Here is a 111,946-nt window from a genome sequence, read left to right on the forward strand (position 1 = left end):
GGACAGCAAAGTCATTATGCTGACCATCCATACGGAAAACCCGCTTCCGGCCAGGGTGATGCAGGCAGGCGCGTCAGGCTATCTGAGCAAAGGCGCCGCTCCTCAGGAAGTGGTGAGCGCCATTCGTCAGGTTCATTCCGGACAGCGCTATATTGCTTCAGATATCGCTCAGCAAATGGCGCTCAGCCAGATCGAGCCGCAAAAGAGAGATTCTCCCTTCGACAGTTTGTCGGAACGCGAATTGCAGATTATGCTGATGATCACTAAAGGTCAGAAAGTGGCGGAGATTTCCGAGCAGCTTAATCTGAGTCCTAAAACGGTCAACAGCTATCGTTACCGCATGTTTAGTAAACTTAACATCAGCGGCGACGTTGAGTTGACCCATCTGGCCATTCGTCATGGCCTGTTCAATGCGGAGTCGTTAACCAGTAGTGAATGAACAGTTTGATGCCAAATCCTTTCTGAAAACGGTTACCAGCCAGCCAGGCGTTTATCGCATGTATGATGCAGGTGACACGGTTATCTATGTCGGTAAAGCCAAAGATCTGAAAAAAAGGCTGACCAGTTATTTCCGCGGCAATCTTGCCAGCCGCAAAACGGAAGCGCTGGTTGAGAGCATCCGGCAGATCGATGTGACGGTAACCCATACCGAAACGGAAGCGCTGCTGCTGGAACATAACTACATCAAGCTCTATCAGCCACGCTATAACGTCCTGTTACGCGACGATAAATCTTATCCCTATATCTTTTTAAGTGGGGATCCGCATCCCCGGCTTGCGAGCCACCGTGGCGCTAAACATGCTAAGGGCGAGTATTTTGGCCCGTTTCCTAATGGCTATGCCGTGCGCGAAACGCTCTCTCTGCTGCAAAAAATCTTCCCGGTTCGCCAGTGTGAAAACAACGTTTACCGTAATCGTACGCGCCCTTGTTTGCAGTACCAAATTGGTCGCTGCCTTGGCCCCTGCGTAGCGGGCCTTGTCAGTGAAGAAGAGTACGCGCAACAGATTGAGTATGTGCGGCTTTTCCTGGCGGGAAAAGATGATCAGGTGCTGAATCAGCTGGTCGCGCGTATGGAGAGTGCCAGCACCAATCTGAAGTTTGAAGAGGCCGCCCGTCTGCGCGACCAAATTCAGGCCGTGCGCCGCGTGACGGAGCGTCAGTTTGTCTCCAATAATGGTGACGATGTGGATGTGATTGGCGTTGCCTTTGATTCCGGAATGGCCTGTCTTCACGTGTTATTCATCCGTCAGGGAAAAGTGCTGGGCAGCCGGAGCTACTTCCCTAAAGTACCGGGCGGCACCGATCTGGCTGAAGTCGTGCAGACTTTTGTCGGGCAGTTTTACCTGCAAGGGAGCCAGGCGCGTACTTTGCCCACAGATATTCTGCTGGACTTCACGTTGCCAGAGAAAGATCTGCTGGCGGAGTCGCTGACGGAGCTTGCCGGTCGTAAAGTGGCGATCCAGAGCAAACCTCGTGGCGACAGGGCGCGTTATCTTAAGCTGGCCAGAACCAATGCCAGTACGGCACTGGTCAGCCGCCTGTCACAACAGTCCACTATCCATCAGCGGCTTAAAGCGCTGGCAGAGGTTCTTGAACTGTCTGAAATCAACCGGATGGAGTGTTTTGACATCAGCCATACCATGGGTGAACAGACGGTAGCCTCCTGCGTGGTGTTTGATGCCAATGGTCCGCTTCGTTCTGAGTATCGTCGTTACAATATCACCGGCATTACGCCGGGCGATGACTATGCCGCGATGAACCAGGTGCTGCGCCGTCGTTACGGAAAAGAGCTTGAAGAGAGCAAAATACCGGACCTGATCCTGATTGATGGTGGAAAGGGGCAGTTAGGGCAGGCGAAGAGCGTTTTTGCTGAGCTTGATGTCAGCTGGGATAAAGAGCGGCCCATTCTGCTGGGCATTGCCAAAGGAACGGATCGTAAAGCCGGGCTTGAAACCTTGTTCTTTGAACCGGAGGGTGAGGGGTTCTCACTGCCGCCTGACTCACCGGCCCTGCATGTTCTTCAGCATATTCGTGACGACTCTCACAATCATGCAATTACGGGGCACCGTAATAAGCGGGCAAAAGTGAAGAACACCAGCACGCTGGAGACGATTGAAGGGATAGGGCCAAAAAGACGTCAGATGTTGCTTAAATACATGGGTGGCCTGCAACCGTTGATGAACGCCTCCGTGGAAGAAATAGCCAAAGTTCCCGGCATTTCGCAGCTGCTGGCGGAAAAAATCTTTTATTCGCTGAAACACTAAGCATTGCAACCCCCGAAGCAATGTAGGAACATAGGGACAAATTCTACTCTGCCCAGACAGTTAGCATAACTATGCATTTTAACATTCCGACGTTACTCACCCTGTTTCGTGTCGTTTTGATCCCCTTCTTCGTGCTGGCATTTTATCTGCCTTTCGAATGGGCCCCGCTGGCTTGTGCGCTGATCTTTATCTTTGCGGCGGTCACCGACTGGTTTGATGGCTATCTGGCGCGTCGCTGGAAGCAGACCACCCGCTTTGGTGCTTTCCTTGACCCGGTTGCGGATAAGGTGATGGTGGCGATGGCGCTGGTGCTGGTGGCAGAGTATTTCCACTCCTGGTGGATTACATTACCTGCGGCGACCATGATTGCCCGTGAAATTATCATTTCTGCCCTGCGCGAGTGGATGGCGGAAATTGGCAAACGCAGCAGCGTTGCCGTCTCCTGGATTGGCAAGGTAAAAACTACGGCACAGATGCTGTCACTGTTTGCGCTGCTCTGGCGGCCGGATAACACCGTAGTGGCACTGGGTGTGGTCGCTTTATACGTTGCAGCGGTGCTGACTTTCTGGTCAATGTTTCAATATCTCAACGCTTCGCGTAAGGATTTGTTTGAACAGTGATCGATGCGATTTAAAAAGCAGCAAACGAAAGAAAAGTCGGGATAATTATGTTGACTCATTTCGCAAGAACAGTAGAATGCAACGCATCGAAAGGCAGCTGGTCTGTCAGAAGATAAAGTAAATCAGCAGCTTCAGTCGATTATGACAAGTTGGTGTTTGCGGGAATAGCTCAGTTGGTAGAGCACGACCTTGCCAAGGTCGGGGTCGCGAGTTCGAGTCTCGTTTCCCGCTCCAAATTTTAGTCACCAGAGGCTCTGGTGGCACAGCAAGATTGGCGCGTTGGCAGAGTGGCCATGCAGCGGATTGCAAATCCGTGAACCTCGGTTCGACTCCGGGACGCGCCTCCACTTTACACCCATGCCCGGGTGGTGAAATCGGTAGACACAAGGGATTTAAAATCCCTCGGCTTATGGCTGTGCGGGTTCAAGTCCCGCCCCGGGCACCATTATTTTCTACCGATTAAAAACGAATAAAAACAAGCACTTTGTGCAATGTCGTCGAACCGCCCAAGGGCGGTTTTTTTGTGCCTGAAAACCTCCGCCTAACATCCCGCCTGACATCATTTTTTGCAGACTGAATAAAATTCTCCTACTGGCTTCCGACTAGCGGAACTCTCCAGGCCATGTTTGTTTCCATTGCTAAGCCCGGCTCAGGGACGGGCAGCTAAAGTCCCTATGCGGCTTTTACAAGCCACATGAAGAACATATCTGAAGATCAAACCAACCCTGAATAGCTGAAAGCAAAATTCACTCTTAATTGATGCCAAACCCTACCAGCTCCTGGGTAATGACCGAACCAGGCATCATTGCTTTTAATCCTTCTGTCAGTTTTTCACCTGCCTCAATTAACTTCGCCAGCGGCATCTCCGGAAGGGACTCAAGAATAAACCACATTTGCTTATCCTGAGCACTTAACCTGGTTCTTACACCCTGACGCCAGTTCCAGCGGCGGCATGTCACACCAATATCATCACGCCATACAACCTCTCCTGGCTCCGGAGACTCGTGCGATGGCTGCCCCTCTTTTATGGTATCAAACACTTCATTGCCCTCAGCTACTACCAGTTGAGGTGCGCCAGAATAGGCAGCTATGTTTTCGCCACCGACCGGAACGGCATAGGCGATGCTGATGGCATTATAGAGATCGACTACCGGATCTATGCCTGCCATGTTTCCATCGCGCAATATACGTTTTCGCAGGGCTTCAGCAGAGCAGGGGGTACGTTTGGGCTTAGCGCCAAATTTTCTGAAGACTTCCGCCCAGCTCTCAAGATGCGCGTCAGCCCAGGCTGGCTCGCCTGTTTTTACAGATGCACAGGCTTTCATCAGCGCCTGTGAACCCACTTCGGGGTGAGTGAGTGGGGCCGCTTCAACAACGATACTCAGGGCGCGAAATCCCGGCGCTATATCGGCAATGGAAGGGGCTATTGACGGGTGGACAATAAACATCGGATAATCCTTTAACGACCATTTTAGTTTATGATAATGACCGATGAAGAGTAAAGTCAATCAGTCTTCGCCGATGAATACGGCGATACAGGATATCAATAGTGCGGTATCAGAAAGGATCAAAGCATTCCGAAAGGCACGCCGCTTTTCACAGGATGAGCTTTGTCGTCTGGCAGGGATCAGCAAAGGAATGTTGGTTGAACTGGAAAAAGGTGCAGCGAATCCAAGCATCGCCATCCTGTGTAAGCTGGCGACAGCAATGGGTTTATCCGTGGCGGATATTGTTAACGTTAGCAGCGCACCCACTGTCACTGTGATCGGGTCTGATGATATTCCAGTGTTATGGCGAGGAGACCTGGGGGGATCGGCACGCTTACTGGCAGGCACCAGTGGCCCGGATATGATTGAGCTATGGCGCTGGGAGATGTTCCCCAGGGAATATTATCAGGCGACGGCCCACTCCGCTGGAACGCTTGAATTACTGCATGTGGAGCAGGGAAACCTGACGCTGACCATCAACAGTAATGAACACGTGGTCGGGCAGGGGTGTTCAGCAGTGGCTAATACGGATATCCCGCATGCTTACTCCAATAAAAGTGACGAAATCGTAGTTTTCACTATGGCGGTGGCAGAGTTAATCCGTTAAAAAGCGAGAGCCGCTCAAAAGGAGAGCCGCTCTCAAAATAAGCCGATCATTTACTAAAATGGCTGCTTGCAGAAAGTACCTGCGCAACGCGCCGCTGTTCTTAAATGCTGATCATCTGTTCCCGCACGCCACCCGTCCCGAAAGTTAAAGTACCCATTTTTTAACCAAACAATTTTAATTTTGCGGTGAGTTTGCGCAGCGCTTTTTTCTCGCCCACGATGCCCAAACCAAGATGCTGGAGGTTTGAGGTTGAGATCTGCCGGACAGCTTCACAAAAAGCGCCATAATCTACGGTCATTTGTCCTTCTGCGGGAAAGAGGATGGCGTCAAAAGCCTGTTCTCCACACTCATTAACCAACGTCACCAGCTGTTCATTACTGGCAGCAAGGATCGGGATGCCTACCGGGATCAGGCCGGGATATGATTGACCGCTGCCATCCACCAGTGGCGAACCTACAAATTCGGGGTGTCGCTGGCCTAATGTTAATGAGATCACGGCGGCGGCATTCACCGCTTTACCCACGGGCAGTTCAGTATTCAAAATCACAACGCAACGCAGATCGTTCATCTGGCACTTCTCCTTACGGCTGAAAACCAGCAGGGTAAGAGAAGAGGGCGGCTCAGTCTGGAAGATTTGTGCAGCAGCGTTGATACCAGGCAGGTGTCAGTTGATAAGCGCGGCGGAACCAGCGTCCCAGGTGGCTTTGATCGGCGAAACCCAACTGCGCGGCCACATCAGCAGCATCTTTGCCCTGGGATAATAATCTGCGGGCGTGAGTCAGCCGTAGTTGAACGAGCCAGGCGTGAGGGGGGAGACCAAACCTGGCCTGAAACTCCCTGGAGAGACGAAAACGATCCACGCCAAGCGCGTCAGAAATATCGCTCAGCCCAATATTTTCATGCAAGTGGTCATGCAGATACTCTCTTGTTCTCAGGGCGAGCGTTTTTTCATGCTGCGGCACGACAATCGCTTTTCGCCAGTGTTGGTGCTGCGTCAGCGCTGCCAACAGCTGCTGCATGGCCGTCTCTTTCACAATTTTCAGCTCGCGATCGTGCAGGCACTGAAAAGCATGAAAAGTTGCGTGCGCCAGCTTGCGGTCGCCGGAAAGCGTGCGGGCAAAATTCAGCTCAAAGCTGTCAGGAACAGAGCTGAACACCTTGCTTAGCTGCTGTTGCATAAATGCGGCGTCAATATAGAGCATCCGGTAAGTAAAACCGCTTTCGTCAATGGCATCGCCGTCATGCAGTTCCCCTGGCTCCAGCAGAAACACCGTGCCGGGGTAACTTTGATGCTTCTTTTTACGGGAGTGAAACTGCTGCACCCCCTGCTCAGTGACGCCAACCAGCCAGCTATCGTGCCAGTGAGGATCGTAGGCGTGTCCGGTAAAATGGGCGCGAATAGCCTCCACCGGCATCTCTTCATCTTTGGAAATCTCTACCCAGTCAGGTTTATTCATCAGCCGATCCCTCAGGCAAGCTTTGTTCTCAGAATACAGTTAGCGCAGAAGATTTCGCAATCCTGCGAAAATTCTTCCGGAAAGTGGTACGCAATTTCACGATAATCCCAGCAGATTTTTTACTTTTTTTGTCCCTCTCTCTCTTCCTGACGTCTATGATCCTTGTTTATAATCACCCCCTTAATTTAGTTAGACCTCTAATTATCAGGCCTCTATATTTTGAATGCTCAGGAACTCAATTTTTCTCGTTTACTCCATTTGACGGCTCACGCATGGCGTCAGGCTGTCGATCGGCGCATGAAAGATGACGGGCTGAGCATGAGCAGCTGGATGGCGGTGGCCACCATTGCTATTCAGGAAGCGCCAATCAGCCAGAAAGAGCTGGCTCAGGCGCTTGGGCTGGAGGATGCCAGCGTAGTGCCGTTGATAGATCGTCTGGTCAAACAGCAGCTGGTGGAGCGTATTCAGCCGGAGGAGGATCGTCGTAAGCGTCTTCTGCACGTTACGCCGCAGGGGGAGGCGCTCTATCAAAAACTCAAAATAGAGGCCGACAGGTTAAGAACCGAACTGCTGTCAGGGATCAACCGCGATGAGCTGGCTGTGACCCAACGGGTGTTGCAGCAACTGCTGAAAGCCACCGAGGCGAAATAGCATGAGTGGCAACAGACCCGACCCGTTCGCCCCGCGAGAATGGGCACCCGGCGAAAAGCCGATGATGCCAGGCTCGCCTTCAACGCCGCTGCATCCGGCAAACAGGCGTGTTGCTTTCGCTATTATCGGTTTACTGATTTCGCTTACCGGCTCGCTGAGTAATGCGCTGGTTACGGCAAATCTCACTAACCTTCAGGGCGTGTTTGGTGCCTATAGCAATGAAATTGCCTGGTTGCCCGCGGTTTATGTTATGGGAAATATCTCGATCAACCTGCTACTGGTAAAGTTTCGCCAGCAGTTTGGCCTGAGAATTTTTACCGAAGCCTTTCTGGTGCTCTATGTTCTGGTGGCGTTTTTCCACCTGCTGGTTAACGACATCAATTCCGCAATTATCGTGCGGGCTGCCCATGGCATGGTTGGGGCGGCCCTGAGTTCTTTAGGTATCTACTATCAGATCCAGGCCTGGCCGGCGAAACATCGCCTCAAGGCTTTGACCATTGGAATAAGCGTATCCCAGCTGGCCGTTCCGCTGGCACGGATGTTCTCCAGTCGGCTTTTACAGCTTGATGAATGGCGGGGGCTTTATCTTTTTGAACTGGGCCTGGCAATGATCTGCCTTGGTGCGGTACTGATCCTGAAACTGCCGCCGGGCGAGCGCATCAGGGTTTTTGAAAAGAAAGATTTTCTCACCTTCTTTTTAATGGCGCCGGGCATAGCCCTTTTTTGTGCCGTGCTGTCACAGGGACGAATTGAATGGTGGACCAGCACCCCATGGCTGGGTATTTGTCTTGCTATCGGGCTGGTGCTGGTGATTGCCGCCATAGTGCTTGAACATAATCGCAGCAATCCGCTGATTAATACTCGCTGGCTTGGCACCGGGTCAATCCTGCGTCTTGGCCTGGTCATGATTATGCTGCGCGTAACGCTGGCGGAGCAGAACACCGGAGCAATTGGCTACCTACAGCAGGTCGGCTTACTCAACGATCAAATGCAATACCTGTCGCTGGCGATCCTGCTTGGCGTTCTCGCCGGCATTGTCGTAAGCGCACTGACGATTAACGTTAAGCATCTGAGCTGGCCCATGGTGTTATCGCTGATACTGATTATCGTGGCTTCGTTAATGGACGCCCAGTCCAGTCCTTTGACACGCGCTAATAATATGTATTTCAGCCAGTTTTTACTGGGGTTTAGCGGCACTTTCTTTGTTGCCCCCGCGTTACTTATGAATATCGGCAGCGTGGTGACACAACCCAAAAATATGGTGAGTCTGGTGGTGTTGTTTGGCATGTGTCAGAACCTGGGCGGGCTGATGGGATCGGCGATATTAGGCACCTTCCAGACCTGGCGCGAAAAATACCACTCCAGCCTGATAGCGGATCAGCTCTCTTACCTTAATCCCAACGTCACCGAAAGGCTCAGCCAGTACACCAGTCTGTTTAACAGTTTTATCGGCGACAGCGTTCTTCGCAGCGCGCAGGGGACGGCACAGCTACAAACGGTTGCCACGTTGCAGGCTAACGTACTCGCCTATAACGACACCTATTTACTGACCGCAGGCATGGCCTTTATCACCCTGGTTTGGGTACTGTGGCGTCTTTCACGTCAGCGCTATCTCAACTGGCTTCAGGCTAAGCGTGACGCGGAAGCCGAGCAGCGGGCCATGCAACAACCAACCACTTCGATCAGCACGGGGCATTAATGAGTCAGCAGGAAGAGAGCCAGCGCTCTGAACAGGAACGAAACAATAAACTGCGTATTTTATCTATCGCCTTTGGTGCGAGCCTCGCGGTAGTGGGGGTGCTGGTGATCCTCTACGCCTGGCAGCTTCCCCCTTTTACCAGCCAGATCCAGTCAACAGAGAACGCCTATGTACGCGGACAGGTGACATTTATCAGTCCGCAGGTGAATGGCTATCTGACCTCGGTAGAGGTACTGGACTATCAGCCTGTTAAGCAGGGTGAACTGCTGATGACCATTGATGACCGCATCTATAAACAGAAGGTGCATCAGGCGCAGGCGCAGCTGGCGATGAAGAAAGCCGCGCTGGCCAATAATATTCAGCAGCGGCGCAGCGCGCAGGCGGTCATTGAGCGTAATCAGGCCGCGCTGGAGAATGCCAAAGCCCAGGCGGTTAAAAGCGCGCTTGATCTGAAGCGCGTAGAGAATCTGGTCTCCGACGGCTCTCTGTCGATTCGTGAAAGGGATGCCTCACGCGCCAGCAACAGCCAGACCCTGACCGATGTCCAGCAGTCGAAGGCGACGCTGGACGTCTCCCGCCAGGATTTGCAAACCGTAATCGTCAATCGGGCCTCTCTTGAAGCAGACGTGGAGAGCGCACAGGCGGCACTGGAACTGGCCCAGATCGATCTGGATAACACCCGAATTATCGCTCCGCGCGACGGCCAGCTCGGTCAGATTTCGGTTCGTCAGGGGGCTTACGTCACGGCGGGAACCCGTCTGACTTCCCTTGTACCGGCGCAGATGTGGGTGGTTGCCAACATGAAAGAGACGCAGATGGCGCGGGTGAAGCCAGGGCTGCCGGTAACCTTTACGGTTGATGCCCTGAACGAAGAGCGCTTTACTGGCGAGGTTGAATATATCTCTCCGGCTGCCGGTTCGGAGTTCAGCGCCATTTCGCCAGATAACGCCACTGGTAACTTCGTGAAAATTGCCCAGCGCATTCCTGTTCGCATCAAAATCACCAGTGATAATGTTGCGCATCTGCGGCCTGGCATGTCCGTTGAGGTCAATATTGATACCGCCGATACGGCCCACAAAGGGGAGGAAAAGTAATGCGCTGGTCTGTTTCATTGCTGGCAGCGTTACTGACCGCAACGCTTTCCGGCTGCGCCACAGAAGTAGAGAAAGCCCCTGGTTCTCTGCCCATCCCGCAGCAGTGGCGCAATCAGGTGGGGCCAGCTTCCGCCGTTGAGGCTAACTGGTGGCGGGCATTTGGCGACAGGGATCTTAACCGGCTGGTTGAGCAGGCGCTGCGCAATAACCCCGATATTCTGACCGCGCGTTCGCGCGTTGATCAGTATCGGGCTGAGCTGCGCGGCGCGCTGGGGGATAATTTCCCGACGCTGGATGCAGGCGTTGCCGCCTCTCATGCCCGGTCACTCTCTTCCGCGACGGGCCAGCCTCATGAAGGCGCGGTGTTTCAGGGATTGCTTCAGGCCAACTATGATGTCGATTTATGGGGATCGCGCAGCAGCAGTATTGATGCAGCAAAAGCCACGCTTGCCGCCCAACAGGCCGCCGCCTCTGCTGCTGAACTGACCGTTGCCAGCTCGGTGGCTTCCGGTTATATGACGCTGGTCTCGCTGGATGAGCAACTGCGCGTTACCCAGGCTACGCTCTCCTCGCGCCTGGATTCGCTGAAGCTGGCCCAGCGGCAATATGAAACGGGCTATACCTCCAAACTGGAGTGGGTTCAGTCTGAATCAGAATACCAGACGGCAAAAGCGCAAATTCCGGTTCTGCAACATCAGATTGCGCAGCAGGAAAACGCGCTGAGCATCCTGGTAGGCATGAATCCCCGGCAGATCGCGCGTCAGAGCAAGTTCGATCATATAGCGCCGCAGACGCTTCCCGCCGTTCTGCCGTCGCAGCTTCTGCAACGCAGGCCCGATATCGTCCAGGCCGAGCGGCTGCTGCTGGCGGCGGACGGTACGTTGCAATCTTCCCGTGCCCAGCTTCTGCCCGCGCTTAATCTCACCGCCACCGGCACAATGCAAAGTTCCGTGCTTCATCAGCTGGTGGATAATCCTTTCCGCTTATGGAGCATTGGCGGCAGCGTGCTGGCACCTTTGCTGAACCGGGAAGCGCTGACGGCCCAGGTGGATGTCTCGATGGCGACCCGCAACCAGGCGTTGTACAGCTATGAAAAAGTGGTGCGCAACGCATTCAGCGAAGTGAATAACGATCTCGATGCCATTGAGCGTTACAAGCAGCAGCTGGTCGAGCTGCAAAAGCAGGAGCAGGTGGTCAGCGAAGCGCTACGGATTTCCCGCAATCGTTATCAAAACGGCTATGCCTCTTATCTGGACGAGCTTGACGCACAGCGGACGCTGTTTACTACGCAGTTAAACGTGGTCCAGGTAAAAAATAATTTATTGCAGGCGCAGATTGACCTCTATCGTGCGCTGGGCGGCGGCTGGACGCCCTGAGAAAAGGCGCTTCAGCGCGTCGCATTGTTTAGCAACGAGTGCTATTATGCGCGGCAACAGTGCCATTAAGCGTAAGAACTGACGGTGAGGCACCGTAATAACATTAGCTGGATTGCCTCACTTGCTCAGGATATAGCTGCTTCCCGCCTTTCGGGCTGTTAAAGCAACCCTTTTTCCGGCGCAAAATGCTTCAGGAAAGCTAAAGATTCGTTGCGCTCTGCCGACAATCCCTTCATATCCGCTCACAGAACAAAACCGGGGATGGCTCGCAATTGCGGGTAAATCTGAGTGCTAATGAGGTCAGGCTGACGCTAAGCTGTAGCGCTATGCCTTTGCCGCATCGCCGCAGGGACGCTTTAAGAAGATTTGACGTATGAGATTAGCTTTTACACTCCTTGACTGGCAGGCGATGGCGCCGGGACTTAATGAGCAGGCCGACTGGCAACAGTGGGCAGGCGGCCCCCCCAATCTCGATGTCAGCCAGCCGATGGCCAAAACGCGCTTTTTGCCAATGATGACGGCCCGTCGTTTAATGGGCGGAAGCCGCGCCGCTGTGGAAAGCGGCCTGGCCCTGTTGCAGCGTCAGCGCGTGGATGCCATCGTGTTCAGCAGCCGTCATGGCGAGCTGGAGCGTAATCTGCGCATTCTGACCTCGCTGGCTCGCGAAGAAGATCTTTCGCCTACCGATTTCGCCATGTCCGTGCACAATGCCGCCGTGGGCAGCCTGACCATTGCTGCTGCAAAAGCACTGGTCAGCACCTCGCTGTCGGCGGGCGTAGACTCATTTCAGCAAGGGCTGGTTGAAGTGACCGCGCTGCACGCCGCCGGTTATCAGCAGGTGCTGCTGGTCGATTTCGATGGCGCTATCCCCGAATTTTACCATCAACACCTTCCCGCAAAAATGTTACGCAGTCCGTATGCCGTCGCGCTGTTACTGGCTGCTGGCGATTGTTACCGCTGTGAATCTACCCCCGTTGCGCAGAAAGAAGAGGGGGAGCTGCCGCAAAGTCTGCTGTTTTTACATGCCGTGCTGGCGGAGGCTGCCACCTTTACTCTCAAGGGCGACAGGCTGAACTGGCAGTGGACGCGCCGTGATGAGTGAGAAAACAGGGTGCGCGGCTTTATTAAACAGGCTCTGGCGAATAATGATGACCGGGGTCTGCTTTTCGCTGTTTGGCCTGGGCGGGCTGCTGCTGTCGGTGGTGTGGTTCAATTTGCTGTTGCTGATACAGCGCAACCCACTGCGGCGTCGGCAGTGGGCCAGGCGCACTATTTCGTTCAGCTTTCGCTGCTTTTTGCGTACCACACGTGCGCTGGGGGTGCTGGACTATCGCATTGAGGGGGCTGAAGCGCTGAGGCGCGATAGTCGATGTCTGGTCGTGGCTAATCATCCCTCTCTTATCGATTATGTGATGCTGGCTTCCGTGATGCCGGATGTGGACTGCCTGGTAAAAGCTGATTTGCAGCGGAATTTTTTTGTCAGTGGGGTAATACGCTCGGCCAGCTACCTGATTAACAGTCAGGCCGAAACGCTGTTGCCAGACTGCCAGCAGCGGCTGGACAACGGCGATGCCATCATGATTTTTCCTGAAGGTACCCGAACCCGCTATGGCGAGCCGCTAAAGCTTCAACGCGGCGCGGCGAATATTGCCGTGCGTTGCCGCTGTGACTTGCGTATTGTGCACATCCGCTGCACCCAACGGATGCTTGATAAACAGAGCCGCTGGTATCAGGTCCCTCCGGAAAAGCCGCTGTTTACCGTGACGGTAGGTGAACGTATAGAGAGCCAACGCTTTCTGGCGGGGAATGAGGATGCGCAGCCGCTGGCTGCCCGTCATCTGACCCAATTTTTGCAGCAGGCATTAACCCCGTAACATCAATAATTATTCGGAAACAGGTATGGAAGAGCTGGCGCTTGAAATTAAACAGATGATTATCGACACCCTCAATCTGGAAGAGATTACCACGCAGGATATAGAGAGCGATGCCCCGCTATTTGGCGACGGGCTGGGGCTGGACTCTATAGATGCGCTGGAGCTTGGTCTGGCGGTGAAGAATCGCTATGGCGTGGTGCTTTCGGCTGAGAGCGAAGAGATGCGTCAACATTTTTACTCCGTCTCTGCGCTGGCGGCTTTTATTCTGGCTCAGCGCAAGCTGGGTGCCTGATCCACAACATCGCGAGTTATTTATGGATAAGAATGAAATTTATCAGGAAGTCACCGGCCTGCTGGTGAAACTTTTTGAAGTCGACGCGGAAGCTATCCGGCCTGAGTCACGGCTGTATGAAGATCTGGAACTGGACAGCATTGATGCGGTGGACATGGTTGTGCATTTGCAAAAACGTATCGGGCGTAAAATTAAGCCGGAGATGTTTAAAGCCGTCCGCACCGTGCAGGATGTGGTCGATGCGGTCGATCAGCTGATCCGCGAAGAGTAATCCCGGAAGATGTTCAAGGTGTTGCAGGGCGCCAGCGCGCTGATGATGATCGCCTGGCCGCTTATGGTCTGGCTCTCGCTAACGCATCCTGCCTGGCGCTGGTTGCTGCCTTTTGCCGCGGTGCTGTTTATGCTGCGCTGGCTGATGCTGAGAGGGCGGCAGGGCGCTCTGCCTTTACTGGGAAAATGGCTGGCGCTGGCCGGTGCTGCATTAAGTCTCAGCACTTTGTTTCTGCGGGAAAACAGTCTGCTGTTGTGGTATCCGGTAATGGTTAACGCGGTCATGCTGATGCTCTTTGCTGGTTCATTATTCAGCCGTATGCCGCTGGTAGAGCGCCTGGCCAGGCTGCGTGAACCTGAACTGCCGCCGCGAGGGGTGCGCTGGACACGACGGGTGACGCAGATCTGGTCTCTGTTTTTTATCGTTAACGGGAGCGTCGCGCTGGCGACCTGCCTGATGAACAATCTTCTCTGGTGGACGTGGTGGAACGGGCTGGTCAGTTATCTGTTGATGGGGCTGCTGATGGCGGGCGAATGGCTGCTGCGGCAGCGAATGAGAACGCAGGCATGAGCACACTCCCGGTGGCGCAGTGGCTGAGCAACCCAGATGGTGGCCCAGTGGCGCGCCTTGGCGCGCAGCTGTTCAGTCGTCAGCAGTGGCAGCAGGAGGTAACGGCGCTGGGCCATCGTCTGCTGGCGCATCCCGCCCGGAGATGGGCGCTCTGCTTTGAAGACAGTTATCTGTTCAGCGTGGCCCTGCTGGCCACGCTGCATGCCGGCAAAGTGCCTGTTATCCCCGGCCACTGCCGCGAGTCGCTTTTACAGGAGCAAAGCAGCGAGTTTGACGCCGTGTTAACCGACGGCTGGTTTACGCTTAACTCTCCAATCCTCCAGCTTCCTCTCTCTGCCAATGCAGAAGCCTTCTGCTACTCCGCTCTGCCAGTGGTGAGTCCCGATGCTTTTGTCGTACTGTTTACCTCTGGTTCGACCGGCGCGCCACGGCAGGTCATCAAGCCGGTGCGCTGTCTTGACGCAGAGGCCCGCTGTCTGGCGGAGTACTGGGGAGATCGCCTTGCGGGCTGCACGGTGATTGCCACAGTCAGCCATCAGCATCTCTATGGCCTAACTTTCCGGCTGATCCTGCCGCTGGCGTTGGGGCTGCCCTTTGACTGTGGCCAGATACTCTATAGCGAGCAGCTCTCTGCCCTGGCAGCTTCAGAAGATTACCTGTTGATCAGCAGCCCCGCCTTTTTACGGCGGCTCGACCGCACCTTGCCTGCGCCGCGCTGCAAGCTGATCGTTTCCGCTGGCGGTGAGCTGCCCTGGTCCAGTGCGCAGGAGGTCAACAGCTGGCTGAAGCAGCCGGTGGAGGAAATTTATGGCAGCACCGAAACCGGCGTGCTGGCGGTGCGTAGCCGCACCACCGAAAAGCAGCTGTGGCAACCCTTTGATGGCGTGACTTTCTCGCAGGATGCCCGGCAGCGCTGGTGGGCCAGGTCGCCGCTGATCCCAGAGCCGCAGGGATGGCAGCTGGACGATAAACTGGCGTTTACCCGTACAGGCTTTCAGCTTGGTGGTCGCTACGATCGCACGGTAAAAGTTGAAGATAAGCGCGTTTCGCTGAGTGAAATTGAGCGACGGCTGCTGGCGTTGCCGCAGGTGACGGACGCCGCAGCGCTGGCAATCCGCCGTCCTGAACGCAGCGGCATTGGCGTGGTGCTGGTGCTGGATGCCGACTACGATGAGAAAACGCTGGCGCAGATGAAGCGTGAATGGCGGCAGGAACTCTGTCGCTGGCTGGAGCCGGTTGCCCTCCCGAGATACTGGCGAATTGTGAGCAGTATCCCGCATAACAGCCAAAGCAAGCGTGCCTGGCCACAAATAGAGGAGCTATTTTATGCTGCCCGTTGAGCTTTCCTGCCAGCAACAGGCTGGAAAGGCAGAACTTTTACTGAAGGTAGAGCCAGATCTGTTCTGGTTCCGCGGTCATTTCCCCACGCAGCCGCTATTGCCTGGTGTCGCCCAGCTTGACTGGGTGATGCACTACGGTGTGGCGTTGCTGGCACCCGACAGGCAGTTTTCAGCGGTTGAAAATATCAAATTTCAGCAGCCGATCCTGCCGGGCCATACCCTTAAACTGACGCTGAGCTGGCAGAGTGAGAAAAGCTGCCTGCAATTCGACTATCAGATTGTGGATGGCGAACAGCCCCAGCGGGCCAGCAGCGGGAAGATCACGCTGTGCTAGCGACCTTTTCCCCCTGCGTGGTGATCCCCTGTTATAACCACGGGGCGATGATGGCCTCAGTGCTGGCAAGGCTGGCGCCTTTTGGCCTGCCGGTGTTTATCATTGACGACGGCAGCGATGAGGCTACACAGGCCTGCCTGGCAGCAGTAGATCACGAGAACGTTACGCTTATCCGCCTGCCGCAGAATCGCGGCAAGGGTGCGGCAGTGATGCGTGGGCTACAGGCGGCTGCCGCTGCCGGATTCAGCCATGCGCTACAGGTCGACGCAGATGGCCAACATCAGATTGAAGACAGCCCTGCACTGCTGGCAGAGGCGCGTCAGCATCCCGATTGCCTGATTTCCGGCCAGCCAATCTATGACGACTCGATCCCCAAATCTCGTCTCTATGGCCGTTACATCACCCATTTTTGGGTATGGGTGGAAACCCTGTCGTTTTCCATCAGGGACAGCATGTGTGGCTTCCGTGTCTATCCTCTGGCACCGACGCTGGCACTGGCAACACGGCATCCCATTGGCGAGCGCATGGATTTTGACACTGAAATCATGGTGCGCCTTTACTGGCACGGCACGCCAGGCCGTTTTATTCCCACCCGTGTGACCTATCCTGTTGATGGTGTATCGCATTTCGATGCGCTTCATGACAACCTGCGGATCTCCTGGATGCATACGCGTCTGTTTTTCGGCATGCTGCCGCGCATCCCGTCGCTGCTTAAGCGCCGCCGTGGAGAGCACTGGGCGGGCATAAAGGAGCGTAAAGGGCAGTCGGGCCTGAAATTTATGCTGTGGATTTATCGCTTCTTCGGGCGGGGGGTATTCACCTGTTTGCTCTGGCCCGTTATCGGGTTTTACTGGCTTACCGGCGGCCCTCAGCGGGCTGCTTCCCGTCAGTGGATCAAACATATTCGCCAGTATGCCCGCCAGCAACATCGCACGCTGCCCGGCCGGGTAAACAGCTTCCATCACTATCTTCGTTTTGGCGAGTCGATGCTGGAGAAGATTGCCAGCTGGCGGGGCGATCTGCGCTGGGGAAAAGAGATCGATTTTGCCCCCGGCGCGGAAGAGGTCATCGCCAGCGGGAAGCCAGGCGGCAGAGTGATTCTGGCCTCGCATCTTGGTGATATTGAGGCCTGCCGGGCGCTGGCACAGCAGGTGAGCGGGCTGGTGATCAATGCGCTGGTCTTTACCGACAACGCGCAGCGTTTTCGTCAGGTGATGGATGAGATAGCGCCAGAGGCCAGCAGGCATGTAATGCCGGTGACGGACATTGGCCCGGAAACCGCCATTTTGCTTAAGCAGAAGCTGGATGCCGGAGAGTGGATAGCGATAGTCGGTGACCGGACAGCCGTGAATCGTCAGCGAGGCGGAGTAAGACGGGTGATCTGGAGCGACTTTCTCGGCAAGCCCGCCCCTTTTCCACAGGGGCCTTTCGTGCTGGCTGCTGCCCTGCGCTGCCCGGTGCTGCTGATGTTTGCCTTGAGGGAAGAGGGAAAGCTGCGGCTGCATTGCGAACCTTTTGCCGACCCGCTGGTATTACCCCGCGCTACACGCCAGCAGGCATTACAGCAGGCCGTGGACAGCTATGCCGACAGGCTGGCGCACCATGCGCTGATGGCGCCGCTGGACTGGTTTAATTTTTTCGATTTCTGGCAACTGCCGGAGCAACCGCAAACGGATGAGAAAGAGGAATCACAGTGTTAAACGACCCGCGTTTTTCTGTTGAAGTGGAAATGAGCATTCCTTTTCATGATGTGGATGCCATGGGCGTTGTCTGGCACGGCAACTATTTCCGCTATTTTGAGATTGCCCGCGAAGCGCTGTTGCGAAAATTCAATTATGGCTATCGGGAGATGAAAGCCTCCGGCTACCTGTGGCCGGTGGTAGATACGCGGGTGAAATACCGCGCGGTGCTGACCTTTGAGCAGACGATTCGCGTGCGTGCCACGCTGGAAGAGATAGAGAACCGGTTGCGTATCGCCTATCAAATCTTTGACGCCCGGAGCGGTAAGCGCCTCACCACTGCCTATACCATTCAGGTTGCGGTGGAAGAGAGCAGCCAGGAGATGAGTTTTGTCTCGCCTCCCATCCTGTTTGAACGTCTGGGAGTGCAGCTATGATCCGCTTTCTGCTTGCCGGGCTGCTGCTGTTAAGCGCTGCTGTTCAGGCGGTTACGCTTGACGATCTTCAGCAACGTTTCGCCAGTCAGGCGGTTGTGCGGGCTGATTTCACTCAGCTGCGGGAAATCAAAGGGATGGGACCGCTTAAATCCAGCGGCGAGCTGCTGATTGCCCAGGATAAGGGATTGTGGTGGCATCAGGCCAGGCCTTTCCCCCTGACGCTGGTGCTGGATGACAAGCGCATGATGCAGGTGATGAACGGCCAGGCACCGCAGATTGTCACGGCAGAGAGTAACCCCCAGATGTTTCAGTTCAATCATCTGCTGCGTGCGCTGTTCCGGGCCGATCGTCGGGTGCTGGAGCAAAACTTTGCGCTGGATTTTCAGGATCGCGGGCAGGGTAAATGGCAGCTGGTTCTGACACCAAAAACCTCACCGCTGGATAAATTGTTTAATACCATTACGCTACAGGGCGCAACCTGGCTGGAGGCAATTGAGCTGAACGACCGTCAGGGTGACAAAACGGCAATTTCTCTCAGCAATCAGCGAACCACAGCCAGTCTGACCACTGAGGAGCAACAGCGTTTTGTTTTCTGATACGCCACGTCGTCTTGCTCTGGGCTGGTTGACGATCTGCCTGCTGCTGGTCGCCTTGCTGGTGATGCTTTTGCCCAGAGCGACCATTAACAGCAGCGTGCTGGCGTTGCTGCCGGAACAGGCGATGGGGGAGATCCCTCCCGAGCTGCAACAGGGCTTTATGCAGCGGCTGGATCGCCAGCTTGTCTGGCTGGTCAGCGCTGGCGATACTCCCGATCCTGCCGTCGCCGACTGGTATCTGAAGCAGCTACAGGCGATGCCGATGCTGCAAAATGTTCAGGGACCGATGGCGGCCGACAGGCAGCAAGCCTGGGGGAAATTTGCCTGGCAGCACCGCAATGCCCTGATCGACCCGGCCACCCGCGCCAGGCTGGCAAACGGCGGTTCGGCGCAGGGCGACTGGGTGCTGGGGCAGCTCTATTCGGCCTTTGCTGGCGTCAGTGGCCAGGAGCTGACGCACGACCCGCTGCTGCTGGTGCGCGGTGCGCAGCTGGCGCTACAGCAAAACAGCGGAAAACTTGGCCTGAGCCAGGGCTGGCTGACCACCACCGATAAGCAGGGAAGGGTATGGTACTTCCTGCATGCTGAACTCAACGGCAGCTCTTTCGATATGCAGCAAAGCCGGGCAATTGTGGCGCAGCTTGCCGATCTTAAAAGCCGTCTGAAGAGAGCGTATCCAGAGGCGCAGCTGCTGGCGCGGGGCACGGTCTGGTTCAGTGATTATGCCAGCCAGCAGGCAAAGCACGATGTTTCCACGCTGGGCGTTGCCACCGTTATCGGCGTCCTGCTGTTGGTGTTTTCCGTGTTTCGCTCGTTTCGTCCGCTGCTGCTATGCGCTTTGTCGGTAGGCGTGGGAGCGCTGGCCGGCATTGTCGTCACGCTGTTACTGTTTGGCGAACTGCATCTGATGACGCTGGTGATGAGCCTGAGCATTGTCGGTATCTCGGCTGACTACACCTTATATTACCTGACGGAACGTATGGTTCATGGCATGGAAGCCACGCCTGCTCAGAGCCTGCAAAAAGTGATCCGCGCATTGCTGCTGGCATTAGGCACGACGGCCATTGCCTGGCTGATTATGGTTTTCGCACCCTTTCCGGGAATTCGTCAGCTGGCGGTCTTCGCGGCCGCGGGGCTGACCGCCTCCTGCCTGACGGTGATCTGCTGGTATCCTCTGTTAGTGAAAGGCTTGCCGGTTCGTCCGGTTCCGCAGCTGGCCCTGATGGGGCGCTGGTTGGCAAGCTGGAGAAGAGATCGCCGGATGCGCCTGGGGTTGCCGTTGCTGGTGGCGGCCATTTCACTCTTTGGCCTGGCAAAATTGCAGGTGAATGATGATATCTCGCAGCTACAGGCTCTGCCGCCAGCGTTGCTGGCTCAGGAGAAACAGGTAACGCAACTGACCGGACAAAGCGCCGATCAGACCTGGATGGTGGTCTATGGCGACACGCCGGAGCAGACGCTGCAACGGCTGGAGGCGCTTGCGCCTGAACTGGAGAAGGCCAGAACGCACCAGTGGCTGCAACAATATCGTCTGTTGCCGCTTGCCTCTTTACGACAGCAGCAGCAGGATAACCTTCTGCTCAGCAAGGCAGCGCCTCAGGTGATGGCGCAGTTGCAGCAGGCGGGTGTAAAAATTGCCGCGCCGGATCTTTCAGCCATGACAGTAACGCCAGAGCAATGGCTTAACAGCCCAAACAGCGAGGGCTGGCGTCTGCTCTGGCTTTCAGTTGCGGAGGGACGTAGCGGTGTGCTGGTACCGGTGACTGGGGTGAGCAACAGCGCCGCGCTGGCCGCGCTGGCTAAAAGCATGCCGGGCGTCAGCTGGATCGATCGTAAAGCCACCTTTGATCGGCTCTTTGCCTTTTACCGCACGCTGCTGGGCTGGTTGCTTGCTGCGGCGCTGGTCGCCATCGCGCTGAGCTATATGTTGCGGCTGGGCTTACGGCAGGGGGCAATCAGCGTGCTGCCCTCGGTATTGTCGCTGGGGGGCGGACTTGCTGCATTATCGCTTTCAGGGCATTCCCTGAACCTCTTCTCCCTGCTGGCGCTGGTTCTGGTCCTGGGGATTGGCATTAATTACACCCTGTTCTTCAGTAATCCCCGTGGCACGCCGATAACCTCATTGCTGGCGGTGACGCTGGCCATGGCGACGACCTTGCTGACGCTGGGTATGCTGGTTTTCAGCAGCACTCAGGCCATCGCCAGTTTTGGCATTGTGTTATGCAGCGGCATTTTCACCGCATTTTTACTGGCTCCCCTTGCTATGCCGCCTAAAAGGAAAAAAAGATGAGAGCGACTGTCGTGGCTGCGCTGGCCCTGCTGCTGCTGGCGGGTTGTGCCAGCAAACCTGATGAAACCCGCCCTGAAGCCTGGCTGAAGCCTGGTGTTAAGGTGACGCTGCCCGCGCCAGGCATTGAACCCGCCTTCACTGAGCAACAGCTGCTGACCGGGACTTTTAAAGGCAAAAAACAGTCCCTGCTGGTGCTGCTTAGCGCACAGAGTCAGCAGCTGACGCTGGCAGGGCTTTCCTCGCTTGGGATCCGGCTGTTCAGGGTAACTTACGATAGCAGCGGCATTCATACTGAACAGTCGATTGTTCTGCCAGAGATGCCGCCAGCCAGTCAGGTGCTGGCAGATATCATGCTGAGCCACTGGCCCATAGCGGCATGGCAATCCCACCTGCCAGCAGGCTGGACGCTGAAAGAGAGAGAGGATCGCCGCCAGCTGCGCGACCCGCAGGGCAAACTGGTTACCGAGATCCGCTATTTGCAGCGCGGTGACAGGCGTGAACCTGTCAGCGTTCAGCAGTTTGCTTTTGGCTATCAAATACTTATTCAACATCTGGATGCGCAATGATTTACATTTCGGCGGTGGGCATGCTCAGTGCGCTGGGAAACGATATGGCGACAACGGCCATTAATCTGGCGGGGAATTTCGCACCCGGCATGCGTCCGGACAGCGGCTGGCTGCTGCATGGTAAACCCTGCTGGACGGGTAAGGTGGAGGCCGATCTGCCTGAGATACCTGAACCCTTTGCCGCGCATCGCAGCCGGAATAACCAGCTGCTGCTGGCCGCTCTGCAACAAATCCAGCCACAGGTCGATGAGGCGATAGCCACCTTTGGCCGTGATCGTATCGCTGTTGTGCTTGGCACCAGCACCTCCGGTCTGAATGAAGCGGATAACCGGATTGCCGGGCAGGCTGAAAATTATCACTATTATCAGCAGGAGTTGGGCGATCCTGCGCGTTTTATGGCGAACTGTCTGGCGCTTGCTGGCCCTGCCTACACGCTTTCCACCGCCTGTTCCTCCAGCGCCCGTGCGTTGATCAGCGGGCAGCGGTTGCTGGAGGCTGGACTGGCGGATGTGGCGATTGTTGGCGGTGCAGATACGCTGAGCCGCATGCCGGTTAACGGTTTTGACAGCCTGGAGTCGCTCTCGCCCACGCAATGCGCCCCGTTCAGCAAGCAACGGGACGGCATCACCATTGGTGAAGGAGCGGCGTTGATGGTGCTGACCAAAACGCCTCAGGCCGTTGCTATCCTGGGCGTGGGTGAATCCTCTGATGCGTACCATATGTCCGCGCCGCATCCTCAGGGCGAAGGGGCGATTCGGGCGATCAGGATGGCACTTGAGCAGGCGAATCTGGCGCCTGGCGCGCTGGGTTATATCAATCTGCACGGCACCGCCACGCGGCTGAACGATCGGATTGAAGCGGATGTGGTCAGCCAGATCTTTGGCGACACCGTTCCCTGTAGTTCCACCAAGCATCTTACAGGGCATACGCTGGGCGCAGCGGGCATTTGCGAAGCGGCGATAAGCTGGCTGCTGCTTACTCAGCCTGTGCCGCTTCCGCCGCAGGATTTCACCCTCACTGTTCAGGATGATACCCTGGCAGAGTGTGGGCTGTTACGCCAGGCTCGTCCACTCTCCGGCTCCGCGATAATGAGTAACTCTTTTGCCTTTGGGGGCAACAATACCTGCCTGATTCTGGGAAAGCATAATGGTTGACTATAAACGGGCGGCTGACTATCTGCCGCATGATGCGCCAATGGTGCTGGTGGAAAAGGTTCTCTGGGTAAGCGAAGAGAGTGCCTGCTGCCAGGTAACAGTGGGTGAGGGCGTGCTGTCCCCTTTTCTGAATGCTGAGGGCGATCTGCCTGCCTGGTTTGGCATTGAAATTATCGCTCAGACTATTGGCGTCTGGTCCGGCTGGCACGGGCGTGTGCAAAGTGACCACAAGCCCTCTCCGGGAATGCTGTTAGGCGGCAGGGGATACCGCTGCCAGGGGGCCGTTTTCCCCGCAGGGGCCACGCTTGAAGTTACCGTCACGCTTTTAATGCGCGATGAAAAAATTGGCAGCTTCGAGGGGGCCATCACGATTAATGGCGAACGCTACGCCAGCGGCAGGTTGAATACTTATCAGCCTGACCGGGAAGAACTCAACCAACTTATGCAACAGGGTAATAACCAATGACACGTTCTGTACTGGTCACGGGTGGCAGCAAAGGCATTGGCCGGGCGATAGCTCTGCGTCTGGCCGCCGAAGGTTTTAGCGTCGTTGTGCATTATCACAGCGACCGTGCGGGAGCCGAAGAGACGCTGCGCCAGATGCAAGAGGCGGGCGGCGCGGGGCGCGTTCTGGGTTTTGATATCGCCAACAGAGAGCAGTGCCGTACGCTGATAGAGCAGGACATTGCCGATTTTGGCGCCTACTACGGCGTGGTCAGCAATGCGGGGATTACCCGCGATGGTGCGTTTCCTGCCCTGAGCGAAGAGGACTGGGACAGCGTGATCCATACCAATCTGGACAGTTTCTACAACGTTATTCACCCCTGCATCATGCCGATGATAGGTCTGCGCAAAGGGGGACGTATTATTACGCTGTCGTCCGTTTCCGGGCTGATGGGCAATCGCGGTCAGGTCAATTACAGCGCGGCTAAGGCGGGTATTATTGGTGCCACCAAAGCGCTGGCAATTGAGCTGGCAAAACGCAAAATCACCGTGAACTGTATCGCACCGGGTCTGATCGATACCGGGATGATCCAGATGGAGCCGGAGGCGGTTACAGAAGCGATGAGAATGATCCCGATGAAGCGGATGGGGCAGACTGAGGAAGTGGCGGGTCTGGCGAGCTATCTGATGTCGGATATCGCGGGCTACGTGACCCGTCAGGTCATCTCGATCAACGGAGGCATGTTGTGATCCGCCGGGTTGTGGTGACGGGAATGGGGGGTGTAACGGCGTTCGGCAACAGCTGGCCGGAAATTTCCGCGAGAATGCGCGCCGGACGTAATGCGGTGCGCAGGATGCCGGAATGGCAGGTCTATGATGGGCTTAATACGCTTTTAGGCGCGCCGGTTGATGATTTCACCCTGCCGCAGCATTACACACGCAAACGCATCCGTTCCATGGGGCGGGTTTCACTGATGGCGACCCGCGCCAGTGAACTTGCGCTGGAGCAGGCCGGGTTGCTGGAACATCCCGTGCTCAACAACGGCGAGACCGGTATCGCTTACGGTTCATCGACCGGCAGCACCGGCCCGGTAAGCGAATTCGCCACCATGCTGACCGAGAAGCACACCAATAACATTACCGGCACCACTTACGTGCAGATGATGCCACATACGGCTGCGGTGAATACCGGTCTGTTCTTTGGGCTGCGTGGCCGGGTGATCCCGACATCCAGTGCCTGTACATCCGGCAGCCAGGCCATTGGCTATGCATGGGAAGCGATCCGACACGGTTATCAGACGGTGATGGTGGCAGGCGGGGCAGAGGAGCTTTGTCCGTCAGAAGCGGCGGTTTTCGATACGCTGTTTGCCACCAGCCAGCGTAACGATGCGCCAGAAACCACCCCTTCACCTTTCGACAAGCAGCGGGATGGTCTGGTCATAGGCGAGGGCGCAGGCACGCTGGTGCTGGAAGAGCTGGAGCATGCAAAGGCTCGCGGTGCGACAATTTATGCGGAGATAGTTGGGTTTTATACCAACTGTGATGCGGCGCATATTACGCAACCTCAGCGTGAAACCATGCAGATTTGTATTGAAGGCGCGCTGAAAATGGCCGGGTTGAGCGCCAGTGAGATCGGTTATATCAACGCCCATGGTACGGCAACCGATCGGGGTGATGTGGCAGAGAGTCTGGCCACAGCGGCAATTTTTGGTAACGGTACGCCGATCTCTTCCTTCAAGAGCTATTTCGGCCATACGCTGGGCGCTTGCGGTGCGCTGGAGGCGTGGCTGAGCATTGAAATGATGCGGGAAGGGTGGTTTGCGCCCACGCTGAATCTCACCGAGCCTGCTGAAGATTGCGGCAAGCTGGATTACATCATGCACCAGCCGCGTGAGTTGCAAACCGATTATGTGCAGTCGAATAATTTCGCGTTTGGCGGCATTAATACCTCGCTTATTTTCCGCCGCTGGGCGGAGTAGAGATCAAATACGGGGTGCCACCCATTGAATTCGGGGTTGCTGGGGAGTCTGGTGTTCACACAGGTCAAAACCTGGTCGGTGCAAAGGTGTCACCATAGAGCACGTTAGCCGAGACGCCGTAGTGCTAAATGTTAACGTTGATATGTTGCGCGGCATTAGCGCAAGCCTGGCTGCCGCATCCCTGCGGCAGTCACCTGGCTAAGGCATTCCGGGATGCCGTTCATTAAATTCGGCGTTGTTGGTGGGTTTGGCATTTACACAGGTCAAAACCGGATCGGTGCAAAGGCGTCACCCCGGAGTGCCTTATCCGAGACGCCGTAGTGCGTAATGTTAACTTTGATATGTTGCGCAGCATTAGCGCAAGCCTGGATGCCGCATCCCTGCGGCATACACTCGGCTAATGCACTCCGGGGTGCCACCCATTGAATTCGGTGTTGTGGGTGAGTTTGGCGTTCACACAGGTCAAAATCGGGTCGGTGCAAAGGTGTCACCATAGAGCACGTTAGCCGAGACGCCGTAGTGCTAAATGTTAACTTTGATATGTTGCGCAGCATTAGCGCAAGCCTGGCTGCCGCATCCCTGTCGCAGTCACCCGGCTAAGGCATTCCGGGATGCCGTTCATTAAATTCGGCGTTGTTGGCGGGTTTGGCATTTACACAGGTCAAAACCGGATCGGTGCAAAGGCGTCACCACGGAGCACGTTATCCGGGACGCCGTAGTGCTAAATGTTAACTTTGATATGTTGCGCGGCATTAGCGCAAGCCTGGCTGCCGCATCCCTGTGGCAGTCACCCGGCTAAGGCATTCCGGGATGCCGTTCATTAAATTCGGCGTTATTGGCGGGTTTGGCATTTACACAGGTCAAAACCGGATCGGTGCAAAGGCGTCACCCCGGAGTGCCTTATCCGAGACGCCGTGAACCCTTCCATGGGGGCTTGGATGCCGCATCCCTGCGGCATACACTCGGCTAATGCACTCCGGGGTGCCACCCGTTAAATTCAGTGTTGTTGGTGAGTTTGGCATTCACACAGGTCAAAACCAGACTTGATGCTGGTTTTGGTTTTGGTTTTGGTTTTGGTTTTGGACCTGGACGTTGGTTTTCTGTAACAGGCAACACCAATGCTGTGGGGAAGGGAGAGGGGGCTGATAAGCAAAAGCTAAGCGGCATGGACGCCGCTTCGCAGCCCCCAGGGAGGGGTTCACGGCGTTTTTGTGTTCAGCCCCCTCTCCCTGACCAGGCTACTGGCCCTTCAGACGACATGCTTTTTAATTCAATACCCCATTCACCCTGACCAGACTACTAACCCCTCAGACGGCACGCTTTTAATCCAGTATCCCATTCACCCTGACCAGACTACTGCCCCCTCAGACGACATGCTTTTAATTCAATACCCCATTCACCCTGACCAGACTACTGACCCTTCAGACGGCATGCTTTTTAATTCAGTACCCCGTTCCCCCTGACCTGGCTACTAACCCCTCAGACGGCATGCTTTTTAATTCTTACCCCATTCACCCTGACCTGGCTACTGCCCCCTGAGACGGTACGCTGTTAATTCCGTATCCCATTCTCCCTGACCTGGCTACTGGCCCTTCAGGCGACATGCTTTTCAATTCAGCATTCTCTTCTGCCTGATCAGGCCAACTCTCCCCGCATACCCCGTGAAAGCCGGTCACTTCCGTTCCCATTAACGCTGCATTTTTGACTTGCAATTAAAACACTTCTGGAGATAATCGCAATCCGAATAATAATGATTATCACTTGTATTAATTTTTCAGGGAATTGTAATGGCGACCCCCTCTTCACATCAGAATGGTTTTAAATTAACGCTACTGGCTGCCCTTATTGGAGCCGCGACTGCACCAGCCTGGGCAGCGAACAGTGACGGCACTGCCGCGAAAAAAGCGGAAAATCCCGAAGACACCATGACCGTAGTGGCTACGCCGGATGAGAACTTCAAAGCTGGCGGTGACCAACTGGTTCCTGCTTATCTGGATGGACAGGTTGCTAACGGTGGACGGTTGGGCATGCTGGGCGAACAGGAAGCCAAAAACGTGCCGTTTAACGTAATTGGCTACACCTCTAAAATGATTCAGGATCAGCAGGCTACAACACTGAAAGATGTGGTAGCCAATGATGCATCAGTACAAAACGTGCAGGGCTACGGTAACTTTGCGGAAACTTATCGCATCCGTGGGTTTGATCTGGATGGCGATGATATGACGCTGGGTGGATTACCGGGCGTAATGCCTCGTCAGGTTGTCTCCACGCAAATGATCGATCGTGTTGAAGTCTTTAAAGGCTCGAATGCTTTAATCAACGGTTCTGCCTCTTCTGGCGTCGGTGGCATGATCAACCTTGAACCTAAACATGCTGAAGAGATACCGCTGACGCGTCTGGGAGTGGATTACACCTCTTCTTCACAGGTGGGAACCACGCTGGATACGGGGCGCCGCTTTGGCGATAACAATCAGTGGGGCGTCAGGGTTAACCTGATGCATCGTGAAGGCGAAACGGCAGTAGACAATGAAAAACGCCGGGCCACCCTTGCCTCATTAGGCCTGGATTATCGCGGCGAAAAACTGCGAACCTCGCTGGATCTGGGTTATCAAAAACAGGCTTACCACGGCGGAAAACTGGGCGTAAACATCAGCGGGGTGGACTTCATACCGGAAGTTCCTCGCGCTACCAGCAACTACAGCCAGGATTGGGTCTACAGCGATCTGGAAAGCGAATTCGGCATGGCGCGTGCCGAATATGATATCACTCCGGAGTGGACAATCTATGGCGCAACGGGTGGGCAGCACTCCCATGAAACGGGCGCTTACGCCTCGCCGAAACTCACCGATGCAGACGGCTCAGCCACCATTGGACGCATGGACACCAACAAAATTGTTGATGCCTTCAGCGGCATGGCGGGGATCCGCGGTAAATTCGACACGGGCGTGGTCAGCCACAGCGTTAATGTTGGTTATGCCGCTCAGACCAAACGCGAAAAAACCGCTTATGGTATGGCGCTGACTCCTTCAGCCACCAATATCTACGACACCACGGCGGTAGCGGCTCCGGCTAACACCTTCTTCGGCGGCGACCTTGACGACCCGCGTCCAACCAGCCGTATCCGCACGGAAGGTTTGCTGCTTTCCGATACGCTGGGCTTTGTTGATGACAAAATCCTGTTAACCGTTGGCGCGCGCCATCAGAAAGTTGTGGTGCGCAACTATGCCTATGGCACGGCAGCTGAAGACACGGATGCACGCTTTACCCAGTCTCGCTGGACGCCCGGCTATGGCCTGGTGGTCAAGCCCTGGGAAACCGTCTCGTTCTATGCGAACCATATCGAGGCCTTACAGCCCGGCGAAACTGCCTCTACGGGGGCGGTTAATGTCGGACAAGTCACCGGGATTTCACTCTCTAAACAGAACGAAATCGGTATGAAAGTCGATTACGGTAATATTGGCGGATCGCTGGCGCTGTTTGAAATCAAAAAGCCGAAAGGCATTATCAACCAGCAAACGAATGTTTTTGGCCTGTATGGTGAACAGCGTAACCGCGGCGTTGAGCTGAACGTCTTCGGCGAGCCTCTCTATGGCGTGCGGTTAAACGGCAGCGCAACCTGGCTTGATCCTGAGATGAGTAAAACAGAAGAGGGCACCTATGACGGCAAAAAAGCTGTCGGCGTGGCGAATTTCTACACCGTGCTGAGTGCGGAGTATGATATCAAACCCGTGGAAGGCCTGACGGCGCTGGCTCGGCTGACCCACTCCGGCTCGCAGTATGCTAACGAAGCGAATACGAAAAAGCTCGACAGCTACACCACGCTGGATCTGGGTATGCGTTACCGGATGAGAATGCAGCAGAATGAGCTGACCTGGCGTCTGGCTGTGGAAAACGTCACCAACGAAAAGTACTGGTCGGGGGTGGAGAGCTATGGCACCTACATCTATCAGGGAGATCCGCGTGAGTTAAAGCTTTCGCTCTCTTACGATTTCTGATCCTCTGGGGCCGCAGCAGCGGCCCGTTTTATTACCCGAAATATATACGTCAGAATAGCGACATAAGCCGGTTCAACGGCTGAATTTACGCGCTTAAGTCTGGCCTTCTGCGAAAAATCTTTATTTCCGGCTTCTCAACAGACTAACCATTTTATCAGGGTCAGACTGTGCTATAGTACAGTCTTCCTGATGTCAGGGGAGAGGGAATGGATTGACAGGGAAAGGTCAAAGCAAAAATATTGCTTCGATATTTTTGTAATTCCCTGAATAGATTATGGATCATCCGGTTTCGCCCAGTGAAGGCGAACCTATAAAATATACTGGCTTCTGACAAGGGACGTTTGGCCAGCAGATGATGATAAAAAATGAACAACCGTTCTGAACACGATTTTCCTGAAGAGCCTCATCTGTCGCTGGACGATGCGCAGTTCGCTATCGTTGCTCTCGCCCTCACGTCGTTTACGCTGATCGTCTTTGTGTTGATCATCACCTTGTGGATGACCTGACCTACCGCCTGCACACGTTTAAGATGGCCTTCACTCAGGAGTGGATTCAGAGGGTGAGGGCCGATCGGCCTGCTTCATCTTGATTAACTGACTGCGGATCTCAAGGGCATAGGGTTCATAAATCGTTCTGTTACCGTTAGCATCGGGCAGACCAAACAGGCCGCCGGGTGAACGCCGCGCGTCCGCCCAGGCAGGGTAGTCAACGGCTGGGAACAGAGAGATACCCTCCACCTGCACGCTGTTATCCAGTGCCGCGCTCGTTTGCTCTACGACATATTTCAGCCAGGGCACGCGCTTGTCACCCTCGGCACCCGTCTCCGCAATCAGCAAGGGGCGCTGGTAACGCTGCCAAATCTCCTCCAGTAAAGAGGAGAGTGAACGATATTCGGGCTGATGCGACTCAAGCGGTTCACCCGTGATATACCACTGATTATCGGGATACCAGGTCACCCCTACAACATCGAACAGGGAAAGATCGCCCCCTAATTCCGGTTGCAGACGGCCACAAAGCATATCCCACGCCTCAAACTGCGCCTCGTGTTGCTGACGGGCATTCTGCTGGCTGGCGTCCGAGCGCTCTGCTGTCGCTACATGAACCAGCGGATCGGTCAGCACAAATTTTGCCGCTGGCAACTCCTCCCGAATAGCGCGCATAGCGGCCAGAGAGGCGCGAACCAGTTGCTGCTTTAATTCTCTGCCACGGCCCGTTACGCCAGGATTAAACCAGGCTACGTCACCTCCGGCCCATGACCAGAAAGAGATCTGATTTATTGGGGTGATAAAGGGGGCGTCAAATCCTTCATCACGCATCAGGCAGGCGGCTGCGCGGGCAAAAGCGGCAAAACGATCTATAAACTCCGGCTGCCAGATATCCAGCCCGGCGGGCCAGCCAAAATGCGCCAGCTCCCAGATCATCTCTATTTCGTGTTTTTTTGCTGCATGTAACATCGGCAAAAAGGTCGACCAGTCATATTCGCCAGGCTGTTTCTCTATCAGATACCAGCGGGCGCCGTCCCTGGCGGTCAGTAAATTTTCTGCCGCCAGTTGCGCATAATCTTTATTAAGTAGCGTATCGTGACCGCTGTTGATCACCAGATCCACGCGCTTGCCTTCGTCACGACAGGCGGTTGAGCAGGCAAAGCTGCCCTGAAAGAAGCTTTTGAACAGCGTTGGCCGGTGACGCTGGGTGGCAGGGGGTAGCGTGTCGGTATTCATGGCATCTTCCTCTTTGCAAGGGCTATCGCAACGCACTGCGCTAAGTCTAGACTACCTGACTAAACTGACCGCAATCATAACTGTTGCATGACAAAGTCACTCAACTGGATTGATAATAGATCCAGCAGGAATTTACCTGAACTAAGGACAATTGATGGCTGAAGTCTACACCCCGGAACCCTACGAGCCAGCCTTTGAGCACTCCCGGCTGACCCGTGCCGTATCGCCGCTGGTGGAAAATCACCCTGAACACAGCGGGATCCATCCTCTTGAAGATGGGCTTGATGCCTTTGCCGCCCGCTATCTGCTGATGAGTATGGCCGAGCATACGCTGGATATTCAGTACTATATCTGGCAGAACGATATGTCTGGCAGGCTGCTGTTCAGCGCCGTGCTGGAGGCTGCCGATCGGGGAGTTAAGGTCCGTTTGCTGCTGGATGATAACAACACCATGGGGCTTGATGAGACGTTAAGTCAGCTCTCTAAACATAAAAATATCCAGATCCGCCTCTTCAATCCCTTTTCTTTTCGTACGCTGCGGGCGCTGGGTTATCTGACCGATTTTGCCCGGCTGAACCGCCGTATGCACAACAAAAGTTTCACCGTAGATGGGGAAGCGACCATTGTCGGCGGGCGCAACGTGGGCGATGAGTATTTTGGCGCGGGTGAAGCGCCACTCTTTTCTGACCTGGACGTGCTGGCTATCGGGCCGGTAGTGAGGGAAGTAGAAAAAGATTTTGAACGCTACTGGATGAGCCGTGCCGTTGAACCCTTTAACAAGGTGGTGGATATTAATGAGGAGCGGGCACAGGCCGCCGTCAGGCTGCCCGAAGCCTGGAGCAGCGATCCACAGGTAGAACGTTATCTGGAACGTATCCACGCTTCCTCCTTTGTTACACAGCTGGAAGCGGGCGATCTGCCGCTGATCTGGGCGAAAACGCGTCTGCTGAGTGACGATCCCCGTAAAGGGCTGGGTAAGGCTAAAGCGGGATCGTTACTGCCGCAACGCATGCTGGAAGTGATTGGCAAGCCTCAGTCGCAGTTCGATATCATCTCTGCCTATTTTGTACCGACCCGCGCCGGTGTGGCGCAGCTGCTTTCGCTGGTGAGAAACGGCGTAAAGATTGCCATTCTGACTAACTCTCTGGCGGCGAATGATGTCTCCATAGTGCATGCGGGCTATGCCAAATGGCGCAAGAAGCTGTTGCGGCACGGCATTACCCTGTATGAACTCAAGCCGCACTCCGACTCGCGTGAAGCCCCCCATGACCGGGGCCTTACCGGTAATTCCGGCTCCAGCCTGCACGCCAAAACTTTCAGCGTGGACAACGAAAAAGTCTTTATCGGATCGTTCAATTTTGATCCCCGTTCAGCCATGCTGAACACCGAGATGGGTTTTGTTATCGAGAGCGAAACGCTGGCCAGCAGCATTCACCAGCGCTTTATCAGACAGATACAGGAGCGTGCCTGGACGCTGCGCCTGGATAAGTGGGGACGGGTGAACTGGGTGGAATACCCTGGCGAAGGTGAAAAAGAGCAGGTTCATAAACATGAACCCCGGACCCGCTTTATGCAGCGGTTGCTGGTGCGGCTGGTGTGGCGTTTACCTATCGAATGGCTGCTTTAAGCAGGCGGCAGGTCGGGTAAATGAGAAGGGCGGAATATATCCGCCCTTTTTTTATTCAACGCTGCGGTTTACCTGAGAACAGGAAGCGCAAAAACGGAATACGCAGGTGGAACTCGTATAGGAGAAACGCGATGCCAAACACAAAGAGCAGCCCGGTAAAGAAGCCCAGGGTGTTACTGGTGATATGAGGCACCACGAAGATACCATACAGAATGGTCAGCGGATGGTGCACCAGGTAGATAAACAGCGAGGCATTGACCAGGTAAGTTACGCGAGGCGAATGTGAATTAAGCAGGCGGTGGCCCAGTGAGAAGACCACATTCACCATCCACAGGCCCATAGTCATGGAAACAATGGCATCAATCTCATAGAGCCACCCTTCGCCTCTGCTGTAAGTCTGGTTCAGCACATAGGCTACGAAAGCCAGCGCGGAGCCGATAAACGTCCAGGGCACAGGTTTTACAAACAGCGCCTTAAGCGCCGGATATTTCCAGGAGAGGGCGCCCAGCACAAAAAACGGCAGGAAGAACAGGGATTGCATTACCGCATAGTTAAAAAGCCCGTCGCCTAACATCAGCGGAGCATAAAGGAACAACAGATGGCGAATCGCTCCCCACGCGAGGGCGCAAAGCAGAATGGCAAAAGTTAATTTCGTCCAGGTGACGTCGGAATAGTCTGTTTTTGCACCCTTACCGTCACGCAGCCATCTGAATAACCACAGACCCAGGGTGGTGAGAACCACCAGCACCAGCAGGAACCAGAGGTGCGAGATCAAATCCCACGCCAGGGCGTTAAATTTCTGGTAAAGAGAGAAGCCATGCCAGTCACCAATCTTGGTGGTCCAGGCCTTAATCATAAAGAACTGCGGCAGCGTCAGAAGAGGGATGGCCGCCAGCATAGGGATACCCACGCGTTCCAGCCTCACTTTCAGCCACTGTCCGGAACTGTAGCGCAGATAAAGCATGTAGGAAAAATAGCCAGAAATGACGAAAAACACCTGCATGCGGAAAGCATGAATAAAATCATTTAGCAGGGTAAGCCATTCTGAAGGTGCTGGACTGTTAACCGACCAGAGCTGCGTGGAATAAATCAGGGAGACGTGAAAGGGTACGCCCAACAACATTAAATAAGCCCTGATTGAATCAAAAAAATATTCTCTTTCCTGTTTCTTAGTCGTCATAATCATCCAATATTCAACACGTTATTGCAGTGGTTCACCCTGAACCACGCTAAAGCTTAACGCTCACTTTAGGCGAGAATTTGCGAGTATACTATCAGGCTAATCTGTATCCGCTAAGCACTTGAGAACAGGGCGCTTACAGCAGAGAAGGCGAGGAACTAAATCATTGCCGAGCTGTCGGAATGCTGAATAATCCATTAAGATGGGTAGGATTGATTTAAGCACACGAAAGGGGGGGATGTGCTGATTAAAATGAAAAATAAGCCAAAACTGATGAAATTGCGCTGGCTTGGCGTAACGGTTTTGCTGTCAATGTATGCCAGCTCAAGCTGGGCATTCAACATTGATGATGTAGCAAAGCAGGCAAAAGATTTGGCTGGGAAAGGGTATGAAGCGCCGAAAAGCAATTTGCCTTCCCAATTGCGCGAGATGAAATATGCGGATTATCAGCAGATTCAGTTCAATCGTGATAAAGCCTACTGGAGTAAGCTGAAGACCCCATTCAAGCTTGAGTTCTATCATCAAGGAATGTACTTCGACACGCCGGTGCAGATTAATGAAGTCACCGCTTCTACGGTTCGACAGATTAAATATTCACCCGATTACTTTAACTTTGGCAACGTAAAGCACGATCCGGAAACGGTGAAAAATCTCGGTTTTGCCGGGTTCAAGGTACTTTACCCGCTGAACAGCAAAAACAAGAAGGATGACGAGATCACCAGCTTCCTGGGCGCGAGCTATTTCCGGGTTATTGGTGCAGGCCAGGTGTATGGTCTCTCTTCTCGTGGTCTGGCTATTGATACGGCGCTGCCGTCCGGTGAAGAGTTCCCACGCTTTAAAGAGTTCTGGATTGAACGTCCAAAACCTTCTGATAAGCATCTGGTGATCTATGCACTGCTGGACTCTCCGCGGGCAACAGGGGCTTACCGCTTCCTGATTACCCCAGGTAAAGAGAGCACCGTAGACGTGCAGTCTAAAGTTTACCTGCGCGATAAAGTTGGCAAGCTCGGCGTGGCGCCGCTGACCAGTATGTTCCTGTTTGGGCCGAATCAACCTTCGCCAAACCTGAACTTCCGTCCGCAGTTACATGACTCCAACGGTCTCTCTATCCATGCCGGCAACGGCGAATGGATCTGGCGTCCGCTCAACAACCCGAAACATCTGGCGGTCAGCACCTTTACCGTCGAGAATCCGAAAGGCTTTGGGCTGTTGCAGCGCGGACGTGACTTCGACCAGTACCAGGATCTGGACGATCGTTACGATCTCCGTCCAAGTGGCTGGATTGAACCGCAGGGTGACTGGGGTAAAGGCCGCGTAGAGCTGGTCGAGATCCCAACGGCCGACGAAACCAACGACAATATCGTTGCGTTCTGGACGCCGGAAAACCTGCCGGATCCTGGCAAAGAGATGAACTTTAAATATCGTCTGCACTTCACCCGCGACGAGAGCCAGCTGCATTCGTCAGATTTGGCCTATGTGAAAGATACGCTGCGTTCAACGGGCGACGTGAAACAGTCTAACCTGGTCCGCCAGCCTGATGGCACCGTAGCCTTTGTGGTGGATTTCACCGGTCAGGAGATGAGTAAGCTGCCGGAGAACACCCAGGTTACGCCGCAGGTCAGCATCGGTAACAACGGTGAGCTGGTGGAAAACAGCGTACGCTATAATCCGGTCACTAAAGGCTGGCGTCTGGTTATGCGTTTACGCATTAAAGACAACAAGCAAGCTACCGAAATGCGTGCTGCGCTGATGAACGGTGATAAGACGCTGACAGAAACCTGGAGCTATCAGTTGCCTGCCAATGAATAAGCCTACTGCACTACCCACTGACTATATTGATGCGTTGCCCCTTTCCCCGGAGCGGAAAGGGGCGCTGCGTGAGACGCTGCCTGAACAGCCTGAAGAGGCGTTTGTTCAGCTGCACCACTCGCTGGCGGAAGGCGCCCCTGTAGAGGCGCGTCCCGACGACGCGCCGCTGGAGTCGGTCAAATCACGCATTGAGATGAGCTGGCCAGATTCGCTGGGCAACGGGGAACAGTTCGACACCGATGAACTCAACCGTACCACGCTGAAGGCGATGCCTCGTCACACCCGCTCCTCCATGTATCCGGAAGCCTGGCGCACCAACCCGGTTGCGCGCGCCTGGGATTCCGTCCGTGGCCGTAAATCCACCCATCGCTATGCCAATGCTGAAGAGCAGCGGCAGGAAGATAAGTGGCGACATGTAGGCTCGATCCGCCGCTATATATTGCTGTTGCTGACCATTGCACAGACTGTTGTAGCAACCTGGTATATGAAAACCATTCTCCCTTACCAGGGCTGGGCGCTGATCGATCCTATGGAGATGACCAATCAGAACTGGCAGCAGTCGGTATTGCAGATCCTGCCTTACGTGCTGCAAACAGGGATCCTGTTCCTGTTCGCGGTGCTGTTCTGCTGGGTCTCTGCCGGGTTCTGGACGGCTTTGATGGGCTTCCTGCAACTGATGATGGGCAAGGATAAGTACAGTATCTCCTACGGTCTGAACGGTGATGAGCCAATCAACCCGGAGCACCGTACGGCGCTGATCATGCCAATCTGTAATGAAGATGTGGAACGCGTATACGCGGGTCTGCGCGCCACCTGGGAATCGGTGGTCAGAACCGGCGAACAGCAGAACTTTGACGTCTACATCCTGAGCGACAGCTACAACGCCGATATCGCCCTGGCCGAGCAGAAAGCCTGGATGGAGCTGGTGCGTGACGTGGGCGGAGAAGGGCGCATTTTCTATCGCCGTCGCCGTCGCCGCGTGAAGCGTAAAAGCGGCAACATCGATGACTTCTGCCGTCGTTGGGGCAGCCAGTACAGCTACATGGTTGTGCTGGATGCGGACAGCGTGATGAGCGGTGAATGTCTGACCGGTCTGGTGCGCATGATGGAAGCTAACCCGAACGCCGGGATTATCCAGTCTTCGCCAAAAGCGTCAGGCATGGATACGCTCTATGCCCGTTGCCAGCAGTTTGCTACCCGCGTATATGGCCCGCTGTTTACCGCTGGCCTGCATTTCTGGCAGCTTGGGGAATCCCACTACTGGGGGCATAACGCCATTATCCGCGTTGCGCCGTTTATTGAACACTGTGCGCTGGCGCCGTTGCCAGGCGAAGGCTCGTTTGCCGGTTCCATCCTCTCCCACGACTTCGTGGAAGCGGCGCTGATGCGTCGTGCGGGCTGGGGCGTGTGGATTGCTTACGATCTGCCCGGTTCTTATGAAGAGCTGCCGCCAAACCTGCTGGATGAGCTGAAGCGAGATCGCCGCTGGTGTCACGGTAACCTGATGAACTTCCGTCTGTTCCTGGTAAAAGGAATGCACCCGGTTCACCGTGCGGTATTCCTGACAGGGGTGATGTCCTATCTCTCTGCGCCGCTGTGGTTTATGTTCCTGGCGCTCTCAACCGCGCTACAGGTGGTGCACACGCTGATGGAGCCGCAGTACTTCCTGCAACCCCGACAGCTGTTCCCCGTCTGGCCGCAGTGGCGTCCCGAGCTGGCGATAGCGCTCTTCTCCACCACTATGGTTCTGCTGTTCCTGCCGAAGCTGCTCAGTATCATGCTGATCTGGTTTAAAGGTGCGAAACAGTATGGCGGCGTGATGCGTGTCACTCTCTCTCTGTTCCTGGAGATGTTGTTTTCGGTCTTGCTGGCACCGGTGCGTATGCTGTTCCATACCATTTTTGTGGTCAGCGCCTTCCTGGGCTGGGAAGTGGTCTGGAATTCACCGCAGCGTGATGATGACGCCACCCCCTGGAGCGAAGCGTTCAAGCGCCACGGCTGGCAGATGGCGCTGGGTATCGTCTGGGCAGCAGGAATGGGCTGGCTTGACCTGAACTTCCTGTGGTGGCTGGCACCGATCGTCTTCTCGCTTATCCTGTCGCCTTTTGTTTCGGTCTACTCAAGCCGTTCTACAACAGGTAGCGCCTCTAAACGCGCCAAACTGTTCCTGATCCCGGAAGAGTATGATCCGCCAAAAGAGCTGATGGATACCGACCGCTATCTTGAACTGAACCGCGAGCGCGCGCTGAAGGATGGCTTTATGCATGCGGTGTTTAATCCGTCATTTAACGCCCTCGCCAGCGCGATGGCCACCTCCCGCCACCTGAAAAGTGATGTGCTGGAGTTCGCCCGCGATCGTCAGGTTGATCAGGCGTTAAGTGAATCACCGGCGAAGCTGGACCGCGATCGTCGCCTGACGCTGCTCAGCGATCCGGTGATGCTCTCAAGGATGCATTACCGCTTGTGGCAGCATGCCGACAAGTATCACGACTGGTTCGATTACTATAAGTCGCTGAAAATGAATCCGCAGGCGATCCAGACAAAACCTTAAAGGTTGAAAAGCATAAAGGCCGGGAAGCTCTCCCGGCCTTTTTTTATGTTTTACCCGGCGGAGAGAATGACAAAAAGCTGACGGAAATTTTACCTGTTTTGCCTGAACGGCAGGGCCGGGTTACTCTACACTAGCGTGTTGTTTTACAGATAAAGGGATAAGGGTGATGAAGATACTATTCCGCAGCCTGCTGCTCGCCCTGAGCGTGCTGGTGCTGAGCGGCTGTGGCAGCATTATCAGCCGCACTTTTCCAGGGCAGGGGCAGGGTAATCATTATTATCCCGGTGTGCAGTGGGACGTTCGTGACACGCCCTGGCGCTTTCTGACGATTATCGATCTGCCGCTGTCACTGGTGGTCGATACGCTGTTATTGCCTGTTGATGCGCAACATGGCCCTTACGAATAAGTAGCCCGGCAAAATTTACCGGGCTGAGAGGTTTGCGCTATCGGGCAGGATTACTGGTAGCGGTCAGAGTCGCTGTTGTCATCTTCCCATTCGTCCGCTGCGGCCTTGCCTTCTTCCGTATCCAGTGGCGGCTCAAGCTGGAACTCCCCTTCGTCCCACTCGTGCAGCGTATTTTCAGGTAACCACTCCTGACGCAGTTCAATCTCGTCGAAGTCGTCATCAAAAATAGCCTGAGCTGCTTCGCCGCTGCGCAGAGAGAGGCACTCTCCTTCGTCACCCTCATTGGTAAAGAATTCGGCCTGCCACATGATATCGCCATCCTGCATCACATACTTTTGCAGGTTGAACTGACCAACCGAAGCATCAGCTTCTTCCACTTCCGGGTTTGCCGCAAGGTACTCTTCACGCGCGGCGTCTATGGCCTCTTCCAGCGTTGCAAACATGCTCATGGGGATTTCTCCATAACTTCATTTTCAGGTTTTAGAAGGATAGTCGAAGTTTGGCCAGGGGAAAACCTGAGAGCAAAAAAAGTTATAATATGAATTTATCATGATGTTTCAGCGAGTTACTGATGAGGTCGCGGCCGGAAAAGCCGATGTTCAGATTTCCAACAAACGCGGCGCAAAGGCAGATTACTGTCCGCATGCCGGTAAGAGAAGGTTCGGGTGAAAAGGCAGCAAGCGGGCTGAAGGTGGCAATGAACAAACTTTTGCCAGTAAGGTGATGTGAGAGAAGCGTTAGCGGAAGGTAGTGCAGCCTGCGTGACCATTTATCCGCCTCCTGAGGGTGACAGCAAACAGCCAGCCACCCTCAAAACAGGCAGAGGATAAGAACTAATAGAGTGAGGCTTCGCCAGCCGGACGGGTTTTAAAGCGGCGATGGAGCCACATATACTGCTCGGGTGCCATCAGTACGCCATGCTCAACAACCTTGTTCATGCGCGCAGCCGTGGCTGCCTCATCATCCAGCGGCATCGCCTGCTCTTCCGGCAAAATCACCATTTCATACCCTTTGCCGTGCGGCAGACGGCGCGGCACAAAGGGGATAACGGCAGGCTGACCGCTACGGATAAGCAGATAGCTGCCTTTGGTTGACGCCGCTTTTTCCACGCCAAAGAAGGGAACGAAAACGCTGCTTTTAGGGCCGTAATCATGATCGGGCGCATACCAGATGATGTCGCCGTTTTTTAAGGCGCGGATCATCCCCTTCAGATCTTTGCGATCCAGCATGCTTTTATTGGATCGCATCCGGCCCCAGGTTTGCAGCCAGTCGATAAGCGCATTGTCATTTGGGCGATAGACGCCAATGCCGGGGTTATGAATACCAAAAATGCGGGCGCCCAGCTCCAGAGTCAGAAAGTGCATGCCAATCAGCAGTACGCCTTTGCCCTCCCGATGCGCCTTTTCAATATGCTCCAGCCCGCTGACATGAAACCATTTTCTGATGCGCCAGTCAGGCCAGAACCAGGCCATGCCGGTTTCAATCAGGCCCATGCCGACCGATTCAAAATTACGCACCACCATCGCCTCCCGTTCTGCTTCCGGCATAGTGGGGAAGCATAACTCCAGATTACGGCGCGCTACCTCTACGCGGCGCGTAATAAAATGCATGGAGAGTCGCCCAAGAGTGCAGCCAAGATAATAGAGCACGGGGTAGGGCAGCAGAACCAGCAGGTAGAGTAAACCTATACCTGACCAGGTAAACCAATAACGGGGATGCAACAACGCACGCGTAAATTGAGGCAACTGAGTCATGAGTTTCCAGTTCGAAAAAAAGGGGCATCATTATGCTGCCCGTGATTTTTTATTTATGGCCTATTGTGCCATTTTTTGGCACCGAACTGAAATAACCCGCTACGGAAGGGCCACTCTGGATGCCGCCCGCCACAACCGGGAGAGCGGCGAATGGCTTACTGGTTAAACAGCCCTTTGACCTCATGAGGTTCACAGCGCCAGTACTGTTCAGGGGCGTGAACTTTCGCACCCAGTTTAGCTGCCGCATGCCATGGCCAGCGCGGGTCGTACAGCATCCCGCGAGCCAGAGCGACCATATCGGATTGCTTGTTGGTCAGCAGCGCTTCAGCCTGTTCCGGCTCGGTAATCAATCCTACGGCAATGACCGGGATATCCACCACTTCTTTGATCGCTTCGGCAAAGGGCACCTGATAGTTCGGCCCAACTGAAATCTGTTGTTCAGGCGACAGGCCGCCGCTGGAAACATGGATATAGGCACATCCTTCTGCTGCCAGGGCTTTGCTCAGCTCAATCGACTGTTGCAGATCCCAGCCGCCGTCAACCCAGTCCGTGGCGGAAATTCTGACGCCAACGGGTTTATCAGCCGGGAATACGCGGCGAACTTCGCGGAAAATTTCAAGCGTCAGACGCATTCTGTTCTCAAGCGAACCGCCATATTCATCTTCCCGCTGGTTAGAGAGAGGGGAAAGGAACTGATGGAGCAAATAGCCGTGTGCGGCATGCACCTCTACCAGGTCCAGGCCCAGACGATCGGCACGCAGAGCGCTATCCACAAACGACTGCTTAATCTCTTCAATACGCGCTTTGGTTAATGCTTCTGGCGTGCCGTCTTCATCATTATAGGGCAGCGCTGAAGGGGCGGAGGTCTGCCAGCCGCCTTGTTCCGGCTTCAGGAAGCCGCCGCCACGCCACGGCACATCCGTAGAGGCTTTGCGACCGGCATGAGCCAGCTGAATACCAACAGGCATAGGGGAGTAGTGACGCACATCCTTCAGCACGTCGCCCAGCGCCTGTTCAGTCTCATCATTCCAGAGACCTAAATCCTGCGGTGTAATCCGTCCCGCGGCTTCAACGGCAGCGGCTTCAATAATCAGTAAGCCAGCTCCCGAGAGCGCAAGATTGCCCAGGTGGATGCGATGCCATGCCGTAGCTTTACCCGCGTCTGCGGAGTACTGGCACATAGGGGCAATGGTGATACGGTTTTCAAGCGTTAACTTCCCCAACGTAATGGGCGTAAAAAGTTGGCTCATGCAATTTCTCCGGTGGGTTTAACAGACTGACGCTAAAGGCTAACTATAGGTAAAATTTTTTGTGATGTTGAACAGGGTATGCTTTTAATCAGCTGACTGGCGCTTTTTTGCCCGTCGGAAAGCCGCTGTGGCATAAAGTTTTCGGTTTGCATCCTCTGGCAATCAGGTATGATAGCGCCCGCAAAAATTCTCTCTTGAACGCAGGAACGTACACCATGCCAGTGTTACATAACCTTGTTTCCAATGAAGAGCTGAAAGCGCGCATGCTGGCCGAAACCGAACCGCGTACCACAGTCTCTTTCTACAAATATTTTACCCTCGACGATGCGAAAGCTTTTCGTGATGCGCTCTATGTAGCGTTGACCAAATTAAAGGTTTTTGGCCGCGTCTATGTTGCCAGCGAAGGCATTAACGCCCAAATCAGCGTGCCAGCCAGCCAGTATGAAGCGATGAAAGCGATGCTCTATGCTTTCCACCCGGCGCTGAATAATCTCCGCATGAACATTGCGCTGGATGATGATGGAAAGTCGTTCTGGGTGCTGCGCCTTAAAGTGCGTGAGCGCATCGTGGCGGATGGCATTACCGATGAAACCTTTGATGCCAGCGATGTCGGGGGCTATCTGAAGGCGGGTGACGTTAATGCCATGCTGGATGACCCGGACGCGGTGTTTGTGGATATGCGTAACCACTATGAATATGAAGTGGGGCATTTCGACAACGCGCTGGAGATCCCGGCCGATACTTTCCGCGATCAGCTGCCGATGGCGGTGGAGATGCTGAAAGAGGAAAAAGACAAAAAAATCGTGATGTACTGCACGGGCGGTATCCGTTGTGAAAAGGCCAGCGCGTGGATGCGTCATAACGGCTTTGAAAACGTCTATCACATTGAGGGCGGTATTATTGAGTACGCACGCCGCGCTCGTGAGCAGGGCTTACCTGTACGCTTCAGGGGCAAAAACTTTGTCTTTGATGAGCGGATGGGTGAACGTATTTCAGACGATGTTATCGCCCACTGCCATCAGTGTGGCACCCCGTGCGATACCCACGTCAACTGTAAGAATGATGGTTGTCATCTGCTGTTTATTCAGTGCGACAGCTGTGCAGAGAAGTATCAGGCTTGCTGTAGCCCAATCTGCATGGAAGAGCTGGCCTTAACGCCGGAAGAGCAGCGCGCACGTCGCGCGGGCCGTGAAAATGGCAATAAGATTTTTAATAAGTCCCGCGGCAAGCTCAGCATGACGCTGAAAATTCCTTCCGGGGAATAAAGGGATCGGGCCGGTTATCTGCAACCGGCCCGAAACTTATTTACGACTGTTTTCTCTCTGCTACTGACGGATCCCCTCAACAGAGATCATCAGCTCCACATCCTGAGAAGCTGGCCCTAAATCGGTAGTGATATTGAAATCTTTCAGGGCAATTTTCGTTTCTGCTGCAAACCCTGCGCGATAGCCTCCCCACGGATCTTTGCCTTCACCCAGTTTTTTCGCTTCCAGCGTCACGGGTTTGGTGACGCCATTCAGCGTCAGGTTGCCGGTAATATCCAGTTCATCCCCATCCTTTTTCACGCTGGTTGAGACGAAGGTCGCCTGTGGGAATTTCGCCACATTGAGGAATTCTGCGCTGCGGAGGTGCTTATCGCGCTCGGCGTGATTGGTATCCACGCTGTTGGTATTCAGCGTAACGTTCACCTTATCTTTGGCGGGATCGGCCTCGTCAAATGTGAAGCTGCCGTCAAAATCCCTAAAGGTGCCATACAGCCAGCTGTAACCCAGGTGCTGAATGCGGAACTGCACAAAAGCGTGCTGCCCCTGTTTATCAATTTTGTAGTCGGCGGCGGAAGCCGCGCCACTGCCCAGCAGTAAAACAGCGGCGGTCAGACCTGTCAGGCTTTTCTTCAACATAGTGTGTTCCTTTCAGAGGTTAATCAACACGGCTACCCAGCATTCGCTTAAGCGTGCTGTCGCCGTCAATAAAATGGTGTTTCAGAGCAGCTAAGCCGTGCAGCACGGAGAGGATCACCACGCTCCAGGCCAGCCAGAGATGAATATCACCGGCCAGATCGGCCTGCTCGCCAAATCCTTCCAGCGTGGCAGGCACAGATAGCAGGCCAAAAACTTCAATGGGTTTACCGTCGGCAGTTGAGATCAAATAGCCGCTGATAAAAATGGCGAACAAAATACCATAGAGCAGCAGATGGACTGCCAGGGCGCTGATACGGGTAAGGGCGGAGTAACTGCTAAGGGGGGCCGGAGGGGGCGAGAAAAAACGCCAGATTACCCGAAAGATCATCACCACAAAAAGCGTGATACCAATACTTTTATGCAGCTCCGGAGCAGGGTGATACCAGCTGTCGTAATAGCCCAGCGTAACCATCCAGAGGCCCAGCGCAAACATGCCATAAACCGCAAGGGCGACCAGCCAGTGAACTACCAGGCTGACAGAACCAAAACGAGTAGGGGTATTTTTTAACAGCATAGCTATTCTCTGCCCGATTATTTTTTGCCAAGACTGACCGGACGAAAACATAAAAGCAATCAATTATTACATGATGTAAGTAAATAATGTTTTTTATTCAAAATAATTGATCAAATATCAGGATAATGAGCATAAATATTGTTAGCTTTAAGCCTGTCATCTTATTTAGTCGCTTTTAAACAGCTCGTTAACCACCGCATCTGTGAAAATAATTTGTCGGTAAATTTGATATAAATATAAATTTTTGTCAGCGTTTTGTCACTTTATGTCAGGATTGGGTGTCGTGAATGGTTAATTTAGTTCATTAAAGGGGCGAGGAACAAATAACAGAGACAAGTGGAGGTCAGACCAGTGCGGTGAAAGAGGATTACGCCAGATTTGGCGCTGAAAGGAGTGTACATAATAAATATTATGCAGAATAAAAGCGATAACTGTCACAAACTTGAAAAATAAGAGACTGTCGTATAGAGTCAGTAAGCGTAAAGAGATGTCGTTAATGCGTAAATTTACGATTTATTTTGCTGCTTTATAGCTTTCTTTCCCTTCTTTACTTCTGTGCTGGCAACGAAAGCTATGACGCTGCTCACTACCATCAGGCACCACGGAGAAAGTATGAGCACTGATTCAGGATCCAGCCAACCGCCAAAGAAGCACTTCTGGCGTAAAAAACAGAAAGAACTCACCGTTGATGATATCACCATTGTTGATGCGGATATGTTGAAACGCGCCGTAGGTGCGGCTGCGTTAGGCAACGCCATGGAGTGGTTCGACTTCGGCGTTTACAGCTACCTGGCCGTCACCCTGGGGAAAGTCTTCTTTCCCGGTGGTAATTCCGCCGCGCAGTTACTGGCTACTTTCGGCGCTTTTGCGGCGGCGTTTCTGGTTCGTCCCGTCGGCGGTCTGGTCTTTGGCCCGTTAGGCGACAGGATTGGCCGACAGAAAGTGCTGGCCATCACCATGATCATGATGTCGATAGGGACATTCTGTATAGGCATCATTCCCGGCTATGACAGCATTGGGATATTTGCTCCGGTGCTGCTGCTGGTGGCTCGTCTGGTACAGGGCTTCTCTACCGGCGGTGAGTATGGCGGTGCTGCCACCTTCATTGCTGAGTATTCCACGGATAATCGTCGCGGGTTTATGGGCAGCTTCCTGGAGTTTGGTACCCTGGGAGGATATCTGCTTGGTGCCGGCCTGGTCACCATCCTGACGGCGGCAATGAGTGAAGAGACGCTGCTCAGCTGGGGCTGGCGTATTCCCTTCTTTATTGCCGCGCCGTTAGGCCTGTTCGGGCTTTATGTGCGTCTTAAGCTGGAAGAGACGCCTGCGTTTCAGAAGCATATGGAAAAGCAGGAAGCACTGGAGCACAGCAAACCTCGTCTGACGCTGTTGCAGATGCTGAGCAAGTACCGTGCACAGATGCTGAAATGTATCGGGCTGGTTCTGCTGTTTAACGTCTCTAACTATATGCTGACCTCCTATATGCCGAGCTACCTGACCGGGATCCTGGGCCTTAGCGAAATGAGCAGCCTGCTGCTGATTCTGGTGGTGATGTTTGTGATGATGCCGCTGACCCTGTTCTGGGGCCACTGGAACGACCGTCTGGGACGCCGTCCGGTGATTTGGGCTGGGGCAATTGGCCTTATTGTGCTGGCGGTTCCCTGCATGATGATGATTGGCTCCGGCAATATGTGGCTGGTGTTCCTGGGCCTGATCGTGCTCGGGGTGATCCACACCTGTTTCAGCGGCTCCATGCCTGCCACGCTGCCCGCTTTGTTCGCTACGGATATTCGCTACAGCGCGCTGGCGATTGGTTTCAATCTGTCGGTTTCGCTGTTTGGTGGCACCACGCCGCTGATCACCACCTGGCTGGTCGCGACGACCCATAATCTGATGATGCCTGCCTATTATCTGATGGGCGCCGGGGTGATCGGGGTGATCACCGTCTTCACCTTGCGTGAAACGGCTCGCAAGCCGCTGACCGGTTCTGCACCCGCAGTGGCGAATGAAGCCGAGGCGCACAAGCTGGTGAAAAAGCTGCGGCTCCGTCAACAGAAGAAAGATGCTGCCGCGTTAAATAAGCCTGAATAAATCTCTGTAATAAAAAAACCGGGCCTGGCCCGGTTTTTTTATTTCTGAACTTAATAATTAAAATCTTGATAATGAGAAGGGGGATAAATCAAACTCAACCGTTTTATTTTGCGCAAAAGCGGCTGCAATTTCTCCCAGTACGCTGGCAAATTTAAAACCGTGACCGCTAAGGCCGGTAATAATAAGCCGGTCTGGCGAGCCTGGCAGCGTATCGATAATAAAATCTTCATCGCTGGTATTATCATAAGTGCAGGCTTCTCCCCGCAGGCAAACGCCCACGCCCGGCAATACGTGCCGCAGGAAAGAAAAAAGCTCGCTGCCATCGTCAGCCACAGTACCAAAAGGTTTGCGCTGCTCTGGAGAGGTGATGGGTTGGCCGCCATCATGCCGTCCGATTTTAAGGGCGTTATTATCCGCCGGAAAACCATAAAAATGCGATCCGTCAGCCATCTCTACGGTAAAAGCGGGGAATTTATTATTTTCGCTGTAGCGACCATCCGCCTGATGCCAGGCAAATACTTTGCGCACCGGCGTAACGGGCAGCTCAGGCAGCAATGTTTTTACCCAGGTTCCGGCACTCAGGAGAAGCTTCCGGGCTTTGTAGGTGCCATCCGGCGTGTGGGCCAGTTGCAATCCGTCCTGCTCTTCAATTGCACTGACGGCACAATTAAACAGCTGCGCGCATCCCGCCTCTTCAGCCAGACGGATGTAGTGCCGGATAGCCACTTCCGATTTCAGATAGCCGGATTGCGGCTCGAAAATTCCGGTATAGTCATCGGGAACAGTGAGTTGAGGCCAGCGAGCTTTCGCTTCACCACCGCTTAGCTTCTCTACGGGGAGGGCATAGGTTTCCGCGCTTTGCTCTACGTTGCGGATAAATTCAGAGGTTGCCGGAGCCAGGTTAAGCACGCCGCAGCGATGCATAATTCGCTCGCCACACTGCTTTTCCAGCTCGTCCCAAAGCACCTGTGCCCGAAGCACCAGCGGGACATATCGCGCCCCTTCACCATAGGCATGGCGAATCAGACGGGTTTCCCCATGATGGCTGCCTTGAGTATGTGGCGGATGGGCGCCGTCAATCATCAGAACCTTCAGGCCAGCCTGAGTGGCATACCAGCCGGCTGCGGCGCCCACTGAACCACTTCCTACCACAATTAAGTCATAAACCATCTGCACCTGGCTCCTTTGTTGATCAGGTTAAGGGTGCAGAATAGCAAAATGTCGCGGTAATGAAAAAGGCACCACAAGGGTGCCTTCAGACGTGAGAACTTAATGCTTCTGGTAATCTCTGTCCAGGTAATCTGTTGCTTCTATTTTGGCTATGCCAGCTTCCAGAATCGAAATGAACTGTCTGGCAACATCAGTGGTTAACCAGTACGTCTGTCCCACTTCTGCTTCGTCAGATTGCTGTTCATTAGACGTAAGCGAGTGCAGGCGGATCATCATGGCATCATACGTATCTACAGTACTGATATCCCACCCGATGAGGGGATGTGTCTGGATTACATCTTTGTTTCTGTCCATTATAACCCCCTTATTACTCGTATTAATATTGATAACGAAGTGATTTATCGAGGTTCAATGCGGCCTTTTTTTCATAGAGCAAAGTAATTATAACAGGATTTTAGCTTGACGCAGAACGAAATTTTAGCGGGCCAGGAGAAGAGAGATTGATTAAAGTTTTTAAATAAACCTGAGCCGCACAAAAAAATAATGCTCAGGAAATAAGGGAAAGTTCCCTCAGCGCTCAACGTCTGGCTGAATATTAATCACCCCGTGCCGTTTTTCCAACGCCTCGGCTAAATGGGAAAAATGCTGCTGCATATTTTCATCACGATCCTGATTTTGCGCTTCCAGCCGCAGGCTGTGGATCAGTAACGACGCTGCCTTGTCGTCCAGACAGAAAGAGAGGCTGGCAAAGGCGCTTTCCAGTACGCTCAGGCGACGTTGCTGATCGGCAATCAGCGCCAGCAGTTCCCCAAACGTCATCACTTCTTCAGGATTTTCACTGTTCATGGTGCCGTCCCCGCTTGTAGCTCAAGTCAATCAGTCTACAACCTCAGCGCGAAATCGGCGAGTCCTGGCGACAAAAACAAAAAAGCCGGGTGGCGAAACCCGGCAAACAACGGCAAAAAGAGTGAACCCGCCGGACTAATCCGTGATGAACCAGTCGTCGGCGCTCTCCCAGGTTTCCTGGAGGATCTCGGTAATACGATCTTTGGCTTCTTTACCCCCGCCCATCACGGTGAGGTTATTGGCAGACGCATAGCGAACAGAGACGCTGTTAGTGACTTCAGGAAAGTGCTGGTCAATACGTTTAATGAGTTCTGACGACAGCGCATCAATAGCGCCAGCGGGCAGGGAAGTGGTTTTTGCTACAGTGACTTCAATACGCATAAAAGCCTCCGGATAAGATACTGTAAATATATACAGTGTCCGATCCGAAGGCAATCAGTTTATGTTATTTTCCTGAAAGATTCAGAGCGATACGGCCCAGTTCAGCGTTTCGCCAGCCAGGAACGGCGTCAGGGCGTGCTCGCCCAGCGTGATGCTTTCAGCCACTTTCCAGGGTTTGCGTACCAGTTTGATCTGGCCCTCGTTCAGTGGCAGGCCATAAAAGCGCGGACCATTTTCAGAACAGAAGGCTTCAAAGTGCTGTAGCGCATTCATCTCTTCAAAAACGGTGGCGTACGCTGGCAGAGAAGAGGGGGCATTGAACACGCCTGCACAGCCGCAGCTCGCCTCTTTTAAGTGCCGCAGATGGGGCGCAGTATCTGTCCCCAGGAAGAAGCGATTGTTGCCGGAAGCCACGACTTTACGCAGCGCCTCCTGGTGCACGTTGCGCTTCAGGATTGGCAGGCAGTAGAGATGAGGACGGATACCGCCTGCCAGCATATGGTTGCGGTTGAACATCAGATGTTGCGGCGTCACGGTCGCCGCCAGAAGAGAGTTACCTTCTTCCACGTAGGCTGCCGCTTCTTTGGTGGTGATATGCTCAAATACCACCTTCAGCTCAGGATACCGCTGACGCAGCGGCTCCATCACGGTCTCGATAAAGCGCGCCTCACGGTCAAAGATATCAATCTCTGCTGAGGTCACTTCACCGTGGATCAGCAGCGGCATGCCGATTTTCTGCATGCGCTCGAGCACGCTGGCGATGCTGGCAATATCGGTAACGCCGTGACTGGAGTTAGTGGTGGCATGGGCCGGGTAGAGTTTTGCGGCCGTAAACACCCCTTCGGTAAATCCCTTTTCTACTTCATTTGCATCCAGGGAGTCGGTGAGATAGCAGGTCATCAGCGGGGTAAAATTATGTCCGGCAGGAATAGCGGCCATAATGCGGTCACGGTAGGCGAGGGCTGCCGCCACGCTGGTCACCGGAGGAACCAGATTCGGCATCACAATCGCCCGGCCATTAACCTCACTGGTGAAGGGCAGCACGGTTTTCAGCATCTCATCATCACGAAGATGGATATGCCAGTCGTCTGGGCGGCGAATGAGAAGTTCCTGAGGTTGTGCTGTCATCTGAATGCTCCGGCAGAAGTGAAATCGCTAAGGGATTTAGCCGGGTACTAAGCATAGGGATAAAGCGGCGGGAATGCACCTGGTTTGTTAACCTGGCGATAAATGGCAGGCGTTCTCCGCCGTGGGAAAACGCCTGATAAACGCGCTAAGGATCAAGGATTGGTAAAGGGGATCACCAGTTCACCCGGCTTAACTTCAAGCCCTTTTGCAAACCGCTTAGCCAGCGATTCGGCTTTGCTGCGGTCACTACTTAAGAGGTAAGCCGGTTTCTGATTAAAATATTCCTTCAGTGACTGATTAAGATAAGGCGTCAGGGTTTTTAACAGCCCCTGCATTTTTTCAGGCTGAACCTGGACGTCTGTCAGTTCCATATCTCTGAGGAAAATAGCGCCTTTCTCTTTATCAAATACCGGCTGGGCCTTCATTGTCAGCTTCATATCCGCCTGCTGAGGACCAAAGAGAGAGCTGATATTGACCTTCGCATTCCCCGAAAGCGTCACTTTATTTGGCTCTTCACGACCAATTTTGCTGCTGAGGTCGGTGAGAACAATGTGGGCATCCACTAAACCCGCCACACCAATCTGCTTTTCGTAATTGTTGTGTTTTGCCAGCGCCTGATTCACTTCCTGTTCGCTGATAGTGTACTGCGTTAACTGATTACAGCCGGAGAGTAAGCCCACCAGCAGAAGGGCACAAAGCCCGGAAAATACTTTGTTCATTGTGTTCCTCTTATCATCTTCCATCAGTAACCCTCCTGACGGGAGGCAATAGAGTGCACGACTCTGCTCTGAGAGTCACCAGGAGAACCGGGAAAGGGAGTCATACGGGACGAAATAAAACCGGGCCGCAGCGGCCCGGAGAGGATCAGACGGCAATCGAGGACAATAAGTTGATTTGCGTCTGCTTGGCCATATTGTCGCGGTAATCGGCAACGCGGCTGGGATAGTCGATGCCGGAGATCAGCGTCAGGGAGCGCAGCACCGGGAACAGATGAATATCATCCATCGACAGTTCACCATTTACGGCATTGGGTTTCACGATAAGCTTATCCAGCTTACGCAGGTCATCATTCACATTCTTGATGTAACCTTCCGCATGCAGTTTAAGCTCATCAAAACGGCCTGCGCTGGCTTCTTTTTTATCTTTAAAGTAGCGTCGCGCTTCCGGCGTGGCGAACTCAGCAAACGAGGCCTGAGCGATGCGGGGAAGCAGCAGTTTATTAAGATAACCGTTGATGTGACGCAGCCAGTCAGAGATGGCCGGATTAGTTTTCCCGGTTAACAGCGGCTTGCGATCTGAATTATCGACATAGTTCACGATCTCCAGACTTTCAGGCATACAGCTGCCATCATCTTTCATCAGGATGGGGGCCATCTTCTGGCCAATTAACTTTTTGGGGGTCGCTTCATCATCATTCAGCATAACCACCAGTTCGACTGGCAGATCCTTCAGGCCGAAGATCATACGGGCTTTAACGCAGAACGGGCAGTGATCGTAGATATAAAGTTTCAAGAACGCCTCCTTAAAGCGCTGAGCATGAACGGGGTCACCCTCAATCTTTTTGAATGCAAAGAGAAGTATGGAAGAGATCGGCCAACAGGGCAACCGCAGCGGGAAAAGGTTGAGGTGTGCCATCAGATATTTTTAAACGCACTGTTTTACCCGTCGGGGTACAGGCGGTTATAGTGGTTTATAAGCGCCTGTTGACGAACATTCACCGGGAGTCGCTCCGTTAGCGTCAACGCGCCTCCGTTTTACTCTTTGTCGGCCAACACAGGAGAGAAGATGTTTGGCTACCGCTCCGCTGTCCCGAAAGTCCGCCTGACTACTGACAGGCTGGTAGTTCGCCTTGTCCATGAACGCGACGCCTGGCGTCTGGCTGACTACTACGGCGAAAACCGCCTTTTTCTTAAACCCTGGGAGCCTCTCCGCGATGAGAGCCACTGCTATCCCTCCGGCTGGCAGGCGCGTCTGGGGCTGATCGCTGAGATGCATAAACAGGGGAATGCCTTCTATTTTGCGGTGATGGATCCTGAAGAAAATGAGATCCGTGGCGTAGCGAATTTCAGCAACGTGGTGCGTGGATCCTTTCATGCCTGCTATCTGGGTTACTCGCTGGGTGAAAAGTGGCAGGGGCAGGGCATGATGTTTGAAGCCCTGCAATCAGCTATTCGCTATATGCAGCGCCAGCAGCGCATCCATCGCATCATGGCGAATTACATGCCCCATAACCAACGAAGTGGCAATTTACTGGCCCGCCTGGGGTTTGAAAAAGAGGGCTATGCCAAAGAGTATTTACTGATTGATGGTCGCTGGCAGGATCATGTCCTGACGGCGCTTACTGCTAAAGATTGGATACCGGAGCGTCGCGCATAATCTGATGAAAATTCTTCTTTCGGCCCTTGAGGCCCGCACTGTTGGCTGCCTGCTGGAAAAGCAGGTCACCACCCCCGAACAGTACCCGATGTCGCTGAACGGGGTGGTAACAGCCTGTAATCAAAAGTCGAACCGTGAACCGGTACTGTCGCTAAGCGATGCTGCGGTGCAGGATACGCTAGATGCCCTGGTCAAAAAGCATCTGGTAACGTCGCAGAGTGGGTTTGGCAACCGCGTGGTGAAGTATGAGCATCGGTTCTGCAATACCGAATTCGGTCAGCTCAGATTTTCATCGGGCGAACTGGCGTTAATCACCACGCTGTTGCTGCGGGGGGCGCAAACGCCCGGTGAACTGCGAACCCGCAGCACACGTCTGCATGAATTTGCCGATATGAATGAAGTGGAGCAGGCGCTGGAAACGCTCGCTTCGCGGGAAGATGGACCTTTTGTGGTGCGTCTGGCGCGTGAGCCGGGCAAGCGGGAAAGCCGCTATATGCACCTTTTCAGTGGCGAGGTGGATGAAGCCGCTTCATCTGCGGCTGAGAGCGTGCAGGAGAGTGAGGATTTATCAGCGCGCGTGGCTGAACTGGAACGTGAAATGGCGCAAATCAAACAACAACTGGCCCAGCTGAGCGGGAGCGTCTGACATGGTATTACGCATTGGTATCGTTGGGCTGGGCAGCATCGCACAGAAAGCATGGCTGCCCGTGGTGACCCGTACTGAGGGCTGGCAGATTGCTGGTGCATTCTCCCCCAATCAGCAAAAAGCGCGGGTCATTTGCGACAGCTACCGCATTCCGCTCTTCTCCAGCGTGGCGGAGCTTGCCGCCGCCAGTGACGCGGTATTTGTTCACACTTCCACCGCCAGCCATTTTGCCATTGTGAAAGAGCTGCTTCTGGCTGGTGTGGATGTGTGCGTGGATAAACCGCTGGCTGCCCGTCTGAGCGAGGCAGAGCAGCTGGTTGAGCTGGCGCACAAGCTGGGACGCAAGCTGATGGTGGCCTTTAACCGGCGATTTGCTCCGCGCTATCTACAGTTGAAAGCGGAGCTTGGGCGGCTTGCCTCGCTGCGAATGGATAAGCACCGCACTGACAGCGTCGGGCCACAGGATCTCTTCTTTACGCTGCTGGATGATTATCTGCATGTGGTGGACACTGCGCTGTGGCTGAGCGGCGGTTATGACAGCCTGCAAAGCGGCACGCTGCTGACCAATGAGTCGGGGGAGATGCTCTACGCCGAACACCATTTCTGTCGGGGAGAAATACAGATCACTACCAGCATGCATCGCCGTGCGGGCAGCCAGCGGGAATCGGTCTGCGCCGTGACGGAGGGCCGTCTTTTGCAGGTAAATGATATGCGCGACTACCAGCAGGAATCTGCCGGTAAACTGATTGTGGATCCGCTGCCCGGCTGGCAAACCACGCTGGAACAGCGAGGCTTTGCTGGTGCCGCTCACCATTTTATCGCCTGTGTGCAAAATCAGACAATGCCGCAAACCTCGGGAGAGCAGGCGCTGCTGGCACAGCGCGTAGTGGAGAAACTCTGGCGGGATATCGACAGGGAATAATCGGCTGTAACAAACGAATCTGGTTATTTCATTCCATATCAGTAGACTATGCCCACCCTGGCGGCCCTCCGGTGCCGCCACTTTTCCGCCAGAACAGTCAGGAAGAACATGAACCTGTTGAAATCGTTGGCAGCGGTCAGCTCTATGACCCTGTTTTCGCGCGTGCTGGGATTTGCCCGCGATGCCATAGTGGCAAGAGTTTTTGGGGCCGGGATGGCAACGGATGCCTTCTTTGTCGCTTTTAAACTGCCTAATTTGCTGCGCCGTATCTTTGCTGAAGGGGCGTTTTCTCAGGCTTTTGTGCCGATCCTCGCTGAATATAAAAGCAAGCAGGGCGAAGAGGCGACAAAAGTGTTTGTCGCTTACGTTTCCGGTCTGCTGACGCTGGCGCTGGCAATTATCACTATTCTGGGGATGTTGGCTGCGCCCTGGGTGATTATGATTACGGCTCCCGGCTTTGCGGATACCGCCGATAAATTTGCGCTCACCTCTGCGCTGTTACGCGTGACCTTCCCCTATATTTTCCTGATCTCGCTCGCCTCGCTGGCGGGGGCCATTCTCAACACCTGGAACCGCTTCTCCGTTCCGGCATTTGCGCCAACGCTGCTTAACGTCAGTATGATTGGCTTTGCGCTGTTTGCCGCTCCCCATTTTCATCCGCCGGTCATGGCGCTGGCGTGGGCGGTAGTGGCGGGGGGCGTACTGCAACTCGGCTATCAGCTTCCCCACCTGAAAAAGATTGGCATGCTGGTGCTGCCCAGGCTGAACCTGAAAGACGCAGGCGTCTGGCGCGTGATGCGTCAAATGGGGCCGGCGATCCTCGGCGTTTCGGTCAGCCAGATCTCATTGATTATTAATACCATTTTCGCCTCTTTTCTGGTCTCCGGCTCGGTTTCCTGGATGTATTATGCTGACCGCCTGATGGAGTTTCCCTCCGGCGTGCTCGGCGTGGCGTTAGGCACCATTCTGCTGCCTTCGCTGGCAAAAAGCTTTTCCAGCGGCAATCATGATGAGTATTCCCGCCTGATGGACTGGGGTCTGCGCCTCTGCTTCCTGCTGGCGCTGCCGTGCGCCGTTGCGCTGGGGATTCTGGCTAAACCGCTGACCGTGGCGCTTTTCCAGTATGGCAAATTCAGTGCGTTTGACGCAGCGATGACGCAGCGCGCGCTGGTGGCGTACTCAGTGGGGCTGATGGGCATCATTGTGGTGAAAGTGCTGGCACCGGGATTCTACTCCCGTCAGGATATTAAAACGCCGGTCAGGATCGCCATCGTCACGCTGGTGATGACGCAGCTGATGAACCTGGCCTTTATTGGGCCACTGAAACATGCGGGGCTGTCGCTCTCAATCGGTCTTGGTGCCTGTCTGAATGCCGCGCTGCTCTACTGGCAGCTGCGCAAACAGCAGATTTTCCATCCGCAGCCTGGCTGGAGCGCCTTCCTGGTACGGCTGTTTATCGCCGTTGCGGTAATGGCCGCTGCGCTGGTAGGAATGCTTCAGGTTATGCCTGACTGGGCTACGGGCAATATGCTCTGGCGTCTGCTGCGTCTGGCGGCTGTTTGTGCGGTTGGCGGCGGCGTGTTCTTCGCCGTACTGGCAGCGCTGGGCTTCCGGGTGAAGGACTTCGCCCGCAAAACGCTGGCGTGATCGGGCAAAGCCCCAGGGCGCAGAGCGCATTGGGGCTTACTGAAGCTGGGATCTGGGACGAGCGGAGCTTAAGCTTTACGGCTGATAAAACTGCTGGTGGTTGCCTGGCCATCCGGGCCATAAAACTTTTGCGTCTGATGCGGCTTCAACACTTCCAGCGCCTGCTCGGTAAAGCTGATTTGGTGATTCAGCAGCAATCCATTATGTAAATTGGTATCGCGCAGCTTCACGGTCTGCTCCTGGATAGCGGCCCAGCGACGAGCCATATCAGGATTGAGGCTGTAGGGCGCATGCAGCCCCGCCTCTTTTTCTGCATCGCGGCGCATCTGCTCAATAAAATTGAGCGTGGCCAACAGCGAACTTTTATCTTCGGTAATACGTTGCAGCAAGCTGCTGTTAATCTGACCGCCTGAGAGCTGTTGTTGCTCCGCCGTCATCACGTCGGCCAGACTGTTCAGCACTTCCAACATCTTATCAAGCGCGGTCAGCAGCTTTTGCATTTACTTAGTTACCTTCTAAAGAATCTTTGGCATGCTGGATCAGGGCATCGGCAATTTTGCCGGTATCCATCTTCAGCTCGCCGTTACGAATGGCTGTTTTTAACTCTTCAACACGAGCGGTGTTGATATCCTGTGAACTGGCTTTGGTCAGCTGCGACTGTGCGCCGCTCAGGACTACCTGCGTACCGGCCTGGGTGGTTTTGCTTTCTGCCGGGCGCGCTTTAGGGGCGACGGTTTCGCCGGTGTCGCGAGTCTGTACGGTGCTGGCCGGGTTCAGCGGTTGAGTTCTGTCAATGCTCATAATCTGGCTCCTGTATGATCAGGCGTTTTTACGACCTGATAAGCTAAGTGTACTATGTCTGTTAATAACACTATCGGCAGAACTGAACCCTTCTTTAGTGCTTTATAGCGTTATAAGAATTATCCCATCCGCCCCGACTTTTCCACTGACAATCTGACCAGAACTCATCCTCACCCGAACCAGCTGTGCCGTGGTGGCATTGTTCATCGCCCGGCCTTCGCTGCTGACGCTAAATCCGCCGCCGCTGGCGGTGACAGTCACGTTCTGTCCCGCTTTCACCCGCCAGGGCTGCCGCACCATCATCAACGTAAGTGCTTGACCTGGAACGATATCCCTCAGCGTTACCGCATCGGCAATCTGCTCTGCCGACATCACCGTTCTCGCCGGCAGGGTATCAAGCCTGCCGTGCTGAATTTTTATATCCTCGGCCGTTATCGTGCCGCCGCGCATCACCGGGCGGGCCGCCACAATGTAATCACCGGTAACCTGCACCTGAACCTGGATATAGCGACGATTCTGGTCGCAGTTGGCGGCCACGCTCATGTTTCCCCAGATGCGGCTGTTGCCGGGCAGCGAGAATTGCGGCGCCTCGCACTCGGGCCACTGCGATTGCGGGGTTTTCACCACCACGGAAAGAGTATCGGCGTTCAGACCGGTTTCTCCATAGCGGGACTGAAAAAACTGATTGAGCTGAGCTGTCAGATCGGCCGCGCTGGCAGAGAGACTCAGCAGAGCCAGCAGGCTGACTAAAACAACAATGTGCCGCATCGGGATTCTCCCATAAATCAAACTGGTCCTGATTCTACTCCTGGCCCGTTCAGGTCAAGGCGCAAAATAGCAACATAATTTAGCGCTATTCAGACGATGACTATTGCGCGCCCCGATTATGCTGTCAGCTCTGAATTTTCATTTTGCGGAGGAAGCATGCTCGACAAACTGGACGCGGCACTACGGTTTAATACCGAAGCTTTAAACCTGCGTGCCCAGCGGCAGGAGATCCTGGCATCCAATATCGCCAATGCTGATACGCCAGGCTACCAGGCTCGCGATATCGATTTCGCCAGTCAGCTGAATAAGGTGATGGAGCAGGGGCGGACGGAAGGATCGGGACTGTCGCTGGCGGTGACGTCAGCACGCCATATTCCCGCGGAAACGCTGCAACCAGCGTCCATCGACCTGATGTACCGGATCCCGGACCAGCCAGCGATGGACGGTAACACGGTTGATATGGACCGTGAACGTACGCAATTTGCGGACAACAGCCTGAAATACCAGACCGATCTGACGCTTATCAGCAGCCAGATCAAGGGCATGATGTCCGTGCTACAGGGGCAATAATTTATGGCTTTACTGAATATTTTTGATATCGCCGGCTCGGCAATGAACGCCCAGTCTCAGCGTCTGAACGTCAGCGCCAGTAACCTGGCCAACGCCGACAGCGTAACCGGGCCAGATGGTCAGCCTTACGTCGCCAAACAGGTTGTCTTCCAGACCAATGCCCTGCCGGGTTCACCTACCGGTGGTGTGCGTGTGGCGCAGGTCGTTGATGACCCTACGCCAGCCAAACTGGTCTACGAGCCGGGCAATCCCATGGCCGATGCCAAAGGCTACGTAAAAATGCCTAACGTTGATGTCGTAGGGGAAACGGTCAACACCATGTCCGCGTCGCGCAGCTATCAGGCCAACGTGGAAGTGTTGAATACCGTGAAACAGATGATGATGAAAACCCTGACGATGGGTCAATAAGGAGCACGCTGATGGGCATTGCAGTAGGCACTAACGAGAAACTTGATAACTCAAACATTGCGGCTTCGTCGACAAAAGATACCTCGGCTGCGGACTTGCAGAATAACTTCCTGACGCTGTTAGTCACGCAGTTACAAAACCAGGATCCCACTAATCCAATGGATAACAGCCAGCTCACCACCCAGCTGGCGCAGATCAATACCCTGAGCGGCATTGAAAAACTGAACACCACGCTGGGATCGATTTCTGGCCAGATCAATAGCGGACAGTCTTTGCAGGCGACCACGCTGATTGGTCACGGTGTGATGGTGGACGGTTCACAGGTTCTGGTAGGCAGCGGGCAGACTACGCCGTTTGGCGTCAGCCTGGAGCAGGCGTCTACTGCGACTACCGCAACAATCACAGATTCAACCGGCAAGGTGGTGCAAACCATCAATCTTGGCGGACTGAGCGCCGGTGTGCATACCTTCTCCTGGGATGGCAGCACCACCGATGGCACCACCGCTGCTGACGGTAAATACAGCGTTTCTCTGAGCGCCAGCAACGCAACCGGACAACTGGTTACGCAGCCGCTGAATTATGCGCTGGTTAATGGGGTGACTAACGACACGAGCGGTGCCGTTTTAGACCTCGGCACTATGGGTAGCACTACTCTCGCAAATGTTCGTCAGATTATTTAACACCTAACTTTTTTCAGGAGTGAACACATGGCATTTTCACAGGCAGTCAGTGGCTTAAACGCCGCGTCCAGCAACCTTGATGTAATCGGTAACAACATCGCTAACTCCGCGACGGTAGGCTTTAAGTCTGCAACCGTCTCCTTCGCAGATATGTTTGCCGGTTCCAAAGTGGGTCTGGGCGTTAAAGTGGCTGCGGTTACTCAGGACTTTAATGACGGTACCACCACCTCTACCAGCCGTGGACTGGACGTGGCGATCAGCCAGTCTGGCTTCTTCCGCATGGCGGACACCAGCGGCGCAGTCTACTACAGCCGTAACGGCCAGTTCACCCTGGACGCAAACCGTAACATCGTTAACGCCAACGGCCTGCAACTGACCGGCTATCCGGCAACCGGCACGCCGCCAACCGTACAGACCGGCGCTAACCCGGTAGCTCTGAGCGTTCCTACTACCGCGATGTCTGCCAGGGCAACCGGCTCAGCGGCTATTGTGGCGAACCTGAACTCAACGGATGCTGTGATTACCAAAACGCCGCTGGATATCAATGATACCGATACCTACAGCAGCAAGGCTTCAATGACCACCTATGACTCATTGGGCAACGAACACAACCTGAACCTCTATTTCAGTAAAACAGCAAACGGAACCTGGAGTGTGAACGTTAAAGATGGCAGCGCGGCCGATCCTACCGCTGACGTCGGCAGCTTCACCATGACGTTTGACCAGAATGGCCAGATGACCTCGACCGCTGAACAGCCGGTTACGCTCACTTCCCTGAACGGTTCTGCGCCCACCAGCTTTAATATCAGCATGCTGAACAGTCAGCAGCAGAACACCGGCACCAGCACCTTCGGTAACCCGACGCAGGATGGTTATAAGCCTGGCGAGCTGACCAGCTATCAGATCAACAATGACGGCACCCTGGTAGGCAACTACTCCAACGAGAAAACCCAGGTTCTGGGGCAGATCGCGCTGGCTAACTTTGCTAACCCGGAAGGTCTGAAGTCTGAAGGTAACAACGTCTGGTCTGCAACCGGCTCATCTGGCCAGGCGCTGGTGGGACTGGCAGGTACCGGTAACCTCGGTACTCTGACCGCAGGCGCGCTGGAGTCCTCCAACGTGGATCTGAGCAAAGAGCTGGTGAACATGATTGTGGCACAGCGTAACTATCAGTCTAACGCCCAGACCATTAAAACTCAGGACCAGATCCTTAATACCCTGGTCAACCTGCGTTAATTCGGCTAACAGGATCGTCTTATGGATCACGCGATATATACCGCAATGGGGGCTGCCAGTCAGACCCTCGACCAGCAGGCCGTGACGGCGAGCAACCTCGCCAACGCCTCCACGCCGGGCTTCCGTGCGCAGCTTAATGCGCTGCGCGCCGTGCCGGTGGAAGGGCTTTCACTGCCTACCCGTACGCTGGTAACAGCGTCAACCCCTGGCGCAGACATGTCACAGGGAACGCTGGACTACACCGAGCGTCCGCTGGATGTAGCCGTGCGTGAAAACGGCTGGCTGGCCGTGCGGGCGCCGGATGGTACCGAGGCCTACACCCGTAACGGGAATATGGAACTCGATCCGGCCGGGCAGCTCACTATCCAGGGGAACCTGGTGATGGGCGACGGTGGCCCGATTGCCGTGCCGCAAGGCTCGGAAATCACCATCGCCGCTGATGGCTCTATTACCGCGCTGAACCCTGGCGATCCGCCGAATGCCACTGTCCAGCTGGGCCGACTGAAGCTGGTGAAAGCCATCGGCTCCGAAGTGGTGCGCGGAGATGACGGTTTGTTCCGTCTGAACGCGACCGCGCAGGCACAGCGCGGTGCCGTTTTGCAGAACGATCCGACCATTCAGGTGATGCCCGGCGTGCTGGAAGGCAGCAACGTTAAGCCGGTAGAAACCATGGTCGATATGATTGCTAACGCACGCCGCTTCGAGATGCAGATGAAAATCATCTCCAGCGTCGATGAGAATGAACAACGCGCTAACCAGCTGCTGTCGATGAGCTGAGTGCAGAGGAAACTATAATGATCCGCTCTCTCTGGATTGCCAAAACCGGTCTTGACGCCCAGCAAACTAATATGGACGTCATCTCGAACAACCTTGCCAACGTAAGCACTAACGGCTTTAAGCGTCAGCGTGCGGTGTTCGAAGATCTGATGTACCAGACTATCCGCCAGCCAGGCGCACAGTCTTCCGAGCAGACCACGCTGCCTTCAGGCATGCAGTTGGGTACAGGTACGCGCCCGGTAGCTACCGAGCGTCTGCATACTCAGGGTAACCTGAACAAAACCGACTCCTCGAAAGATGTGGCTATCAGCGGCCAGGGCTTCTTCCAGGTGCAGATGCCAGACGGCACCCTGGCTTACACCCGTGACGGCTCGTTCCAGACCGATCAGAACGGCCAGTTAGTGACCAACGGCGGTTTCCCGGTTCAGCCAGCTATCACTGTTCCAGCCAACGCCCTGAGCATGACCATCGGTCGTGACGGTGTGGTGAGCGTGACCCAGCAGGGCCAGACTCAGCCGGTTCAGGTCGGGCAGCTGACGCTTAGCACCTTTATTAACGATGCGGGCCTGGAAAGCAAAGGTGAAAACCTTTATCAGGAAACTCAGGCTTCCGGTGCGCCAACCGACAGTACGCCAGGCAATAACGGCGCCGGTTTGCTCTATCAGGGCTATGTCGAGACCTCTAACGTTAACGTGGCTGAAGAGCTGGTCAGCATGATCCAGACCCAGCGCGCCTACGAGATCAACAGTAAAGCTATCAGCACCTCCGATCAGATGCTGGCCAAACTGACGCAGTTGTAATGCCACAGCGGTCGGGCTTGCCCGACCCTGAATAAAAATCTTTCATTATTAAAGGTAGTGATTCCATGGCGAAGCAAATCCCAATGCCTGGACGTTTGTTGGTAGCCACGCTGCTCCTGACGCTTAACGGTTGTGCTTTAGTTCCCCGTACGCCACTGGTTGAAGGTTCGACAACGGCCCAGCCGCTGCCTGCTTCGCCGCCGGTTGTTAACGGCTCCATTTTTCAGGGCGTGATGCCGATGAACTACGGCTATCAGCCGCTGTTTGAGGATCGACGTCCACGTAATATCGGCGATACGCTGACCATTACCTTGCAGGAAAACGTCAGTGCGAGCAAAAGCTCGACTGCTTCCGCAGGACGTGACGGCAGCACCACGCTCGGTCTGAGCGTGCCAAGTTCACTGACTGGTCTGTTGGGCGGCGATAAAACTAATATCGATGCCAGCGGCAAGACCGATTTTGCAGGCAAAGGCGGCGCAACGGCCAATAACACCTTTACCGGCACTATCACCGTGACGGTGAATCAGGTTCTGCCGAACGGCAACCTGAAAGTCGTGGGTGAGAAACAGATTGAGATCAACCAGGGAACGGAATTTATTCGCTTCTCGGGCGTGGTTAACCCTCGCACCATCAGCGGCAGCAACAGTGTTGTGTCGACGCAGGTGGCGGATGCTCGCATTGAATATGTCGGTAACGGCTATATCAATGAGGCGCAGACCATGGGCTGGCTGCAAAGGTTCTTCCTGAACCTGTCACCGTATTAAGAGGTTCCAATGCGTAAGATGATTGTTCGTTTCACCCTGCTGCTGCTGGCTGGCCTTAGCGCCTTCGCCCACGCTGACCGTATTCGCGACTTAACCACCGTGGGTGGCGTGCGTGAAAACCAGCTGATTGGCTATGGCCTGGTAGTAGGGCTGGATGGCTCCGGTGACCAGACCACCCAGACACCCTTTACCACGCAAAGTCTGAACAACATGTTATCCCAGTTAGGGATTACGGTGCCTGCGGGCACCAACATGCAGCTGAAAAACGTGGCGGCGGTAATGGTTACCGGTAAGCTTCCGGCGTTTGGCCGCCAGGGACAGGTCATCGACGTGGTGGTTTCCTCTATGGGTAACGCCAAAAGCCTGCGTGGCGGTACGCTGCTGATGACCCCGCTGAAAGGCGTGGATAACCAGGTTTATGCGCTGGCTCAGGGAAACATCCTGGTGGGCGGCGCGGGGGCTTCGGCGGGTGGCAGCAGCGTGACGGTCAACCAGGTTAACGGTGGACGGATCACCGGCGGCGCAACGATTGAGCGCGAATTGCCGAACAATTTCGGTACTTCAAGCGTGATCAATCTGTTCCTGAACCAGGAAGACTTCAGCATGGCGCAGCGGATCACCGACGCGATCAACGCCCGCAGCGGCTACGGCTCTGCCCAGGCGCTGGATGGCCGTACCGTGCAGGTGCAGGTTTCCGCCAACGGAACCTCGCAGGTTCGCCTGCTGGCCGATATTCAGAATATTGATGTCTCTGTACCGATTATGGACGCCAAAGTGATTATCAACTCGCGTACCGGCTCGGTGGTAATGAACCGTGAAGTTCAGCTCAGCAGCTGTGCCATTGCGCAGGGCAACCTCTCGGTCACCGTTAACCAGTCGCAGAACGTCAGCCAGCCCAACACGCCATTTGGTGGCGGGCAAACTGTGGTGACTCCGCAGACGCAAATCGACCTGCGTCAGAGCGGCGGTGCGTTGCAGAGCGTAAATGCCAGCGCCAACCTGAACAGCGTGGTACGTGCCCTGAATGCGCTGGGCGCAACGCCGATTGATCTGATGTCCATCCTGCAATCCATGCAGAGTGCGGGCTGTCTGCACGCCAAACTGGAAATTATCTGATGAGCGATTCCCAATCTCTGATGGGAGCGGCGTACGACAGCCGCTCACTGAACAACCTGAAACGCCAGGCCAGCGGCGACCCGAAAGCACATGCACGGGAAGTGGCAAAGCAGGTAGAAGGGATGTTTGTACAGATGATGTTGAAAAGTATGCGCCAGGCACTGCCGCAGGATGGTCTGCTGAGCACGGAACAAACGCGGCTTTATACCTCAATGTACGATCAGCAGATTGGGCAGCAGATCGCCTCAAAAGGACTGGGTCTGGCCGACATGATGGTCAAGCAGATGGAGCAGGCCGCACCGCTGGATGAAAAAGCGGGCACCGTGCCGATGATGCTGGACAAAAACTTTATCAATACGCTGCCGCCGCTGGCTATGGAACAGATTATCCGCAAGGCGGTTCCGCGGCCGCCTTCATCCGATACGCCGTTAAGTGGTGACAGCAACGACTTTATCGCCCAGCTTTCCCAGCCGGCCAAAATGGCCAGTGCAGAAAGCGGTATTCCTCATCATCTGATCCTGGCGCAGGCCGCGCTGGAATCAGGCTGGGGTCAGCGACAGATCCTCACCTCGCAGGGCAAGCCCAGCTATAACGTCTTTGGGATTAAAGCTACCGGCAGCTGGCAGGGTAAAACCACTGAAGTGCTCACCACCGAGTATGAGCATGGCCATGCCAAAAAAGTGGTGGCGAAGTTCCGTGTCTACGACTCCTATTTCGAGGCCCTGAACGACTACGTCAAACTTATCAGCAATAATCCGCGCTACAGCGCGGTGACCACGGCCACAACGCCGGAGCAGGGCGCAAAAGCGTTGCAGGAAGCAGGATACGCAACGGATCCTAAATATGCGCAGAAGCTGGTGGGGATGATTCAGCAATTTAAAAATATGGGTGAGAAAGTGGTAAAAGCCTACACCCAGGATATTGGCGATTTGTTCTGATTTTTACTCAAGTTTCTCCCGGTTTTACCGATAACCTTTTCAGGCCGGATTTGTGTTAAAGCACGCCGGCAGATTCTTAATGCCGGCCCGTGCTGTGTCAGGGTAAACAAGGAACCGACATGTCTAACTTAATTAATACCGCGTTAAGCGGAATAAATGCGGCTTCGGCGGCGTTGAATACTACCGGTAACAACATCAGCAACTACAGCGTTACTGGCTATAACCGTCAGACTACCGTACTTGCCCAGGCCAACAGCACGCTTAGCGGCAACAACTATTATGGTAACGGCGTTTCGATCGCCAGCGTCAACCGCGAGTATGACGCGTTTATCACCAACCAGCTTCGCGCGGCCAGTACGCAGTCCAGCGCACTGACCACGCAGTTTAATCAGCTGTCGAACATTGATGACATGTTTTCCAGCACCACCAACACGCTTTCGACCAACATTCAGGGTTTCTTCTCTTCTATACAGACGCTGGTCAGCAATGCCGATGATGCTTCTGCACGTCAGGCTGTGTTAGGTAAGGCTGACGGCCTGGTTAACCAGTTCCAGGTCACGGATACTTATCTGCGTAACCTGGACAGCGGCCTGAATACTTCAATCACTTCAACCGTTGATCAAATCAATGGCTATGCCAAACAGATTGCTAACGTCAACCAGCAGATTGCCAAGCTGAAAGGCGCAAGCGGCGGGACAGAGCCAAACGGTTTGATGGACCAGCGCGATCAACTGGTCAGCGACCTGAATAAACTGGTTGGCGTGACCGTGAGTCAGCAGGATGGCGGCAGCTATAACATCAGTATGGGCAACGGCATCTCGCTGGTGCAGGGCAGCAGCTTCAGCCAGCTCGCCACGGTGCCTTCCAGCAGCGATCCGCGCAGGATCACCGTTGCAACGGTAAACGATACCACTGGTGCCACCTCTGAAATCAATGAAAAACTGCTGAATACTGGCTCGCTGGGCGGATTAATTTCCTTCCGAAGCGACCTCGACAATACCCGTAATCAGCTGGGTCAGATGGCAATGGCGCTGGGCAGCAGCTTTAACGCGCAGCATGAAGCCGGTTTTGACAGTAACGGTGATGCGGGTGAAGCCTTTTTTGCCCTGGGTAGCCCGGCGACCATCTCTAACGCCAAAAATACCGGCACCGCTTCCATGACGGCAGTGTGGGATGACACCAGCAAAGTGCAGGCATCCGACTACAAAATGACCTATAACGGCACCAACTGGGACGTGACGCGTCTTTCAGATAATGCCAAAAGTACCGTAACGGCAGCCGCAGACGGTTCGTTAAGCTTTGATGGACTCAAGGTGACCGTAAGCAGCACTCCCAACACCAATGACAGCTTCCTGGTCAAACCCGTCTCTGATGCCATCGTCAATATGGACGTAAATATCAGCGATGAGTCTAAAGTTGCCGCCGCCGGTGCCGATGATGGTGTAAGTGATAATACTAACGCCCAGTCGCTGCTGGATTTGCAGACCAAAAAAGTGATTAACGGCTCCAGCTCGCTGACTGAAGGTTATGCCAGCATGGTAGCCAACATTGGTAACAAAACGACCAATCTGAAAACTACCAGTACCACACAGAATAACGTGGTGACACAGCTGACCAACCAGCAGCAGTCCATCTCCGGGGTCAACCTGGATGAAGAGTATGGCAATCTGACCCGTTATCAGCAGTATTACACGGCGAATGCTCAGGTGATCCAGACCGCGAGCACCATTTTTAACGCGCTGATCGGCGCCGTCAGCTGATAACAGAATAAGGAATCCACAATGCGTCTCAGTACCGCTCAAATCTACGATCAGCAGATGCGTGGGATCTCAAATTCCCAGGCAACCTGGCTGAATGCCGGTGAGCAACTCTCTTCCGGCAAACGCGTGGTTAAACCTTCGGATGATCCTGTCGCAGCCGCGCAGGCGGTGGTGCTTTCTCAGGCTCAGGCGCAAACCAGCCAGTACGCCGCAGCACGCGGGTTTGCTACCAATAATATTTCGCAGGAAGAGACCAACCTGCAACAGGTGACCAGCGTCGTTCAGCAGGCGCAGACGATTGTGGTCGCTGCCGCGAACGGTACCTTATCTGATGATGACCGTGCCTCTTATGCGCAGCAGTTAACCGGTATTCGTGACCAGTTGCTGAACCTGGCTAACACCACCGATGGCAACGGTCGCTATATGTTTGCGGGTTATAAAACGGATACGTCACCCTTTGTTAAGGATGCCAATGGCGATGTGAGTTATGTCGGAGGGGATACGCCAATTTCGCAGAAAGTGGATTCCAACCGTACCATGACGACCAACCACACCGGCAGCCAGGTCTTTATGGCGCTGACCAGCAATCCAACGGCAGAGCCGGATGGCAGCGCCAGTGAAAGCAATATCTTCGCTACGCTCAACACCGCCATCAAATCGCTGAATACGCCGGTTGCAGATGCGGATGATGCGGCGAGAGATGTGCAGTCTGCTGCGCTGGATAAAACCAACCGTGGTCTGAAAAATTCGCTTAACAACGTGCTGAAAGTTCGTTCAGAGCTGGGAACTCAGCTTACAGAGCTGGATAACCTCGACTCTAAAGGGGACGACACCAAGCTGAACCAGGCTACGCAAATGAGTAACCTGGTGGATGTAGATTACACCAGCGCCATTTCGACCTACACCATGCAGCAGGCAGCGCTTCAGGCTTCTTACCAGGTCTTCAGCGATATGTCCGGCATGTCTCTGTTCAAAATGAATTCTTAAAGGTTTACTACTTTTGGGCGCGCTTAAACCGGGTGCGTTCAGTTTCTCCCGCTATCAGCATTAACCTTCTGATAGCGGGTTTTTTTTGTCCTCACATCATGCTCTCTTCCTTTTTTATATCTCCTTCATATCTTCTTTAACCTTCTGCCCTGACATCAAAGAGGCGAGGGGATGTCCCTGTCGATCCTGCAAAAGCACCCTCAACCAGACTTCTCTACCAGCTTGCAACAGTGGGGAGGCCGATCGTTGGGGTTACGAGAGGTAAATAATCGGGTGCAGAGCGAAGGCAGGCGGGCTGAGAATCTAAGAAGGTAAAGCCTGGGCAAGGCAGGAGAGGCAGGAGAGGCAAGAGAGGGAGGAGTGGCAGGAGAGGCAGGAGAGGGAGGGGCGGCAGGAGAGGCTGGGGCGGAAAGGCATAACCTTGTGCGGATAAAAAAAGCCCCGGTCTGAGACCAGGGCTTTTTCAGTCAGGGCTGGCTTATTCCGGGCGGGTAGCCGGAGCAGTAGCCTGATGGGTAGCAGCGTGACCGCCTGCTGAACCCTGGCCTTCAAAGTCGAAGGCAGGACGTACCCAATCACTCTGGCGTGCTGGTTCTGGCTGGTAAGCCGGCGCAGGCGCTTTAGTCATTGGAGCAGTGGCGTGATGCTTATAGAGCGGCTCTGCGTGAGAAGCGGCTACAGGAGCAGCTGGCTGAGCAACCGGTGCTGGTGCAGCTTCGGTCGCGGCAGGCTGGGCAACTGGTGCTGGCGCAGCTTCAGTCACAGCAGGCTGAGCAACCGGTGCTGATGCAGCTTCGGTCGCGGCAGGCTGAGCAACCGGTGCTGGTGCAGCTTCAGTCACAGCAGGCTGGGCAGCCGGTGCTGGTGCAGCTTCGGTCGCGGCAGGCTGAGCAGCCGGTGCTGATGCAGCTTCGGTCGCGGCAGGCTGAGCAACCGGTGCTGGTGCAGCTTCAGTCGCGGCAGGCTGAGCAGCCGGTGCTGGTGCAGCAGGCTCCTTGTCAGCTGAAGCTGATGCCTCAACAGGCTCATCACGGGCTGGAACCGGTGCATGTGGCTCGGAAGTCACGACAGGTTCGGCTACTGCAACAGGTGCAGAGAGAACTTCTTCTACCTGCTGTTCCGTTGACGGGCTGACGTCAGCAGCAGCATCAGCAGCCTGATGGCTCGCTTCTTCTGCCTGGCGCTGGTCGTCTGCCTGCTTAGCTTGTGCCACAATCTCTTCAACTTCATTCACCGCTTCAACAGCAGGCTGACTCTCTTTAGCTGGCACGGCTTGCTGAGCAACCGCATCGGCGACAGGCTCATCGGCAGCAGAGACCACGGCAGGCTCCTGATTTACCGGCGTTTCGATTGCAGCTGTTTCATCGGTATTGACCACCGTCACTGCCGGGCTGTTTTCCGGCTGTGGTTCGGCGTGGTGAACCGGTTGAGCTTCATCTGCAACTTCAGCAGCAGAGGCGGCGGCCGCAACGGCAACTGCATCAGCCGTATCCTGATGGCCATACTCAGGCACCACGGATTGCTCATGCTCGTGCTCATCTGTTGCCTGGGCAACCGGATAGGTGATCCACACTTTACCTGAGGCCATTTCCGGCGAGGCAGCCGCAAAGGTCAGCGGCATCGGCGACTGGTTAGGGTAACGCTCATCACGGTAGCGACGACGGCGTTGTCCGCTTACGCGCAGATGACGAGGTGAACGACGAGAGCGACGTGGCATGCTGTTGTTGTCACGATCTTCGCCTTCTTCCGCTTCACTGTGTGCATCGGCGGTTGGCAATTCAGCAGACTGTTCCTGAACCGGTGCTGTCTCTTCTGCCGGAGCAAAGGAGCGGGCAGCCGTTTGCTCAGCCGTTTCGATACGCACTTTCTGGCTGAGCTGGCGCGGCTTGCGACGTGGCATCACCTGCACATGCTCATCACTTTCAATCGCTTCTTCCACTACTGGCGCGATATCAACAACTTTCTCTTCCTGAGCAGGCGGACGCTTTTCATCCTGACGACGACGTGGCTGACGCTCACGACGCGGCTGCTGCTGGATCTCTTCAGCAGCAGGCTGGAGATCATCGCGTACTTCAGGGGTAACAGCATTGTTACGCTTGTTACGGCGGTCTTCTTCACGGCTCTCCGCAGCAGGATCGCGGTCACGAGTCATGCGCTCATTGCGGTTTGGATTACGATCGCTACGCGGGTTACGGTCATTGCGTGCACCGCGCTCCTGACGATCGCCACGCTCTGCACTGCGGTCGTTGTTACGTTCGCCGTTACGGTCGTTACGTTCGCCGTTGCGGTCGCCGTTGCGATCGTTACGTTCGCCGTTACGGTCATTACGCTCAGCACCACGATCGGCATTACGTTCGCTGCGATCGCCATAGCGTTCACCACGTTCGCCGTTATTACGGTCGCGACGGTTATTCTGACGACGGTTATTGCGACGCTCGCCACGAGGCGCAGCTGCTTCAGGGGCTTTTTCTTCTTCTTCCACCACGGCAGGCTGAGGCTGTGCTGCTGGCTTCTCTTCACCGGCAAACATTTTCTTCAGACCACGGAAGAAGCGGCTCACCAGACCAGGTTCTGCGGCAGCCGGAGCCTGTGCAGGCGCAGCGGCAGGCGCAGCAGCTTCAGCAGGGGCGGCAACAGGGGCAGATTCCTGCGGAGCTGGCGGGGCATCAGGCATCACAAACGCGGCCAGAGCGGGTTGCTCAGGACGTTTGCGCTCGGCGTGCTCTTCTTCAGAAGGCAGCGCCATTTCCGCTTCATGCAGCTTCGGCAGATGGTAGCTCAGGGTTTGCGTCTCTTCGCCGCTGCGCACGCGCAGCACAGAGTAGTGTGGGGTCTGCATCTGATCGTTTGGTACGATGATTGCCCGCACGCCACCCTGGCGTTTTTCAATTGCGCTTACCGCTTCACGTTTTTCGTTCAGCAGGTAAGAGGCAACCTGTACCGGAACAATAGCGTGAACTTCTTTGGTGTTCTCTTTCAGCGCTTCTTCTTCAATCAGACGCAGAATAGAGAGCGAGAGCGATTCATTATCACGGATAGTGCCGGTACCGCTACAGCGTGGGCAAACGTGATGGCTGGACTCGCCAAGAGAAGGGCTGAGGCGCTGACGGGACATCTCCAGCAGGCCAAAACGTGAGATATGGCTGATCTGAATACGCGCACGATCCTGACGAACCGCTTCACGCAGACGATTTTCCACCGCACGCTGGTGGCGTACCGGCGTCATATCGATAAAGTCGATAACAATCAGGCCGCCGAGGTCGCGCAGGCGCAGCTGACGGGCAATTTCATCGGCCGCTTCAAGGTTGGTATTGAAAGCTGTTTCTTCGATATCGCCACCGCGCGTTGCCCGTGCGGAGTTGATATCAATCGCGGTCAGCGCTTCGGTGGTGTCGATAACAATCGAGCCGCCGGAAGGCAGACGAACTTCACGCTGGAAAGCGGATTCAATCTGCGATTCGATTTGATAATGGCTGAAAAGCGGGATTTCGCCGGTGTAAAGCTTGATTTTACTGCTGAAATCGGGACGACCCAGCGCAGCGATGTGCTGACGCGCCAGCTCCAGAACTTTCGGGTTATCGATAAGGATCTCACCGATATCCTGACGCAGGTAATCGCGGAAGGCGCGAACAATGACGTTGCTCTCCTGATGGATCAGGAACGGAGCAGGGCGGCTCTCGGCGGCTTTCTTAATCGCTTCCCAGTGCTTCATACGGAAGCTGAGATCCCACTGCAACGCTTCGGCAGATTTACCCACGCCTGCGGTACGAACGATCAGACCCATACCTTCCGGCAACTCAAGTGCGGAGAGCGCTTCTTTCAGCTCAGTACGGTCATCACCTTCGATACGACGGGAGATACCGCCAGCACGAGGATTGTTCGGCATCAGCACCAGATAGCTGCCCGCCAGGCTGATAAAGGTGGTTAAGGCTGCGCCTTTATTGCCACGCTCTTCTTTATCAATCTGAACGATAACTTCCTGTCCTTCACGCAGTACGTCCTTGATATTCGGGCGACCGTGGTTGGAATAGTTGCTGGGAAAGTATTCGCGGGAGATTTCTTTCAGGGGGAGGAAGCCATGTCTTTCAGCACCATAATCCACAAAGGCTGCTTCAAGACTGGGTTCAATGCGGGTGATCTTGCCTTTATAGATGTTGGCTTTTTTCTGTTCGTGTCCAGGGCTTTCAATGTCCAGGTCGTACAGGCGCTGTCCATCCACAAGGGCGACACGCAACTCCTCCTGCTGAGTCGCGTTTATCAACATTCTTTTCATCGTAACTTACTCATTATTCTTACATTAGTGACAAAGCTACGGGCAATAGTAACGCTGGACGCGAATAACCGATGGCCCCGAGTCTCATCGCAAAGACGTCAACCTCACGGTTGTGGCCTGCTAAGGGGCGCAAAATCTCGGTAGCCTGTTTTTCATTTGGAAAAACAGCGCTTTTAAAAAAGGGGGAACCGCCAGTGTAAACCTGAGTGAACCAATCCCGTCTTGTCGTCCAGGCTGCAACCCGCAGCCCGCTAAGTGCCTGATTTCACAATACGTCTTACGCCATTGCTGCGTGTATGGGCTATCCGGCAAAATTTCTTATTACGTTTTATCCATGTTTCACAAGTGTTAAGCGTGGAAAAACAGTTTCATTATTCCATTGCTAACCTTGTGATAGCAAGGTGACTTTGGTTGCTCTGTGAAGTTTATTGCCCCTTTTAAGGCGATTTGCATCGCATTTCTTCAAATTGGCCAAAAACTGGACATTAATCATCACGCAATCGAGTCACTGTCAGTTAAGCACAGAAAAAGAGGTGGCGCTATCCTGGCGCTCTATTTAGAATCGCGAACCATGAAAACCAATACTCCTGTAGTCCGAATGGTGACGATTTCTGCCGATGAGGCAGGACAGCGCATCGATAACTTTTTACGCACCCAGCTGAAAGGGGTGCCAAAAAGCATGATTTATCGCATTTTGCGTAAGGGTGAAGTGCGCGTGAATAAAGGTCGCATCAAGCCGGAATATAAGCTTGAACCCGGCGACGAAGTGCGTATTCCACCGGTTCGCGTGGCGGAGCGTGATGACGAGGCGGTTTCACCCAAGCTTGATAAAGTGGCGGCGTTAGCCCATGCCATTCTGTTTGAAGATGAGCATATTCTGGTGATGAATAAGCCCTCTGGCACCGCCGTACATGGCGGAAGCGGGTTAAGCTTCGGCGTGATTGAGGGGCTTCGTGCACTTCGTCCGGAAGCGCGCTTCCTTGAGCTTGTTCACCGTCTTGACCGTGATACCTCCGGCATTCTGCTGGTGGCTAAAAAGCGCTCGGCCCTGCGCTCGCTGCATGAACAGCTGAGAGAAAAGGGGATGCAGAAAGATTATCTGGCGCTGGTACGTGGGCAGTGGCCTTCACATATCAAAGCGGTTCAGGCCCCTTTGCTGAAGAATATTCTTCAGAGCGGCGAGCGAATTGTGCGGGTTAACAGTGAAGGTAAGCCTTCAGAAACGCGTTTTAAAGTGGAAGAGCGCTACGCCCAGGCCACCCTGGTGAAAGCCAGCCCGATTACCGGGCGCACGCACCAGATACGTGTGCATACGCTGCATGCGGGCCATCCGATTGCGTTTGACGATCGTTACGGCGAGAGGGATTTTGATGCACAACTTTCAGGCACCGGTCTGAAAAGACTGTTCCTGCATGCTGCTGCCCTGAAGTTTACTCATCCTGCTACTGGCGAAGTCATGCGGGTTGAAGCGCCACTTGATAAAGAGTTAAAGCATTGTCTTGAAGTGCTGCGCAAAACCGCTCCGGCAAAGTAACGCGCTACAGGAAGAAAACAGCGCTTCCGTCAGAGTAACAAGGCGCCAGGGTAAGCGGGCATCCGGAGGTTATACAGGGTGTGGCGGTAATCACCAGGCGCTGACGGCGGCGATAAACGCATTAATCCCCAAATGTTGGCTTTGTCGCCAACATTTGGGCAGAGCGACTGACAGTCCGGCTCCTGGCGCAACAGGGGCCTGACTGTTATTTTGCTATATCCCACCACATTTTGTTCAGTGCGTAGTATCTGTCGTTCTTATCCAGCGCCTTCTCCCAGGGCTTATCGATAATGAAATGAATGTTCTTCACCTCATCAAGATCCCACATCGCGGCATGCTGGAAAGGCAGCGTCTTCAGCGCATTGTAGATGTAGGGCAGCGGTTTCCAGCGCTGGTGGAAGAAGTCGTTCAGGAAGTCCTGCTCGGCAAACAGATAGCGTGAGAGATCGTCCAGCTCAGCCAGCTGCTGTACCATCTCTTCAAACAGAGCCTGGTCCGGCCTCAGAACCAGAAAACCACCGTTCAGATAGTTGTCCACTTCCTCCAGCTCCTGAGTGTGTTCCACACCGCGGCAGTAGCTGTAAAAGCAGTTCTCTGGCCGCCAGCTTTTGGGATAGCTCGGGATCTTATTGGGATTACAGCGGCAGGCATGGCAGGCGGCAATTTCATCTTCTGCAAGCGCCAGTTCAAACAGCTCATCCATGTTCTGCGTAACCAGCATATCGGCATCCAGAAACACAATGCGTTCAAATTCAGTCAGCTTCCAGACGGCAAGTTTGGTCCAGACTTCTGAAAAGCGGGCATTGGCGTAGTTATGCTGTAGGTTGCTGTCCGGGCTAATGGGCTGCACGTCGCGCAGCAGGCAGCCTTCCGCTTCCAGCGTCTGGCGCGCGGCTTTATCAATATTTTCCGTTACCATTACCACCAGCGGCCAGTCGCTGCCCACACGGGTTAATGATTTTTTAAGTGTCTGTACGCCGGGCAGATAGTTCGGCTGCGTCAGCAGGGTGGCCCATGCCTTCATTGGCAATCTCCTTTATAATCAGTCAAATAATGCGGCCGTAAATGCATTGTCAAATTTATGCTGGGGATCGAGCGCCGCACGCACTTCGGCAAAATCGCCCCAGTGAGGATAGAGCGCTGCCCAGTCATAGAGCGGCGCTTCAAAATATTTACCCCAGTGCGGCCTGCCGCCTTCCGCCACCAGCACCTCTTCCACTGCACGCAAGAAGTTGACTCCCTCTTCAGAGAGCGTGCCGTCTTCGGCATAGTAAACAACAAAACCAAAGTAGCAGGTTTCCTCGCCATATGACGGGCTAAGCCAGGAAGAAGAGGCACCCGTGCAGCGCAGAATAATGGGATAGTGCATGTGAGGTTGAGTATCGGCATGCCAGGCTTTAATTTTAGCAATCACCTCACCAACACGTGACAGGGGGATACCAATCTCAACATTAATTTGCGGCGTGGCAATCCCGCGGCAGAATACCTGATACACATCGCCAGTCACATCTGAAAAGTCTTTGAACCGCGTGACGGTACGGAAAGGTTTTCCCTCCTCGTCCACGATTTTGGTGTCGCTGCGCATATGCTCCAGAGTTTGCTCTATGGTCTGGTTCATCGCGTCGCTGGTCTCTTCCTGCTTAACCAGCTCGTCATTGTTATCGTGGTAGCGCTCCTCTTCTTCAGGCGTCGCTTCCCTGGCCGCCCAGACATGAACCTGATTCTCATCAGGGAACCACCAGGCCTTACTCAGCGCATAGTTGGTGTTCCAGTCAATCAGATCCTGTTCAAGCGTATCGGCGGTGACGGCAGTTTTAAAGCAGGTATAGATCAGCGAAGGTTGCGTACGCAGCGTGACCTGAGTGACCACGCCCAGCGATCCCAGGCCCAGCTGCACCGCAGCAAACCAGCGGTGGTCACGGTCGAACTCTTTAATACTGCCATCTGCCAGCACCATTCGGATGCTTAACGCCTCATCGGCAATGGAGCTTTGCTGTAAACCCTGACCGTGGGTGCCGGTCGCCAGCGCACCGGCCAGCGACTGAGAGGCGATAACACCGGGTGAAGCTGGCAGCATTCTGCCGACACCCGAAAGAATTTCATACACTTCGTGAAGAGGCGTACCGCCAGCAAAGGTGGCGCTATCATCCGTTATCGCCAGCAGCCCACGCAGGCGGCTCATATCGAGCAACGTATCGCCTCGTTCTGCCAGTTCTATCATCCGGCCCGGAGACATTTTACTGCCCATCATGCGGATTTTACCCTGACTGGAAGCAACCAGAGCCTGTAGCTCGGCTTCCGTTTCCGGCGCGCTCACCGCATTTTTGTCCCCCAGGGTGGCATTTTGCGCCCAGTTCCACACTTTGCCATCGGCATCAGTCCTGGTTTCACGAATGGGGTATCCGGTATTTTCACGCGTCATCGACGACTCCTTCCAAAAGGACAATAACAATTCAAAAAAGGGGGGAAAGCGCAGAGTTGAGCTTCTGTAGTTAGCCCTAAGCATAGATGAATCGCCCCAGAACAAAAGCTTCCGGGGCGTAAAAAGTTGTACAAGGTGTTAATGGGCTGTACAAATTACGGCATCAGACCGGACGCAGGTAGCGTAGCGTAGCGTCTACAACCAGCTGGCGGTTACGGGCGAGACTTTGCTGCTCGTTTTCATCACCGCCAAACAGGGTGTGAAAGGTATAACGATTAGCAACATTGTGCGTGCAGATACTGCTGATCAGGCGGTGGACGTCTACCGTCTCAGCTTTAGCGTCAAAAACCCCTGACTCTTTGCCACGGTGAAGAATATCCGCCAGCACATCGAGCGCACTTTGGTTCAACGTTTTGATGCGGGTTGACTGACTGATATAGCGGCCACGCATCAGGTTTTCGCTACAGACCAGGCGCATAAAGTCGGGATGCGAAATGTGATAGTCAAAGCTGGCTTCAGCCAGACGCGCCATGGCAATCACCGGCGGCATCTCTGCCAGATTAAGCCCGGTTTCATGCTGACGGATAGCCTGATAAACCTGTTCCAGCACCTCAACGTAAAGATTTTCTTTATTGCTGAAGTGATAAACCACCATGCGTTTGGTGGTTTGCGCATGGTCGGCAATCTGCTCCATCCGTGCGCCCTGTAGGCCAAACTCAGCAAACACCGCAAGCGCACCGGCAAGGATGCGTTTCTTCAACCCTTCCGGGTCGTTTTTTCTTTTGGCAGTAGCGGGCATAGCAATTGATTAATCCATCGTCTCAGGGACCCTTTACAGGGTTAACTTCCACCATATTACCACAGAAAATCTGCGGCTTCGGAGGGAAGCGAGTCAGTGAGGGATCGGATTGCCGGCAAAAATGAGGTCAGAAGTAGGGATGGGTGCCATCAATCACACTGTCGTAATGGCCCTTGATTTTCTCAGTCAGTAAGGCTTCTCCAGGCAACGCACGTCCACGAAGAATAGCTTCAGTGGTGAAGCAGAAAATCAAAATACCTTTACTGCAAAGGTTAGCCGCTTCGGTATAGCTCTCCAGCGTTTGAAAATAGTCATCGCTGCTGGTGGCTTTCTCCTGACTGGAGGTCATCACGGCCAGTAACATGCGGTAGAGGTCGATAGCGTCACCCAGCAGGGGGATCTTGCCGATAGAGAAGGCCAGGATTTTTTCGATACGAATAAAAAGCTGTTTTCTGCCAGGGGTTGAAAACAGCTCTTCTAACGTCTCCAGCCACAGAGTGAAGGTGGTGGAAAAGAGGTCGTTTTGCACCATCTCCAGGCTGGCATGTTGCCAGGAGAAAGAGGCCGCAAGGCGCGCAAACTCGTGATGATACTGCAAATAAATCTGTTCATCTTTTTCATCACTAAACGCCAGCTTATTACTCGCCAGCTCAAAGGATTGCAGCTCCTGTAGGCTTTCTGGTTCATGCCACTCAATCAGGCGGGCTTTGCGCTGCTGCAACGTTTTAAGCGCTTCAAGATCGTGAAACGTTGCCATAGCGATCTCGCTGGCCAGCAGCGCTTTATTGATTGTCTGGATAACCGCTGGGGACTGCACCACAGAGCGCTCCGCCAGCAGTTCATTGCGTCGGTTCAGGTAAGCTGCGGCAGGGCTGAGGAAATTGCTCATGGGGATTCTCGTTATCGGAGGGAGACAGGGTGCATTGAACCTGTACAGAAGCAATGAGTATGGCATAAGTTTCCCTGCGGAAAATCAGGGGGAGGCCATTTTCAGGATAATGCCAGTAATCTCAGCGTAATCAGCAGGTTAAAATGGTATTTTCGATGCACTTTCTGGTATGCCATGCCCCGCCACGCTACCGTGCCACTTTATTCTGATTGTGACGATTTCATCGAGCTTAGAGTGTGAATTTTTATTCAGGCAGTGAACAGGCACATTATAAAACGCCTTGCTGAAAAGGAGACTCAGGCTGATTACCTTGCGCTTTTATGGCGGCTGCTACACTTATTTCTACGCAGCTGATAATGATTCGGCTCTTTTCCCAGTCAAAACGCCTGACTTAGTCTGGCGTGACAGCATTGTATAAAGGAGACAGCGTATGACAGACCGTCCACAACATCCGCAGCAGGCGCAACAGCAAACCTGGCCCGGCAGTTTTCTGCAAATGCAGCCGAAGCCCGATCACGGGGAAACCAGCTACAAAGGATCTGGCCGCCTGAAAGGGAAAACAGCACTGATTACCGGCGGCGATTCCGGGATTGGTCGTGCCGTTGCTATCGCCTATGCCCGTGAAGGGGCAGACGTGGTGATCTCCTATCTGGATGAGCATGAAGATGCCAAAGATACAGCGCAGCTGGTTGAGGAAGCGGGTCAGAAGGCGCTGCTGATTGCAGGCGACGTGACCGACGCCGATCACTGCCGCAGCATTGTGGCGCAGACGGCTGAACGTTTTGGCAAAATCGATATCGTGGTCAATAACGCGGCGTATCAGATGACGCGCCATTCGCTGGATGAGATCAGCGATGATGAGTTTGATCGCACCATGAAAACCAACCTTTACGCCATGTTCCATATCTGTAAGGCGGCGGTGCCGCATATGCCCTCCGGCGGCTCGATTATCAATACTGCCTCGGTGAATGCTGACCAGCCGAAGCCTTTACTGATTGCTTATTCAGCCACGAAAGCGGCGATTGTTAACTTCTCTGGCAGCCTGGCTGCGCTGTTGGCTGAAAAAGGGATCCGCGCCAACGCTGTGGCACCCGGCCCTATCTGGACCCCGCTGATCCCGTCGACCATGCCGCCGGAAAAGGTGGAAAGCTTTGGTGAAGAGGTTCCCCTGCAACGAATGGGTCAACCTGCGGAAGTGGCACCCGCCTATGTGATGCTGGCAAGCGATGAGGCAAGCTATATCTCTGGCGCTACGGTTGCGGTTACGGGCGGCGTGGCGGTGATTTAAGCTGGCGCAAAGAACGTAAGAGAAAGGTTATCCTTTGAAACTGATTCCGCCGCTGGTCACCCATACATCTGGCGGTGACCGTATCCGGCAGTAACCGGACAAAGCAGGCTTTCCCGATTCGCGTATGGCGAAATCGGGCAAGTCTGCGGCGTATCGCCTGGGTGAACAACGGCGAACTGGCGGAAAAGCTAATTTATGAAATTGGGCAGAGTTACATATTTTTCAGCATGCAATGCCGTGCAATATAGAGAAGGGTTACAGGCTCTCGCCACAGGTAAGGTGCTGCCCGGAAGCTATGCTGTATGCCGCAGCGCGAACTGGCGCTGGATATGACAGAACAGAGAGTGGCAGGGCGGTGGGATAATCGTTGATGCTTCCAGGTTCTGGATCTGCGCAGCCAGGAATATTGGGGCTGAGTGTAAATAATGGTTATGATTTACGCTACCTTGATTCTGAGTGCCTCTATTCACTTCCTCACAACAATATCGTGAAACAGAATTGAAATCCGCTCATGCTATTTTGATGGGGTCTGGATATAACCCTGTAATCGCCAGCGTAATGCTTACCTGGTTCGCTGGAAGAATGTTTTAACACAGATAAAGCTGAGTTACAGCATCTGGAATATTATCTTAATATTATCCGTTAGTTTTAAAAGATAAAAGCCTTGTACAGAGCAGGCTTTTATCTTTTGATTAATTCAGGCTTAGTGTACTAATTGGCTCACAATAGAGGCGAGGTCTGCTTGTTTATCAACTGTGCCAGCAGGAGAGGCCTTATCAACCAGTTGAGGCAAATATTTTACCAGCAGTTCCAGCGCATCATTTGTATTGATGCCCATCCCGTTGGCTAATTGTTGAATTGAGGCTGAGTTAAACATTCTCTCCACAATATCCTTACTGAGGGCAACATTCTTTTCATCGCCCAGCCATGAGTTAACCACTTCACTAAACTCACCACTCTGGAGATGCTCCACGATAGCATGAACGCCTCCTTGCTGCTCAACCCACTCCAGCACGCCTTTGATCTCCTGACTGATTTGATCGTTAAGACCGCACATCCCCAATACTTTTTCCAGCAAACTCATACTATTACCCTTTAAAATTAATCTTTTCAGGCTTTTTTACATGCTCTGATTTTATGAATCACAAACAGGACAACAATTGACCCTGCGGTAGCAATGGCAATGCTGTAAATATTGAAACCGTTAATCTTACCAAAACCCAGGGCTGTGCTGACGACACCACCAATCAGGGCGCCGATGATGCCAAGAATGATGGTCATAATAATTCCCATATGTTCCTTGCCGGGCATAATACATCTGGCAATAACACCCGCAAGCAAACCAAATATCACCCATGACAATATACCCATCTGGTACCTTCCTCTTTTTTATAACGATGCTGTTTACTATTTATTTAATTCACGGATTAAAAGCAGGTGTATCGTACGCCACGCAGTGCCTGTCTGGCAATTAAACAAAGTAAACGTAACAAAAACAACAGAGGGTTAATTATGAGCATTCTGGATAATATTAAAAATATTGGGGATGAGTTGTTACATTCTGTAGGTAATAATGTTGAGGATGATAAAAAAACGGATCCTGCTGACGGCCGGGTTTATACCGTTAAATCGGGTGACACATTAAGCGCAATAGCTAAACAATTTTACAATGATCCTGCTGAATATATGAAAATCTTTGAAGCCAATAAAGAGACATTGAGCAGTCCGGATAAAATCGTTGCCGGTCAGGTTTTACGCATACCTGAGTAATCATTCGATAAGTAGATCCCGGCCAGCTGGAAGATTATTTCTGGCTGGCCGTTTTCTTAATCTCGTCAGCGCAGGAACAGTCATCATGTATCTGTCATTCAGAAGAGGTTACATTGTCGCCGCACAGAACGCATGAACCGATTGAAATCACAATGAAATCGGGGGAGACAGGGCGATGTAGTCAAATCAGTGGAGAAGAGGAGGAGTGACTACAGTCTGAAAGCAAAAAAGCAGACGCCTGTGGACGTCTGCTTTCTTTAATATGGCTCCTCTGACTGGACTCGAACCAGTGACATACGGATTAACAGTCCGCCGTTCTACCGACTGAACTACAGAGGAATCGGTTTCGATGGGGCGCATAATAGCGATGCTGCCCAGTGCTGTCAACAGCAAAAAACACGCTAGCTTTCAACTGGCTACGTTTGAATCAACCCGTTGTTTTAGTGAACAATCCCGCTGCCCGGCAGCCGGTTCGCACTGGCCTCACGCCGGGCAGGATCCTGACGATAAAAATGCGTAAAGCGGGCATAGAGGGCAGGGAAGCGCTCCAGCAGGATCTGGGGAGCCGTGAAAAAGTATTCTGACAGCACGGCAAAACACTCGGCGGCATCGCTGGCGGCATAGGCATCAATGCTCGCGGCATTCTCACCTACGGCATCTATCTCATCCTGAATATTCTGCATCGCCATCAGCAGATCCTGTTCCCAACCAGCCACATCCCGCAACGAAACAGAGGGAATGCCGTTAGTATGGCCGCTGCCACGGCTGTCGAGTTTATGGGCCACTTCATGCACGATCAGGTTATAGCCGGAAAGATCAAAAGAGTCCTGCACATCCAGCCAGTTCAGCACCACGGGGCCTTGCAGCCAGCTCTGGCCTGAATGCACCATACGCTCATGGTGGACCAGGCCAAACTCATCCTGCCACTCATCGTCCACCATAAAGGGAGTGGGGTAGAGCAGCACTTCATGAAAGCCATCGAGCCACTCATAGCCAAGATTCAGCACAGGCAGGCAGAAAATTAACGCCAGCCGGCAACGCTTCAGGTCATCCAGTTCAAAATCCTGCAAGGGGACCAGCCGTTTTTGCTGCAAAAAACGGGTTGCAAGGTGTATCAGAGAACGCTGCTCCGCTTCTGAAAGGGCACCCAGCAGAGGAATCGCCATGGCCTGCTGCCAGGGAAAGCTTTCACGGGCATCTTCTTCGGTTTTCCACGGCCATTTGATCATCATGCAACCCTGTTCGCTGAAGAGAACGTTACCATGCCGTAGCGCGCAGCATTGCGCAACTGCTGCTTCTGGCAGCAGTGCGCAAGCGGAAGGAGTAAAGTGGAGGCGCGCCAGCTTTAAGAAGCCTATTCAATCAGTTAATACTGCCGCTGTCTGTGACCAGGCACATAAAGTGCCCGGCAAACTTCAGATGCGCTCGAATTCAATGACCCAGACCCAGGGATTCACTTCCCAACTGGTGCCGCCATACTGAAGCGCCCACTGCTTACGATAAGCATCCTTGGAAGAGACGGCTTCACTGTGCATGGTAAAGAAGTTATTCAGAAAATGGGAGTCAGTCTGCACGCCTTCTGCAATCACATCGTCGTCGCTGATATCCTGAATTTTCTCCACCCGGATCCCTTTCACCAGCAGGTCGATGCGGCTTGCCCAACGCGGCATATGAATACCGGCCTGCCAGCCAAACTGTTCGTTTTCATCTTCTGCCGTAGAGAACTGGCTGGTATCGGAGCGATACTGACAGAACTGAGGCGTTTTAAATTGCGCGGGTGAGCGCTGGTATTCCGCCATCTGATCCGGAGCGATAACGGGACCGCGCCAGGTTTCTCTTACCCACAATTTATCGCCAGGCTGACCGTAAGGGCAATGGTAACTTAAGTTTTCCATTCCCACCACGCGGTTGCCCTGTAGGTGATTATTCAACACATCAATACCATAGCACCCCTCATGGTTGTCCTGTCCGGGACCAAAGAGTTGTGACTTCATAATGCGCCGAGTTTGGCTCTGTTGGCCTGAGAGTAGCGCTCGCACCCGTTGATCGCTAAACAAAATCGGGCGTTCTTTCATGGTTTGACCTCTGTTACTTACATGTGAAACTGCTAATCACAGCAACGCTAAAAAGACAATACAGATTAATCTGAACGTTAATCTGAAAAAAAAGATGTGCGTCAAAATTTTAGTTAATCATAAGCTGTGCTTGTAGATCTTACGGCCCGGTAAGGCTCGATTTTACTGCCAAAATAGTGGGGGGACCTTTCCGGCCCTCAACGATAAATATACCCTGAATAGTAGCGGCTTAACAAATTTGACATATGTTGCCTTTACAATCTCTTACAGTGACAGGCCTGAAGCCAGCTGCCTTTAACAGGCTGAAAAGCAGTCAGGTAAGCGATTACCGGGTGTCGGCAATTCTATCTTAATCCGGCTAAAAAAGCTGAAAGTTAATTTCACCGCGTTCATTATCTCTGTTTAACCATTTGTCCGAAAAATAATCACAAATTTTTCTATAGCAAAAGGCTGAAAACGGGGAAAATGTTGTGAATTAGTTAAAATTAAAGTTATAAACATGATGAGGATCGCATTTTGATCAAAGGTTTCATCCGGATAGCGCCCCAGTGGAAGGCCCTCAATCCACTGACATCCCGATAAGTCCAAACAATAAGGAGAAGTCTATGTCGCTTATTAACTGGCAAATGCGTTTTGAAAGCTGGCTACATGAAACCTGGCCTCAGGATGATAAAGCGCATGATGTTGCCCACTTGCGCCGTGTCTGGCAGACAGCGCAAAGGATAATGGAAGGGAGCGAGGCTGATGAGCTGGTTGTGCTCTCCGGCTGTTATTTCCACGATATTGTTAACCTGCCCAAAAACCATCCGGAACGTCATCTCGCTTCCGCGCAAGCGGCTGTGGAAACGCAGCGCATCTTGCTGGAGGTCTTCCCCGATTTCCCGGCTGAAAAGCGTGCAGCCGTTGCCCATGCCGTCCATGCCCACAGTTTTAGTGCAGGTGTAACGGCGGAAACCCTCGAGGCGAAAATCGTGCAGGATGCCGATCGGCTTGAATCCCTGGGTGCTATTGGCCTGGCACGGGTGTTTTATGTCTCTGGTGCCCTGGGCCGCTCGCTGTTCGACAGCGCCGATCCGCTGGCGCGCGAACGTCAGCTTAACGACACCGAATGGGCGCTGGACCATTTTCAGAAAAAACTGTTTACGCTGCCTGCCACGATGCAGACCGCGGAGGGCAAGCGTCTGGCCGAGCATAATGCGCGTTTCCTGGTGACCTATATGGCTAAGCTATGTGCTGAACTGAAAGGGGATTTCTGCGCGCTGGATGAAGAGGTCTTGCGGGAGTTCAGCCCGATTTCAGAGAAATATTAAATTTTTATGAACGGATAGTTAAATTGCACCAAACAGGCTAGGTTGGCTGGAACATTTTTCAGGAGAATCAACTATGACCGACACTGTAAGCCTCACCATCAAGATCGATCTCGCCTTAAAAGAAACGCTGAAATCGCTGGCCCTTGAAAATCAAATTTCGTTAAGCCAGGAAGTCTGCCAGCGTTTGCAGGAGAGTCTGACCACTCCTCCTCAGCCCTCAGCTTTGGATAGTCAGAGCAGTGAGGAAGCAGAGCTGGGGCAGCTGAATGCCAGCGAGCTGAAACAGATCCGGGCTTTGTTGAAAAAGTCTAAAAAGAAGAAGTAAACAGGCTTCACTGAATCGTGAAGGAAAAAATTATATGGCACTCCCACCAATACATCGCGTTGTTACCGGGCATGACTCCCAGGGAAAATCTATGGTTTGCAGCGAGTCGGCACCGCCCTCAGTTGTAGAGATGGAAACGATTCCGGGTTTGATTTTCCACGAAATCTGGGAAACAGCGGCAACGCCTGCACCGGTCGATAACGGCCCCGATCCCACCCTCGGCCCGGTAATGCACAATGCGCCGGTTAATGGCACCCGCATTCGTTTCGTTGATCTTCCCCCGGATGCCTCCTACCTCGGTCGGGAAGAGACGCGCATTGCCGATCTGTTTAAACAGGTTAACTATACCGAGGGGCTGACCGTTAAAGCTGATTCCCCGCACCCAATGATGCACCGCAGTGAGGCGGTTGATTACTGTATTGTTATCGAGGGTGAAATTTATATCGTGCTTGATAATACCGAGGTATTGCTCAGGCCGGGCAGTGTAGTGGTACAACGGGGCACTAATCATGCCTGGTCGAACCGTACAGAGCAGAACTGCCGGATGCTGTATGTGCAGATTGATGGCCGCTACGACCCCGCCATTGCGGCACAATTGCGTGAATAACCTGGGCTTTTGCCGGGGTGAACAATCCTGAAGTACGCCTGCGAAGATTAAAGGCGGGGAAGTTAAACGCGACAAACCCGCATTCGGCCTGGCATGGTAAGCGCGAAGTGATAAACTGCCCGCGTTTCCTTTTTGATGTCGGGTGATTATGAGCGAGTTCGAGAGCATGGCTTTGCCGACGGCAGGCCAGGCGGGCCAGCAGGCAGTGCAGAAATACAATGATGACTGCCAACTGGTGAAAAAGATTCTGGAAGTCTATGACCACAAAAGGGTGCTGGCCAGGCTACAGCAGGCCGGTCACCATCCCTGGACGCGGGAAGCCCTTAACCGCTGGCTGAAGGGTGCCGGTAGCGTAACGCCTCTGACTGAAGCGGAACATCAGGCATTGCGGAAGATGCTGCCCGAGCCGCCTGCTCATCATCCCCATTACGCCTTTCGTTTTATCGATCTGTTTGCCGGTATTGGTGGAATTCGTAGCGGCTTTGAGGCGATAGGCGGAGAGTGCGTTTTCACCAGCGAATGGAATAAATATTCGGTACGTACCTATAAAGCCAACTGGTACTGCAACCCCGATACGCATACTTTCAATCAGGATATTCGCGATGTCACGCTGAGCGCTAATCCGGCAGTCAGTGAAGAACAGGCTTATCAACATATCGATCGGCAGGTTCCTGACCATGATGTGCTGCTGGCGGGCTTCCCCTGTCAGCCCTTCTCGCTGGCGGGCGTATCGAAGAAAAATGCGCTTGGTCGGGCGCACGGCTTTGAGTGTGAAGCGCAGGGGACGCTGTTTTTTGATGTTGCGCGCATCATCACCGCCAAAAAACCGGCGATTTTTGTGCTGGAAAACGTCAAAAACCTCAAAAGCCATGATAAGGGAAAAACGTTCCGCATCATTATGGATACGCTGGATGAGCTGGGATATGACGTGGCAGATGCTGACGTCAGCGGTGCGGCAGACCCGAAGATTGTTGATGGCAAATATTTCCTGCCACAGCACAGAGAGCGCATTGTTCTGGTCGGGTTTCGCCGCGATCTGCAACTGCCAACGTTCTCTCTTAAATCCCTGGCAAGCCTCTATCCGCAGCAGCGCACACCCCTGAAAGCGCTGCTGGAACCAGAGGTTGATGCAAAATATATTCTTACCCCCACGCTGTGGAAGTACCTCTATAACTATGCCAAAAAGCACCAGGCGAAAGGCAATGGGTTTGGTTACGGACTGGTAGATCCTGAGGTAGAGAAGGGAGTAGTGCGCACCCTTTCGGCGCGCTATTACAAAGATGGATCTGAGATCCTGATCGATCGTGGATGGGATCGCCAGTTGGGCGAAGCTGACTTTGACCATGCGGAAAATCAGCAGCGACGGCCACGCCGCCTGACGCCAAGAGAGTGCGCCAGACTGATGGGGTTTGAAGCGCCCGGCGAGTATCGCTTCCGCATTCCCGTCTCGGACACCCAGTCTTACCGACAGTTTGGCAACTCGGTTGTGGTCCCGGCTTTTGCCGCAGTGGCTAAACTTCTGCAACCGTGGATTGCGAAAGCGGTGAAAGCGCGCAGCGAACCTTAGGCCTGATATGCGGGGGAGTTCTCAGGAAGAAGAACTCTCCCGGCGCATGCTGATGCTGACGAAAACAGAGCCAGCCTACAGCAGCGTTGTCTATACTTAGCCAAAGCATAAAGGATGATAACGATGGCTGACGTCCACTCTTCTGAAATCCGTAGTAAAAACATGCGCGCTATCCGTACACGTGATACCGCTATTGAAACCCGGCTGGCTGAACTGCTGACGGAGCTGGGGCTTAGCTATCGCGTGCAGGATAAAACGCTGCCCGGCCGACCTGACTTTATTCTGGAGCAATATAAAGCGATTATTTTCGTTCACGGCTGTTTCTGGCATAAGCATCATTGCCATCTGTTTAAAGTTCCCGCCACCCGCACCGCCTTCTGGCTGGGGAAAATTGAGAGTAATGTCGCCCGTGATAAGCGTTATATCGCCGAACTTACGGCGGCGGGCTGGAAAGTCCTGCTGGTATGGGAATGCGCGCTGCGGGGTAAAACACGGCTGGAAGAGGAAGCCCTCTCCAGTCGGCTGGAAGAGTGGATCTGTGCCTCCACGGGGAACGCAGAGATAGATTATCAGGGGATCAGGCAAGCTGGCGCGCCGATCTCATCGGAAGAAGATTCTTAAGGCATCTTAAGAGCCGCGCCTCTGACCTGGTACCTGTCAGCCTGGTTTAACAGGGTGATAAAGGTCAGGCACCCTGTCATTGCCGCTACCTGGCGCTGTTACTTATCCAGCGTGCAGGGTTTTACCGAGGGCTTTGCCGGGAAAAGGTATTTACCTAACGTCACCAGTACCACCGCCAGAATAATCACCGCCAGTGCCAGCCACTCTCTGGAAGTCAGACTTTCCCCGCCAAAACTAATGCCCAGCAAGACGGCAACGATCGGATTAACGTAGGCGTAACTGGTGGCGATGGCTGGCGTTACGTTACGGATCAGATACATGTAGGCGTTAATGGCAATCACCGAGCCGAACAGGCTCAGATAAGCCAGCGCCAGTAAACCCTGTAAGCCAGGGCGGGAGGTGAGATGTTCGCCGCTCAGGGTGCTGGCAATCAACAGCACCACACCGGCTGTCAGCATCTCAATGGCCCCCGCCATCATGCCGTGCGGCAAAGTTATCCGTGAACCCCATACAGAGCCAAAAGCCCAGCTGAGAGATCCCACCAGGATCATCACCGCTCCCCAGGGGTTGCCGCCCAGATGGCCACCGCTGTTTAGCATGATAATCCCCACCAGCCCGACCGCGATCCCCAGCCACTCAATCCAGCGCGTCTGAATACCGAAGAGTGTGCTGAAGCACATAGCAAACAGCGGTACGGTAGCGACCATTACAGCCGCAATGCCGGAAGGAACGTTCTGATGTTCAGCCACGGTAACGGCACCGTTGCCAACGGCCAGCAGCATGATGCCGACCAGCGCTGCATTAAGCGCAGGTCGCCAGCCGGGAAGCCGTTCGCCGCGCAGTAACAGAAAGACCATCAACACGGTGCCAGCCAGCAGAAAACGCAGGCCAGCCAGCATCATTGGCGGCCAGCTTTCAACGCCAAGCTTGATAACGAAGTAGGTCGAACCCCAGATAAAATAGAGGGCAAACAGCGCTGACAACAAGGGCAGCAGGGCAGGGGCACGGCGTAACATGTTTTTTCTCACAGAATGTAAAAGTTGGGTTAAGTTAACGCTAAAAAAAAGTTTCAACCAGATGAAAGTACGCTTTTTTTTTCACAAGAGGACGATTGTGGTCACACAATTTGCTCTCCTCGTTCATAATTGGTTAGATCACACTCTTTAACATCTTTGCGCAGGGCAAATCATGGCCAGTATCAAACTCACCGTTAAACGGCTCTACAAAATCAGCGGCGAGCGCATGGTTAACACCCAGGCTACCGCACGTATTTATGTCGGAGAAAAGCTGATTGCTACTGAAGAGATAGCTGGCCTCACCGAAAGCCCGGTAAGTAAATACCTGCATCATCATGAAGCAGAAGGGCAGAAGGTACGCGTTGAGTGGGATTGCGACGGCATTGCCGATATGGTGGTGACCGACGTGCAGATTTGTCCCTGTTGCCAGCACGATTAACAACCATAAGGAACGGAATTTTGGCGGGAACGAGTTTACTGACACTGTTAGATGACATTGCCACACTGCTGGACGATATTTCCGTGATGGGCAAAATTGCGGCAAAAAAGACCGCAGGTGTATTGGGCGATGACCTGTCGTTAAATGCTCAGCAGGTAAGCGGGGTAAAAGCGAATCGGGAACTTCCGGTAGTCTGGGGGGTAGCGAAAGGCTCATTTCTGAATAAGCTGATTCTGGTCCCGCTGGCGCTGGTGATTAGCGCCTGGGCGCCCTGGGCGATTACCCCGTTGTTGATGGTGGGCGGTGCTTACCTTTGCTATGAGGGCTTCGAGAAAGTGCTGCACAGTCTGCATAAAGACAAAGCGGAGCAAAGTCCCGAAGCCAGAGAGAAGCGTATAAAAAACCTGGCACAGCAAAATGCCGCTGAATTTGAAAAGAAAAAGATCAAAGGGGCGATACGCACTGACTTTATTCTCTCTGCGGAAATTGTGGCCATCACGCTGGGGATCGTCTCTGATGCGCCCCTGATGAACCAGGTGCTGATCCTCGCCGGCATTGCCATCCTGGTCACCGTGGGCGTTTACGGCATCGTGGCCTGTATCGTTAAAATTGACGATCTCGGTATGTGGTTGCAGGAAAAATCTTCATCGGTGGCAAAAGGTATTGGTGGCGCGCTGCTGGCGCTGGCGCCCTGGATGATGAAAATCCTTACCGTGGTGGGCACCATTGCGATGTTCCTGGTGGGGGGCGGCATTATTGCCCATGGCGTACCGGCTATTCATCACTTTATCAGCCATTACAGTGCAGACTATTCCGGCCTGATGGCATCGCTGATCAACAATCTGGCTAACCTTGTTCTGGGGCTGATTGTGGGGGCAATTGTGCTGTTGGGGGTAAATTTAATTGCCAAAATGCGCGGTAAATAAGTATAAAGGCAGCTTGTTAACGCTATGCACTCTGGAGTGAAAATGAAAGACGACATTTTTGAATTTGATATTGATGCCGAACTGGAACAGGCTGAAGCCAACGCGGAAAAAAAGGCCAGTGAAGTGCCTGTCGACTCAGGCGACGAAGCGGATTGTGAAGGTTGCAAAATCTGACGCCAGAGCGCCAGTTTTCCCTGTTTAAGAGCGAGTGATCATCTTCACTCGCTTTTTTATTTCTTCTTCTATTAAACACTTATCATTATTTAACATAAATTTTACTACTTATTAACGGAATTGCCCGGCCTGGCCTGCTATACCTGAAGTTCCCTGTGTAGGGTCTGTTAACCCAAATGGTGAGGTGTGTCATGATCATGGTCAGTGATGAAGTACAGCTTAAAAACGGTGGTCCGGCGATGGTGGTGACAGGTTTTGCAAGTGGCATGGTTGAATGTCGCTGGTATGACGGCTACAGCGTCCGGCGCGAAGCGTTCAGAGAAGAAGAGCTTGCCCCTCTGCTCACCGGCCAGAGACAACTTGCTGGTTAATAACTGAGAGCGGGACAGCGGTTTATTTTGTCCTGCTCTTGAATTGCTTTCACATCTCTTGATCCTGTCGATGGCAGGAACCTCCTCCCCCCTCTACACTTTCTGCATGGATTATTACCCTCCGGAGAGCTTGTTTGATTCTGTTGCGCGCCTTGTCCGTTGCCCCCAAAAGGGTAGTCCATGGCTGTTTCCTGCTGGTCTTTCTTCTCTTAACTCTGCTGACGTGGCGGGAAGCGGTGATCCTGAAAGAAGATTATGAGATCACAAAGCGGGACCAGCTGCAAACAACCTCGAATACCCTTGAGCGCTTTGGTCAGCGCAGTACAGATGAGTTAATCTTTTACCGAAATCTGATGAGGCAGGCGCTGCAAAGCCCGGTAAAGAACAGTGAGATCGCTCAGCTACTGGCTCAGTTTGAGCAGCAGCGTGATCACGAGGTCTGGCAACTTGCCCCTGGCAATCCGCAGGCCATTCCTGTGAAAGGGGTGGCCGACAGATGGGTGAAACAGCATGATTTGCTGAACCGCGACGACGCGTCGCGACTTCAGGATGAACTGACCGCGACGCTTGGCATCAGCAGGCTGCTGCAAATAGAAGACTCCCGCAGAAATTTTCATTCACGCATGTGGTACATCTCGCGCGGAGGTTTTTTTCTGAATTCCTCCCCTACGGGGGTCAATACCCTTGAAAGCTACGCCCGCATGGTTTCGCGCCCCTATTTCACCCGCATGACGCCGCAGGCTAATCCTGAGCGCAAAATGCTCTGGACCGGATTCTATGATGGCCTCAATAATCAGGGAGAAGCGATCACCACCAGCATTCCTCTCGATTATGAGGGTTACTGGTATGGCGTTCTGGCCATGGATTTCTCGCTGGCGCGGCTTAAAGCTTACCTCCAGCAGGCTCTGCCGCCAGGAATAAACGGCAATGTGATGATCTTTAACAGGAATATGGAGCTGGTGGTGGAGAGCAACCCGCTGCCGCTCCCCGGCCACTCTTTTACGCCGGAGGAGCGCAAGAAAATGCTTTCGGCGGTGGCTGACCGGAAACAGGGCACGCTGCGCTTTGGCTCACGTTTTGTTATCTGGACCCGCAGCCAGCAGTTTCACTGGATCCTGGTCAATATTCAGACCCTGAAGGAGGGCGTCGCCGAGGAAACTGGCCGGGCGTCAATGGTGTTGATCGTGATGTGGCTGCTGTTTGGGGGCGTGCTGATTTTATCCCACCAGCTGATTATCCGCCTGTTTGACCGCATGCTGGCTTTACAGGATACCTTAAGCTGGCGGGCCAACTATGACAGCCTGACCCGGTTGCTGAACCGCGGGGCTTTTTTTGAAAAGGCTGAACAGCTCGCCCATCACTGCCAGCATGCGCAGCTTCCCTTTTCGGTGATCCAGATGGATCTGGACCGCTTCAAATCCGTCAATGACACCTGGGGGCATCAGGCTGGCGATCTGGTGTTAAGTCATGCAGCGGCAACTATCCAGTCGGCTATTCGCACGAAAGATGTGGCTGGAAGGATAGGGGGCGAGGAGTTCTGCCTGGCGCTGCCAGAAACGGGGCGGAAAGAGGCGATGGAAATTGCTGAACGGGTCAGGCAAAAGCTGGCCAGTAAAGAGGTACTGATTGACACTGCGCGCACGCTGACCATCACCGTGTCAATGGGAGTGGCTTCCAGCGAGGAGCAGCAGGTATATGAATTTGAAAGCCTGCAATCGGTGGCCGACAGCAGGCTTTATCAGGCAAAAACAACCGGACGTAATCGGGTTAGCGGAGAAGACTAAACGTTTCCTTTGTTATCTTCTTCTACCGCTTCATGAATACGGTGCAGAATGTCAGGGAAAGCTGACTGGACACGACTCCAGCTGGGAATAAATGGCTTTTCGTTCGGGCGTTCAATAAACGAGGCGCCCGCCTCCAGAATAGCCTGGGTAAACATCTCTACCGCCGCTTCCTCCGCATGCTGATCAAATTTCAGACCGTTAAGCGCGGCCTCATGGCTGTAAAATTCCATCATGTCCAGCGCGTTGCGGTAATAGGTTGCTTTCAACACGCGGAAAGAGTCGCTGGTCAGGTTTACCCCCATTGTCGCCATCTTACGCAGCAGCGACTGAACAATATCATTGCTCATCCTGCGAAGTCCGCCGGTACCATCCTCTTCCGAAAGGGGCTGATGCTTGTGGTCATAGTTGTGGGCGATTTCGACCTGGCAGCTCTGTCGCGTGGTGTAATTACGGTAGATCTCTGAAAGAACACCAATCTCCAGGCCCCAGTCTCCCGGTATTTTTATCCCATTCAGGACGTGAGTGCGCATAGCGAACTCTCCGGATAAGGGATAGCGGAAGCTGGTGAGGTAATCGAGATATTCCGAATGACCGTACACTTTCTGCAACGAGCGAAGCAATGGCCCAACCAGCAACCGGCCAACCCGGCCGTTCAGCTTGTTATCTGCCACGCGCGCATAGAACCCTTTGCAAAATTCATACTGGAACGAGGGATTGGCCAGCGGGTAGAGCAGCCGGGCCAGCATGCCACGTTCGTAGGTCACGATGTCGCAGTCATGCAATGCTACGCAGGAGGATTTATCAGACGCAAGGGTATAGCCGGTACAGAACCAGACATTACGACCTTTGCCCGGCTGCGTAGGGGAGAGACCCTCTTTATCCAGTTCGGCATCCAGCGCTTTTAACCGCGGGCCATCGTTCCACAAAATCCGGTGGCGCTGCGGCAGGCGTGAAAAGAACTCACGGGCATAGAGGAACTGGTCGCGATCGGCCTTGTCCAGACCAATCACAATTTCCTCAAGATAGGGCACTTTTGCCAATTCATCGACAATATTACTCAGAGCGGGTCCTTCCAGTTCGGAAAAAAGTGATGGCAGAATTAATGCCATCTTGCGCTTCGCGGAAAATCTTACCAGATCCTTTTCCAGCTCCTCTACCGGTCGATCGGTGAGGTTATGAAAAGTTGTAATCACGCCGTTCTGGAAAAAATCACTCATTACCTTCCCCTTTATTTGCTGCCCTTCAGGCATGCAACAACCGAATACAACCTAACCCTGGTTGATGAAATGGGATAAACCTTCACTCCATCCTTCAGGGCCAAAATGGGTACTATGAAACACCCTCTCTTCAGCGTCCCGTCCCTCGCGTTGCAGCGTGACGGGCGTTTTACTGTAGCCTTTAATAATGACGGCATAATCGACTTTATCCAGCATAGGGCCGTCGTTAGGCCCGTCTCCAAGGCCAATGGTCAGCCATTTGTGCCCCACAGGATGGGTATAGTGGCGGAGAAGAAGATCCAGTGCGGCGCCTTTTCCGGCGCCCTGATTCATTACGCTCCAGAACCGTCCACCCTGAACCAACGTCAGCTCTTCTGCTGCCAGTGCTTCACTGAATTCCTCAAAGCGGGTAGCGGAGTCCCGCCAGATAAGGCTTTCAGAACCCTCCCGCATTTTGGCTAAGGCGGCGTTATGTGGCGTCAGCCCGGTCCACTCAGCCACCTCTTTCTCGGTAACATCGGCAAAACCGGTAAATTTGAAGCCCAGACTGTCGCGCAGTTTTTGCAACGTCTGACAAATCTCCGTATAGCCCTTGTTTGCGGCACGATCGCCCGATCCATTAAACCCTTCCCAGTGCAGGACAGCGCCGTTCTCAGCAATATAGGGTGAGCTGGTAATGCCTAGCAGGCGCTGCAACGGCAGGATCTCAGCCGCTGTTTTGCTGGAGCAGATCACTACCGGAATGCTCTCTTCGGTCAGGCGCTCAAGCCAGGGCTGAGCCGGCTCCCAGCTGTAAGTATGATGATCGAGCAGGGAACCGTCTAAATCCGTCACTATCATCAGGGGATCTTGTAGCGTAGGCATGACTCTTCCTCCTCGGACTGCCTGAAAAGATCAGCATAATCATAGAGTATAACGAAGCCCCGCAACTCTGACGGGCTGACCTCATTTAAACTGTCCGGAACCGGCCCGGAACCACCAGGAATATTCTTAAAATGACAAGAAAGAGGGGAGCGATGGGAGAAAACACGAAGGCTTTCTCACATCAGGTTTAACGCGGCTTCAGCGATATTTGCATGTACAATTTTTCAGGGTCTGTACAACTTCAGGTACAAGTTAGGATTTTTCCTGGCGATAACTTAGGGTACTATTAGCAGGTCAGAGAATTTCCTGTGTAACGAATTTCATTAATCAAATTTGATTCCCGGCTAACCGCCGGGATTTTTTTTAGCGATTAACTTCTGAAACCGTAAAATCCCGGATATCGAGTTCAAAAGCATCGGCCAGTTCGGTATAGGAGTGGTATTCACGTCCATCCACCCGAACCTTATGCTGCTGTTTTTCATCCGTAAGGGGTTTTACCTCGCCCGCCGATCGATCGTGAATCGCTTCCAGTAAGGCTTCAATATCGATACTGACCTCACGCTGAACGATGTCGCTGTACTCTTTTGCAGTAGCCATAACCTATTCCCCAGTTCACTAAATGAACTAAGTATAGATGGCGTAAAAAAGTTGGCAGGCAGGAAAAGGACGAAAAAAAGCCCGCGCTGCGCGGGCAAAAATCCTTGTTACTTTAGGTTGCCTGCGCCTTTGGGGAGGGTGCAGTGGGAAGAGTCTAAGCGGGAGGGATGTCAGAAGTCTCGCAGTGAAACGTTAAGAAAGCGAAAAACCAGCTTTGGGCGGGAATTACGAGGATTTACACAGCGCACCAGGAGTGCTCCGCGCGCCAGTGCTATAATTATCAACTGATTACACACTAATCATTTTTCCACGCTATGGAGGCGACATGGACTTATTACGCATCATTATTGCTATTATTTTACCCCCGGTAGGCGTATTTATGCAGGTAGGATTTGGCGGGGCGTTCTGGCTGAATATTCTGCTGACCCTGTGTGGCTATATTCCGGGTATCGTACATGCTGTCTGGGTAATTGCCCGCCGCTAGGTACTCTCCCGTCTGCGGGATTTTAAGGTAAACTTAGCCCACTATTCAGCCTGGGAGAAGCGTCATGAAAGTCAATGAACGGGTCACGGTCAAAACCGATGGAGGGCCTCGTCGTCCCGGCACGGTACTGGCGGTGGAAGACTTTAGCGAAGGGACTATGTATCTGGTCGCTTTAGAAGATTACCCGATGGGGATCTGGTTCTTTAATGAACAGGGACATGATGACGGCATATTTGTCGAGCCTCATCCAGCCTCCTGAATGGATCTCTTATTACCTTATCCGTAAGCAGATGCAGCGCGAGTAGCAGAAAAGATAAAGGGGCGAAAATCGCCCCTTTTTATCGATCAGAAGGTTTCCCAGTTTTCACTGGTGTTAGCAAGGGCAGGGCGTAATGCAGGCGCTTTAGCCTGAACAGGCGCTGTCGCCACATGGCGTGGCGTGCTGTCACTTAAATGGAAAGCTGCAACCGCCTGGGTCAGGCGAGAAGCCTGCTCTTCCAGAGAGGAGGCGGCCGCAGAGGCTTCCTCAACCAGCGAGGCGTTCTGCTGAGTCACATTATCCATCTCTGTTACCGCCAGGCTTACCTGCTGAATACCACGGCTCTGCTCGTCTGACGCGGCGGCAATTTCAGCCATAATATCCGTGACGCGCCGCACAGCATCCACAATCCCCGTCATAGTATCGCCGGCATGGCTAACCTGAGACGACCCCTGACCTATCAGATTGACTGATTCAGCGATCAAACTTTCAATCTCTTTCGCCGCACCGGCACTGCGCTGCGCCAGATTACGCACTTCGCTGGCGACTACCGCAAAGCCACGACCCTGCTCTCCCGCACGGGCCGCTTCTACCGCCGCGTTCAGTGCCAGGATGTTGGTCTGGAAGGCGATACTGTTAATCACCGTAGTGATCTCTGCAATCTTCTTCGAGCTGGTGGAAATATTGTTCATGGTGCTGATTACGCCACTTACAATATCGCCACCCTGACGCGCCTTACCGGAAGCATCAGACGCCAGCTGGCTGGCATGATGGGCGTTTTCGGCGTTCTGTTTCACGGTAGCGGTCAGCTGTTCCATGCTGGCAGCGGTCTCCTCCAGCGCGGCAGCCTGCTGCTCGGTACGGGAAGAGAGGTCTGTGTTACCCGCGGAGATTTCGCTGGAACCCTGGTAGATTGCCACGGCACCTTCGCGAACGGTTCCCACCGTTTTAACCAGCGACTGCTGCATAATTTGCAGATTGCTGCTGAGCGTGCCGATTTCACTCCGGCCCCAGCTTTGCAGCGGCGCGGTCAGATCGCCACGAGAAATATGTTCAATACGCTCTACTGCCTGACGCAGAGGGGTGATAACTACCCGGCGCAGGAAGATAAAGGTGGCGAGCGTCAGCAGCAGTGCAGCGGCGAAAGCGCAGGCCATCATAATAAAGCCGAGCCGGGTTTGCGCTTCCGCCTCTTTATTAATGGCATCAGCGCGCTGAGTGCGTATCGCAATAGCTTTCAGCAGAACGGCATTATAAGCATCATCAAACTTGCGGGTATAATCTGTCTCCTGAGCAATCACCCCTTCAAAGCTGCCATCTTTGGCGCTCTTCAACATGGGGAGCAATCCCTGAGTGACATAAGCGTCAAAACGGGTTTTGAGTTCCGCATCCAGGGCGACATCCGCCGGCGTTTTTACCCGACGATTAAGATAGTCGTTAAAGCTGGTTGTAGCCTGCTTAATACGTTTTTCAGTCTGCTTCAGGTGATCGTTAAATGCATCCATCTCACCAATACGTGCAGAGGCTCCGGCGTGAATAACATTCAGGCGGGCAGTACGTAAATGGTTTGAGCTGTTGGAAATAGCCATACGGACCTGAATTTCTTCTGTCACGTCCTGTAGCGACTGGTTACTTTGAATTAAAAAGTAGCTGGCCATGCCAATACACAGGGCGAACAGCAGCAAAATACCACCGAGGATAACGGAAAAGAGGGGCACCAGGCGTAAATGCTGCCAAAAGCTGATCCGATCGGCATTGAGGTTTGATGATTTCATGTCCTTTTGCTCTCTGTAGGGTAAACGAAGCGGGGAGCTTCGGTCTGTCTACAGAACATCGGCAGCAAAAAGGAAAGGCTTAATGAGAAAGTGAGATCTGCTTAACGCTTTTAACTAAAAAAGCCGGCAAGGCCGGCTTTTTTAGTGCGGAAGAGAGCTTATCTCACGTTAACGTAAATGCCACTGGTGACATTATCCGTCAAACGAACCACATGATAAATAACTTGTTTGTTGTGTGTTTTAATCTTACGTTTAATGTTCCCTTTATGAGAGGAAACGGTCTTGGCCTTAATTTGCATTTTATCCGATATCTGAATCGTATCGTGGCCAGACATCCACATCTTCAACATATTTGACTCTGTTTGGCTCAACGTCAATGGGTGAACATCGAAGCCTGCGGAATACCGCGGAGAAACATTGAGTTTCTTTTGAAAATAGGAAACAAGCAAGTTATCAAGTGTGGCCGGTTTAATCGATTTTGATGTAATAATCAGGTTCTTACGAACGTAGAGATATTCCTCAAAATGGATGTTAGAGATGGCCATAAATATGAAAAAGAGCGTGTCAGGGTTCTGCATAATAATGGTTCTTATGCGCTGACTTGCATCTGCTTCATGAATAAAACAGTCTTCGTTAATAAAAACCACGCCTGGCTGATACTGCTGGCATTTTGCTTGTAATTGATCAATATCGTTGACGGAAGTAATGTTTTTCTTTTTAACACCCTTCACAGTCATATAATCTGTAAGCCCAAGCCGTGTATAGCTGCATGAATCCATAATAATCGTTGGCATTGTAGCGACCCTCACCAAATTGTTATCCGTTTAAATCAACGATGAATTACGCGTTTGTGTAGTACGAGAGTAAAGTAGTCTTATAATTGTCTTATTATTATCAGGCATTTAATCTGCAAGGGCGGAAAAAGCCCGGCCAGATTTATCCATGCCCGAAACTTTATTTGAGTTTAGTCGATATAATGACCCGTGAAGAAACGCTTAAAATGGGCATTCAGCGTTACTTACTGGCAAATTGTCTTAGCATAGCTTACAGCGTATTTTTTGTGAGCTACGCCACTATCGCGCAAAACACAGAAAAGTCTGATAGGACGATTCCTAAAAAACATTCGTCACGCGAATGTGTGCCCCTCAGCGGCGTGTTGACAATGCCGGAAAATGTGTTGGAGCACAAGATAAACCAGAAAAAATAAAAATTCCATTAAAAACAGTCGTTTGTTTGTTTTGTGAACATTAACGTTCTCGCAACATTTCGGCTATTTCAGGAATCAAAATACGCTAAGTGGGATTTAATAAGAATAATTTTCATTGTCTCATCGCATTTATCAGAATTTCCTTAATGAAATTCTGATAAATTTGGTTCGAAAAATGCACTGACATATTTCGTATGCTTAACAATGGTTATCTTACACTCAACCAATAGTTAAGTTTATCTTGCGGGCATTTCACTGAGCACGGTGGAGAGCAAATCAAACACTTCGCTATACAAATGCTCACAGAAAGGGGCAAACAGAGGCATCATCAGGCTAATAAAGATGATCCCTATCGATAAGGTGACCGGGAAGCCGATGGCAAAAACGGAGAGCTGAGGTGAAACACGGTTTAACAAACCCAGGGCCAAATTAAGGATGAGCAGCAAAGTTATCAAGGGTAACGCTAATCGCAGACCGTTAAGGAAAATCAGACTGGCGGCTTTGGTGAGAGCCAGGAAAGCGTTACCGTTTATCGGATCGCCACCGATGGGTAAAGTATGAAAACTGTCCGCCACCATGGAAATTAACCACAGGTGACCGTTAAAGGAGAGAAACAGTAACATAGCCAGCATATCTAAAAATCTGGCCAGTACCGGCATGTTCAGTCGACTGGCGGGATCAAAGAAGGTGGCAAAAGAGAGTCCCATCTGCAAACCAATCACTTCCCCCGCTGTTCTGACCGCAGCGAAAGCGAATTGCATCGTAAAACCTATAGCGATGCCTATCAGAATCTGCTGAATCAGCAACCAGAAACCACCAACTGAGAACAAGGTCACATTTGTCGGGGGCAAAGAGGGCACCAGCGCATAGGTGATCATCACCCCCAGGCCGATTTTGACTTTTTTACTGATGGCCTTTTCACTTAATAAAGGCGCAGTCATGATCAGCGCCAGCACGCGCGCCAGCGGCCAGAAAAGTTGGCTGATCCAGAACACCAGTTGACTGCTGTCGACGTTAATCATTAACCGATCATATAAGGCAGGTTAGCGAACAGGGTACGCATATAGTCGAGTACCAGATTCAGCATCCACGGACCGGCGATGACCAATGTGGAGACCACGGCGAGGATTTTAGGAATAAAGGAGAGCGTTTGTTCGTTGATCTGCGTAGCTGCCTGCAACAGGCTGATAACCAGCCCGCTAGCCAGCGCCGCGAGCAACAGCGGGGCAGCAACTGCCAGGGCGACCTGCATAGCGTCGTGCCCGATAACCATAACCGATTCAGGTGTCATAGTGACTCCGGAGAAAAAGAGAAGAGAGGTGATTTTTTTGGGGCGAATGGGTTTCGCCCTCAGATCTAGGTATAAAAACTTTGCGCCAGAGAACTTACCAGCAGCTGCCAGCCATCAACCAGCACAAACAGCATCAGCTTAAAGGGCAGTGAGATAGTCGCTGGCGGCACCATCATCATCCCCAGCGCCATTAATACGCTTGCGACCACCAGGTCAATAATCAAAAACGGAATAAACACGGTAAAGCCAATCTGAAATGCCGTTTTCAGTTCGCTGGTGACGTAGGCCGGTAACAAAATACGCATCGGCACCGCTTCTGGTCCCTGCAAAGGCGGGGAGTTGGAGAGACGGGCGAACAGTGCCAGGTCAGCTTCGCGCGTCTGGCGCAGCATAAACTCACGCAGCGGCTGGGCGCCTTTATCAATCGCCTCCTGCATGCTGATCTTATCCTCACTGAACGGCAGATAAGCATCCTGATAAATTTTGTCGAACACCGGCCCCATAATAAAGAAGGTCAGAAACAGCGCCAGGCCTAACAGTACCTGGTTTGGCGGCGCGGAAGGGGTGCCCAGCGCATTTCGCAATAATCCAAACACGATAATGATGCGGGTGAAGCTGGTCATCATCAGCAGGATGGCTGGCAGGAACGTCAGCGAGGTCAGAAAGACTAAAGTCTGTACCGGCAGTGACCAGCTCTGGCCGCCATTGGCGGTCGGATGGCTCATCAGGCCTGGAAGCTGAGCATGGACATCGGGCGCAATCAGCAGAAACAGCGCCAGCAAGGGAAGAAAGCGTTTCATTTTGGCTTACCGGGGCGTTTAAGTAACGTTTGCAGCACCTGACGGAAATCTGCCGCCGCAGCCGGAGGTTCCGGATTTTCCTGCTGCGGTTTAGGCGGCAGGGTATGCAAGTGGGTGATCTGCTGTCCGGTCACGCCCAGCACCAGGCGGGCATCTTCCACATCAACAATCACCACGCGTTCGCGCTGTCCAACCTGGCAACTGGCGCTGACGGTCAGGTCGCTGCCACGCACGCCCCGTTTTGGCGTAAAGCCAAGACGTTTTGCCAGCCAGGCACAGGCCAGGATAAGCAGAATGATAACGGCTAATACACTGCTGACCTGGGTCAGCATCGATCCTGTAGAAACCGCCGGCTGACCCACCGGCTGTGACTGTACCTGGGCTGTCTTCATTTAGCGGCTCAGACGACGCATACGTTCGGTAGGGGTGATGATATCGGTGATACGCACGCCATATTTATCGGCCACTACCACAACTTCACCCTGGGCAATCAGATAGCCGTTGATCAGAATATCCAGCGGCTCCCCGGCCAGCCCTTCCAGCGCCACCACGGAACCCTGCGTCAGCCGCAGCAGCTCTTTGATGGTCATCTTGGTACGGCCCAGCTCTACGGTCAGCTTAACGGGGATATCCATAATCAGGTCGATATCCTGCAACGACCCGGCAATATCATTGCTTTCCAGCGCCTTAAACACCCCTTCGGATGAGGCAGTGGTCTGTTCGTTCATCGCGTCAGCCCACAGGTCGTCCGCGGAGATGTCGTCTTCGGACGGCTTCTTGGTGTCACTCATCGCGCTGTTCCTCGTTCATCGAATTCAAAATCGGGTTAATCAGATGTTCCACACGCAGCGCATACTGCCCGTTCAGGGTGCCGTACTGGCTGGTTAAGACCGGCACGCCATCAACATGAGCGATAATACGGTCCGGTTTTTCAATCGGTAATACGTCACCCGGCTTCAGGGCCAGCAGACGTGAAATACGCATCGACACTTCGCCGAAGTTAGCAATCAGCTCCAGTTCGGAGTGTTGAACCTGCTTCACCAGCGTGTCGCGCCAGTTCTGGTCTTCCTGACGGGAGTTCTCCAGCGGCGGGTTCACCAGCGTTTCGCGCAGCGGCTCAATCATGCTGAACGGAATGCAGATATTGAACTCACCCACCAGGTTGCCAATCTCTACCTGGAACGGCGTGGTGATCACGATATCGTTAGGAGAAGTCGTGATGTTGGTAAATTTGACCTGCATTTCAGAGCGAACATACTCTACGTCCAGCGGATAAATCGGCTTCCACGCTTCGCTGTACCCTTCCAGGGCCAGTTTCAGCATGCGGCGGATCACTCGCTGTTCGGTCGCGGTAAACTCACGCCCTTCAACCTTGGTCGGAAAACGACCATCACCGCCAAACAGGTTATCAACGGCGATAAATACCAGACTCGGCGAGAACACCACCAGCGCGGTGCCGCGCAGCGGTTTCAGATGAATCAGGTTCAGGTTTGTCGGCACCGGCAAGTTACGCGCAAACTCATGGTAGGGCTGAATTTTAATCGCCCCAACCGTGATGTCCGGGCTGCGACGCAGCAGGTTAAACAGCGCCATGCGGTAAGAGCGGGCAAAACGTTCGTTAATGATCTCCAGCGCCTGCAAACGTTCGCGAACCATGCGACGCTGGGTATTGGGATCATAAGGACGAATATCATTTTCGCCTTTAACGCTGGATGTTTCTTCAGCCGCGCTGTCGCTGTCGCCATTGAGCAGCGCGTCAATTTCTGCTTGTGAGAGGATGCTGTCGCCCATATCTGCTCTACCTCAGGATAAAGGCAGTGAACAGAACATCGCTCACGACCTGCTGAGGTTGACCTTGTACCAGCGGCGGAGCCAGTACGGTTTTAATTTGTTTGACCAGTTCCTGCTTGCCCTGCTCATTATTCAGAGAAGAAGCATCCTGACGGGAGAGCAGCAGCAATAAGCGGCTACGCACTTCCGGCAGGTAATCGGTCATCCGGCGACGGGTATCTTCATCTGGCAGACGCAGCGTAAAGCCAACGTAGAGCACACGATCGGGATCGTTATCCGGATTAATCAGGTTTACGGTAAAGGTATCCAGCGCGAAAAAGACTGGCGCGACAGGCTCCGCAGGCTTTTCAGCATGGGCAGTGTCAGCGGGAGACTTCATCATGCGCCAGACTGTATAGCCCGCCACGCTGCAAGCAACCAGTGTTACCAGCAGTAACAAGGGTATCAGGAGCTTACGTTTGCCGCTTTTGGCTTTCTTATCAGTCATATGAGCTATAACTTCCTGTGATTATTTTCGAGGTGCGGTACCACTTAATCCGCTATCCCACGGTGATATGGGCAGATTATCCCGCGTCTTGCGCTAAACAATAGGTAGAAAAGACGCGAGTTTTGCCACTAGCTTATGCGTTTGTCACCGTCAGGCGAAAATATCAACAGCACTGGAACCGGCTGCACGCGCCTGCAACGCGGCAGGAACGGCAATTGGGGTTACATCACTGTCATTTTCCGATGCAAGACTAAATGTGTTGCCACTGTGGTTATTACGTTGCTGTTCCTGCTGACCACTGAAACTCTGACCCTGCTGGAAAGCATCGCTACTGACGTTACTCTGACCAAGGCTGATGCCGTTTTCCGCCAGTGCAGTACGCAGCTGCGGCAGCGCGGCTTCTAATGCCGCACGAACCTGACTGTGGTTAGACACCATACTCAGCTGCGCCTGGTCATTGTCCAGCTTCAGACTGATCTGAATGCTGCCCAGATCCTGAGGATGCAAATGCAGTTCCGCCGTTTGCTGACCGTTTTTGCTGAACATCAGGATTTGTTGACCTAACGCCTGCTGCCACTCCTGGCTGCCCAGCTGAGAGCTGAGCTGCGCGCTTGCCGGTGCCGTCACCATGGAAGTGGTGGTTGGCGTGACAAGGGAAGAAGCCGCGCTGATAACATTGTTGGTTATCGTCGCTGCTGGGACAGAACTTGAATTTTCTTTATCCGCACTCTTACCGCTCTGGTTAAGTGCCTGCTGGAACGCGGCGGTTAAGGTCGGCGCAGCGGTAGCTTTTGGCGACTCTTTACCCACTGCGGCAGTCAGGCTCTCTGCTTTGCCGCTGGTTTTATCGCTGTCACCCTCTGCACTATTAGCCGAAGAGAGCAGAGAAGAGAGCGTGGATTGCCTGGCACCCTTGATTGCAGGCTCATCCGTCAGTGACCCGGCATTTTTTGCTATGGCCGCAGGCTGCTGGGCAGCAGCAGGTGGCAGCATGGCAAACAGAGCCTGAAGCGTCTGCATATCGCTACTATTTAACACCGGGGCAGCAGTCTGGTTATCTTCGCTGGTACTCTCTTCCGTCTTCAGTGCTTTATCGCTTTTACCCGGCTGAAGCAGGGCGCTGAGCGTTTCCGGCTTGTCTAAAGCTGCCATCAGCGCACTCAGTTTTGCTTTTGGCGACTGAGCCGCATCGGCGTCGTCGGCAGCGGCAGCCGCTGTAGAAGCCTGACCCGTTTCGCTTTGTTGAGCCAGCGACAGCAGTTTGTTTCCCAGCAGCGTAAGAAAGCCCTGGTTACCGCCTTCGCCTTTGGCCGGGGTTTCGCCCGCAGCCGTGGTGGTCTCCATACCCACATCAGCCGAAGCGGATGGAGCTGTGGCGTTGGTAGAGTTAACCCTGGTCGCGCTCGTCGCAATTGGCAAAGTGATCATTCGCCTTTCCTCAATGATGCCCGTTGGGCAAATTCATCCATCCGTTTCTGATCGAGACGGTTTTCTACTAATAATTCGTTCGCCACGGCGCGAGCCTGAAGCGTTTCGTAAGCGTGCAGCCGCTGCTGTTTCTCCCGCCACAGTCGCAGCGCGGTATCCAGACGGCCATTCCAGTGGTTGAGCTGTTGACGATGCTGATCGATGGCTCTTTCCAGCGTTTCAATAAACTGGTGATAGTTATGCCAGCGGGTGCTGGCTATGCCGCTGGCCATGGTGTCATTCAGCGTTTTACGGTAGTCATCCTGATAGTTCAGCAGCATGACTAACTGTTCGTCAGCCTGCTTCTGGGCGCGTCGGACGTCGCCTAACTGAATGGCAGCCTTATCGAGATCTTTCTGCGCCAGACCACACAAGGTTTCTATAGGTGATGCTTGTTTTGCCATACTGCCTCCGCCAGGGTCGGACTTCTCCGTTCAGGAGAACCGTTAGCCAAAGATGGCCTGCAAATGCAGGCAGGCATCGTCAAAGGTGCTGCGTTCAAACATGCCCTGTTGCAGGAAGGCTTCCAGCTCCGGATAGAGTTTGATCGCTTTATCCAGCATTGGGTCGCTGCCTGCGGCGTATGCGCCCACGCTGACCAGATCGCGGTTGCGCTGATAGCTGGAGAGCAACTGCTTGAACTGACGGACGCGCGCGTAGTGCGTATCGTCAATCAGATGTGCCATTACGCGGCTGATTGAAGCTTCAACATCAATAGCCGGATAGTGCCCGGACTCTGCCAGACGGCGCGAAAGCACGATGTGACCATCAAGGATCGCACGCGCCGAGTCAGCGATAGGATCCTGCTGATCGTCGCCTTCGGTCAGAACGGTATAGAAGGCGGTAATCGATCCGCCGCCATCAATGCCGTTACCTGCACGTTCGACCAGCGCCGGGAGTTTGGCAAACACGGAAGGGGGATAGCCTTTAGTTGCCGGAGGCTCCCCGATGGCCAGCGCAATCTCACGCTGCGCCATCGCATAGCGGGTCAGGGAATCCATAATCAGCAGCACGTGCTGACCGCGATCGCGGAAGTCTTCAGCAATACGCGTGGCGTAAGCGGCACCCTGCATACGTAATAAAGGAGAGACATCTGCTGGCGCGGCGATAACTACCGCGCGCGCACGCCCTTCGGTGCCGAGAATGTTCTCGATAAAATCTTTGACTTCACGGCCACGCTCACCAATCAGCCCGACCACAATCACATCGGCTTTGGTGTAGCGCGCCATCATTCCCAGCAGCACGCTTTTACCCACGCCGGAACCGGCAAACAGGCCCATACGCTGTCCACGTCCTACGGTAAGCAGGGCGTTGATGGCACGTACGCCGGTATCCAGCACTTCAGTAATTGGCGTGCGCTGTAAGGGGTTGAACGGCGGGGTGATCAGCGGGGCGCGGTAGCCGGTCTCAGGTGAAGGCAGACCATCCAGTGGACGACCGCTGCCGTCCAGTACGCGGCCCAGCAGTTCCGGCCCCAGCATCAGCTGTTTGCCGCTGTGCTCGCCGGTGACGCGGGCATAAACGCGCGCGCCAGGCAGAATGCCTTCGACTTCTTCCAGCGGCATTAAAAAGAGTTTCTGACCGTTAAAGCCAACCACTTCGCTTTCCACTTCCGAGACGGTTTTGCCATCGGAACGTTCGATAACGCAGGTTGCACCCAGCGGCAATTGCAGACCTGTAGCTTCAAGCACCAGGCCGGTGGCGCGCGTTAAACGGCCATAACGCCGTACTTCCGGCAGCTGCGATAAACGCTGCTCTAAGGCGTCGAGTGAGCCTAACCAGCGTGAAAGACGAGTCGTCATCAAAGCTCTCCAGGTGCCGCAAGACGGCAGAGTTCATGCCAGCGCGTAGCGAGGCTGGCATCCAGGTCGCCATCTTCCGCGCTGACTTTGCAACCGCCGGGATGGATGGTGCTGTCAGCCATCAGACGCCAGCCGTGCAGGCTGAGCGTAGCGCCAAGCGTTTGCTCAACGCGCTGCAAATCGTCCGGATGTACGCGCAGCGTAGGTTTGCCGCTTAACATCGGTTCCTGCTGGATCATCCCCTGGATTTGACGCAGCAGGGCGGTACCATCCACGTGCGGTGCCTGGCCAATCACCTGACGGGCCGCTTCCAGCGCCAGCTGCATCAGACGGGCGGCAATCACGCTGTCCAGGGCTTCCAGCGTATGGTTGAATTCAGAAACCAGCTGCTGCATGCGCGCCTGCAAGGGCGCCTGCTGCTGCTGCGCTTCCGCCAGACCCTGCTGAAAACCGGCGTCGTAACCCGCTTTCTGACCTTCGGCAAAACCTTTCTGCTGCCCTTCGGCATAGCCCAGACCCTGGGCTTCATTGCGAACCTGATGCTGCATCTGCTCAAGTTCGAACTGCTGCTGGTTAAACGGATCTTCCGGCTGCTCAGGCGGCACCAATTCTTCGGCCAGCGGTTTATTCAGCTGACCAAGGTCGTTGGGCTGCCAGCGCTGCCAGGGCAGAGAAGATTTATCAGACATACTGCTCCTCGCCGCCGCCAATCACCATCTCGCCGGACTCTGCCAGGCGACGAACGATAAGCAGGATCGCTTTCTGCTCGCTCTCCACCGCAGACATGCGCATTGGGCCACGGTTTGCCAGGTCGTCGCGCAGAATATCGGCTGCACGGGAGGACATGTTCTTGAGGAACTTCTCGCGAAGCGGCTGCTCGGACCCTTTCAGGGCGATCAGCAGGGACTCGGACTCCACTTCCTGCAACAGGCGCTGGATGCTGCGGTCGTCCACTTCCACCAGGTTTTCGAACAGGAACATCTCGTCGATGATTTTCTGGGCCAGCTCGCCGTCGAACTCGCGAACCGCTTCGATAACCGCTTCTTCCTGCTGTGTTTTCATCAGGTTGATGATTTCCGCTGCGGTTCTCACGCCGCCCATCTTCGCACGCTTGAGGTTCTGACCGTCGAGCAGGCCATTCAGCACTTCCGTCAGTTCTGCCAGCGCGGCTGGCTGCACGCCGCCAAAAGTGGCGATACGCAGCATAACGTCGTGACGCAGGCGCTCGTCGAACTGAGCAACAATGTCGGCAGCCTGCGCACGTTTGAGGTGTACAAGGATGGTGGCGATAATCTGCGGGTGTTCGTCGCGGATCAAATCGGCAGCCGCCATCGGCTCCATAAAGTTGAGGGTATCCATCCCGCTGGTGGTTTCCCGTGTTTCGAGAATATCTTCCAGCAGGGTAGAGGCGCGCTCTTCGCCCAACGCTTTTACCAGCACAGAGCGCAGGTAATCGTTAGAGTTCAGGCTCAGGGCAGCATACTGCTCGGCATCCACCTCAAATTCTCGCAGCACTTCAGTTAGCTGCTTATGCGAAACCTGATGCATGTTGGAAATGGCCGAACTCAGGTGCTGAACCTCGCGGGTGTCGAGGTGTTTAAACACCTCGGCAGCGCGGTCTTCGCCAATCGTCATCATCAGGATGGCGCTTTTTTCTGTACCGGTGAGACTCATAGCTCGTCCTTCATCCACTGGCGAATAACCAGAGCCACCACACGCGGGTCATTTTCTGACATCTCGCGAATACGCTGACTCATAACCTCTGCACCCATGCGGTGCTGCGACTTACGTTCCTGATCCAGTTCATCTTTCGACAGGCTCACGGAGACCGCATCACCTTCTGACTCGGCAAGCGTCTGCTTAGCGACAGCTGCGGCTTCAACGGCAGCCTTCTCCTGCTCTGCTTTACGCACAAGCTGTGGACGAACCAGCTTGCGGTAGAGGATGAAGGCCACAATCAGCACCAGCAACCAGCGTCCCAGTTCAAACATCTGGTCGATGAAGGAGGGCTGCTGCCAGAACGGCAGGTCGCCACTGTTATCCGCTACTTCGGTAAACGGCGAGTTAACAACGTTCAGGCTGTCACCACGTTTGTCCGAGTAGCCCATCGCTTCACGGGTCAGGTTTTCAATCTGTTTCAGTTGAGCATCCGTCAGGGCAATCGGTTTGCCGGCTGCGTCTGCTTTGTAGTTCACTACCACCGCCACAGAGAGACGCTGTACTTCACCCACATTCATTTTGGTATGCAGGATGGTGCGATCCACTTCGTAGTTTGTGGTGTTGTCATTCCGCGTGCTGGAAGGACCTGACTTGCTGGCGGTACTGGTGGTCGAACCCTGATTCGCCGCCGCATTGCTCGCTGCATTACCGTTCTGGCCATTCTGATTAGCTGGCGGAGTGGTAATGGGGGCGGTGTTAGCCGGAGCAGGCTGATTAGAGAGCGCACCCGGTACGCCGCCCTGATTCTGGCCGCCAAGCTGTTCGCTGTCGCTGGTCTGGCGCGAGCGAACGGCCTGGTTTGCCGGATTGGTGTTCGGCTGATATTTCTCGTCAGTTTGTTCACGAGCATTAAAGTCGATCTGCGCGGTAACCTGCGCATGCACATTGCCGTTGCCGACAATCGGGTTCAGGATCGCTTCGATACGCTGCTGGAAACGGTTTTCGACATCGGTGGCGTATTTGAGCTGAGCATCATTCAGATCGCGGCCAGCGTTATCGGACTGGGTAAGCAGGTGACCAGCCTGGTCAACGACGGTCACGTTACCCGGTGGCAGGCCAGCGACGCTGCTGGAGACCATATGCACGATAGCGCTAATCTGTCCCTGGTCCATCGCACGGCCAGGTTGCAGATTTAAGGTGACGGAAGCCGTTGGCGATTTCTGCTCACGCACAAACAGGGAAGGTTTTGGCATCGCCAGATGCACGCGAACGTTTTTAACCGGCCCCAGCGTTTCGATGGTGCGGGCCAGTTCGCCCTCCAGCGCACGCTGATAGTTAACCTGCTCGCTGAACTGACTGATACCAAACTTCTCCTGGTCCAGCAGTTCAAAGCCCACGGCGCCGCCTTTAGGCAACCCCTGCTGGGCAAGACGCAGACGCAGCTCATGGACATTCGCTGCCGGTACCATTAATGCGCCTCCCTTATCATCAAACTGATAAGGGATATTCATTTGGGTAAGTTGAGTAATGATGGCACCGCCATCTTCATCGCTCAGGTTGTTATAGAGTACGCGGTATTCTGGCTGCTTAGCCCAGAGCACCATAGCTATAACGATGGCGATAGCCGCCGCCGCCGCAATAATAATGGGGATGCGAGGATTAGCGCGTAAGCGAGCGAAGAGGTCGTTCAGACCTTTCTTCTCTGGTTGATCCTGCGTGACAGTTGCATTCATGACTCTTTCCTGCCTGACAGTTGACCGGACTGTTTCGTGTAGTGTCGTAACAAAACTGACTCCCTGATGCGGCTAGCTGTAAATTTTTCACTTCTAATGGCTGCCATTATTTTCTTAAACAGGAAATTCGATGGCTGGATAAGCCCTATCTTTTGCTCTTATTTAGCGGCTTTGTCTCATTGACATTGTGGTAAGTTTTCTCACAACAAAATTTCTACCGTTTAACTTTCGGGGCAAAAGATGGCAATTCAGGGTATTGAGAGTGTGATGCAACAGCTGCAAACCGCAGCAATTCAGGCCAGTGGCAGAAGCAGTGATGCTTCAAGCCATGCCGATTTTGCCGGTGAGCTGAAAGCAGCGCTGAACAAGATCAGTGATACGCAGAACGAAGCGCGGACGCAGGCGCAGGATTTTGAACTGGGTAAACCAGGCATTAACCTGAATGATGTGATGGTCGATCTGCAAAAATCCTCGGTATCAATGCAGATGGGTATCCAGGTGCGTAACAAGCTGGTCAGTGCTTATACTGACATCATGAATATGCAGGTTTAGCGTTATCTTTCTGATTTAAAAAAGTTATTGCGCGGATTTCTTCGGATGGAGTATCGGCAGGCCAGTCTTCTGCTTTATCCCTTTACGCTTATTGATCTACAGGCAGATGAGAGAGCGTTACAGTGGGTGAAGCGCGGCAAAAAAATACCGACCAGAGGGCCGGCATTTTTTTGATCGGGTAGGGCAGGTTTCAGGACTGTGGTTGACCTACCGGTCCAGAGCCTTGAGTGCCGCCAGGCACTGACTGACCGCTTGGCGCATGTGGACGACCATCGCTCCCCACTGCGCTGCTGTCATGCATGCAACCTGTCAGCGTGGTGAGAGTGAGTAACATCAGTAAACCGCCCAGATATTTTTTCATCGTCTTTCCCTTTGGTTTGAAAAGTAGCAACAACCAAAAGCATAGCTGACGAACCAGAGATTTCCATAAAACTCCGTGAAAGTTCAACGGCATACTGATTTTTCTGGCTATGGTACTCTCTGACTGCCTTGCGAAATATAGGGCGTAAAGTGGGTTTTAGCGGGGATTGTGCTACTTTACAGGGAGAGCTAAGGGCAACCCACAAGCCAGTGCCGCTCAGCTCTTTTCTTTATCCTTCTGCTCTTTTTTTCATTCTGTTCTGCCGCTCTGTCTGCTCTGGCGGCGGTGTGTCCTGAAAGATGGCCGACGAAAGGGGGACAGATGCTGATAACCCAGAGCGCGCTGCTCTTCCTGCAGATGACGAAGGGGATTGCCCCCAGCATAATTCAGGCAGCTGAAGCGGTGAGAAAGGCTTTTTGACCGTCGGGGTGGGTTGTGCAGGGCGTTTTGTTTGCCTGCTGAGAAAGCTCAGGCTTAGTCGCCAGCCATTCGCCAGCTTAGTAAAATTTTATTAAATGATTTCCGTTATCACCTTTTAAGAAAGTATTTGCTTTTTTCTGGTGTTTATCAGGCCTGCCGGCCGAGATAAAACTGACAAAAGCTTTCTGAAGTGATAGTGTGGAGACTCATAATTCAAAAAAAATGAAGGTTCCTATTCCAAATATTAAATTTAAATGTCCGTCATGTCATGGATGTCAGTATCGTTTCTCTCCCCATAACATCACGCCAAAAAATCCCCATGGCGCCAACTGTATCTTTTGCAGGGCCGGTATGAAGGTCAGCTATAAGTCCTTCGCCAGCTAAAGCCATCCCTTGCGAAAACCGCTTGATTGCAGCAGTCGAAAACTCTACTGTTTTTTACAGTAACCAGCGCTGCAATCAGGTAGTGCGCTTCCCTGATCCCGTTCTTTATCAATCCTCACCACTCGTTTTTACCCCTCCCGATCTACAACCAGTCAGCTCTTTGACGATCCTTCTCGCCAGTTTTTGGTCCTCCTGACGCTGGGCAACAACCGCTGCCCGTCGGGCTTTGTAACGGCTTTTACAGGTTCCCTGTGGCCGACAAGGTTTCCAGATTATCAACATCATAGACCTCCCGAAAGCATAAAAATGTAGTGAGACCAGTCACACCTGGAGTTGCCTCAAAACGTATAAACGGCAGAAATGTATCCCCGCTAAAAACGATAGCTATAGTTATTATTAATATCAATAGCTATTGTGTAAATATCTTGGATTGTCAGTTTATCTATCTGATTTTTAAGGTTTAATTCTTTTTTTTCTGCTTTTTTTGCGCTTTATTCTGGCGATTTTATCGAAAGCTTTACTAATCTATTCAGTTGAATGAATGCGCAAAAGGTTTTGCGCTGGTTAACTGTCTCAGAGGGTGGATTTTCGCGAGGGTAAACTGATGATATCTGTTCTGCACAGAGTATCCGGAGGGCATTACAAGGAAACCATCCTGCACGGGCAGGATGTGAGTACTTACCGCCTTAAATCACGGATCAGGAAGATTGCTACACCAATAAGTTCTGACTCATCAGAGAGCTCCACAGCAGGGAGTCTGGGGTCATCGACGGTCAAAAAACCATTAGAGGGGCCTTCAAGATAGCGATAGACGGAGAAACGGGAATTCACCTTCGCTATCACCAAATCTCCAGATTCAGGTGGTACGTCGGTATCGATAATGATAATGCTGCCCGCTGTGGCTTCTGAGCAGCCGCTGTTGCGGTCAAGAATATAGGCACGCCAGCTCTTTTTCGCCTTTACGCCGTTAGGTGCAGAGACGATCTCCCCTGTTTTACCTTCGGCACCCCAAACGGAGATAGTAGTACCACTCTTTACTTTGTCAATGGCGCTAATTGCCGTAGTGCCACGCATCTCTCCCTCGCCACTGGCGAGCCACTGCACGTTGACGTCAAGCGCTCTGGCAATATCCACCAATTTGCGGGAGCCTTCTGCTTCCCCTTTGGTCAGACGCCAGATAGTAGGTTGCGATACGCCGGAGGCTTTTGCTAAAGCACCCTGGGTAATTCCCATCATGGTCATAGCCATGTTCAATCGGTAGGCGAGTGTATTCGGTTTCATACACCAGAATTTATAGCTAAGCGTATTTTTCGTCAAACACGCTTTGCTATTGACAGGGTTAATAGCGATTGCTATTAATTAAGTCAGTTCGATACGTAAAGGGATTTTCAGCGCTTCACCCAGGGTATTGAAACCCGCTGCTCTTTGACAACCTGGCCGCCCAGCCTAACCGCTGGCAAAGCATTGCACCTGACACGGTGACAGCGTGTCAGCACTGCACCTCTCCATAATTCAGGCAGCATGCCGGGAACACGAGAACCTGTGGATGAAAGATGCTCAACAGAGAGGGTCTCTCCTCTCCAGATAATGAGGGAGTTAACATGCGCGATATCAAACTATTGCTGGAAAGATGGGGTGGCTGGGCGGCTACAGAGCGGAGTGGGGTGAGTTATTCACATATTGCTGCGGGGTTCCGTGGCCTGATCACTTCCACCTCCGCTTCGCGGCCCTCATGCAGCGACAACGATGGTATGATCCTCGACAGCTGCATCAGCCGCCTGAAAATCACTCACCCTGAAGAACATTCTCTCCTGGTCGCCCATTATCATTACCGGATCTCGTTACGCTCTATTGCCCGCAGACGCCGCTGTGCCGATGGCACAATCCGCAAACAGTTACAGACGGCTGAAGGCTTTGTGGAGGGCGTATTGTCGGCGCTTGAAAT

115 protein-coding genes, 4 tRNA genes and 1 pseudogene (2 of these 120 only partly in view) are annotated in these 111,946 nt (G+C 53.6%); 69 read left to right on the forward strand and 51 right to left on the reverse strand.

The window, feature by feature from the left end:
• The 6 genes from uvrY to AAH450_RS11000 all read left to right on the forward strand — a co-directional run.
• Positions 1-439 carry the 3' portion of a UvrY/SirA/GacA family response regulator transcription factor gene (gene uvrY / locus AAH450_RS10975; protein WP_342910233.1) on the forward strand. Its footprint begins 221 nt before the window's first position, so the window shows 439 of its 660 coding nt (coding positions 222-660); its start codon lies beyond the left edge, outside the window; its stop codon occupies positions 437-439.
• Positions 432-2,264 carry an excinuclease ABC subunit UvrC gene (gene uvrC, locus AAH450_RS10980; RefSeq protein WP_342910234.1) on the forward strand — a complete coding sequence of 611 codons (1,833 nt, stop codon included), beginning with the start codon at positions 432-434 and terminating at the stop codon, positions 2,262-2,264. Before uvrY ends, uvrC begins: the two co-directional genes overlap by 8 nt.
• Positions 2,265-2,335: 71 nt before the next feature.
• The gene (pgsA, locus tag AAH450_RS10985; protein WP_342910235.1) at positions 2,336-2,884 is read left to right on the forward strand and encodes a CDP-diacylglycerol--glycerol-3-phosphate 3-phosphatidyltransferase; all 549 of its coding nucleotides are present in this window, start codon (positions 2,336-2,338) and stop codon (positions 2,882-2,884) included.
• Positions 2,885-3,042: 158 nt separating this feature from the next.
• Positions 3,043-3,118, forward strand: a tRNA-Gly gene (locus AAH450_RS10990).
• A gap of 39 nt (positions 3,119-3,157) precedes the next feature.
• Positions 3,158-3,231 (forward strand) — tRNA-Cys (locus AAH450_RS10995).
• Positions 3,232-3,243: 12 nt separating this feature from the next.
• Positions 3,244-3,329, forward strand: a tRNA-Leu gene (locus AAH450_RS11000).
• Positions 3,330-3,636: 307 nt separating this feature from the next.
• Here the strand turns inward: AAH450_RS11000 and AAH450_RS11005 are convergent.
• Positions 3,637-4,332 carry a B3/B4 domain-containing protein gene (locus AAH450_RS11005; protein WP_342910236.1) on the reverse strand — a complete coding sequence of 232 codons (696 nt, stop codon included), beginning with the start codon at positions 4,330-4,332 and terminating at the stop codon, positions 3,637-3,639.
• 43 nt (positions 4,333-4,375) lie between these two features.
• Between AAH450_RS11005 and AAH450_RS11010 the strand changes: the two genes are divergently transcribed.
• Positions 4,376-4,978, forward strand: coding sequence for a helix-turn-helix domain-containing protein (locus tag AAH450_RS11010; protein ID WP_342910237.1), 603 nt, complete (start codon positions 4,376-4,378; stop codon positions 4,976-4,978).
• Between the two features lie 160 nt (positions 4,979-5,138).
• Here the strand turns inward: AAH450_RS11010 and AAH450_RS11015 are convergent, their stop codons facing one another.
• Both AAH450_RS11015 and AAH450_RS11020 read right to left on the reverse strand, forming a co-directional pair.
• On the reverse strand, positions 5,139-5,546 hold the full coding sequence (locus tag AAH450_RS11015; RefSeq protein WP_342910238.1) for a DUF2000 domain-containing protein: 408 nt from the start codon (positions 5,544-5,546) through the stop codon (positions 5,139-5,141).
• Between the two features lie 52 nt (positions 5,547-5,598).
• Positions 5,599-6,435, reverse strand: a complete 837-nt coding sequence (locus tag AAH450_RS11020) for an AraC family transcriptional regulator (RefSeq protein ID WP_342910239.1) — start codon at positions 6,433-6,435, stop codon at positions 5,599-5,601.
• A 219-nt stretch (positions 6,436-6,654) separates the two neighbouring features.
• On the opposite strand from AAH450_RS11020, the gene AAH450_RS11025 reads away from it, so the two are divergent.
• The 22 genes from AAH450_RS11025 to AAH450_RS11130 all read left to right on the forward strand — a co-directional run bounded on the left by AAH450_RS11025 (position 6,655) and on the right by AAH450_RS11130 (position 29,582).
• Complete coding sequence (locus AAH450_RS11025) at positions 6,655-7,086, forward strand: MarR family winged helix-turn-helix transcriptional regulator (RefSeq protein ID WP_318790610.1); 432 nt, start codon at positions 6,655-6,657, stop codon at positions 7,084-7,086.
• A 1-nt stretch (position 7,087) separates the two neighbouring features.
• Positions 7,088-8,785, forward strand: a complete 1,698-nt coding sequence (locus AAH450_RS11030; protein WP_342910240.1) for an MFS transporter — start codon at positions 7,088-7,090, stop codon at positions 8,783-8,785.
• Positions 8,785-9,879: an HlyD family secretion protein gene (locus AAH450_RS11035; RefSeq protein WP_342910241.1), complete on the forward strand. Its 1,095-nt coding sequence runs from the start codon at positions 8,785-8,787 to the stop codon at positions 9,877-9,879. The genes AAH450_RS11030 and AAH450_RS11035 overlap by 1 nt, the downstream gene beginning before the upstream one ends.
• Positions 9,879-11,255 carry an efflux transporter outer membrane subunit gene (locus AAH450_RS11040; RefSeq protein WP_342910242.1) on the forward strand — a complete coding sequence of 459 codons (1,377 nt, stop codon included), beginning with the start codon at positions 9,879-9,881 and terminating at the stop codon, positions 11,253-11,255. The genes AAH450_RS11035 and AAH450_RS11040 overlap by 1 nt, the downstream gene beginning before the upstream one ends.
• Before the next feature lie 373 nt (positions 11,256-11,628).
• Positions 11,629-12,357 (forward strand): beta-ketoacyl synthase chain length factor, encoded by a 729-nt coding sequence (locus tag AAH450_RS11045; protein WP_342910243.1) that lies wholly within the window; start codon positions 11,629-11,631, stop codon positions 12,355-12,357.
• Positions 12,350-13,129: a lysophospholipid acyltransferase family protein gene (locus AAH450_RS11050; protein ID WP_342910244.1), complete on the forward strand. Its 780-nt coding sequence runs from the start codon at positions 12,350-12,352 to the stop codon at positions 13,127-13,129. The genes AAH450_RS11045 and AAH450_RS11050 overlap by 8 nt, the downstream gene beginning before the upstream one ends.
• Before the next feature lie 25 nt (positions 13,130-13,154).
• Positions 13,155-13,421 carry a phosphopantetheine-binding protein gene (locus tag AAH450_RS11055; protein ID WP_318790616.1) on the forward strand — a complete coding sequence of 89 codons (267 nt, stop codon included), beginning with the start codon at positions 13,155-13,157 and terminating at the stop codon, positions 13,419-13,421.
• A 22-nt stretch (positions 13,422-13,443) separates the two neighbouring features.
• Positions 13,444-13,692, forward strand: a complete 249-nt coding sequence (locus tag AAH450_RS11060) for an acyl carrier protein (RefSeq protein ID WP_318790617.1) — start codon at positions 13,444-13,446, stop codon at positions 13,690-13,692.
• Between the two features lie 9 nt (positions 13,693-13,701).
• Entirely contained in the window at positions 13,702-14,262 is a 561-nt protein-coding gene (locus AAH450_RS11065; RefSeq protein WP_342910245.1) for a COG4648 family protein, read from the forward strand.
• On the forward strand, positions 14,259-15,602 hold the full coding sequence (locus AAH450_RS11070) for an AMP-binding protein (protein ID WP_342910246.1): 1,344 nt from the start codon (positions 14,259-14,261) through the stop codon (positions 15,600-15,602). Before AAH450_RS11065 ends, AAH450_RS11070 begins: the two co-directional genes overlap by 4 nt.
• Entirely contained in the window at positions 15,589-15,936 is a 348-nt protein-coding gene (locus AAH450_RS11075) for a 3-hydroxyacyl-ACP dehydratase FabZ family protein (protein ID WP_342910247.1), read from the forward strand. Before AAH450_RS11070 ends, AAH450_RS11075 begins: the two co-directional genes overlap by 14 nt.
• The gene (locus AAH450_RS11080) at positions 15,930-17,636 is read left to right on the forward strand and encodes a glycosyltransferase family 2 protein (protein WP_342910248.1); all 1,707 of its coding nucleotides are present in this window, start codon (positions 15,930-15,932) and stop codon (positions 17,634-17,636) included. Before AAH450_RS11075 ends, AAH450_RS11080 begins: the two co-directional genes overlap by 7 nt.
• Entirely contained in the window at positions 17,630-18,052 is a 423-nt protein-coding gene (locus AAH450_RS11085) for an acyl-CoA thioesterase (RefSeq protein WP_342910249.1), read from the forward strand. The genes AAH450_RS11080 and AAH450_RS11085 overlap by 7 nt, the downstream gene beginning before the upstream one ends.
• Positions 18,049-18,648, forward strand: a complete 600-nt coding sequence (locus AAH450_RS11090; protein WP_342910250.1) for an outer membrane lipoprotein carrier protein LolA — start codon at positions 18,049-18,051, stop codon at positions 18,646-18,648. The genes AAH450_RS11085 and AAH450_RS11090 overlap by 4 nt, the downstream gene beginning before the upstream one ends.
• Complete coding sequence (locus AAH450_RS11095; RefSeq protein WP_342910394.1) at positions 18,620-20,938, forward strand: MMPL family transporter; 2,319 nt, start codon at positions 18,620-18,622, stop codon at positions 20,936-20,938. Before AAH450_RS11090 ends, AAH450_RS11095 begins: the two co-directional genes overlap by 29 nt.
• Entirely contained in the window at positions 20,935-21,504 is a 570-nt protein-coding gene (locus tag AAH450_RS11100; protein WP_342910251.1) for a DUF3261 domain-containing protein, read from the forward strand. Before AAH450_RS11095 ends, AAH450_RS11100 begins: the two co-directional genes overlap by 4 nt.
• Complete coding sequence (locus AAH450_RS11105; RefSeq protein ID WP_342910252.1) at positions 21,501-22,658, forward strand: beta-ketoacyl-[acyl-carrier-protein] synthase family protein; 1,158 nt, start codon at positions 21,501-21,503, stop codon at positions 22,656-22,658. The genes AAH450_RS11100 and AAH450_RS11105 overlap by 4 nt, the downstream gene beginning before the upstream one ends.
• On the forward strand, positions 22,651-23,124 hold the full coding sequence (locus AAH450_RS11110) for a hotdog family protein (protein WP_342910253.1): 474 nt from the start codon (positions 22,651-22,653) through the stop codon (positions 23,122-23,124). The genes AAH450_RS11105 and AAH450_RS11110 overlap by 8 nt, the downstream gene beginning before the upstream one ends.
• On the forward strand, positions 23,121-23,852 hold the full coding sequence (locus tag AAH450_RS11115; RefSeq protein WP_342910254.1) for a 3-ketoacyl-ACP reductase FabG2: 732 nt from the start codon (positions 23,121-23,123) through the stop codon (positions 23,850-23,852). The genes AAH450_RS11110 and AAH450_RS11115 overlap by 4 nt, the downstream gene beginning before the upstream one ends.
• Positions 23,849-25,081: a beta-ketoacyl-ACP synthase gene (locus AAH450_RS11120; RefSeq protein WP_342910255.1), complete on the forward strand. Its 1,233-nt coding sequence runs from the start codon at positions 23,849-23,851 to the stop codon at positions 25,079-25,081. Before AAH450_RS11115 ends, AAH450_RS11120 begins: the two co-directional genes overlap by 4 nt.
• Positions 25,082-26,868: 1,787 nt before the next feature.
• The gene (locus tag AAH450_RS11125; RefSeq protein WP_342910256.1) at positions 26,869-29,076 is read left to right on the forward strand and encodes a TonB-dependent receptor; all 2,208 of its coding nucleotides are present in this window, start codon (positions 26,869-26,871) and stop codon (positions 29,074-29,076) included.
• 365 nt (positions 29,077-29,441) lie between these two features.
• Positions 29,442-29,582 carry a hypothetical protein gene (locus AAH450_RS11130; protein ID WP_342910257.1) on the forward strand — a complete coding sequence of 47 codons (141 nt, stop codon included), beginning with the start codon at positions 29,442-29,444 and terminating at the stop codon, positions 29,580-29,582.
• 30 nt (positions 29,583-29,612) lie between these two features.
• On the opposite strand, the gene AAH450_RS11135 is transcribed toward AAH450_RS11130, so the two are convergent.
• The gene (locus AAH450_RS11135) at positions 29,613-30,797 is read right to left on the reverse strand and encodes a beta-glucosidase (RefSeq protein WP_342910258.1); all 1,185 of its coding nucleotides are present in this window, start codon (positions 30,795-30,797) and stop codon (positions 29,613-29,615) included.
• A gap of 154 nt (positions 30,798-30,951) precedes the next feature.
• Here AAH450_RS11135 and AAH450_RS11140 point away from each other — a divergent pair, with 154 nt between their 5' ends.
• The gene (locus AAH450_RS11140; RefSeq protein ID WP_342910259.1) at positions 30,952-32,424 is read left to right on the forward strand and encodes a phospholipase D family protein; all 1,473 of its coding nucleotides are present in this window, start codon (positions 30,952-30,954) and stop codon (positions 32,422-32,424) included.
• A gap of 55 nt (positions 32,425-32,479) precedes the next feature.
• Here AAH450_RS11140 and mdoC read toward each other — a convergent pair whose 3' ends face one another.
• Positions 32,480-33,604 (reverse strand): glucans biosynthesis protein MdoC, encoded by a 1,125-nt coding sequence (gene mdoC / locus AAH450_RS11145; RefSeq protein WP_342910260.1) that lies wholly within the window; start codon positions 33,602-33,604, stop codon positions 32,480-32,482.
• Positions 33,605-33,874: 270 nt separating this feature from the next.
• Here mdoC and AAH450_RS11150 point away from each other — a divergent pair, with 270 nt between their 5' ends.
• The 3 genes from AAH450_RS11150 to AAH450_RS11160 all read left to right on the forward strand — a co-directional run bounded on the left by AAH450_RS11150 (position 33,875) and on the right by AAH450_RS11160 (position 38,370).
• On the forward strand, positions 33,875-35,413 hold the full coding sequence (locus AAH450_RS11150) for a glucan biosynthesis protein G (protein WP_342910395.1): 1,539 nt from the start codon (positions 33,875-33,877) through the stop codon (positions 35,411-35,413).
• A complete protein-coding gene (gene mdoH, locus AAH450_RS11155; RefSeq protein ID WP_342910261.1) occupies positions 35,406-37,964 on the forward strand; it encodes a glucans biosynthesis glucosyltransferase MdoH in 2,559 nt (852 codons plus the stop codon). The genes AAH450_RS11150 and mdoH overlap by 8 nt, the downstream gene beginning before the upstream one ends.
• Positions 37,965-38,130: 166 nt before the next feature.
• Positions 38,131-38,370, forward strand: a complete 240-nt coding sequence (locus AAH450_RS11160; protein WP_342910262.1) for a YceK/YidQ family lipoprotein — start codon at positions 38,131-38,133, stop codon at positions 38,368-38,370.
• Positions 38,371-38,420: 50 nt separating this feature from the next.
• Here AAH450_RS11160 and AAH450_RS11165 read toward each other — a convergent pair whose 3' ends face one another.
• The 3 genes from AAH450_RS11165 to AAH450_RS11175 form a co-directional block, all read right to left on the reverse strand.
• Complete coding sequence (locus AAH450_RS11165; protein ID WP_306206450.1) at positions 38,421-38,819, reverse strand: MysB family protein; 399 nt, start codon at positions 38,817-38,819, stop codon at positions 38,421-38,423.
• Positions 38,820-39,203: 384 nt separating this feature from the next.
• Positions 39,204-40,124, reverse strand: coding sequence for a Kdo(2)-lipid IV(A) acyltransferase (locus tag AAH450_RS11170; protein WP_342910263.1), 921 nt, complete (start codon positions 40,122-40,124; stop codon positions 39,204-39,206).
• Positions 40,125-40,279: 155 nt separating this feature from the next.
• The gene (locus tag AAH450_RS11175; RefSeq protein WP_342910264.1) at positions 40,280-41,374 is read right to left on the reverse strand and encodes an NADH:flavin oxidoreductase/NADH oxidase; all 1,095 of its coding nucleotides are present in this window, start codon (positions 41,372-41,374) and stop codon (positions 40,280-40,282) included.
• A 215-nt stretch (positions 41,375-41,589) separates the two neighbouring features.
• On the opposite strand from AAH450_RS11175, the gene trhO reads away from it, so the two are divergent.
• Positions 41,590-42,639: an oxygen-dependent tRNA uridine(34) hydroxylase TrhO gene (gene trhO, locus AAH450_RS11180; RefSeq protein WP_342910265.1), complete on the forward strand. Its 1,050-nt coding sequence runs from the start codon at positions 41,590-41,592 to the stop codon at positions 42,637-42,639.
• Between the two features lie 60 nt (positions 42,640-42,699).
• On the opposite strand, the gene AAH450_RS11185 is transcribed toward trhO, so the two are convergent.
• Positions 42,700-43,272 (reverse strand): YceI family protein, encoded by a 573-nt coding sequence (locus AAH450_RS11185; RefSeq protein WP_342910396.1) that lies wholly within the window; start codon positions 43,270-43,272, stop codon positions 42,700-42,702.
• A 22-nt stretch (positions 43,273-43,294) separates the two neighbouring features.
• Positions 43,295-43,849 carry a cytochrome b gene (locus AAH450_RS11190; protein WP_342910266.1) on the reverse strand — a complete coding sequence of 185 codons (555 nt, stop codon included), beginning with the start codon at positions 43,847-43,849 and terminating at the stop codon, positions 43,295-43,297.
• A 612-nt stretch (positions 43,850-44,461) separates the two neighbouring features.
• Between AAH450_RS11190 and proP the strand changes: the two genes are divergently transcribed.
• Entirely contained in the window at positions 44,462-45,940 is a 1,479-nt protein-coding gene (gene proP / locus AAH450_RS11195) for a glycine betaine/L-proline transporter ProP (RefSeq protein ID WP_342910267.1), read from the forward strand.
• Positions 45,941-45,997: 57 nt separating this feature from the next.
• Here the strand turns inward: proP and solA are convergent, their stop codons facing one another.
• The 7 genes from solA to grxB form a co-directional block, all read right to left on the reverse strand.
• Positions 45,998-47,110, reverse strand: coding sequence for an N-methyl-L-tryptophan oxidase (solA, locus tag AAH450_RS11200; RefSeq protein WP_342910268.1), 1,113 nt, complete (start codon positions 47,108-47,110; stop codon positions 45,998-46,000).
• Between the two features lie 99 nt (positions 47,111-47,209).
• On the reverse strand, positions 47,210-47,464 hold the full coding sequence (bssS, locus tag AAH450_RS11205) for a biofilm formation regulator BssS (protein ID WP_318790643.1): 255 nt from the start codon (positions 47,462-47,464) through the stop codon (positions 47,210-47,212).
• 216 nt (positions 47,465-47,680) lie between these two features.
• The gene (locus AAH450_RS11210; RefSeq protein ID WP_342910269.1) at positions 47,681-47,956 is read right to left on the reverse strand and encodes a hypothetical protein; all 276 of its coding nucleotides are present in this window, start codon (positions 47,954-47,956) and stop codon (positions 47,681-47,683) included.
• Between the two features lie 135 nt (positions 47,957-48,091).
• A complete protein-coding gene (gene dinI / locus AAH450_RS11215) occupies positions 48,092-48,337 on the reverse strand; it encodes a DNA damage-inducible protein I (RefSeq protein WP_342910270.1) in 246 nt (81 codons plus the stop codon).
• 81 nt (positions 48,338-48,418) lie between these two features.
• On the reverse strand, positions 48,419-49,465 hold the full coding sequence (pyrC, locus tag AAH450_RS11220; RefSeq protein WP_342910271.1) for a dihydroorotase: 1,047 nt from the start codon (positions 49,463-49,465) through the stop codon (positions 48,419-48,421).
• A gap of 152 nt (positions 49,466-49,617) precedes the next feature.
• On the reverse strand, positions 49,618-50,184 hold the full coding sequence (locus AAH450_RS11225; RefSeq protein ID WP_342910272.1) for a lipoprotein: 567 nt from the start codon (positions 50,182-50,184) through the stop codon (positions 49,618-49,620).
• 145 nt (positions 50,185-50,329) lie between these two features.
• A complete protein-coding gene (gene grxB / locus AAH450_RS11230) occupies positions 50,330-50,977 on the reverse strand; it encodes a glutaredoxin 2 (RefSeq protein WP_342910273.1) in 648 nt (215 codons plus the stop codon).
• A 273-nt stretch (positions 50,978-51,250) separates the two neighbouring features.
• On the opposite strand from grxB, the gene rimJ reads away from it, so the two are divergent.
• From rimJ to murJ, 4 genes are all read left to right on the forward strand, one after another.
• Positions 51,251-51,841 (forward strand): ribosomal protein S5-alanine N-acetyltransferase, encoded by a 591-nt coding sequence (gene rimJ / locus AAH450_RS11235; RefSeq protein WP_342910274.1) that lies wholly within the window; start codon positions 51,251-51,253, stop codon positions 51,839-51,841.
• Positions 51,842-51,845: 4 nt separating this feature from the next.
• Complete coding sequence (locus AAH450_RS11240; protein ID WP_342910275.1) at positions 51,846-52,487, forward strand: DUF480 domain-containing protein; 642 nt, start codon at positions 51,846-51,848, stop codon at positions 52,485-52,487.
• 1 nt (position 52,488) lies between these two features.
• Positions 52,489-53,409 (forward strand): Gfo/Idh/MocA family protein, encoded by a 921-nt coding sequence (locus AAH450_RS11245; protein WP_342910276.1) that lies wholly within the window; start codon positions 52,489-52,491, stop codon positions 53,407-53,409.
• Positions 53,410-53,517: 108 nt separating this feature from the next.
• Entirely contained in the window at positions 53,518-55,056 is a 1,539-nt protein-coding gene (murJ, locus tag AAH450_RS11250; RefSeq protein ID WP_342910277.1) for a murein biosynthesis integral membrane protein MurJ, read from the forward strand.
• 68 nt (positions 55,057-55,124) lie between these two features.
• On the opposite strand, the gene flgN is transcribed toward murJ, so the two are convergent.
• From flgN to flgA, 3 genes are all read right to left on the reverse strand, one after another.
• Positions 55,125-55,556, reverse strand: a complete 432-nt coding sequence (gene flgN, locus AAH450_RS11255) for a flagellar export chaperone FlgN (RefSeq protein WP_342910278.1) — start codon at positions 55,554-55,556, stop codon at positions 55,125-55,127.
• A 4-nt stretch (positions 55,557-55,560) separates the two neighbouring features.
• Positions 55,561-55,857 carry a flagellar biosynthesis anti-sigma factor FlgM gene (gene flgM, locus AAH450_RS11260; RefSeq protein ID WP_342910279.1) on the reverse strand — a complete coding sequence of 99 codons (297 nt, stop codon included), beginning with the start codon at positions 55,855-55,857 and terminating at the stop codon, positions 55,561-55,563.
• 102 nt (positions 55,858-55,959) lie between these two features.
• On the reverse strand, positions 55,960-56,625 hold the full coding sequence (flgA, locus tag AAH450_RS11265; protein ID WP_342910280.1) for a flagellar basal body P-ring formation chaperone FlgA: 666 nt from the start codon (positions 56,623-56,625) through the stop codon (positions 55,960-55,962).
• Positions 56,626-56,781: 156 nt separating this feature from the next.
• Here flgA and flgB point away from each other — a divergent pair, with 156 nt between their 5' ends.
• The 11 genes from flgB (at position 56,782) to flgL (ending at position 66,661) form a co-directional block, all read left to right on the forward strand.
• Complete coding sequence (flgB, locus tag AAH450_RS11270; RefSeq protein ID WP_342910281.1) at positions 56,782-57,195, forward strand: flagellar basal body rod protein FlgB; 414 nt, start codon at positions 56,782-56,784, stop codon at positions 57,193-57,195.
• Between the two features lie 3 nt (positions 57,196-57,198).
• Entirely contained in the window at positions 57,199-57,603 is a 405-nt protein-coding gene (flgC, locus tag AAH450_RS11275; protein WP_306206408.1) for a flagellar basal body rod protein FlgC, read from the forward strand.
• An 11-nt stretch (positions 57,604-57,614) separates the two neighbouring features.
• Positions 57,615-58,283: a flagellar hook assembly protein FlgD gene (gene flgD, locus AAH450_RS11280; RefSeq protein ID WP_342910282.1), complete on the forward strand. Its 669-nt coding sequence runs from the start codon at positions 57,615-57,617 to the stop codon at positions 58,281-58,283.
• 27 nt (positions 58,284-58,310) lie between these two features.
• Complete coding sequence (gene flgE, locus AAH450_RS11285) at positions 58,311-59,519, forward strand: flagellar hook protein FlgE (RefSeq protein ID WP_342910283.1); 1,209 nt, start codon at positions 58,311-58,313, stop codon at positions 59,517-59,519.
• Between the two features lie 21 nt (positions 59,520-59,540).
• Positions 59,541-60,296 (forward strand): flagellar basal body rod protein FlgF, encoded by a 756-nt coding sequence (locus tag AAH450_RS11290; protein ID WP_342910284.1) that lies wholly within the window; start codon positions 59,541-59,543, stop codon positions 60,294-60,296.
• A 17-nt stretch (positions 60,297-60,313) separates the two neighbouring features.
• Positions 60,314-61,096 carry a flagellar basal-body rod protein FlgG gene (gene flgG / locus AAH450_RS11295; RefSeq protein WP_306206400.1) on the forward strand — a complete coding sequence of 261 codons (783 nt, stop codon included), beginning with the start codon at positions 60,314-60,316 and terminating at the stop codon, positions 61,094-61,096.
• 65 nt (positions 61,097-61,161) lie between these two features.
• A complete protein-coding gene (locus AAH450_RS11300; RefSeq protein ID WP_306206398.1) occupies positions 61,162-61,860 on the forward strand; it encodes a flagellar basal body L-ring protein FlgH in 699 nt (232 codons plus the stop codon).
• Between the two features lie 9 nt (positions 61,861-61,869).
• A complete protein-coding gene (locus AAH450_RS11305; protein ID WP_342910285.1) occupies positions 61,870-62,976 on the forward strand; it encodes a flagellar basal body P-ring protein FlgI in 1,107 nt (368 codons plus the stop codon).
• A complete protein-coding gene (flgJ, locus tag AAH450_RS11310) occupies positions 62,976-63,914 on the forward strand; it encodes a flagellar assembly peptidoglycan hydrolase FlgJ (protein WP_342910286.1) in 939 nt (312 codons plus the stop codon). The genes AAH450_RS11305 and flgJ overlap by 1 nt, the downstream gene beginning before the upstream one ends.
• Before the next feature lie 119 nt (positions 63,915-64,033).
• Complete coding sequence (gene flgK / locus AAH450_RS11315; protein ID WP_342910287.1) at positions 64,034-65,674, forward strand: flagellar hook-associated protein FlgK; 1,641 nt, start codon at positions 64,034-64,036, stop codon at positions 65,672-65,674.
• Positions 65,675-65,695: 21 nt separating this feature from the next.
• Positions 65,696-66,661 (forward strand): flagellar hook-associated protein FlgL, encoded by a 966-nt coding sequence (flgL, locus tag AAH450_RS11320; protein ID WP_342910288.1) that lies wholly within the window; start codon positions 65,696-65,698, stop codon positions 66,659-66,661.
• A 478-nt stretch (positions 66,662-67,139) separates the two neighbouring features.
• Here the strand turns inward: flgL and rne are convergent, their stop codons facing one another.
• A complete protein-coding gene (gene rne / locus AAH450_RS11325) occupies positions 67,140-70,934 on the reverse strand; it encodes a ribonuclease E (protein ID WP_342910289.1) in 3,795 nt (1,264 codons plus the stop codon).
• A gap of 571 nt (positions 70,935-71,505) precedes the next feature.
• Between rne and rluC the strand changes: the two genes are divergently transcribed.
• Positions 71,506-72,468 carry a 23S rRNA pseudouridine(955/2504/2580) synthase RluC gene (rluC, locus tag AAH450_RS11330; protein ID WP_342910290.1) on the forward strand — a complete coding sequence of 321 codons (963 nt, stop codon included), beginning with the start codon at positions 71,506-71,508 and terminating at the stop codon, positions 72,466-72,468.
• A 205-nt stretch (positions 72,469-72,673) separates the two neighbouring features.
• Here rluC and AAH450_RS11335 read toward each other — a convergent pair whose 3' ends face one another.
• The 4 genes from AAH450_RS11335 to AAH450_RS11350 all read right to left on the reverse strand — a co-directional run bounded on the left by AAH450_RS11335 (position 72,674) and on the right by AAH450_RS11350 (position 76,578).
• On the reverse strand, positions 72,674-73,492 hold the full coding sequence (locus tag AAH450_RS11335; RefSeq protein ID WP_342910291.1) for a glycosyltransferase family 8 protein: 819 nt from the start codon (positions 73,490-73,492) through the stop codon (positions 72,674-72,676).
• 18 nt (positions 73,493-73,510) lie between these two features.
• A complete protein-coding gene (locus AAH450_RS11340) occupies positions 73,511-74,890 on the reverse strand; it encodes a D-arabinono-1,4-lactone oxidase (RefSeq protein ID WP_342910292.1) in 1,380 nt (459 codons plus the stop codon).
• 163 nt (positions 74,891-75,053) lie between these two features.
• The gene (locus AAH450_RS11345; protein WP_342910293.1) at positions 75,054-75,689 is read right to left on the reverse strand and encodes a TetR/AcrR family transcriptional regulator; all 636 of its coding nucleotides are present in this window, start codon (positions 75,687-75,689) and stop codon (positions 75,054-75,056) included.
• Positions 75,690-75,816: 127 nt separating this feature from the next.
• Positions 75,817-76,578 carry a hypothetical protein gene (locus AAH450_RS11350; protein ID WP_342910294.1) on the reverse strand — a complete coding sequence of 254 codons (762 nt, stop codon included), beginning with the start codon at positions 76,576-76,578 and terminating at the stop codon, positions 75,817-75,819.
• Between the two features lie 430 nt (positions 76,579-77,008).
• Between AAH450_RS11350 and AAH450_RS11355 the strand changes: the two genes are divergently transcribed.
• Positions 77,009-77,866, forward strand: a complete 858-nt coding sequence (locus tag AAH450_RS11355; RefSeq protein WP_342910295.1) for an SDR family oxidoreductase — start codon at positions 77,009-77,011, stop codon at positions 77,864-77,866.
• 703 nt (positions 77,867-78,569) lie between these two features.
• Here AAH450_RS11355 and AAH450_RS11360 read toward each other — a convergent pair.
• Both AAH450_RS11360 and AAH450_RS11365 read right to left on the reverse strand, forming a co-directional pair.
• A complete protein-coding gene (locus tag AAH450_RS11360; RefSeq protein ID WP_342910296.1) occupies positions 78,570-78,950 on the reverse strand; it encodes a YidB family protein in 381 nt (126 codons plus the stop codon).
• A 26-nt stretch (positions 78,951-78,976) separates the two neighbouring features.
• Positions 78,977-79,237: a GlsB/YeaQ/YmgE family stress response membrane protein gene (locus tag AAH450_RS11365; RefSeq protein WP_342910297.1), complete on the reverse strand. Its 261-nt coding sequence runs from the start codon at positions 79,235-79,237 to the stop codon at positions 78,977-78,979.
• A gap of 174 nt (positions 79,238-79,411) precedes the next feature.
• Here AAH450_RS11365 and AAH450_RS11370 point away from each other — a divergent pair.
• Positions 79,412-79,636: pseudogene (locus AAH450_RS11370) on the forward strand (LysM peptidoglycan-binding domain-containing protein); the annotation flags it as partial.
• A 263-nt stretch (positions 79,637-79,899) separates the two neighbouring features.
• On the opposite strand, the gene AAH450_RS11375 reads toward AAH450_RS11370, so the two are convergent.
• The 3 genes from AAH450_RS11375 to AAH450_RS11385 form a co-directional block, all read right to left on the reverse strand.
• Positions 79,900-79,975 (reverse strand) — tRNA-Asn (locus tag AAH450_RS11375).
• Between the two features lie 101 nt (positions 79,976-80,076).
• Positions 80,077-80,865, reverse strand: coding sequence for a DgsA anti-repressor MtfA (gene mtfA, locus AAH450_RS11380; RefSeq protein WP_342910397.1), 789 nt, complete (start codon positions 80,863-80,865; stop codon positions 80,077-80,079).
• Between the two features lie 186 nt (positions 80,866-81,051).
• Positions 81,052-81,711 carry a hypothetical protein gene (locus tag AAH450_RS11385; RefSeq protein ID WP_318790672.1) on the reverse strand — a complete coding sequence of 220 codons (660 nt, stop codon included), beginning with the start codon at positions 81,709-81,711 and terminating at the stop codon, positions 81,052-81,054.
• 605 nt (positions 81,712-82,316) lie between these two features.
• Between AAH450_RS11385 and AAH450_RS11390 the strand changes: the two genes are divergently transcribed.
• The 5 genes from AAH450_RS11390 (at position 82,317) to AAH450_RS11410 (ending at position 86,141) form a co-directional block, all read left to right on the forward strand.
• Positions 82,317-83,021, forward strand: coding sequence for a phosphohydrolase (locus AAH450_RS11390; RefSeq protein ID WP_342910298.1), 705 nt, complete (start codon positions 82,317-82,319; stop codon positions 83,019-83,021).
• A gap of 73 nt (positions 83,022-83,094) precedes the next feature.
• Positions 83,095-83,346 carry a hypothetical protein gene (locus tag AAH450_RS11395; RefSeq protein WP_342910299.1) on the forward strand — a complete coding sequence of 84 codons (252 nt, stop codon included), beginning with the start codon at positions 83,095-83,097 and terminating at the stop codon, positions 83,344-83,346.
• A gap of 34 nt (positions 83,347-83,380) precedes the next feature.
• Complete coding sequence (locus AAH450_RS11400) at positions 83,381-83,953, forward strand: cupin domain-containing protein (RefSeq protein WP_342910300.1); 573 nt, start codon at positions 83,381-83,383, stop codon at positions 83,951-83,953.
• Between the two features lie 148 nt (positions 83,954-84,101).
• Positions 84,102-85,520, forward strand: coding sequence for a DNA cytosine methyltransferase (locus AAH450_RS11405; RefSeq protein ID WP_342910301.1), 1,419 nt, complete (start codon positions 84,102-84,104; stop codon positions 85,518-85,520).
• A 123-nt stretch (positions 85,521-85,643) separates the two neighbouring features.
• Positions 85,644-86,141 carry a very short patch repair endonuclease gene (locus tag AAH450_RS11410; RefSeq protein ID WP_342910302.1) on the forward strand — a complete coding sequence of 166 codons (498 nt, stop codon included), beginning with the start codon at positions 85,644-85,646 and terminating at the stop codon, positions 86,139-86,141.
• Positions 86,142-86,239: 98 nt separating this feature from the next.
• On the opposite strand, the gene yedA is transcribed toward AAH450_RS11410, so the two are convergent.
• Positions 86,240-87,157, reverse strand: a complete 918-nt coding sequence (gene yedA, locus AAH450_RS11415; protein WP_342910303.1) for a drug/metabolite exporter YedA — start codon at positions 87,155-87,157, stop codon at positions 86,240-86,242.
• A gap of 172 nt (positions 87,158-87,329) precedes the next feature.
• On the opposite strand from yedA, the gene AAH450_RS11420 reads away from it, so the two are divergent.
• The 5 genes from AAH450_RS11420 to dgcQ all read left to right on the forward strand — a co-directional run bounded on the left by AAH450_RS11420 (position 87,330) and on the right by dgcQ (position 90,851).
• Positions 87,330-87,596, forward strand: coding sequence for a hypothetical protein (locus tag AAH450_RS11420; protein WP_342910304.1), 267 nt, complete (start codon positions 87,330-87,332; stop codon positions 87,594-87,596).
• Positions 87,597-87,616: 20 nt separating this feature from the next.
• Positions 87,617-88,522, forward strand: coding sequence for a DUF808 domain-containing protein (locus AAH450_RS11425; protein ID WP_342910305.1), 906 nt, complete (start codon positions 87,617-87,619; stop codon positions 88,520-88,522).
• Positions 88,523-88,564: 42 nt separating this feature from the next.
• Positions 88,565-88,696 carry a hypothetical protein gene (locus AAH450_RS11430; RefSeq protein WP_342910306.1) on the forward strand — a complete coding sequence of 44 codons (132 nt, stop codon included), beginning with the start codon at positions 88,565-88,567 and terminating at the stop codon, positions 88,694-88,696.
• 191 nt (positions 88,697-88,887) lie between these two features.
• Positions 88,888-89,067 carry a YodC family protein gene (locus tag AAH450_RS11435; protein ID WP_342910307.1) on the forward strand — a complete coding sequence of 60 codons (180 nt, stop codon included), beginning with the start codon at positions 88,888-88,890 and terminating at the stop codon, positions 89,065-89,067.
• Between the two features lie 134 nt (positions 89,068-89,201).
• Positions 89,202-90,851, forward strand: coding sequence for a cellulose biosynthesis regulator diguanylate cyclase DgcQ (dgcQ, locus tag AAH450_RS11440; protein ID WP_342910308.1), 1,650 nt, complete (start codon positions 89,202-89,204; stop codon positions 90,849-90,851).
• On the opposite strand, the gene AAH450_RS11445 is transcribed toward dgcQ, so the two are convergent.
• From AAH450_RS11445 to yodD, 3 genes are all read right to left on the reverse strand, one after another.
• A complete protein-coding gene (locus tag AAH450_RS11445) occupies positions 90,848-92,068 on the reverse strand; it encodes a glycosyltransferase family protein (RefSeq protein WP_318790683.1) in 1,221 nt (406 codons plus the stop codon). The two genes, dgcQ and AAH450_RS11445, sit on opposite strands and share 4 nt — an antisense overlap.
• Before the next feature lie 51 nt (positions 92,069-92,119).
• Positions 92,120-92,932 carry a mannosyl-3-phosphoglycerate phosphatase-related protein gene (locus AAH450_RS11450; RefSeq protein WP_342910309.1) on the reverse strand — a complete coding sequence of 271 codons (813 nt, stop codon included), beginning with the start codon at positions 92,930-92,932 and terminating at the stop codon, positions 92,120-92,122.
• A gap of 363 nt (positions 92,933-93,295) precedes the next feature.
• Complete coding sequence (yodD, locus tag AAH450_RS11455; protein WP_342910310.1) at positions 93,296-93,529, reverse strand: YodD family peroxide/acid resistance protein; 234 nt, start codon at positions 93,527-93,529, stop codon at positions 93,296-93,298.
• 325 nt (positions 93,530-93,854) lie between these two features.
• Between yodD and AAH450_RS11460 the strand changes: the two genes are divergently transcribed.
• Positions 93,855-94,013: a YqaE/Pmp3 family membrane protein gene (locus AAH450_RS11460; RefSeq protein ID WP_038381456.1), complete on the forward strand. Its 159-nt coding sequence runs from the start codon at positions 93,855-93,857 to the stop codon at positions 94,011-94,013.
• A gap of 64 nt (positions 94,014-94,077) precedes the next feature.
• Positions 94,078-94,272, forward strand: coding sequence for a protein DsrB (dsrB, locus tag AAH450_RS11465; RefSeq protein ID WP_342910311.1), 195 nt, complete (start codon positions 94,078-94,080; stop codon positions 94,270-94,272).
• Between the two features lie 86 nt (positions 94,273-94,358).
• Here dsrB and AAH450_RS11470 read toward each other — a convergent pair whose 3' ends face one another.
• A complete protein-coding gene (locus AAH450_RS11470) occupies positions 94,359-96,047 on the reverse strand; it encodes a methyl-accepting chemotaxis protein (protein ID WP_342910312.1) in 1,689 nt (562 codons plus the stop codon).
• 158 nt (positions 96,048-96,205) lie between these two features.
• Complete coding sequence (gene rcsA / locus AAH450_RS11475; protein ID WP_342910313.1) at positions 96,206-96,841, reverse strand: transcriptional regulator RcsA; 636 nt, start codon at positions 96,839-96,841, stop codon at positions 96,206-96,208.
• Positions 96,842-96,927: 86 nt separating this feature from the next.
• Between rcsA and AAH450_RS11480 the strand changes: the two genes are divergently transcribed.
• Complete coding sequence (locus tag AAH450_RS11480; protein ID WP_342910314.1) at positions 96,928-97,254, forward strand: hypothetical protein; 327 nt, start codon at positions 96,928-96,930, stop codon at positions 97,252-97,254.
• 236 nt (positions 97,255-97,490) lie between these two features.
• Here AAH450_RS11480 and fliR read toward each other — a convergent pair whose 3' ends face one another.
• From fliR to fliF, 13 genes are all read right to left on the reverse strand, one after another.
• On the reverse strand, positions 97,491-98,276 hold the full coding sequence (gene fliR / locus AAH450_RS11485; RefSeq protein ID WP_342910315.1) for a flagellar biosynthetic protein FliR: 786 nt from the start codon (positions 98,274-98,276) through the stop codon (positions 97,491-97,493).
• On the reverse strand, positions 98,276-98,545 hold the full coding sequence (gene fliQ, locus AAH450_RS11490; protein WP_342910316.1) for a flagellar biosynthesis protein FliQ: 270 nt from the start codon (positions 98,543-98,545) through the stop codon (positions 98,276-98,278). Before fliQ ends, fliR begins: the two co-directional genes overlap by 1 nt.
• Positions 98,546-98,610: 65 nt before the next feature.
• Positions 98,611-99,345, reverse strand: a complete 735-nt coding sequence (gene fliP, locus AAH450_RS11495) for a flagellar type III secretion system pore protein FliP (protein ID WP_342910317.1) — start codon at positions 99,343-99,345, stop codon at positions 98,611-98,613.
• Positions 99,342-99,737 (reverse strand): flagellar biosynthetic protein FliO, encoded by a 396-nt coding sequence (gene fliO / locus AAH450_RS11500; RefSeq protein WP_342910318.1) that lies wholly within the window; start codon positions 99,735-99,737, stop codon positions 99,342-99,344. The genes fliP and fliO overlap by 4 nt, the downstream gene beginning before the upstream one ends.
• Complete coding sequence (gene fliN / locus AAH450_RS11505) at positions 99,738-100,136, reverse strand: flagellar motor switch protein FliN (protein ID WP_342910319.1); 399 nt, start codon at positions 100,134-100,136, stop codon at positions 99,738-99,740.
• Entirely contained in the window at positions 100,129-101,136 is a 1,008-nt protein-coding gene (fliM, locus tag AAH450_RS11510) for a flagellar motor switch protein FliM (protein WP_342910320.1), read from the reverse strand. The genes fliN and fliM overlap by 8 nt, the downstream gene beginning before the upstream one ends.
• A gap of 7 nt (positions 101,137-101,143) precedes the next feature.
• On the reverse strand, positions 101,144-101,623 hold the full coding sequence (fliL, locus tag AAH450_RS11515; RefSeq protein WP_342910321.1) for a flagellar basal body-associated protein FliL: 480 nt from the start codon (positions 101,621-101,623) through the stop codon (positions 101,144-101,146).
• Between the two features lie 150 nt (positions 101,624-101,773).
• A complete protein-coding gene (locus AAH450_RS11520) occupies positions 101,774-103,051 on the reverse strand; it encodes a flagellar hook-length control protein FliK (protein WP_342910322.1) in 1,278 nt (425 codons plus the stop codon).
• Complete coding sequence (gene fliJ, locus AAH450_RS11525) at positions 103,048-103,494, reverse strand: flagellar export protein FliJ (RefSeq protein ID WP_342910323.1); 447 nt, start codon at positions 103,492-103,494, stop codon at positions 103,048-103,050. Before fliJ ends, AAH450_RS11520 begins: the two co-directional genes overlap by 4 nt.
• Positions 103,495-103,536: 42 nt before the next feature.
• Positions 103,537-104,892, reverse strand: coding sequence for a flagellar protein export ATPase FliI (gene fliI, locus AAH450_RS11530; RefSeq protein ID WP_342910324.1), 1,356 nt, complete (start codon positions 104,890-104,892; stop codon positions 103,537-103,539).
• Positions 104,892-105,581: a flagellar assembly protein FliH gene (gene fliH, locus AAH450_RS11535; RefSeq protein WP_342910325.1), complete on the reverse strand. Its 690-nt coding sequence runs from the start codon at positions 105,579-105,581 to the stop codon at positions 104,892-104,894. The genes fliI and fliH overlap by 1 nt, the downstream gene beginning before the upstream one ends.
• Positions 105,574-106,566, reverse strand: coding sequence for a flagellar motor switch protein FliG (fliG, locus tag AAH450_RS11540; RefSeq protein ID WP_318790697.1), 993 nt, complete (start codon positions 106,564-106,566; stop codon positions 105,574-105,576). The genes fliH and fliG overlap by 8 nt, the downstream gene beginning before the upstream one ends.
• Positions 106,563-108,284 (reverse strand): flagellar basal-body MS-ring/collar protein FliF, encoded by a 1,722-nt coding sequence (fliF, locus tag AAH450_RS11545; protein ID WP_342910326.1) that lies wholly within the window; start codon positions 108,282-108,284, stop codon positions 106,563-106,565. The genes fliG and fliF overlap by 4 nt, the downstream gene beginning before the upstream one ends.
• A 240-nt stretch (positions 108,285-108,524) precedes the next feature.
• Here fliF and fliE point away from each other — a divergent pair, with 240 nt between their 5' ends.
• Complete coding sequence (gene fliE / locus AAH450_RS11550; protein WP_342910327.1) at positions 108,525-108,836, forward strand: flagellar hook-basal body complex protein FliE; 312 nt, start codon at positions 108,525-108,527, stop codon at positions 108,834-108,836.
• A gap of 190 nt (positions 108,837-109,026) precedes the next feature.
• Here fliE and AAH450_RS11555 read toward each other — a convergent pair whose 3' ends face one another.
• Entirely contained in the window at positions 109,027-109,197 is a 171-nt protein-coding gene (locus AAH450_RS11555) for a hypothetical protein (RefSeq protein WP_318790700.1), read from the reverse strand.
• Positions 109,198-109,839: 642 nt separating this feature from the next.
• Between AAH450_RS11555 and ymcF the strand changes: the two genes are divergently transcribed.
• Complete coding sequence (ymcF, locus tag AAH450_RS21135; RefSeq protein ID WP_428979206.1) at positions 109,840-110,001, forward strand: cold shock small protein YmcF; 162 nt, start codon at positions 109,840-109,842, stop codon at positions 109,999-110,001.
• A 678-nt stretch (positions 110,002-110,679) separates the two neighbouring features.
• Here the strand turns inward: ymcF and AAH450_RS11565 are convergent.
• A complete protein-coding gene (locus AAH450_RS11565) occupies positions 110,680-111,249 on the reverse strand; it encodes a LexA family transcriptional regulator (RefSeq protein ID WP_342910328.1) in 570 nt (189 codons plus the stop codon).
• A gap of 353 nt (positions 111,250-111,602) precedes the next feature.
• On the opposite strand from AAH450_RS11565, the gene AAH450_RS11570 reads away from it, so the two are divergent.
• Positions 111,603-111,946, forward strand: partial view of an antiterminator Q family protein gene (locus tag AAH450_RS11570; protein WP_342910329.1) — the 5' portion only. The gene runs 22 nt beyond the window's last position; only the first 344 of its 366 coding nucleotides appear in the window; its start codon is at positions 111,603-111,605; its stop codon lies beyond the right edge, outside the window.

This window comes from Erwinia magellanica, from assembly GCF_039023495.1.
In the GTDB taxonomy this organism is placed as follows: Bacteria; Pseudomonadota; Gammaproteobacteria; order Enterobacterales; family Enterobacteriaceae; genus Erwinia.

What these genes read in the sequence shown, in the direction of transcription:
- pgsA (WP_342910235.1), top strand. Translation starts at nt 2,336, where the DNA reads ATGCATTTTAACATTCCGACGTTACTCACCCTGTTTCGTGTCGTTTTG.
- AAH450_RS11005 (WP_342910236.1), bottom strand. Translation starts at nt 4,332, where the DNA reads ATGTTTATTGTCCACCCGTCAATAGCCCCTTCCATTGCCGATATAGCG.
- AAH450_RS11010 (WP_342910237.1), top strand. Translation starts at nt 4,376, where the DNA reads ATGAAGAGTAAAGTCAATCAGTCTTCGCCGATGAATACGGCGATACAG.
- AAH450_RS11015 (WP_342910238.1), bottom strand. Translation starts at nt 5,546, where the DNA reads ATGAACGATCTGCGTTGCGTTGTGATTTTGAATACTGAACTGCCCGTG.
- AAH450_RS11020 (WP_342910239.1), bottom strand. Translation starts at nt 6,435, where the DNA reads ATGAATAAACCTGACTGGGTAGAGATTTCCAAAGATGAAGAGATGCCG.
- AAH450_RS11030 (WP_342910240.1), top strand. Translation starts at nt 7,088, where the DNA reads ATGAGTGGCAACAGACCCGACCCGTTCGCCCCGCGAGAATGGGCACCC.
- AAH450_RS11035 (WP_342910241.1), top strand. Translation starts at nt 8,785, where the DNA reads ATGAGTCAGCAGGAAGAGAGCCAGCGCTCTGAACAGGAACGAAACAAT.
- AAH450_RS11040 (WP_342910242.1), top strand. Translation starts at nt 9,879, where the DNA reads ATGCGCTGGTCTGTTTCATTGCTGGCAGCGTTACTGACCGCAACGCTT.
- AAH450_RS11045 (WP_342910243.1), top strand. Translation starts at nt 11,629, where the DNA reads ATGAGATTAGCTTTTACACTCCTTGACTGGCAGGCGATGGCGCCGGGA.
- AAH450_RS11050 (WP_342910244.1), top strand. Translation starts at nt 12,350, where the DNA reads ATGAGTGAGAAAACAGGGTGCGCGGCTTTATTAAACAGGCTCTGGCGA.
- AAH450_RS11055 (WP_318790616.1), top strand. Translation starts at nt 13,155, where the DNA reads ATGGAAGAGCTGGCGCTTGAAATTAAACAGATGATTATCGACACCCTC.
- AAH450_RS11060 (WP_318790617.1), top strand. Translation starts at nt 13,444, where the DNA reads ATGGATAAGAATGAAATTTATCAGGAAGTCACCGGCCTGCTGGTGAAA.
- AAH450_RS11065 (WP_342910245.1), top strand. Translation starts at nt 13,702, where the DNA reads ATGTTCAAGGTGTTGCAGGGCGCCAGCGCGCTGATGATGATCGCCTGG.
- AAH450_RS11070 (WP_342910246.1), top strand. Translation starts at nt 14,259, where the DNA reads ATGAGCACACTCCCGGTGGCGCAGTGGCTGAGCAACCCAGATGGTGGC.
- AAH450_RS11075 (WP_342910247.1), top strand. Translation starts at nt 15,589, where the DNA reads ATGCTGCCCGTTGAGCTTTCCTGCCAGCAACAGGCTGGAAAGGCAGAA.
- AAH450_RS11090 (WP_342910250.1), top strand. Translation starts at nt 18,049, where the DNA reads ATGATCCGCTTTCTGCTTGCCGGGCTGCTGCTGTTAAGCGCTGCTGTT.
- AAH450_RS11100 (WP_342910251.1), top strand. Translation starts at nt 20,935, where the DNA reads ATGAGAGCGACTGTCGTGGCTGCGCTGGCCCTGCTGCTGCTGGCGGGT.
- AAH450_RS11105 (WP_342910252.1), top strand. Translation starts at nt 21,501, where the DNA reads ATGATTTACATTTCGGCGGTGGGCATGCTCAGTGCGCTGGGAAACGAT.
- AAH450_RS11110 (WP_342910253.1), top strand. Translation starts at nt 22,651, where the DNA reads ATGGTTGACTATAAACGGGCGGCTGACTATCTGCCGCATGATGCGCCA.
- AAH450_RS11115 (WP_342910254.1), top strand. Translation starts at nt 23,121, where the DNA reads ATGACACGTTCTGTACTGGTCACGGGTGGCAGCAAAGGCATTGGCCGG.
- AAH450_RS11125 (WP_342910256.1), top strand. Translation starts at nt 26,869, where the DNA reads ATGGCGACCCCCTCTTCACATCAGAATGGTTTTAAATTAACGCTACTG.
- AAH450_RS11130 (WP_342910257.1), top strand. Translation starts at nt 29,442, where the DNA reads ATGAACAACCGTTCTGAACACGATTTTCCTGAAGAGCCTCATCTGTCG.
- AAH450_RS11135 (WP_342910258.1), bottom strand. Translation starts at nt 30,797, where the DNA reads ATGAATACCGACACGCTACCCCCTGCCACCCAGCGTCACCGGCCAACG.
- AAH450_RS11140 (WP_342910259.1), top strand. Translation starts at nt 30,952, where the DNA reads ATGGCTGAAGTCTACACCCCGGAACCCTACGAGCCAGCCTTTGAGCAC.
- mdoC (WP_342910260.1), bottom strand. Translation starts at nt 33,604, where the DNA reads ATGACGACTAAGAAACAGGAAAGAGAATATTTTTTTGATTCAATCAGG.
- mdoH (WP_342910261.1), top strand. Translation starts at nt 35,406, where the DNA reads ATGAATAAGCCTACTGCACTACCCACTGACTATATTGATGCGTTGCCC.
- AAH450_RS11160 (WP_342910262.1), top strand. Translation starts at nt 38,131, where the DNA reads ATGAAGATACTATTCCGCAGCCTGCTGCTCGCCCTGAGCGTGCTGGTG.
- AAH450_RS11165 (WP_306206450.1), bottom strand. Translation starts at nt 38,819, where the DNA reads ATGAGCATGTTTGCAACGCTGGAAGAGGCCATAGACGCCGCGCGTGAA.
- AAH450_RS11170 (WP_342910263.1), bottom strand. Translation starts at nt 40,124, where the DNA reads ATGACTCAGTTGCCTCAATTTACGCGTGCGTTGTTGCATCCCCGTTAT.
- AAH450_RS11175 (WP_342910264.1), bottom strand. Translation starts at nt 41,374, where the DNA reads ATGAGCCAACTTTTTACGCCCATTACGTTGGGGAAGTTAACGCTTGAA.
- trhO (WP_342910265.1), top strand. Translation starts at nt 41,590, where the DNA reads ATGCCAGTGTTACATAACCTTGTTTCCAATGAAGAGCTGAAAGCGCGC.
- AAH450_RS11190 (WP_342910266.1), bottom strand. Translation starts at nt 43,849, where the DNA reads ATGCTGTTAAAAAATACCCCTACTCGTTTTGGTTCTGTCAGCCTGGTA.
- proP (WP_342910267.1), top strand. Translation starts at nt 44,462, where the DNA reads ATGAGCACTGATTCAGGATCCAGCCAACCGCCAAAGAAGCACTTCTGG.
- solA (WP_342910268.1), bottom strand. Translation starts at nt 47,110, where the DNA reads ATGGTTTATGACTTAATTGTGGTAGGAAGTGGTTCAGTGGGCGCCGCA.
- bssS (WP_318790643.1), bottom strand. Translation starts at nt 47,464, where the DNA reads ATGGACAGAAACAAAGATGTAATCCAGACACATCCCCTCATCGGGTGG.
- AAH450_RS11210 (WP_342910269.1), bottom strand. Translation starts at nt 47,956, where the DNA reads ATGAACAGTGAAAATCCTGAAGAAGTGATGACGTTTGGGGAACTGCTG.
- dinI (WP_342910270.1), bottom strand. Translation starts at nt 48,337, where the DNA reads ATGCGTATTGAAGTCACTGTAGCAAAAACCACTTCCCTGCCCGCTGGC.
- pyrC (WP_342910271.1), bottom strand. Translation starts at nt 49,465, where the DNA reads ATGACAGCACAACCTCAGGAACTTCTCATTCGCCGCCCAGACGACTGG.
- AAH450_RS11225 (WP_342910272.1), bottom strand. Translation starts at nt 50,184, where the DNA reads ATGAACAAAGTATTTTCCGGGCTTTGTGCCCTTCTGCTGGTGGGCTTA.
- rimJ (WP_342910274.1), top strand. Translation starts at nt 51,251, where the DNA reads ATGTTTGGCTACCGCTCCGCTGTCCCGAAAGTCCGCCTGACTACTGAC.
- AAH450_RS11240 (WP_342910275.1), top strand. Translation starts at nt 51,846, where the DNA reads ATGAAAATTCTTCTTTCGGCCCTTGAGGCCCGCACTGTTGGCTGCCTG.
- AAH450_RS11245 (WP_342910276.1), top strand. Translation starts at nt 52,489, where the DNA reads ATGGTATTACGCATTGGTATCGTTGGGCTGGGCAGCATCGCACAGAAA.
- murJ (WP_342910277.1), top strand. Translation starts at nt 53,518, where the DNA reads ATGAACCTGTTGAAATCGTTGGCAGCGGTCAGCTCTATGACCCTGTTT.
- flgN (WP_342910278.1), bottom strand. Translation starts at nt 55,556, where the DNA reads ATGCAAAAGCTGCTGACCGCGCTTGATAAGATGTTGGAAGTGCTGAAC.
- flgM (WP_342910279.1), bottom strand. Translation starts at nt 55,857, where the DNA reads ATGAGCATTGACAGAACTCAACCGCTGAACCCGGCCAGCACCGTACAG.
- flgA (WP_342910280.1), bottom strand. Translation starts at nt 56,625, where the DNA reads ATGCGGCACATTGTTGTTTTAGTCAGCCTGCTGGCTCTGCTGAGTCTC.
- flgB (WP_342910281.1), top strand. Translation starts at nt 56,782, where the DNA reads ATGCTCGACAAACTGGACGCGGCACTACGGTTTAATACCGAAGCTTTA.
- flgC (WP_306206408.1), top strand. Translation starts at nt 57,199, where the DNA reads ATGGCTTTACTGAATATTTTTGATATCGCCGGCTCGGCAATGAACGCC.
- flgD (WP_342910282.1), top strand. Translation starts at nt 57,615, where the DNA reads ATGGGCATTGCAGTAGGCACTAACGAGAAACTTGATAACTCAAACATT.
- flgE (WP_342910283.1), top strand. Translation starts at nt 58,311, where the DNA reads ATGGCATTTTCACAGGCAGTCAGTGGCTTAAACGCCGCGTCCAGCAAC.
- AAH450_RS11290 (WP_342910284.1), top strand. Translation starts at nt 59,541, where the DNA reads ATGGATCACGCGATATATACCGCAATGGGGGCTGCCAGTCAGACCCTC.
- flgG (WP_306206400.1), top strand. Translation starts at nt 60,314, where the DNA reads ATGATCCGCTCTCTCTGGATTGCCAAAACCGGTCTTGACGCCCAGCAA.
- AAH450_RS11300 (WP_306206398.1), top strand. Translation starts at nt 61,162, where the DNA reads ATGGCGAAGCAAATCCCAATGCCTGGACGTTTGTTGGTAGCCACGCTG.
- AAH450_RS11305 (WP_342910285.1), top strand. Translation starts at nt 61,870, where the DNA reads ATGCGTAAGATGATTGTTCGTTTCACCCTGCTGCTGCTGGCTGGCCTT.
- flgJ (WP_342910286.1), top strand. Translation starts at nt 62,976, where the DNA reads ATGAGCGATTCCCAATCTCTGATGGGAGCGGCGTACGACAGCCGCTCA.
- flgK (WP_342910287.1), top strand. Translation starts at nt 64,034, where the DNA reads ATGTCTAACTTAATTAATACCGCGTTAAGCGGAATAAATGCGGCTTCG.
- flgL (WP_342910288.1), top strand. Translation starts at nt 65,696, where the DNA reads ATGCGTCTCAGTACCGCTCAAATCTACGATCAGCAGATGCGTGGGATC.
- rne (WP_342910289.1), bottom strand. Translation starts at nt 70,934, where the DNA reads ATGAAAAGAATGTTGATAAACGCGACTCAGCAGGAGGAGTTGCGTGTC.
- rluC (WP_342910290.1), top strand. Translation starts at nt 71,506, where the DNA reads ATGAAAACCAATACTCCTGTAGTCCGAATGGTGACGATTTCTGCCGAT.
- AAH450_RS11335 (WP_342910291.1), bottom strand. Translation starts at nt 73,492, where the DNA reads ATGAAGGCATGGGCCACCCTGCTGACGCAGCCGAACTATCTGCCCGGC.
- AAH450_RS11340 (WP_342910292.1), bottom strand. Translation starts at nt 74,890, where the DNA reads ATGACGCGTGAAAATACCGGATACCCCATTCGTGAAACCAGGACTGAT.
- AAH450_RS11345 (WP_342910293.1), bottom strand. Translation starts at nt 75,689, where the DNA reads ATGCCCGCTACTGCCAAAAGAAAAAACGACCCGGAAGGGTTGAAGAAA.
- AAH450_RS11350 (WP_342910294.1), bottom strand. Translation starts at nt 76,578, where the DNA reads ATGAGCAATTTCCTCAGCCCTGCCGCAGCTTACCTGAACCGACGCAAT.
- AAH450_RS11355 (WP_342910295.1), top strand. Translation starts at nt 77,009, where the DNA reads ATGACAGACCGTCCACAACATCCGCAGCAGGCGCAACAGCAAACCTGG.
- AAH450_RS11360 (WP_342910296.1), bottom strand. Translation starts at nt 78,950, where the DNA reads ATGAGTTTGCTGGAAAAAGTATTGGGGATGTGCGGTCTTAACGATCAA.
- AAH450_RS11365 (WP_342910297.1), bottom strand. Translation starts at nt 79,237, where the DNA reads ATGGGTATATTGTCATGGGTGATATTTGGTTTGCTTGCGGGTGTTATT.
- mtfA (WP_342910397.1), bottom strand. Translation starts at nt 80,865, where the DNA reads ATGATCAAATGGCCGTGGAAAACCGAAGAAGATGCCCGTGAAAGCTTT.
- AAH450_RS11385 (WP_318790672.1), bottom strand. Translation starts at nt 81,711, where the DNA reads ATGAAAGAACGCCCGATTTTGTTTAGCGATCAACGGGTGCGAGCGCTA.
- AAH450_RS11390 (WP_342910298.1), top strand. Translation starts at nt 82,317, where the DNA reads ATGTCGCTTATTAACTGGCAAATGCGTTTTGAAAGCTGGCTACATGAA.
- AAH450_RS11395 (WP_342910299.1), top strand. Translation starts at nt 83,095, where the DNA reads ATGACCGACACTGTAAGCCTCACCATCAAGATCGATCTCGCCTTAAAA.
- AAH450_RS11400 (WP_342910300.1), top strand. Translation starts at nt 83,381, where the DNA reads ATGGCACTCCCACCAATACATCGCGTTGTTACCGGGCATGACTCCCAG.
- AAH450_RS11405 (WP_342910301.1), top strand. Translation starts at nt 84,102, where the DNA reads ATGAGCGAGTTCGAGAGCATGGCTTTGCCGACGGCAGGCCAGGCGGGC.
- AAH450_RS11410 (WP_342910302.1), top strand. Translation starts at nt 85,644, where the DNA reads ATGGCTGACGTCCACTCTTCTGAAATCCGTAGTAAAAACATGCGCGCT.
- yedA (WP_342910303.1), bottom strand. Translation starts at nt 87,157, where the DNA reads ATGTTACGCCGTGCCCCTGCCCTGCTGCCCTTGTTGTCAGCGCTGTTT.
- AAH450_RS11420 (WP_342910304.1), top strand. Translation starts at nt 87,330, where the DNA reads ATGGCCAGTATCAAACTCACCGTTAAACGGCTCTACAAAATCAGCGGC.
- AAH450_RS11430 (WP_342910306.1), top strand. Translation starts at nt 88,565, where the DNA reads ATGAAAGACGACATTTTTGAATTTGATATTGATGCCGAACTGGAACAG.
- AAH450_RS11435 (WP_342910307.1), top strand. Translation starts at nt 88,888, where the DNA reads ATGATCATGGTCAGTGATGAAGTACAGCTTAAAAACGGTGGTCCGGCG.
- AAH450_RS11445 (WP_318790683.1), bottom strand. Translation starts at nt 92,068, where the DNA reads ATGAGTGATTTTTTCCAGAACGGCGTGATTACAACTTTTCATAACCTC.
- AAH450_RS11450 (WP_342910309.1), bottom strand. Translation starts at nt 92,932, where the DNA reads ATGCCTACGCTACAAGATCCCCTGATGATAGTGACGGATTTAGACGGT.
- yodD (WP_342910310.1), bottom strand. Translation starts at nt 93,529, where the DNA reads ATGGCTACTGCAAAAGAGTACAGCGACATCGTTCAGCGTGAGGTCAGT.
- AAH450_RS11460 (WP_038381456.1), top strand. Translation starts at nt 93,855, where the DNA reads ATGGACTTATTACGCATCATTATTGCTATTATTTTACCCCCGGTAGGC.
- dsrB (WP_342910311.1), top strand. Translation starts at nt 94,078, where the DNA reads ATGAAAGTCAATGAACGGGTCACGGTCAAAACCGATGGAGGGCCTCGT.
- AAH450_RS11470 (WP_342910312.1), bottom strand. Translation starts at nt 96,047, where the DNA reads ATGAAATCATCAAACCTCAATGCCGATCGGATCAGCTTTTGGCAGCAT.
- rcsA (WP_342910313.1), bottom strand. Translation starts at nt 96,841, where the DNA reads ATGCCAACGATTATTATGGATTCATGCAGCTATACACGGCTTGGGCTT.
- fliR (WP_342910315.1), bottom strand. Translation starts at nt 98,276, where the DNA reads ATGATTAACGTCGACAGCAGTCAACTGGTGTTCTGGATCAGCCAACTT.
- fliQ (WP_342910316.1), bottom strand. Translation starts at nt 98,545, where the DNA reads ATGACACCTGAATCGGTTATGGTTATCGGGCACGACGCTATGCAGGTC.
- fliP (WP_342910317.1), bottom strand. Translation starts at nt 99,345, where the DNA reads ATGAAACGCTTTCTTCCCTTGCTGGCGCTGTTTCTGCTGATTGCGCCC.
- fliO (WP_342910318.1), bottom strand. Translation starts at nt 99,737, where the DNA reads ATGAAGACAGCCCAGGTACAGTCACAGCCGGTGGGTCAGCCGGCGGTT.
- fliN (WP_342910319.1), bottom strand. Translation starts at nt 100,136, where the DNA reads ATGAGTGACACCAAGAAGCCGTCCGAAGACGACATCTCCGCGGACGAC.
- fliM (WP_342910320.1), bottom strand. Translation starts at nt 101,136, where the DNA reads ATGGGCGACAGCATCCTCTCACAAGCAGAAATTGACGCGCTGCTCAAT.
- fliL (WP_342910321.1), bottom strand. Translation starts at nt 101,623, where the DNA reads ATGACTGATAAGAAAGCCAAAAGCGGCAAACGTAAGCTCCTGATACCC.
- AAH450_RS11520 (WP_342910322.1), bottom strand. Translation starts at nt 103,051, where the DNA reads ATGATCACTTTGCCAATTGCGACGAGCGCGACCAGGGTTAACTCTACC.
- fliJ (WP_342910323.1), bottom strand. Translation starts at nt 103,494, where the DNA reads ATGGCAAAACAAGCATCACCTATAGAAACCTTGTGTGGTCTGGCGCAG.
- fliI (WP_342910324.1), bottom strand. Translation starts at nt 104,892, where the DNA reads ATGACGACTCGTCTTTCACGCTGGTTAGGCTCACTCGACGCCTTAGAG.
- fliH (WP_342910325.1), bottom strand. Translation starts at nt 105,581, where the DNA reads ATGTCTGATAAATCTTCTCTGCCCTGGCAGCGCTGGCAGCCCAACGAC.
- fliG (WP_318790697.1), bottom strand. Translation starts at nt 106,566, where the DNA reads ATGAGTCTCACCGGTACAGAAAAAAGCGCCATCCTGATGATGACGATT.
- fliF (WP_342910326.1), bottom strand. Translation starts at nt 108,284, where the DNA reads ATGAATGCAACTGTCACGCAGGATCAACCAGAGAAGAAAGGTCTGAAC.
- fliE (WP_342910327.1), top strand. Translation starts at nt 108,525, where the DNA reads ATGGCAATTCAGGGTATTGAGAGTGTGATGCAACAGCTGCAAACCGCA.
- AAH450_RS11555 (WP_318790700.1), bottom strand. Translation starts at nt 109,197, where the DNA reads ATGAAAAAATATCTGGGCGGTTTACTGATGTTACTCACTCTCACCACG.
- ymcF (WP_428979206.1), top strand. Translation starts at nt 109,840, where the DNA reads ATGAAGGTTCCTATTCCAAATATTAAATTTAAATGTCCGTCATGTCAT.
- AAH450_RS11565 (WP_342910328.1), bottom strand. Translation starts at nt 111,249, where the DNA reads ATGGCTATGACCATGATGGGAATTACCCAGGGTGCTTTAGCAAAAGCC.